Genomic DNA, 114847 nt, shown 5'->3' on the forward strand with positions numbered 1-114847 from the left:
ATGGTGCTCGACCTGCATTGTGATTTCGAAGCGGTCGCACACCTGTACACCACGCCGGAGGCTTGGCCACAGGTCGAGCCACTGGCCCGCTACATCGGTGCCGAGGCCAGCCTGTTGGCGACCGATTCCGGTGGCCAGTCATTTGACGAATGCTTCACCCTGCTCTGGTGGCAGTTGAAGGAACGCTTCGGCGAACACTTCGACATTCCGCCAGGCAGTTTTTCGGTGACCGTCGAATTGCGTGGCCAGGGCGACGTCAATCACCCGCTGGCGAGCCTCGACTGTCAGGCGTTGATCGACTATCTGATCCATTTCGGCGCGATCACCGGCGAGCCCGCGCCCCTGCCCGACCTGCCCTATCCGGCGACACCGCTGGCCGGTGTAGAGCCGGTGACCACACCGGTGGGCGGGCTGCTGGTGTTCACCGCATTGCCGGGGGAATACCTTGAGGCCGGGCAACTGATCGCCGAGATCATTGATCCAGTCAACGATCTGGTCACTCCCGTTCATTGCGCCACAGCCGGGTTGATGTACGCACGCTCGCTGCGCCGCATGGCCACTGCCGGCATGGTGATTGCCCACGTCGCAGGCACCGAAGCCTATCGCAGCGGCTATCTACTTTCGCCTTGAGGATGCACGCCCCATGTACAAATTGACCATCGAAGGCCTGCATAAAAGCTATGGCGATCATGAAGTCCTCAAAGGTGTTTCACTCAAGGCCAAAACCGGCGACGTCATCAGCCTGATCGGCGCCAGCGGCTCGGGCAAAAGCACCTTTCTGCGTTGCATCAACTTCCTGGAACAACCCAACGACGGCGCCATGAGCCTCGACGGGCAGAACATCCGCATGATCAAGGACCGTCACGGCATGCACGTGGCCGACGCCGATGAACTGCAGCGCATTCGCACCCGCCTGGCCATGGTGTTCCAGCACTTCAACCTGTGGAGCCACATGACGGTGCTGGAAAACATCACCATGGCCCCGCGCCGGGTGCTGGGGTGTGACCGGAAAGAAGCCGAGGACCGCGCCCGGCGCTACCTCGACAAGGTGGGGCTGGCCTCCCGCGTGGCGGACCAATACCCGGCCTTCCTGTCTGGCGGTCAGCAACAACGGGTAGCGATTGCCCGCGCACTGGCCATGGAGCCGGAAGTCATGCTGTTCGACGAACCGACCTCGGCGCTGGACCCGGAACTGGTGGGTGAAGTGCTGAAGGTGATCCAGGGTCTGGCCGAGGAAGGCCGGACCATGATCATGGTGACTCACGAAATGAGCTTCGCCCGCAAAGTGTCGAGCCAGGTGCTGTTTCTGCACCAGGGCCTGGTTGAGGAAGAGGGCGCGCCGAACGACGTGCTGGGCAATCCGAAAAGCGAGCGGTTGAAGCAGTTCCTCAGCGGCAACCTTAAGTAACGACTACAGCAAAACCTGTGGGAGCGAGCTTGCTCGCGAATGCGGTATGACATTCAACATTTGTGTTGTCTGACACACCGCATTCGCGAGCAGGCTCGCTCCCACATTGTTTTGATCTTCAGTAACTGGTAATCAGGCCACAGGCGCAGGCGGCGGCTCATCCGGCAGGGTCGGCTCGCCTGGCTCGTTAGGCTGTTCGTTCGGGGTATCGGGATCAGGCTGGCCGGGGATACCCCCTGTCATGCTGACGGGCGGATGTGCCAACAAGGACCAGGCCAGAATGCCAACCTGATTGGGTTCAAGCCTTGCCAGTTCGGCACTGATTCGCGGATCGATCTTCATTCGGCACTCCTGAGCGATGACCCGACCCGCCTTGCGCGGATCGGAACAGTACACCCCATAGAGTGTACGCCCGCTCAGGAATTCCCGGCATTTGTCGGACGGTTGACTCAGGTGCGAGGCAGGGTCACGCCACGCTGCCCCTGGTACTTGCCGCCACGGTCCTTGTAGGACACTTCACACTCCTCGTCAGATTCGAGGAACAGCATCTGCGCCACGCCTTCGTTCGCGTAGATTTTCGCCGGCAGATTGGTGGTGTTGGAGAACTCCAGGGTCACGTGACCTTCCCACTCAGGCTCGAGCGGCGTGACATTGACGATGATGCCGCAGCGCGCGTAGGTGCTTTTACCCAGGCAAATGGTCAAGACATTACGCGGAATGCGGAAATATTCGACGGTGCTGGCCAGGGCGAAGGAATTAGGCGGAATGATGCACACGTCGCTGTGGATGTCGACGAAGCTGCCGGCATCGAAGTTCTTCGGATCGACGATGGCCGAATTGATGTTGGTGAACACCTTGAAATGATTAGTGCAACGCACATCGTAGCCATAACTCGACACGCCGTAGGAGATCACACGGCTATCGTCGCTGCCGCGCATCTGGCGCTCGACGAAAGGCTCGATCATGCCGTGTTCCTGCGCCATGCGGCGAATCCACTTGTCCGATTTGATGCTCATGGCGGGTGTCCTGAATAGCGAGGTCGAAAAATTCTGTCCGGCATCTTACCGGGCGCGCCGCCGGGTTCAAAGTCCGCGGTGCAATTCTCGCCGAACAGGCAGGAATTACCTGCGCTGGCGACGAACCGTCGCACCGCCGATCCTTAAATCAGAGAAACCTTCGCAAGAAGCATTGGCACGTTCAGGAAAAAGGGTTAAGGTGGCGTCACTGTGCTGCTTGTGTCACTGAGAATCTCTACACGATATGTTGAATTTCGATCCAACCATCTACAAGAATTTTTCCTGCTCTTTGCACTCAGTCTCGGCCAGGGTTCTTCCTGTGTCGCAGTTATCTTTGTTCAAGGAGTTACACCATGTCTAATCGCCAAACCGGTACCGTTAAGTGGTTCAACGATGAAAAAGGCTTCGGCTTCATCACTCCACAATCCGGTGACGACCTGTTCGTTCACTTCAAAGCTATCCAATCCGACGGCTTCAAAAGCCTGAAAGAAGGCCAACAGGTTTCTTTCATCGCTACCCGCGGTCAGAAAGGCATGCAAGCTGAAGAAGTTCAAGTTATCTAACTTGTACTTGCTTTAGTAAAAAAGCCCCGCCCTCAACAGCGGGGCTTTTTTGTGCCTGTGTGCTTTTCACAGGTAAAAAAGATCGCAGCCTGCGGCAGCTCCTTGGGTGAACATAACTCCCCTGCAGGAGCTGCCGCAGGCTGCGATCTTTTAGCGTCTTACCAGGTCACGCCAAATCCTGCGGTGTAGCGCGTCTTGTCCAGATCCGCATCGTCGGTGCCACTGATGATGTCCCGCTCCGCCTTCAGGTTCAGCGAAGCCCAGTCAGTCACCTTGTAGCGCAACCCCATCTCGGCATCGAGTGCGTAGTCGGCCACACCCGACAGCGGCTTGCCGACCTCACCACTGGTGAAGAACTCGACACGCTTGCCGATCAGGTAGCGGTTGTAATCCCACGTCATGGCCAGGGCGTAGAAATTGTCCTTGCTGCCATCGGAAAATTCATAGTCCGTGCGGTTGACCAGCGAGCCCAGGGAGAACGCCCCGAGCTCGTTATCCCAGAACTGATAGCCGGGACCGGTACCGACGGTGCGCTGACGGGAAAGGTCTTCGACCTTGTCGCGCTTGTACTCCAGACGCCCCTGCCAGAACCATTGCTCGGTCAGGAATCGGTCGATGGAGTACTCGGCCCGCCAGTTATCCGTGGTCACCACGTCGTCCTGGAACTCGCGGTTGTATTCACCCTCGGCGGTATGCCGCCAACGACCGTGGCGCGCACTGGTCTTGAAATCGATGTCGTAGTCATCGGTGTCGTTTTCCGCCCGCTGATAATCCAGCGCGATATCGACGTTGCCTTTCCACACCAGATCCTCAACCACCGGTTTTGGCTTGAGAATCTGCTGAATGCTCGCCAGCTCGACCGTCCTCGGTGCTTCGCCGTTGGCCAGCGTGACCTTGCCGGCGTCCGCCGCTTTCAGCGACTTGGCTTTCTCGCCACTGTAGGCATCCTGCTTGACCAGCAACTCCTGATCGCTGTCCAGTGTCTTGACCTGCTTCCAGTCGATTGCCACCGCACCGGCGTACTCGGTCTGGATCAGCAGCTTGCCGCCATCGAACAGCGTGATCTTGCCGCTCAGCTTGTCACCGTTCTTCAACCACACGGTATCGGCTAACAAGGGAGTAGAAGCACTGAGGACAGCGAGACACAGCAGGGGTCTGGACAACATAAGCAAAATACAGGCTCGGGCTTGCGAGAAAGGTCGGCATTATCCGTAGGAATAATGTCCTGACAAGGACTGACCCGACTATTTCTGTTGAGTTCATTTCTCAACCGCCCGTACAGGATTTACTCTACAGATGGTAAAGCAGACTTCTTCAGGAATGACGGACGTGACCGATCCAACCGATGAACCCGAGAGTGTGGCGCAAATCCGACGCACGGCGCTGTATCTGACACTGGCGCAAGTTCCCGAGGGCAAAGTCGTCAGCTACGGTCAATTGGCCGAGCTTGCAGGACTGGGTCGCGCCGCCCGCTGGGTCGGCCGCACCCTCAGCCAATTGCCGAGCGACAGCAAATTACCCTGGCACCGCGTTCTGGGTGCAAACGGGCGTATCAGCCTGCCGGTCGGCAGCCCTTCGGGCGATGAGCAGCGCGCACGATTACGCATGGAGGGCATCAGTGTCCTGAATAATCGTGTTGATATTCAGCGCCATGGCTGGCGCCCGGTAGAGCACAGCGGTTAGAGTGCGCGCTTTGTTTCCGTATTTGTTGAGGCAGACTCCAGCCCATGCCCCGTAAAACCTGGCGCGCCGCGCTCGCCGCTTATGCCAGCCCTTCGACACTCGTGCTGTTGCTGCTTGGTTTCGCCGCCGGCCTGCCCTACATGCTGGTATTTTCGACGCTTTCAGTCTGGCTGCGTGAGGCTGGCGTAGCGCGTGAAACCATTGGCTATGCAAGCCTGATTGGCCTGGCGTATGCCTTCAAATGGGTCTGGTCGCCGTTGCTTGACCAGTGGCGACTGCCATTGCTTGGCAAACTCGGTCGACGACGATCCTGGCTCGTGCTGTCCCAGACACTGGTCATCCTTGGCCTGCTCGGGATGGGTTTCTGCGATCCGCAAAAGCATTTGTCCTGGCTGATCGCCATTGCCGTGGTCGTCGCCTTCGCATCAGCGACACAGGATATTGCGGTAGACGCCTATCGCCTGGAAATCGCCGAAGACAATCGTCAGGCTGCCCTGGCCGCCAGCTACATGTCCGGCTACCGGGTCGCTGCACTGCTGGCGACTGCAGGCGCGCTGTACTTCGCCGAAGGCTTTGGCTCCACCGGCTTCAACTACAAGCACTCGGCCTGGGCCGGCACTTACATTCTGTTCGGGGTGCTGATGGTCCCGGCACTGCTGACTTCCATATTCATGCGCGAACCTCCCGTGCCGTTACGCACGCAACTGCAGGCCGGGCGCTACAGCTTCGCGCATCAACTGGCCTCGGTGTTCGTGCTGATCATATTGCTGGTGTCCGTGCCGGCCATGTTCACCCAGCTCTACTACACCGACTTCGCCAGCGTACTGTTCGAAGGCGTGAGCGTGCTCGACCTGCTGCTCGAAGACCGTGCGTTCCTGCGGGCCATCCTCTATATCACGCTCACTGCCCTGTGCCTCTCGGCCATGGGCCGTCGCGGCCTGGCACCCGTGCTCACGCCGGTCAACGACTTCATCCTGCGATACCGCTGGCAAGCGCTGCTGCTACTCGGTTTGATCGCCACCTATCGGATGTCCGATACGGTCATGGGCGTGATGGCCAACGTGTTCTACATCGACCAGGGCTTCACCAAGGACCAGATCGCCAGCGTCAGCAAAATCTTCGGTCTGATCATGACCCTGGTAGGGGCCGGCATGGGCGGCTTGCTGATCGTGCGTTTCGGCATCCTGCCGATCCTGTTCATCGGCGGCGTCGCATCCGCGGCGACCAACATCCTGTTCCTGATGCTCGCCGACATGGGCCCCAACCTGAACATGCTGGTGCTGACCATCTCCCTGGACAACTTCAGTTCAGGCCTGGCGACTTCGGCGTTCGTCGCCTACCTGTCGAGCCTGACCAACCTCAAGTTCTCCGCCACCCAATATGCCCTGCTCAGCTCGATCATGCTGTTGCTGCCGCGTCTGATCGGAGGCTATTCCGGGGTCATGGTGGAAAAATTCGGTTACCACAACTTCTTCCTGATCACCGCCTTGCTGGGCGTCCCGACCCTGGTGTTGATCGCCTTGCACTGGTTCCAGGAGAACCGCCGCGCAGGTCCGACACCGACACCGGAACCGGTGCAGACCCCGGTCGCCGAAGAATCGTAGGATCTTTACGCAGGAACAATCGCGGAGGGCCGAGTGAATTGTGCCCTCCTGCCACACCACTGACCGTACGCCTGTACGCCAGCGGATCTCGCCCGTACAATGTTCCGTCATTTCTCGTCATCAGCAATCGATAACGGCCAACCATGCGCACCAGTCAATTTTTGCTCGCCACACAAAAAGAAACGCCTTCCGACGCGGTCGTGATCAGCCACCAGCTGATGCTGCGCGCCGGCATGATCCGCAAACTCGCCTCGGGCCTGTACACCTGGCTGCCGATGGGCTTGCGGGTAATGCGCAAGGTCGAAGCCGTCGTTCGCGAAGAAATGAACGCCGCCGGCTCTCTCGAAGTGTTGATGCCGAGCACGCAACCGGCTGAGCTGTGGCAGGAATCCGGGCGCTGGGAAGAGTACGGCCCTGAATTGCTGCGCTTCAAGGATCGCCACGGTCGCGACTTCTGCGCAGGCCCGACCCACGAAGAAGTCATCACCGATCTGATGCGTAACGAGTTGAGCAGCTACAAGCAGCTGCCAATCAACCTGTACCAGATCCAGACCAAATTCCGTGACGAAATCCGCCCACGCTTCGGCTTGATGCGCGGCCGCGAATTCATCATGAAGGACGCCTACTCGTTCCACGCCGACCAGCCTTCGCTGCAGGTCACCTACGACCGCATGCACCAGGCCTACTGCAACGTGTTCACCCGTCTGGGCCTGAGGTTCCGCCCTGTTGAAGCCGACAACGGCTCCATCGGCGGCGCCGGTTCCCACGAGTTCCACGTTCTGGCCGAATCGGGCGAAGACGACATCGTTTTCAGTAATGGTTCGGACTACGCGGCGAACATCGAGAAAGCCGAGGCTGTGCCACGGGAAACCTCGCGCGCCGCTCCGAGCGAAGAACTGCGCCTGGTCGACACGCCGAATGCCAAGACCATTGCGCAACTGGTCGAAGGCTTCAACCTGCCAATCGAAAAAACCATCAAGACCCTCGTGGTGCACGCTGAAGAGAAAGGCAAGCTGATTGCCCTGATCATCCGTGGCGACCATGAGCTGAACGAAATCAAGGCGGCCAACCAGCCAGGCGTTGCCAGCCCGCTGGTCATGGCCTCGGAAAGCGAACTGCGCGACGCCATTGGCGCCGGTGCCGGTTCCCTGGGTCCATTGAACCTGCCGCTGCCGATCATCATCGACCGTTCGGTCGAACTGATGAGCGACTTCGGCATCGGCGCCAACATCGACGACAAACACTACTTCGGCGTGAACTGGGAGCGCGACTTGCCTGTTCCGACCGTTGCCGACCTGCGCAACGTTGTGGCCGGCGACCCTAGCCCGGACGGCAAGGGCACCCTGGAAATCAAGCGCGGCATCGAAGTCGGGCACATCTTCCAGCTGGGCAACAAGTACAGCAAGGCGATGAAGTGCGAAGTGCTGGGTGAAAACGGCAAGCCGGTCACCCTGGAAATGGGCTGCTACGGCATCGGCGTGTCCCGCGTGGTCGCGGCTGCCATCGAGCAGAACAACGACGAAAACGGGATCATCTGGAGCGACACCCTCGCGCCTTTCCAGATCGCCCTGGTGCCGCTGCGCTACGAAACCGAACAGGTTCGTGAAGCCACCGACAAGCTGTACGCGCAACTCACCGCTGCCGGCTTCGAAGTGCTGCTCGACGACCGCGACAAGAAAACCAGCCCGGGCATCAAGTTCGCGGACATGGAACTGATCGGCATTCCACACCGGATCGTGGTCAGCGACCGCGGCCTGGCCGAAGGCAACCTGGAATACAAGAGCCGCACCGAGGCCGACGCGCAAGCGCTGCCGGTCGACGACGTACTGTCGTTCCTTCAGGCCCGCATCCGCCGCTGATACCAGACATAGAGGCGTCATGTTCAAGCGAAACACCTTAGGCCTCGGTGGTGCCGCCTTGTGCGGCACCCTGCTGGTCAGCGGCTGTGCCAACCACATGTCACAACGCAGCGAGCAAGAGGAACGTGTCGAGCGCAAACTGCTCGATCACAGCCTGCAGATCGATGTCGGTGAGCCCAAGGTGCTTGAGCTGCCGCAACGGCGGGTGAAAATTCACGAGCAGAAGACTTTCGAAGTCACCGAGTACGAAGTCACGCGTCACTACGACCGCTATACGCCGTACCAACCCTGGCGGGAGATTTACGAAATCCCGCTGGGCGCGGTGGCCGTGGTGGCGGGTGTCGGTGCCAATGTGGTCAATGTGTTCGCCCTCGGCAATCTGCCGGACAGCGTGACCAAGGATTGGCTGAGCTACGGTTTCGCCGGGCTCAACCCGTTCATGAACGTGCAGTCCCACGGTCGCGCGCAGCAGAACCTGGCCGGCATTGATGAAGTCCAGCGCGACAAGCGTACGGAATATTCAAGCCTGCCCTGGAGCGAGCGCCCGGTCGAGGTCAAGGCCGGCAAGGAAACCTTCGAGCTGACCACCGACAAAAACGGCGTGTTACGCCTGAATCTGTTGGACAACCCGTTCGCCGAACATGACATCAATCATCTGAGCCGCTTGCTGATTCGTGTTGAGGATGCACAGGGCAACGTGCACAACGATTCCACCCTGGTCATCAGCAGCAACTTGCGCAGCAAGCTCTATGAGGCCCACGGGTTGATTTATGACGACCTCGAAGGTGACGAAGTCAGCCAATGGGTCCACCGGGTCAAACGCCTGTCGGAGCTGGGTCTTGAAGAGGAAGCCAGTGAGCTGGAACAGAGCCTGATCGAACTGACGCGCAATGATCCTGAATTGCAGACCGAATTCCTCAAGTCACTGGCCCGCAACGGGGAGAGACTGGTGGCGAATCCGGGGCTGAACTAAAAAGCCAGAAGCATTCGCGAGCCGGCTCGCCCCCACATAGGATTTCAGGTGTTCACAAATCCAATGTGGGAGCGAGCCGGCTCCGGGCGGCGATCCGACGAAGGCGGCCTGACATTCACCACCAAACCTCCATCTTCCGCTATCGCTCAAACAACTCCATCTGCTCGAACCCGCCCCGCAAGTCCTCCAGCCGCACGCCGACGCCCAACAACCGCACGGGTTTACCGCCGCGATTGAAGGCTTGGGTCAACATCAACTGATAACTGCCCAGATCCCGCCCTGCCCCGGCCTGCTCCAATGTCGTCTGGGTGAAGTCGTGGAACTTCACTTTGACGAATGGCTTGCCCGGACGATAGCTGCTGTCAATTCGCGCCATGCGGCCAGCCAGGGCCTCCAACAGCTCGGGCAACTTGTCCAGGCAACTCTTCAGGTCCGGCAGATCAACGTCGTAGGTATTTTCAACACTGATCGACTGACGACGACTGTCGTTATGCACCACGCGGTCATCAATCCCACGGGCCAGGCTCCAGAGTCGCTCGCCAAAGCTGCCGAATTCACGCACCAGCGCCAACTTGTCCCATTCGCGCAATTGCAGGCAATCGGTGATCCCCAGCTTGCCGAGCTTGTCAGCGGTGACTTTGCCGACCCCGTGCAGCTTGCTCACCGGCAAGCCACTGACAAAATCCTCGACCTGGTCCGGCGTGATGACGAACAGGCCGTTGGGCTTTTTCCAGTCACTGGCGATCTTGGCCAGAAACTTGTTCGGCGCCACACCCGCCGACACGGTGATATGCAACTGATTGGAGACCCGGCGCCGGATGTCCTGGGCGATGCGCGTTGCGCTACCACCGAAATGCGCACTGTCCGACACATCGAGGTACGCCTCATCGAGCGAGAGCGGCTCGATGATCTCGGTGTAATCGCGAAAGATCGTGTGGATTTCCCTGGATGCTTCTCTATAGGCGTCCATGCGTGGCTTGACGATGGTCAGGTCCGGGCACAGCTTCAGGGCATGCCCGGAAGACATCGCCGAACGCACCCCGTACGCTCGCGCCTCATAATTGCAGGTGGCGATCACCCCGCGCCGGTCCGCCGCCCCACCTACCGCCAGTGGTTTACCGGCCAGGCGTGGGTCGTCACGCATCTCAATGGCGGCGTAGAAACAGTCACAATCGACGTGGATGATCTTTCGCTGAGTCATGGCAAAGCAGTGTTCATGGCAAGGAAAAGGCGTCTTGGTATGACGGATATGCAGTATCTCACCGACACCTGTATATAGCACCAGTAGTCTGAATGTTCTTTTCCAATCGTAGGAAGAGTCGATTGTGAATTTATTTTTTCAATCGAAAAATTACTTTCAATAGACGCGCAGGCCTTGTCCTGCCTGCCTCACAGACCGGCCGACCTCCCCTTTTGAACGCTAACCGATTGAACAGGAAGAGGTTTTATCGGAATTTGAGGTTGACACCCGAGCGCATCTCTATAGAATGAGCCACACAGACGCGGGATGGAGCAGTCTGGTAGCTCGTCGGGCTCATAACCCGAAGGTCGTCGGTTCAAATCCGGCTCCCGCAACCAAATATCAAAAAAGGCTACTCGAAAGAGTGGCCTTTTTTGTGTGCGCTTGTTTTGTAGCGCCGAGCACCAAAACCAGCTATCCCAACTGGATCAAGCAGAAACCGGAAATCTTTCTGATTCCGAAACTTAGGCCATCGCCGCGACCGTTTGCCGCGATTCAACGTTTATTTGACCTGATTCAGGATTAACGGTTGACACCCCGGCATTACTCTATAGAATGCCGCCACACAGACGCGGGATGGAGCAGTCTGGTAGCTCGTCGGGCTCATAACCCGAAGGTCGTCGGTTCAAATCCGGCTCCCGCAACCAAACATCAAAAAAGGCTACTCGAAAGAGTGGCCTTTTTTGTATCTGTTGAAAAAGTCCTTTCGCAACAATGACCTGTCACTGTGAAGCAAGCCGTTTGGGGGGCACCCATACGCCGGGTTCAGACTATGCTCTATCGCAGGCTGAAGCCTTCACGACTGATGACGCGCCGTCCCCGCTGCCCGGTGATAGGCGTTAATATTTGTGATTATTTTTTTCTGCAGGGATTGGTAACTTGGCTGGATACCCCCATCCTGTCGCGCACAATCCAAGAGGTGATTGATGCGCGCCAACTCGTCTGATTCACAAGACACTGTCACAGCGACACAACCGATCAAGGCTGAACGTCTGCGCCTGCTCGATCGTTTGAGCAAATACCGTCAACCCATTGGCCTGGCGGTCACCCTGCTGTTGTTCGCGATCGCGCTGATTGCCTGTCGCCACCTGTTGAGCGAACTCGATCTTTACGCGCTGCACGATTCGATCCTCGAAGTCCCCAAACCTGCCTTGATGGGCGCACTGGGCGCAACCGTGGTGGGCTTCATCATTCTGCTCGGCTACGAATGGTCGGCCAGCCGCTATGCCGGAGTGAGCCTGGCACCGCGCGAGTTGGCGCTGGGGGGGTTCACGGCCTTCGCCATTGGTAACGCCATCGGTCTTTCAATGTTGTCGGGCGGTTCGGTTCGCTATCGCCTCTATGCCCGTCATGGCCTGGGAGCGGCTGAAGTCGCCCGCATGACATTGTTCGCCAGCCTCTCGCTGGGTTGCGCCCTGCCGCCGCTGGCCGCCCTGGCGACGCTCAGTGACCTGCCGGCGGCGTCCACCGCCCTGGGTCTCTCCGAGACATTGCTGGGCGTAGTGGCGAGCGCCGTGCTCGTACTGTTTTCAGTGCTGGCCATTGGTATCTACCGTCGACGGCTGCCGGAACAGCCTTACCCGGACAACCTGCTGGTCAAGGTCGGCCGCCGCACCTTGCGCCTGCCTGGGCGCCGCCTGACGTTCCTGCAATTGATCATCACAGCCCTCGACGTAGCAGCCGCTGCGACCGTGCTCTATCTGCTGCTGCCGGAAACACCGCCCTTCGGTGCGTTCCTGCTGGTTTACCTGCTGGCGCTGGCCGCCGGCGTGCTCAGCCATGTGCCGGGTGGTGTCGGGGTGTTCGAGGCGATTTTGCTGGCGGCGTTTTCCGACACCCTCGGTGCTGCGCCACTGGCGGCCGCCCTGCTGCTCTATCGCTTGATCTACGTGGTCCTGCCCTTGCTGGTGGCCTGCCTGCTGTTGCTGATCAACGAAGGTCAGCGCCTGTTCCAGACACGCCAGACGTTGCGCGCGGCCTCAGGCCTGGCGGCTCCGATACTGGCGGTGCTGGTATTCCTGTCCGGTGTAGTCCTGTTGTTCTCCGGCGCCACCCCGGAAATCGACACCCGCCTGGAACACATCGGTTTTCTGATCCCCCATCGACTGGTCGATGCTTCGCACTTTGGTGCCAGCCTGGTCGGCGTTCTTTGCCTGTTGCTGGCCCAGGGGCTGCGTCGCCGGCTGTCGGCTGCGTGGATGCTGACCACCATTCTGTTGCTGGTCGGCGCCCTGCTCTCGCTGCTCAAAGGCTTCGACTGGGAGGAAGCCAGCCTGTTGGTGCTGACGGCGAGCCTGCTCGGGGTGTTCCGCCGCTCGTTCTATCGCCCCAGCCGCCTGACCGAAGTACCGTTCTCGCCGTTGTACCTGGTGGCCAGCCTGTGCGTGCTCGGTGCGTCGATCTGGTTGCTGTTGTTCGCCTATCAGGACGTTCCGTACAGCCACCAGCTCTGGTGGCAGTTCACTCTGGACGCCGACGCCCCTCGCGGCCTGCGTTCGCTGCTCGGGGCTGCCGTGCTGTTGGTGGTGGTGTCGCTGACCTGGCTGCTGCGTACCGCGCGTCCGGTGATCCACCTGCCGACGCCCGACGAACTGGAGCGCGCCAGCAAAGTCCTCATGGCTTCGGCCCAACCGGATGGCGGCCTGGCCCTGACCGGTGACAAGGCGCTGCTGTTTCACCCCAACGACGAAGCCTTCCTGATGTACGCCCGCCGTGGCCGCAGCCTGGTGGCGTTGTATGACCCGATCGGCCCCGGCCAGCAACGGGCGGAAATGATCTGGCAGTTCCGCGACCTGTGCGACATCCACCACGCCCGTCCCGTGTTCTATCAAGTGCGCGCAGAGAACCTGCCGTACTACATGGACATCGGCCTGACCGCGATCAAGCTCGGCGAAGAAGCCCGGGTCGACCTCAAGCGTTTTGATCTCGAAGCCAAGGGCAAAGAGATGAAGGACCTGCGCTACACCTGGAACCGAGGCACCCGCGATGGTCTGTCGCTGGAAATCTTCGAGCCAGGCCAGGCGCCGATGGATGAGCTCAAGGTGATTTCCGATGCCTGGCTGACCGGCAAGAACGTGCGCGAGAAAGGCTTCTCTCTCGGCCGCTTCAGCAATGACTACCTCAAGCATTTCCGCATCGCAGTGATTCGTTTCGAAGGACGCCCGGTAGCGTTCGCCAACCTGCTCGAGACCTACGGCCATGACCTGGCCAGCCTCGACCTGATGCGCGCGCACCCGGATGCCCCCAAGCTGACCATGGAATTCATGATGGTCGGCCTGATTCAACATTATAAAAACCATGGGTACGCGCGTTTCAGCCTGGGCATGGTGCCGTTGTCGGGGTTGCAACCCCGTCGCGGCGCGCCATTGACCCAGCGTCTGGGCTCGATGGTATTCCGCCGTGGTGAGCAGCTGTACAACTTCCAAGGCTTGCGCCGCTTCAAAGACAAGTTCCAGCCTGATTGGGAACCCCGTTATATGGCCGTGCCCGCCGGACTCGATCCGCTGGTTGCGCTGGCCGACACTGCCGCCCTGATCGCGGGCGGCTTGACCGGATTGGTGAAACGCTGATGATTCAACGCTCCTTGCGGTATGTATTGGGCACACTGGTGATAGTGGCTCTGGTTCTCGGTGGCGGTTACTGGTACCTGAAACGCCCGGCACCGGAACCGACCCTCCAATTGCTGACCCCGGCCGATGGTGCGGCGATGACCCGCGTCATCCCCGGCACCACGCCGCGCGCCCAGGTGCTGGTAGCGGTCAACGAAGACCAGAAACTCAGCGACAAGCAATTGATGACCCTGAGCCGCAGCGGCTCGGCGCAGATTGTCCAGGTGATCCTGCCCAAGGACTGCCTGCTGCAAAGCCGTGCCCTGCAATCGGGCCTGAGAGAGCTGAAAGGCCCGGCGACCCTGGTCAGCGGTATCGGCCCGGGTGCCGTGCTGGCCTGGCGCTGGTTGTCCGAGCAGAAGAACGACAAGGCTCAGGCCGTTTCGGTCGACCTGGCCCTGGAAAAGCCTGGCTGCACGCACCTGCTGCCGAAAAGCGCGGCCCACGGCCACTGGCTGGTGGCCTGGAACGACAACCCGGACGACACCAGCGCCGGCTTCGTGCGCGATCAACCGAACGCCGAAACCAGCATCAGCGACTACGACATCAACCTGCCACAAGTGCTGAACAACGAGCTGCGCAAGATCCTCGTCGGTGGTGACAAGGCCGCTGGTGGCCTGCAAATCCCGGTGGTCGAAGTGCCGGCAGGCCAGGCCAGGGACACCGTCACCCTGTTCCTGTCGGGTGATGGCGGCTGGCGCGACCTCGACCGCGACGTCGCGGGCGAGATGGCCAAGATCGGCTACCCGGTGGTCGGCATCGACACCCTGCGCTACTACTGGCAGCACAAGAGCCCGGAGCAAAGCGCACTGGACCTGGCGGAACTGATGCAACACTACCGACAGAAATGGGGCACCAAGCGCTTCATCCTGACCGGTTACTCGTTCGGCGCAGATGTTCTGCCAGCGATCTACAACCGTCTGGCCGAATCGGAGCAGCAACGCGTCGACGCGATCATCCTGCTGGCATTCGCCCGTACCGGCAGCTTCGAGATCGAAGTCGAAGGCTGGCTCGGCAACGCCGGCAAAGAAGCCGCCACCGGCCCGGAAATGGCCAAGCTGCCAGCCGCCAAAGTGGTGTGCATCTACGGTGAAGAAGAAACCGACGAAAGCGGCTGCACCGACAAGACAGCGGTGGGCGAAGCCATCAAGCTGCCTGGCGGCCACCACTTCGACGAGAACTACCCGGCGCTGGCACAGCGACTGGTGGATGTGATCGAGAAACGTCAGGCGAAGGAAGCAGCTGTTCAGGAATGATCCGGCCCCGCTGAACAAGAGCCCTCGCTACTTCACGGTAGCGGGGGCTTTTTACATTCGGCAAATCAACACAGCCCCCCCTGTGGGAGCGAGCTTGCTCGCGATGGCGGCGTCACATTCAACAGTGATGTTGCCTGATAGACCGCTATCGCGAGCAAGCTCGCTCCCACAAGGGCCATCACACCGTTAAGACTTTGCACTCTCCCATCAAAAAGCCCCCGCTGCCTTGCGGCAACGGGGGCTTTTTATGGGTCGCTTACATCTCCACCTGCGTCCCCAGCTCAATCACCCGGTTCAGCGGCAGATTGAAGAAACGCAAGTTGCCGTTGGCGTTCTGCAACATGAAGGCAAACAGCGCCTCACGCCAGCGCGACATGCCTTCGAGCTTGGAGGCAATGACCGTTTCGCGGCTCAGGAAGTAGGTGGTGCGCATCGGGCTGAAATCCAGTTCTTCGAGATGACACAGTTTCAACGCCTTCGGTACGTCCGGCTCGTCGGTAAAGCCGAAGTGCAGAATCACCCGGTAGAAACCTTCGCCGTAGGCATCGACCTCGAACCGTCGTGTTGACGGCACCCGCGGGATGTCTTCGTACACCACCGTCAGCAGCACCACTCGCTCGTGCAGCACCTGGTTGTGCAGCAGGTTGTGCAATAGCGCGTGGGGCACGGCATCCGGTCGTGCCGTCAGGAACACAGCAGTGCCCTGAACACGATGGGGTGGTTGTACGGCAATGCTGCTGATGAAGATCGGCAGTGGCAATCCACCTTCATCGATACGCTCGACCAGCAACTGCTTGCCGCGCTTCCAGGTGGTCATCAGCACAAACAGCGCGAAGCCGGCGATGACCGGGAATGCACCACCTTGAACGATTTTCGGCACGTTGGCGGCGAAGTACACACCGTCTACCAACAGGAAACCCAACAGGATCGGCACCACAAGGACCGGTGGCCACTTCCACAGCAACAGGATCACCGCGGACACCAGAATGCTGGTCATCAGCATGGTCCCGGTCACCGCCACACCGTAGGCCGAGGCCAGGGCACCGGAGGATTCGAAACCCAGCACCAACAGCACCACGCCGACCATCAGCGCCCAGTTCACCGCGCCGATGTAGATCTGGCCCTGTTCGGCACTGGAGGTGTGCTGGATGTGCATGCGCGGAATGTAACCGAGCTGGATCGCCTGACGAGTCAGGGAGAACGCACCGGAAATTACCGCTTGCGAGGCAATCACCGTGGCCAGTGTCGACAGCCCGACCAGCGGGAGCAATGCCCAACTCGGTGCCAGCAGGTAGAACGGGTTGCGGGCCGCCTCCGGGTCGCCTAGCAGCAAGGCACCCTGACCAAAATAGTTCAGCACCAACGCTGGCAGCACGAGGATGAACCAGGCACGAGCGATCGGCTTGCGGCCGAAGTGGCCCATGTCCGCGTACAGTGCTTCGGCACCGGTCAGTGCGAGCACCACAGCACCGAGAATCGACAGGCCCATGCCCGGATGGACCACGAAGAAACGTACGCCCCATACAGGGTTCATCGCATGCAGAACTTCCGGATGCTGGCTGATGCCATAGACGCCCAGTGCCCCCAGCACGAGGAACCAGGTGACCATGATCGGCCCGAACAGAATGCCGATGCGCGCCGTACCGTGACGCTGGATCAAAAACAGCGCGACCAGCACTACCAGCGACAGCGGCACCACCCAATGGTCGATGCCTTCGAAGGCCAGCCCCAGGCCTTCAATCGCCGACAGCACGGAGATCGCCGGGGTAATCATGCTGTCGCCATAAAACAACGCCGCGCCGATCAGCCCGCAAACCACCAGCAACATGCGCAATTTCGCGTGCCCCGCCGCCGCCCGCCGGGCCAGTGCGGTCAAGGCCATGATCCCGCCTTCGCCCTGGTTGTCGGCGCGCAGCACGAACATCATGTACTTGATCGACACGACCCAGATCAGCGACCAGAAAATGAGTGCCAGAATCCCCAGCACCCCGTCATGGTTGACCGGCACGCCATAGCCTCCGGAAAACACTTCCTTGAGGGTGTACAACGGACTGGTGCCGATATCGCCATAAACCACCCCGACTGCCGCGACCAGCATGCCGATCGGCTTCACCGCCGAATGTTCGGCACCTGCAGCCTGACTACTTGCCTGACCCATCCACCACTCCTACTTCTCAGACCCGGGCTTCTTTGAAAGAAGCACTATGCTTTGTCGTGCAGCATGCGCTGTTTTACTTCACGTTACAGACGTTTTGTTGACTATAAAAAATCAGTAAAGCGTAACGGCGCGAAGCATAGCGCAGCACTCGTCGTATTTCCCTGCATAAAGCTGGTCAAGTGAACGACTCATCGCTAGAATTGCGCACTTTTTGATCAGAGGCGCCGTTCAAGCGCCCGTCCGTCGGTTTTGCCCTGCCCGGCAAGCGGCGTCACAAAATACCGAGGTTAGACATGTCCACCACTCCTGCGCCGGCCAATCCAAAGGTTGGCTTCGTATCCCTGGGTTGCCCCAAAGCACTGGTCGACTCCGAGCGCATCCTTACCCAGCTGCGCATGGAAGGCTATGACGTCGTGTCCACCTATCAGGACGCCGATGTCGTGGTGGTCAATACCTGCGGCTTCATCGATTCGGCCAAGGCCGAGTCCCTGGAAGTGATCGGCGAAGCCATCAAGGAAAACGGCAAGGTCATCGTGACCGGCTGCATGGGCGTCGAAGAAGGCAACATCCGCAACGTACATCCGAGCGTGCTGGCCGTGACCGGTCCGCAGCAGTACGAGCAAGTGGTCAACGCCGTGCACGAAGTCGTGCCGCCGCGCCAGGACCACAACCCGCTGATCGACCTGGTGCCGCCGCAAGGCATCAAGCTGACCCCGCGCCACTACGCCTACCTGAAGATCTCCGAAGGCTGCAACCACAGCTGCAGCTTCTGCATCATCCCGTCCATGCGTGGCAAGCTAGTCAGCCGTCCCGTCGGTGACGTGCTCGACGAGGCCCAGCGCCTGGTCAAGTCCGGCGTCAAGGAACTGCTGGTGATCTCCCAGGACACCAGCGCCTATGGCGTCGACGTGAAATACCGCACCGGTTTCTGGAACGGCGCGCCGGTGAAAACCCGCATGACCGAACTCTGCGAAGCCCTCGGCACCCTCGGCGTCTGGGTGCGCCTGCACTACGTTTACCCGTACCCGCACGTTGACGAGCTGATCCCGCTGATGGCCGCCGGCAAGATCCTGCCGTACCTGGACATCCCGTTCCAGCACGCCAGCCCGAAAGTGCTCAAGTCGATGAAACGCCCGGCCTTCGAAGACAAGACCCTGGCACGGATCAAGAACTGGCGCGAAATCTGTCCGGACCTGATCATTCGTTCGACCTTCATCGTCGGCTTCCCGGGCGAAACCGAAGAAGACTTCCAGTACCTGCTGAACTGGCTGACCGAAGCCCAGCTCGACCGTGTCGGCTGCTTCCAGTACTCGCCGGTAGAAGGCGCACCGGCCAATGACCTGGACCTGGAAGTCGTCCCGGACGACGTCAAGCAGGACCGTTGGGAGCGCTTCATGGCGCACCAGCAGGCCATCAGCTCGGCACGCCTGCAAATGCGCATCGGCCGCGAGATCGAAGTGCTGGTCGATGAAGTCGACGAGCAAGGCGCGGTGGGCCGCTGCTTCTTCGACGCCCCGGAAATCGACGGCAACGTATTCATCGACAACGGCAGCAACCTCAAGCCGGGCGACAAGGTCTGGTGCAAAGTGACCGACGCCGATGAATACGATCTGTGGGCGGAACAGATCTAAACGCATAAAATACGCAGAGCCCCGCTCTCTTGACGAGATGCGGGGCTTTTTTACGGCTATCGTTTGAGATTGAACGGACTCACATCACTCACGCATAAGGGGCAGACGGGCATGCGTCAGCATTCGGTCATCCACACGCCGAAACTCGGCGACTACGAAGAACTGACCCGGGTCTGGGAGGCCTCGGTACGCGCTACCCACGACTTTCTGCCGGACAGCTACATCAAACTGCTGAAAAACCTGGTGCTGACCCGCTACCTCGACTCGGTGATGCTGATCTGCACCAAAGATTCGAACCAACGCATCACCGGGTTCGCCGGCGTCGCGGCCGGCAAGATCGAAATGCTCTTCATCGACCCCGACCATCGCGGCCAGGGCCTGGGCAAGAAATTGCTGCGCTATGCCCTGGAACACCTGAACGCCTACGAACTGGACGTCAACGAACAGAACCCTCAGGCACTGGGGTTTTACTTCAAGCAGGGCTTCGAAGTGATCGGTCGCTCGGAAGTCGATGGCATGGGCCAGCCGTATCCGTTGCTGCACATGCGTTTGCGTCAGCCGCAACAATTGACGCGCAATGGCTGACACCATACGAAACCAATGTAGGAGTGAGCCTGCTCGCGATAGCGGTAGAGAAGCTTAAAAATTCATTGCCTGACACTCCGCCATCGCGAGCAGGCTCACTCCTACAAAAAAAGCATTACCAAAATGGAACCGGGATTAACCGGCGCCAGGCAGGTACAATGCCCACCCCCTTTTTGTTACGGCCCTGACATGACTGACCCGATTCGTCTCTCCAAACGCCTCATCGAACTCGTCGGCTGTTCCCGTCGGGAGGCTGAGCTGTTCATCGAGGGCGGCTGGGTCACCGTCGACGGTGTGGTCATCGACGAGCCGCAATTCAAGGTCGACACCCAGAAAGTCGAGCTTGATCCAGAGGCCAAGGCCACCGCTCCGGAACCGGTGACCCTGCTGCTCAATGTGCCCGCCGGCATGGATGCAGACACCGCCATGGCCACCCTCGGCGCCGAGACCCTGAGCGAAGAACACCGCTACGGCAAGCGCCCGTTGCGCGGGCACTTCCTGCGCCTGACCGCCAGCACCGACCTGCAGGCCAACGCCAGCGGTCTGCTGGTGTTCACCCAGGACTGGAAAATCCTGCGCAAACTCACCGCCGACGCCAGCAAGATCGAGCAGGAGTATGTGGTCGAGGTTGAAGGCGAGATGGTGGCTCACGGCCTCAACCGTCTGAACCACGGCCTGACCTACAAGGGCAAGGAGCTGCCGGCGGTCAAGGCCAGCTGGCAGAACGAAAACCGCCTGCGCTTTGCCATGAAGAACCCGCAACCGGGCATCATCGCCCAGCTGTGCCAAGCCGTCGGCCTGAAGGTCATCGCCATCCGCCGCATCCGCATCGGTGGCGTGTCCATCGGCAAAGTGCCCGTGGGGCAATGGCGCTACCTGTCCGGCAAAGAGAAGTTCTAAGGCGCCCCGCGCCACCATACCTTTCGGCGCTGCTGTTTTCGGCGGCGCCCATAGCCGAATTATCAGGACTGCACACATGATTCATAACGACGTACTGCGCAGCGTGCGCTACATGCTCGACATCAGCGACAAGAAAGTCATCGAGATTATCAAGCTCGGCGGCCTGAACGTGCCCCTGGCAGACCTGGTGACGTATCTCGACAAGAAAGAGGAAGACGAGGAAGGTTTCGTACGCTGCCCGGACGAAGTCATGGCGCACTTCCTCGACGGTCTGGTGATCTTCAAGCGTGGCAAGGACGAAAGCCGTCCACCACAGCCGATCGAAGTGCCGGTGACCAACAACATCATCCTGAAAAAGCTGCGGGTGGCGTTCGAGCTGAAAGAAGACGACATGCACGCGATCCTCAAGGCCGCCGAGTTCCCGGTGTCCAAGCCCGAGCTGAGCGCACTGTTTCGCAAGTTCGGCCACACCAACTATCGCCCGTGCGGCGACCAGCTGCTGCGAAACTTCCTCAAGGGCCTGACCCTGCGCGTTCGCCCGCAATAAACCTCCAGACTGATTGCTACTGAACTGGCCTAATAATTCCGGACACCTCTTAAGGGCGATATGATTTCGCCAACTTGGAGGTTCCATGAACGAAAGACAGGTCTATACCCGCGAGTACCGCAGGGGGTCTACATGACAGGGAATATCATTCCCCTGGATGGCGGGTTCAGTCTTTAAAAGATCGCAGCCTGCGGCAGCTCCTACGCCGAACGAATTCCTCTGCAGGAGCTGCCGCAGGCTGCGATCTTTTGATCTTTGCGGCATCATGCCCTACCTGAATCCACCTCGACCCCAAACCATGACCTACAGCGTTTCCCCCATCGGCTTCGTGCGCTCCTGCTTCAAGGAGAAGTTCGCCATTCCGCGTCAGCCGCAACTGGCCCCGGCCGCCCGTGGCGTGCTGGAACTGGTGGCACCGTTCGATCAAGGGGACGCCGTACAGGGCCTGGAGCAGGTCAGCCATGTATGGCTGTTGTTCCTGTTCCACCAGGCCCTGGAAGAAAAGCCTCGCCTGAAGGTCCGCCCTCCTCGTCTGGGCGGCAACAAATCCATGGGCGTGTTCGCCACCCGCGCCACCCACCGCCCCAATGGCATCGGGCAGTCAGTGGTGAAACTGGACAAGGTCGAAGCCAACCGCTTGTGGATCTCGGGCATCGATCTGCTGGATGGCACGCCGATACTCGATATCAAACCCTACGTGCCCTACGCCGATATCATCGACACAGCCTCCAACAGCATCGCCAGCGCTGCGCCGCAGCTGATTCCCGTGCAGTGGACGGATGCAGCGCTGCAACAGGCTCACGGACACGCCCGGCGCCTTGCAGAGCCCTTGGTTGAGCTGATCGAGCAATGCCTGGCGCAGGATCCGCGCCCGGCCTATCAAACGCCTGCACCGGAGCGGGAATACGGCGCGCAGTTCTGGGATCTGGATGTGCGTTGGCATTACCCCACACCTGATCTGATCCGCGTCCTCGAAGTCATCCCGGCAAACATCTGAGCCCCACACACGACTGTGGGAGCGAGCTTGCTCGCGATGGCGGTGTATCAGTCAATGTTGAAGTTGACTGTCACACCGCCATCGCGAGCAAGCTCGCTCCCACAGGTAAAGCAGCAAGCAGTTACAGCTGCTTATTTCTCTACAAACGCACGCTCGATCAGGTAATCACCCGGCTCGCGCATCCGCGGCGAAACCTTCAGGCCGAAGCTGTTCAGCACTTCGCTGGTCTCGTCGAGCATGCTCGGGCTGCCGCACAGCATGGCGCGGTCGTCCTGCGGGTTGATCGGTGGCAGGCCGATATCGCTGAACAGCTTGCCGCTGCGCATCAGGTCGGTCAGGCGACCTTCGTTCTCGAACGGCTCGCGGGTCACGGTCGGGTAGTAGATCAACTTGTCACGCAATGCTTCGCCAAAGAATTCGTTCTGCGGCAGGTGCTCGGTGATGAACTCGCGGTAAGCGACTTCGTTGACGTAACGCACGCCGTGGCACAGGATCACTTTTTCGAAACGCTCGTAGGTTTCCGGGTCCTGGATGACGCTCATGAACGGCGCCAGACCGGTACCGGTGCTGAGCAGGTACAAATGTTTGCCAGGCTTCAAGTCATCCAGTACCAGCGTGCCGGTAGGCTTTTTGCTGATGATGATCTCGTCGCCTTCCTTCAGATGCTGCAACTGCGAAGTCAGCGGACCATCAGGCACCTTGATGCTGAAGAACTCGAGATGCTCTTCCCAGTTCGGGCTGGCAATCGAGTAAGCGCGCATAAGCGGGCGGCCGTTGGGCTGTTGCAGGCCGATCATCACGAACTGACCGTTCTCGAAGCGCAGGCCCGGATCACGGGTGCACTTGAAGCTGAACAGAGTGTCGTTCCAGTGGTGAACACTGAGGACACGCTCGTGGTTCATGTTGCTCATGTACGTGGGACTCCTGGAGATTTATCTGCGCGTGCTCGGTGTGCTCTGCAAAGAAAGCCAACTCTGCGCAATTGCATCGCATTCTAAAGGCAGAGACAATATCTGTTAAATGGATTATTAAGATAAGGGTTATCGGTTATATCGATATGCGATTTACTCTCCGTCAACTTCAAGTATTCGTCGCCGTCGCCCAGCAGGAAAGCGTATCCCGTGCTGCGGGTCTGCTCAACCTCTCACAATCGGCGGCGAGCACCTCGATCACCGAGCTGGAGCGCCAGTGCAGCTGCCAGTTGTTCGACCGCGCCGGCAAACGGTTGAGCCTCAACGCGCTCGGCAAACAGCTGCTGCCCCAGGCTGTGGCCTTACTGGACCAGGCCAAGGAAATCGAAGACCTGCTCAATGGCAAGTCCGGCTTCGGCTCACTGGCCGTGGGCGCGACCCTGACCATCGGCAATTACCTGGCCACCCTGCTGATCGGCAGCTTCATGCAACGCCATCCGGAAAGCCAGGTGAAGCTGCACGTGCAGAACACTGCCAATATCGTGCAACAAGTGGCCCACTATGAAATTGATCTGGGTCTAATCGAAGGCGACTGCAGTCACCCGGACATCGAAGTGCAAAGCTGGGTCGAGGACGAGTTGGTGGTGTTTTGCGCCCCTCAGCATCCGTTGGCCAAACGTGGCACGGCGACCATGGACGAGTTGAGTCACGAAGCCTGGATCTTGCGCGAACAAGGCTCAGGCACGCGGTTGACCTTCGATCAAGCCATGCGCCATCACCGCACTTCGTTAAACATTCGCCTGGAGCTCGAGCACACCGAAGCGATCAAGCGCGCGGTGGAGTCAGGTTTGGGGATTGGCTGCATTTCCAGGCTGGCTTTGCGCGACGCATTCCGCCGCGGCAGCCTGGTGCCTGTCGAGACGCCGGATCTGGATCTGGCGCGACAGTTTTATTTCATCTGGCATAAACAGAAATATCAGACCTCGGCGATGCGCGAGTTCCTCGAACTGTGCCGCGCTTTCACCGCAGGGGTCCAGCGCAGCGACGAGATCGTGCTGCCGACGATCGCTTAGAGCAGAATCACCGCCCACACCAGGGCAATCATGCTCAGCGCCACGAACTGGGCGGCACTGCCCATGTCCTTGGCATTCTTGGACAGCGGGTGCAGTTCAAGGGAAATGCGGTCGATGGCCGCTTCCACTGCCGAGTTGAGCAACTCGACGATCAACGCCAACAGGCATACCGCGATCAACAACGCCCGTTCGACCCGGCTGACATTCAGGAAGAACGAAAGGGGAATCAGGATGACGTTGAGCAATACCAATTGCCGAAAGGCGGCTTCACCGGTGAAGGCTGCGCGCAGGCCGTCCAGCGAATAACCGGAGGCATTGAGAATGCGTTTCAGGCCGGTCTGGCCTTTGAAAGGTGACATAGAGTAGGCAACTGACAAAAAAGAAGTGGGGAAGCTAGATCAACCAAAGTCAAAAAAGCGTGAAGTCGCCAGCCTTTAATGGCTGGAAATTGACTCAAGTTGTTGCAAGAGCAGCGCGGCCTGGGTCCGGGTCCGCACATTCAGTTTACGGAAAATCGCGGTCACGTGCGCCTTGATCGTCGCCTCGGAAACACTCAGCTCGTAGGCGATCTGCTTATTGAGCAAGCCTTCGCAGACCATGGTCAGCACCCGGAATTGCTGCGGCGTCAGGCTGGCAAGACCTTCGCTGGCCGCCTTGGCCTCTTGCGAGACGCTGACCGCTTCGAACGCCTGCGGCGGCCAGAACACATCGCCATCGAGGACCGCACGCACGGCTTTCTGGATCACACTCAAGTCGCTGGATTTGGGAATGAAGCCACTGGCGCCGAATTCACGAGACTTGACCATGATGGTCGGCTCTTCCTGGGCCGAAACCATGACCACCGGAATCTGCGGATACTGACCGCGCAGCAGGACCAGTCCGGAAAAACCGTAGGCTCCCGGCATGTTCAGGTCCAGTAGCACCAGATCCCAATCGGATTTTTCCGTCAGGCGCACTTCCAGTTCGGCGATGCTCGCCACTTCCACCAGACGGACATCCGGGCCAAGACCCAGGGTCAGCGCTTGGTGCAAGGCACTACGAAAAAGTGGGTGGTCATCGGCAATCAGGATTTCGTATGTGGCCATTTTTCAAATGATCCTGTTTTTTTTCATGGGACGCCCGATGCATTCGGACCTCGCCAAAGCACCTCAAGGCACAGCCACGGAGCCGCACCGACAAGGCACGTACAACGCAAAAAACGCGTTGCAAATTCAGGCCGCACCCTAATCGGCGCCAAGCATGCCCAGCGAAGCCGGGGTGGTCAAGCAGCATGGCCGGTACAGGTTATTGCAGTACGCGCAACAATCAGTCCATCAACGGAATGACCGGCTGGACATAGGGCATCAACTCGGCGTGCGCCGGGGTCGAAACGTTCATGTCCAACTGATGTTTGGCGTCGAGGTAATGCTGGCTGAACACATCGAAGTAGGCATCCAGCGCCGAGGCTGCGGTTACATCGCCTGCAAGGTCGAGGCACAGCGCCGCCACTTCCGCCGTGCACAGATGCTCGCTGCGAGTCGAGCGGCGCAACCGGTAGCGGGAGAGTTTCTCCGGCAGCAGGCTGAGGATCGGCAGTCGGTCGAAATAGGGGCTCTTGCGAAAGATCTTCCGTGCTTCGGTCCACGTCGCATCCAACAGAATGAACAGCGGGCGCTTCGTGCCATCGACGTCAACAGTGTTTGTCACGCGTTCAGGTTCGACGTACTCCCCCGGAAACACGAGGTAAGGCTGCCATTGCGGGTCGGACAACAGCGCCAGCAACTTCGGGTCGATCTCGGTACGGGACCAGATGAAGGCATGGTTGTCAGGTACCACGTCGGCGATCAGCCAACCGGTATTGCTCGGCTTGAACACTTCCTTGTTGGTCATGATCAGACACACGCCGGAGCGGGTAGCGACCTGCGGACGCCATGCGCACAAGCAGTGGCTCTCGATCACCCGACAGTCACGGCAACGCGGCGCACGCCAGCCTCGGGCCTGGATCGGCTTGATGCCCTCCTCCTCTCGCTGATCGCGCAAGCGGGCGACGGCATTCAAGGCAAATCGCGCGGGGGTATGGCTCATAGCGGGCAATGCCCATAGAGAAGGGAAATCGACACGAAAAACACTCGACAGGGTAAAAAGTGCCAGCAGTTTACCAGACCGCCTGGCGCAAGCCTGTACCGTCCAGCCCACCTCCCCTATAATTCGCCGCCACTGAACGCACAGTCACGTGACGGGTCCAAGCCCCATCACTGAACCAGGAGAGTTTCATGCTGCGCCTTATCGTTCCTACCGCGGCCATTTTGCTGGCGTCGTCCCTCAACGCTCAGGCTGCGTCCCTGAAAGACACGGAACTGAACAAAATGCTGCAAAACGTCGCCGCCCAGAGCAGCGTCGGCACTCCTCGAGCGATCAACGAAGACATACTCGATCAAGGCTACACCGTTGAAGGCAAACAGCTGATCAACCATCTGAGCGTGCAGAGCAGCCATGCCGACAAGATGCGTGCAGACCCGAAAGCGGTGTACTTCCAGTTGGGAGCTTCCGTCTGCAGAAACGAAGGGTTTCGCAAGCTGATGGCCAAGGGCGCGATCATGCGTTACGACTTCACCGAGGTGAAGACCAACCGTCCGGTCGGCTCCGCAAGTTTCCAGGAATCGGATTGCCTGCAATCGGCCAGGAAGAAAAAGTAATCACCGGGAATTGGCGCGCCGCTGTTCATCCTCGGCGCGCAGTTCTGCCAGCAGCGCCTGCAAGTAATGTGAACGGCGTTCGCCACCGCGCAAACGTCGGCAGCACTCCTCTTCGAGACTCAAATGATGGGTCTCGGCTGATGACTTCAGCAATCGATACAGCTGCGTATCGATCTCCAGAACGACTCTGGTCATGGTTACCGCCTCCCTGCACCTCACTCATGATTGAGCGACAAATCCTTAAACCGCTTGTACCGCGCGCCCTGCCGTTGACGCAAAGTTGTCGTGTGACGCTTGTAACTTAGTAAATCAGAGCGCAACACATGCGACGCACGTTCAGACGAGCGGTGAATACACCTTGCAAATCGTCAATAAGCGGTTGCCAGGAAAAACTTTGTGGCGCAATGATCAAGGCAGCGCAAATCACTGTGAAGGTCTAGATTTCAGGGTACCCACGTTTACTTTTTCAGGGCTCGAAAGGGGCTGGCCGTCGCTTGTCGTGTTGTGCGAACGTTTCTTTCATCCAAGGGAAAAACAGAACCTGTTTGGATGATCCGATGCTTTCGGATCAAGTAGATCGCCCAGGCATGGGCCAGGGCAGACAGCGACACATGGAGTGTCGTGGCACCGACGTACGTTCTCGGGCCGAGGGTTCTGTGCAGAAGGAGAAGTTGAATGCCTTACCAACCGAATGACCTCCTGAGCCGTCATTTTGAAGAAAGCGGCCACGACCTCATCAGCAAGGTCGAAGAACAACTCAAGCTGATTTCACCCAACAGTCCGAACGCCCCGATCTACCGCGACATGATCCTGACCGTGCTGCGCATGGCCCAGGAAGACCACAATCGCTGGAATGCCAAAATCACCCTGCAAGCCCTTCGCGAACTGGAACAGGCTTTCCGCGTGCTTGAACAGTTCAAGGGGCGACGCAAAGTCACCGTTTTCGGCTCGGCCCGAACCCCCATGGAACATCCGCTCTACAGCATGGCCCGGGAGCTCGGCGCTGCGCTGGCGCGCTCGGACATGATGGTCATTACCGGCGCTGGTGGCGGCATCATGGCCGCCGCCCATGATGGCGCCGGCCTGACACACAGTCTGGGGTTCAACATCACGCTGCCCTTCGAGCAACATGCCAACCCGACTGTCGACGGTACGACCAACCTGCTGCCCTTCCACTTCTTCTTCACTCGCAAGCTGTTCTTCGTCAAGGAAGCCGATGCCCTGGTGTTGTGCCCGGGCGGCTTCGGTACGCTGGACGAAGCGCTGGAAGTGCTGACGCTGATCCAGACCGGCAAGAGCCCATTGGTGCCAGTGGTGCTACTGGACACGCCGGGCGGCAAATTCTGGCAAGGCGCACTGGACTTCATTCATCAGCAACTGGAGGAAAACCACTACATCCTGTCCACTGACATGAAGCTGGTGAAACTGGTCTACAACGTCGAAGAAGCGGTAGAGCACATCAACCAGTTCTACAGCAACTTCCACTCCAGTCGCTGGCTCAAGCATCAGTTCCTGATTCGCATGAATCACGCACTCAGCGACCACGCACTCGAACACATACAGGAGGCTTTCGCCGACCTGTGCCTGAGCGATCATTTCCATCAGCAAACTTACAGCGGCGAAGTACACGATGAAGCCGAATTCAGCCATCTGGCGCGGCTGCTCTTCAACTTCAACGCCCGCAATCATGGCCGCCTGCGCGAGCTTGTGGACTACATCAACCTGCCGGAAAACTGGGCACAATCAAAACCCCAAGTGCAACAACGCACGCGGGAGCCCTCAAAGGTTACGTGAGGCATAAAAACGGCCCGCTATCGAAATAGCGGGCCGTTTCAGCTCAATCGTCCATCCCTCGACCGCTGAACAGGCGGTTGATCATTTCCATCGAGTATCCCCGATACGCCAGGAACCGGCCTTGTTTGGCTCGCTCCCGGGCGTCTGCCGGCAATTGCCCGGAGAACTTGCGCCGCCAGGTATCGGCCAGTTGCTCCTGCCAGTCGATACCGCTCTCACGCAGGGCGAGCTCAATATCGGTGCGCTGCAGGCCGCGCTGGCTCAACTCCTCACGGATGCGCAAAGGGCCATAACCGGAGCGGGCGCGGTAGGAAACGAAACTTTCGAGATAACGGGTTTCGGACAACAACCCCTCTTCCGTCAACCGGTCGAGTGCTGTTTCGATCATTTCAGGGAGGGCGCCGCGCTGACGCAGTTTACGCGTCAGCTCGACACGACCGTGCTCGCGTCGTGCGAGCAGGTCCATTGCGGTTCGTCGCACCGCGACGAGTGTATCGAGTACGGCGGTCATTGCTTCGATCAGATATCAGCGTCAGCCAGGTCGTCTTCGGTCTCTTTGACCGCAGAAGCTTTGGCGTCTGCTACCGACGAAGGGGACAGCAGCTTGTCACGCAGTTGCTTCTCCAGCTTTGCCGCGACTTCCGGGTTGTCTGCCAGGAACTTGGCCGAGTTGGCCTTGCCCTGACCGATCTTGGTGCCTTCATAGGCATACCAGGCGCCGGACTTCTCGACGAAACCGTGCAGAACACCCAGGTCGATCATCTCACCGTTGAGGTAGATGCCCTTGCCGTAAAGAATCTGGAACTCGGCCTGACGGAACGGCGAAGCCACCTTGTTCTTCACGACCTTGACGCGGGTTTCGCTACCGACGACCTCATCACCTTCTTTCACCGCGCCAGTACGACGGATGTCCAGACGAACCGATGCGTAGAACTTCAGTGCGTTACCACCGGTGGTGGTTTCCGGGCTACCGAACATCACGCCGATTTTCATACGGATCTGGTTGATGAAGATCACCAGGCAGTTGGCGTTCTTGATGTTGCCGGTGATTTTACGCAACGCCTGGGACATCAGACGGGCTTGCAGGCCCACGTGCATGTCACCCATTTCGCCTTCGATTTCAGCCTTTGGCACCAGGGCGGCCACGGAGTCGACGATGATCACGTCAACCGCGTTGGAACGCACCAGCATGTCGGTGATTTCCAGGGCCTGCTCGCCGGTGTCCGGCTGGGAAACCAGCAGGTCGTCGACGTTGACGCCCAGCTTGCCGGCGTACTCTGGGTCGAGGGCGTGTTCGGCGTCGACGAATGCGCAGGTCGCGCCGGCTTTTTGAGCCTGGGCGATCACGGACAAGGTCAGTGTGGTTTTACCGGAAGATTCAGGACCGTAGATTTCAACAATACGGCCTTTTGGCAGACCGCCGATGCCAAGAGCGATGTCCAGACCCAGAGAGCCGGTGGAGATGGCCGGGATCGCCTGACGGTCCTGATCGCCCATACGCATTACGGCACCCTTGCCGAATTGACGTTCGATCTGACCCAGGGCCGCAGCCAAGGCTTTCTTCTTGTTGTCGTCCATTAAAGTCCTCACGTAATCAATAAGGCCTGACGGCCAACACCTGTATAAGTAGCCAGTATTATTCCACAGCGATTCCGGATCGCCTACCCCTGATTTGAGATTTCTGCCGCGGCATACCGCAGCAGCCCCTCTAGCGCGGCCTTCACCGTTTGTCGGCGGACGTCGTCGCGATTACCCGGGAAGTGCTGCCGCTCGCAGAACACCTGGTCTCCGACACCCCAGGCCAGCCACACCGTGCCAACCGGCTTGCTCGCCGTTCCACCATCCGGCCCGGCGATGCCACTGACCGCCACGGAGAAATACGCGCTGTTTTTCTTCTGCGCCCCCCGGACCATGGCCTCGACCACCTCGCGACTGACCGCACCCACGGTGGTGAACAACTCAACCGGGACATCCAGTTGCAGGGTTTTCTGCCGGTTGGAGTAGGTGACATAACCGGCCTCGAACCAGGCCGAACTCCCGGGAATACGGGTGATTGCCTCGGCGATGCCTCCGCCGGTGCAGGACTCCGCCGTGGTGACGTGGGCATTGAGAACCTGCAGGCGTCTGCCGAGTTCGGCGGCGAGCTGGGTGATTTCGTTCACGGTCATCTCCTGATCGGGCGGGATGAGGTTAACCGTACACGAGCAGACCGCACTTGCAAGCGACAGGACCGATCAAAATGTGAGGAATCAGAGGCTCTGGAAAGGGACTGCCGGAGAATCAATCTTCCACGTCACCGGACGGAACATGGTCGACCCCCACGCGCTTGGCCGCCCAACGCTCATACAACCCTAAAACTACGTCTGTCCCGGCCATCGCCGCTAAACAACCACCCGCACAAGCTGCCCAAATGGAAACATTGCCGGCGTGCAGCAGCATGATGATCGAAGCGCCGCAGATCATGCTGGAGCCAGACCGCAGGCTCAGGCGCCGGACAAGGGGCCAGCCACGAACGCCGTCTTTATCGGCACGCCACATTTCACCGGTAACGCCACCGAGTATTGGCAGGCTGATGACCAACCAAAGAGGCATGTCCAGCAACGCATATTGCTCAGCGGTCATTTCGTGCCTCCTTGAGCGAACGGTCATTCCGTGTTCTTGATAGATAGGCGACAAGCCTATGCATTAATGCATGGACAGTCAATGCGTAAACGCATAAAAAGACCATCCGATGCCTTCAGCACACGAAAAAAACTCGCTCGGGAGGCGGGTTCTACCTGAACGCAGTGGGGGGGGGGTTAGCGGGCGTACATGCCCCACCAGAAGACATGGCCGAGGATAACAATCGGCTCCTCCTGGACGTCCTGAAAGGTGTAATCCTCGTCTGGATGCTCGTCTCGATTGAAGCTGCGCAAGCGAATCCCGGTCGGCAGCCGATACAACTGCTTCACCCGCAATTGACCGTTGTGATTGATGGCATAAAGGTCGCCGTCAACGATATCGCCAATGCCGCATTTGCCGGCATTGACCCCGACCGTGGCGCCGTCGCGCAGTACTGGCAACATGCTGTTGCCCCGCACAGTCACGCATTTGGCCTGGTCGAACTGCACACCGTTATGGCGCAGGCTTCGCTTGCCGAAGCGCAGGCTAGAGCGCTCGCTCTCCTCGATGACGAATCTTCCTGATCCTGCAGCCAATTCAACCTCGCGAAGAAAGGGGACCGACACCTCGTCATCATCGACGGGGGTATCGTCGTCCCACAGACTTATATCCTTGAGTTCCGAATGCACGGGAGCGCGCCTGGCATTAGCGGCAGACGAGACGTCCGCGCGGCCACGCAACTGATCGGTGCTCAAGGAGAAATACTCGGCGATCTTCGAAATATGTTTATCCGAGGGATCGACGATCTTCCCGCTGAGAATGCGCGAGAGCGTGGATTGAGGCACACCGGTTCGACGGTGAAGCTCCGTGGGGGAGATCCCGTGCTGATCGAGCAATGCTCTTAATACGGTCGATACGTTGCGTTTTTGCATAACACGCATAGTGCTTGCTCTTCTCGAAGAAGACAATGCCGATTTGCATAGTCGATGCATAACACGCTTTTTTTGCATCGTAAAAGGTGTCACCCGGCCGTGATGCCTGCGTCGGGTAGACCGCCCATGGTAACCTTGCGCCCATCGCGGAAAAGCCCGGCCGTTGCCCCGCTTTTGCCCCATCTCTTTGAACGAGCTTCCTGACAATCCGATGAATAAAGCCGTCTCCGACCTGTCCTCCCACACCCCGATGATGCAGCAGTACTGGCGCCTGAAAAACCAGCACCCGGACCAGCTGATGTTCTACCGCATGGGCGACTTCTACGAGATCTTCTATGAAGACGCGAAGAAGGCCGCCAAGTTGCTGGACATCACCCTGACGGCCCGTGGGCAGTCGGCCGGCCAGGCGATTCCGATGTGCGGGATTCCTTACCATGCCGCCGAGGGTTACCTGGCAAAACTGGTGAAGCTTGGCGAATCGGTGGTGATCTGCGAGCAGGTCGGCGACCCGGCCACCAGCAAAGGGCCCGTAGAGCGGCAGGTCGTGCGCATCATCACGCCGGGGACGGTGAGTGACGAAGCGCTGCTCGACGAGCGCCGCGACAACCTGATCGCCGCTGTTCTGGGTGATGAGCGCCTGTTCGGCCTGGCGGTGCTGGACATCACCAGTGGCAATTTCAGCGTGCTGGAAATCAAGGGTTGGGAAAATCTGCTGGCGGAGCTGGAGCGAGTCAACCCGGTAGAGCTGCTGATCCCGGATGACTGGCCCAAGGATTTGCCGGCGGAAAAACGTCGCGGTGTGCGTCGCCGTGCGCCGTGGGATTTCGAGCGCGATTCGGCGCTCAAAAGCCTGTGCCAGCAATTCTCGACCCAGGATCTCAAGGGCTTTGGCTGCGAAAACCTGACCCTGGCCATCGGCGCCGCCGGTTGCCTGCTGGCCTACGCCAAGGAAACCCAGCGTACCGCCCTGCCCCATTTGCGCAGCCTGCGGCACGAACGCCTGGACGATACCGTGGTGCTAGATGGCGCCAGCCGTCGTAACCTGGAGCTCGACACCAACCTGGCCGGGGGGCGCGACAACACCCTGCAATCGGTGGTGGATCGCTGCCAGACCGCCATGGGCAGCCGCCTGCTGACCCGCTGGCTGAATCGGCCGTTGCGCGATTTGACGGTGCTGCTGGCGCGTCAGACCTCGATCACTTGCCTGCTCGACGGTTACCGCTTCGAAAGACTGCAACCGCAGCTCAAGGAGATCGGCGACATCGAGCGGATTCTTGCGCGAATCGGTCTGCGCAATGCCCGCCCGCGCGACCTCGCCCGCTTGCGTGACGCCCTCGGCGCACTGCCCGAATTGCAAGTGGCGATGACGGAACTCGAAGCCCCGCATCTCCAGCAACTCGCCACCATCACCAGCACCTACCCGGAACTGGCGGCACTCCTGGAAAAAGCCATCATCGACAACCCGCCCGCGGTCATTCGTGACGGCGGCGTACTGAAAACCGGCTACGACAGCGAACTCGACGAACTGCAGTCGCTCAGCGAAAACGCCGGACAGTTCCTGATCGACCTCGAGGCGCGGGAAAAGGCTCGCACCGGCCTGTCGCACCTGAAGGTAGGTTACAACCGCATCCACGGCTACTTCATCGAACTGCCAAGCAAGCAGGCGGAATCGGCACCGGCCGACTACATTCGCCGCCAGACGCTCAAAGGTGCCGAGCGCTTCATTACACCGGAACTCAAAGCGTTCGAAGACAAGGCATTATCGGCCAAGAGCCGTGCCCTGGCCCGCGAGAAGATGCTTTACGAAGCGTTGCTCGAAGATCTGATCGCCCAGCTGCCACCCTTACAGGACACCGCCGGCGCCCTGGCCGAGCTGGACGTCTTGAGCAACCTGGCCGAGCGTGCGCTGAACCTCGACCTGAACTGCCCGCGCTTCGTCAGCGAACCGTGCATGCGCATCAGCCAGGGTCGTCACCCCGTGGTCGAACAAGTGCTGACCACGCCGTTCGTGGCCAACGACCTGAGCCTGGACGACAACACCCGCATGCTGGTGATCACCGGTCCGAACATGGGCGGTAAATCCACCTACATGCGTCAGACCGCATTGATTGTGCTGCTGGCGCACATCGGCAGCTTCGTGCCGGCGGCCAGTTGCGAATTGTCGCTGGTCGACCGCATCTTCACCCGGATCGGCTCCAGTGATGACCTGGCCGGCGGGCGTTCCACCTTTATGGTGGAAATGAGTGAAACCGCGAACATTCTGCACAACGCCACCGAGCGCAGCCTGGTGCTGATGGACGAAGTCGGACGCGGCACCAGCACGTTCGACGGTCTGTCCCTGGCATGGGCGGCGGCCGAGCGCCTGGCGCATCTGCGTGCCTACACGCTGTTCGCCACCCACTACTTTGAACTGACCGTCCTGCCGGAAGCCCAGCCGTTGGTGGCCAATGTGCACCTCAATGCCACCGAGCACAATGAACGCATCGTGTTCCTGCACCACGTGCTGCCTGGACCTGCCAGCCAGAGTTATGGCCTGGCCGTTGCGCAACTGGCGGGCGTACCGAGTGAAGTCATCACCCGTGCTCGTGAGCATTTGAGTCGACTGGAAGATACCGCCCTGCCCCATGAAACACCTGCACCGGCCAAAGGCAAACCGGCTGCGCCGCTGCAAAGCGATCTGTTTGCCAGCTTGCCGCACCCGGTACTGGATGATCTGGCCAAGCTGGATCTGGACGACATGACGCCACGTCGTGCTCTCGAAATGCTCTATACACTAAAGACACGGATCTAACACAGCGGCCTGCAAGCTGTTAGAATCTCGCGCGGTTTGGGATGCTGCTGGCTAATAGCCTGGCCAGCGGACTATCGCTCCCGAACCTGGCGACCCCTACGAAAAGGGGCGCAGCAAGCCGCGCCTGAGGAGAAAATTAGAAATGACCTTCGTCGTCACCGACAACTGCATCAAGTGCAAGTACACCGACTGCGTAGAAGTCTGTCCGGTGGACTGCTTTTACGAAGGCCCGAATTTCCTGGTGATCCACCCGGATGAGTGCATCGATTGCGCACTGTGCGAACCTGAATGCCCTGCCACGGCTATCTTCTCCGAAGATGAAGTTCCGGCCGGCATGGAGAATTTCATCGAGCTGAACGCTGAGCTTGCTGAAATCTGGCCGAACATCACCGAACGTAAAGATCCGCTGCCCGACGCTGAAGAGTGGGACGGCAAGCCAGGCAAGATCGCAGACCTCGAACGCTGATTACCCCCGCGTTCCTGTAAAAGGCCCCAAAAGGGCCTTTTTGCTTTTCTGCAGGCAAAAAAAGGGGCGGTTTGACCCGCCCACATTTTTTCCCTATTCCCTGTGTTCCTTTTCATCGTCCTGATGAATCGCGTCCTGCGATGTCCATTTCCCTCATCCATGAAGGACGTGTCTATCCGTCGACACAACTTGAATATTAGAGTTTCCCCCCCGGAGATCAACCGCCCCTTGGCGCGAATCCCAGCTGTCACACTTCATTAACAATAAAAAATAGCCATATAAATCATAAAGATAGATGACAATAAAGTTCAGTATGGACGATTGCCAGGGTGTAAAAATAACGAACACTTACGCAAGTGTAAGCCTGGACTTACAGCACGAAACCAAAATCCCGAGTGGACTCGATCTCCTGCCCAGGCAATAAAAAACCCCGAACCAGTCGGGGTTTTTTATGCCATCGCAGTGAGCGTCTTATTGGAACAGCGACTCGCTCGACAGACCATTTTTTTCCAGGATCTCGCGCAGCCGCTTCAAGCCTTCGACCTGAATCTGCCTGACCCGCTCACGGGTCAGGCCGATTTCCAGGCCTACGTCTTCAAGGGTGCTGCTTTCATGACCGCGCAGGCCGAAGCGGCGTACTACCACTTCGCGTTGCTTGTCGGTCAGCTCCGAGAGCCATTGATCGATGCTCTGGGACAGGTCGTCGTCCTGCAACAGTTCGCATGGATCGGTTGGACGGTCGTCAGTCAGGGTATCAAGCAGGGTTTTATCCGAGTCGGGACCCAGCGAGACGTCGACCGAGGAAACCCGTTCGTTCAGGCCGAGCATACGCTTGACCTCTCCCACCGGCTTTTCCAGCAGGTTGGCGATTTCTTCGGGTGAGGGTTCATGGTCGAGTTTTTGCGTCAGTTCCCGCGCGGCCCGCAGGTACACATTCAGTTCTTTGACCACATGGATCGGCAACCGGATGGTCCGGGTCTGATTCATGATTGCGCGTTCGATGGTTTGGCGAATCCACCAGGTCGCGTAGGTCGAGAAGCGGAAACCGCGTTCCGGATCGAACTTCTCCACCGCCCGGATCAAGCCGAGGTTGCCCTCTTCGATCAGGTCCAGCAGCGACAACCCACGATTGACGTAGCGTCGGGCGATTTTCACCACCAGCCGCAGGTTGCTTTCAATCATGCGTTTGCGCCCAGCCGGATCGCCACTTTGCGACAGGCGCGCAAAATGAACTTCTTCTTCGGGTGACAGCAGGGGAGAAAAACCAATTTCATTGAGATACAGCTGCGTGGCATCAAGTGCCCGCGTGTAGTCAATGTACTTGTGCTGTTTCAGCGATGCGGAGTGTTTGGATTTGGCACGAACGGAAGGTGGAGCCGCCCCTTCATCATTCGACATCGAATCCATATCGATGCTGCTCTCCATCAGGAGAACCTCATCGTCGATGTCAAACTCCGGCACTTCTTTACTGAGAGCCATTGTTATAGTCCTTTGGTGAGTTCGACCTCAAGCTCAAGCGGCGCCTTTATCCCTGGCAACGCTGGAGCCTGTCCCCTCTACGCGACGGAACAGGCTGGTAAGCGATCAACGACGCGGCAGGAATTGCAGCGGATCTACAGGTTTACCCTGGCGGCGAATCTCAAAATGCAGTTTCACCCGGTCTGTACCCGTTGACCCCATTTCGGCAATTGTCTGTCCGACCTTGACCTGCTGCCCCTCCCGAACCAACAGCCTGCGGTTATGTCCGTAGGCGCTTACGTAGGTTTCACTGTGTTTGATGATCACTAATTCGCCGTAGCCCCTTAAGCCACTCCCGGCATATACCACCGTCCCATCAGACGCAGCTAAAACAGGCTGTCCCAAATCTCCGGCGATATCAATTCCTTTATTCAAACTACCGTTTGAAGAGAATTTCCCGATAAGAATGCCATTAGATGGCCACCCCCAGCCGGTCGGGGCTGGCCCGGGAGGGGGCAATGGCGCGGGGGCAGGCTTGCTCGCGACGGACGGTACAACCGTCGTTGTGCTGGTGGTCGTACCGTTTGCCGAACGACGGATGACCGTGGTTTTACTCGACGACGAAGGTGTTGAACTGGACGAACTGACCACCGCCGTCGACGTTGAATCGGTACGACCATCAAAGCGAATCGTCTGACCCGGACGGATGGTGTAAGGCGCAGCAATGTTGTTGCGCGCCGCCAGGGCCTTGTAGTCCCAACCGTAACGGAAGGCAATGGAGAACAGGGTGTCCTTGGGCCGAACGACGTATTGTCCGGTGGTCACGACCGGGCGCTGAGGCGCGGCATTGTTGCGGTCCACGACACGAACATCGCTGGACTTGTTGCTGGAACAACCGACCAGCAAGGTGCTCAAGACAAGGCCAGTCACCAGGCGCTGAAAGCTCGTTTTACTCATTCGCTGCGCAATGACTGTGAGACTCACCCGCCGCTCCCTCTGTGGTGGCTGAAAATGTGAAATGCCGGAGTCCGGCAATGAACTGTCGCAAGTATAACGGGCCGTGCATGCTTTACCTTTAATGTGGCGAATCGTTGTCGCGCACACGTTTGCTGCCTGACGATGAATCCCGTTTAACCGCACGATGCCGCTGTAAGACAAAGGCAATCGCAGAGAATTCAGCGTGCCGAAACAAATGCTCAGGCCAGTGGCCCATTGAGCAATGGCACGAAGCGTACAGCCCCCAGAACATGCCTGGAAAAACCCTGCTCTTCGCGAATGATCAGCATCAATTGCTGGACTTCTCCGGACCCGACAGGGATCACCATGCGGCCTCCCGGTGCCAACTGGTCAAGCAATGCCTGGGGCACATCGGTCGCCACGGCGGTGACGATAATCCCGTTGTACGGCGCCAGTGCCGGCCAGCCCTCCCAGCCATCGCCCCAGCGGAACACCACGTTGCGCAGGTTCAGCTCAACCAGACGTTCTTTCGCACGATCCTGCAAAACCTTGATGCGCTCGACCGAGAACACACGCTCGACGAGTTGCGACAGCACCGCCGTCTGATACCCCGAGCCGGTGCCGATCTCCAGCACCTTGTCGAGGGGACCGGCCTCCAGCAGCAGCTCGCTCATGCGCGCCACCATATATGGCTGGGAGATAGTCTGGTTATTGCCGATCGGCAGCGCTGTGTCTTCATAGGCACGGTGCGCCAACGCTTCATCGACGAACAGGTGGCGCGGGGTCCGGCGAATGACCTCCAGCACCCTGGCGTTGCAGATACCTTCTTCGTACAGGCGCTGGATGAGCCGCTCCCGGGTTCGCTGGGAGGTCATGCCAATGCCGCGACGCAGCATATCGTCTTGTTCGCGACCCATCAGCGCAGCCCCTCCAGCCAGCCGTCCAGACTTCTGAAGGCATCATTGAAGGTGCGATCCAGTTGCAACGGCGTGATCGAAACATATCCCTGCATCACTGCATGGAAATCGGTACCCGGGCCACCGTCTTCGGCATCCCCGGCCGCCGCGATCCAGTAACCGGACTTGCCCCGCGGATCCACCACTTTCATCGGTGCCGCGGCACGGGCGCGATGACCCAGGCGGGTCAGCTGGATACCGCGGATATGGTCCAGCGGCAAATTGGGGATGTTCACGTTCAGTACCGTGCGCGGTGGCAGATCCAGGTCAGCATGGGCTTCGACCAGTTTGCGCGCGAAATAGGCAGCCGTGGGAAGGTTCTCTACCTGACGAGAGACAAGCGAAAAGGCAAACGAAGGGTGTTTCAGGAAACGTCCCTCAAGGGCCGCCGCCACCGTACCGGAATACAGGACATCGTCCCCCAGGTTCGCGCCCAGGTTGATACCGGAAACCACCATGTCAGCTTCGCGCTCCAGCAGGCCGTTGAGGCCCAGGTGCACACAGTCGGTGGGTGTGCCGTTGAGGCTGATAAAGCCGTTGGCCAGGGTTTGCGGGTGCAACGGACGGTCGAGCGTCAGCGAACTGCTGGCGCCGCTTTTGTCCTGGTCCGGGGCGATAACCACGCATTCGGTGTAATCCGCCAGCGCAGCATAAAGCGCGGCGAGACCGGGTGCGGTTACCCCATCGTCGTTAGAAATCAGAATACGCATGGGCTGTCCGTCTGCCCCACCGGCACCAGATCAACAAGCTCACGCACCAATACGGTGGCGAAGCATCCGGCCGGCAGGATGAATTCCAGTTGCAGAATGTCAGGCTCGGGATAATGCCACGTCAGCCCGCCAATGGGCAGCCGCAGGATGCGACGTTCGTGGCTCATACCGGCGTTGATCAACCAGTCACGCAAATCTGCTTCGCGTGCGGCGATGGCCTGCTCCAGTTCATGGACAACGCCCGTGGCCGGCGAGTCACCTTCGCCCCACTGCGGACCGGTCGGGTGCAGATCGAGAATCGCCAGGCGCGGGTCGCTGCACTCGGCTTCGCCTGCCGGGAAAAAGCTGCGACTGTCGGTGAACGCCAGCAGATCGCCCACCTGGGCACGCTGCCAGGTGCCATCGGCGACACGCGCGGCCAGCACCTGATTGAACAAAAAACTGCGCGCCGTGGAAAGCAGCCGTGAGCGTACATTGCGCTGCTCCGGCAAAGCCTTGCGCGCAGCCCAGGCGCGAGCATCGACGACGTTGCCGCCGTCATGGCCGAAACGCTGGGCGCCGAAATAATTGGGGATGCCTTGTTTGGCGATCAGTTGCAGACGCTCTTCAATCGCAGTCTTGTCACCGGCAAATTGCGTCAGGCGCAAGGTGAAGCCGTTGGCCGAGTGCGCACCGCGTTGCAGCTTGCGCTTGTGGCGGGCGGTCTTGAGGATCTTCAGCGTGTCGTTTTGCGCGGCCGACAGATCAGGGTCGGCCTTGCCCGGCAGTTGCACGCTGAACCACTGGCGAGTCAACGCCTGACGGTCCTTGAGCCCGGCATAGCTGACGGTGCGCAATGGCACACCTGCTGCCTTGGCAATCCGCCGTGCCGCTTCTTCTGTGTTCAGACCGCGCTTTTCCACCCAGATCCACAGGTGTTCGCCTTCGCCACTCAGGGGGATGTCGAGGACTTCGTCGACCTGGAAATCTTCCGCGATGGCTTTCAGTACCGCGGTGCCGAGGGGCTCACCATAGGCCCGCGGGCCGAGCAGTTGCGCCTCGTTCATGCGCGCAGCAACATGGCAACGGAGTGCACGGCAATGCCTTCTTCGCGACCGACAAAGCCGAGCTTTTCGGTGGTGGTAGCTTTCACGTTCACTTGATCCAACTCTACTTGAAGATCCGCGGCAATCAGCGCGCGCATCGATTCGATATGCGGGGCCATTTTCGGCGCTTGGGCGACAATGGTGTTATCGACGTTGCCGACTTTCCAGCCCTTGGCATGGACCAGCGCGACGACGTGACGCAACAGCGCACGGCTGTCGGCACCCTTGAATTGCGGGTCGGTATCCGGGAAATGCTTGCCGATGTCGCCCAGCGCCGCGGCGCCGAGCAAGGCATCGCTCAAGGCGTGCAAGAGGACGTCACCGTCAGAGTGAGCGAGCAGTCCGAAGCTGTGTGCAATACGCACGCCGCCCAGAGTGATGAAATCGCCTTCAGCGAAACGGTGCACATCGTAGCCGTGGCCAATACGCATAAAAAAACGCCCCGATTTTTGTCAGGGCGTGATTCTACCTGCATTAGACGCCTAGAGCGCGTCCGTGATGCTGCAAGTGGTCGTCGATAAAACTGGCGATGAAGAAATAGCTGTGGTCATAGCCCGGCTGCAGACGCAACGTCAGCGGATGACCGGCCAGTTTGGCCGCCTGTTGCAAGGCGTCCGGCTTGAGCTGGTTGGCGAGGAAATCGTCGCGATCGCCTTGGTCGACCAGCAGTGGCAGCTTTTCATCGGCCTCGGCAATCAACGCGCAGGCATCCCATTCGCGCCACTTCGAACGGTCCTCTCCCAGATAACGAGAGAAGGCTTTCTGCCCCCACGGGCAATCCATCGGATTGTTGATGGGCGAGAACGCCGACACCGACAGATAGCGCCCCGGATTGCGCAATGCGCAGACCAGCGCACCGTGGCCGCCCATGGAATGACCACTGATACCGCGTTTGTCCGACGCCGGGAAATGGGCTTCGACCAATGAGGGCAATTCCTGCACGACATAGTCATGCATCCGATAGTGGCGCGACCAGGGTTCTTGGGTGGCATTGAGATAAAATCCGGCGCCGAGGCCGAAGTCCCAGGCGCCGTCCGGATCGCCCGGCACATCAGGACCGCGAGGGCTGGTGTCCGGTGCGACGATGATCAGCCCCAACTCGGCGGCCATGCGCATGGCGCCGGCCTTTTGCATGAAGTTCTCGTCGGTGCAGGTCAGGCCGGACAACCAGTACAACACCGGCAACTTGCCGCCTTGCTCCGCCTGCGGTGGCAGGTAGACGGCGAACACCATGTCGCAGCCGAGCACTTCCGAGCGATGGCGATAACGCTTGTGCCAGCCGCCGAAGCTTTTCTGGCAGGAGATATTTTCCAGGCTCATGACAGACCTCAGAAATGGATGACGGAGCGAATGCTTTTTCCTTCATGCATCAGGTCAAACGCCTTGTTGATATCTTCCAGGCCCATGGTGTGGGTGATGAAGGTATCCAGCGGAATCTCACCGGACTCGGCCATTTCCACATAGCTTGGCAATTCGGTACGGCCGCGCACGCCGCCGAACGCCGAACCGCGCCAGACGCGGCCGGTGACCAGCTGGAACGGACGGGTCGAGATTTCCTGCCCGGCACCGGCAACGCCGATGATGACCGATTCGCCCCAGCCCTTGTGACAGCACTCCAGCGCCGCGCGCATCAGCTGCACATTGCCGATGCACTCGAAGGAAAAGTCGACGCCGCCATCGGTCATGTCGACGATGACTTCCTGGATCGGGCGATCGAAGTCTTTCGGGTTCACGCAGTCGGTTGCGCCGAGCTGTTTGGCGATTTCGAATTTCGCCGGGTTGATGTCGATGGCGATGATGCGGGCTGCCTTGGCTTTTACGGCGCCGATGACAGCCGACAGACCGATGCCGCCGAGGCCGAAAATGGCCACGGTATCACCCGGTTTCACCTTGGCAGTGTTGAGCACCGCGCCGATGCCGGTGGTGACGCCGCAGCCCAGCAGGCAGACTTTTTCCAGTGGTGCTTCTTTAGGAATCCTGGCGACGGATATTTCTGGCAGCACGGTGTACTCGGAAAAAGTCGAGGTGCCCATGTAATGGAAAATCGTTTCTCCCTTGTAGGAAAAACGCGAAGTGCCATCCGGCATCAGGCCTTTACCCTGGGTCGCACGAATCGCCTGGCAGAGGTTGGTTTTGCCCGACAGACAGAATTTGCACTTGCCGCATTCCGGGGTGTACAGCGGGATCACATGGTCGCCCACCGCAAGGGAAGTCACTCCCTCGCCAATCGCTTCCACGATCGCACCGCCTTCATGGCCGAGGATCGACGGGAAGATGCCTTCCGGATCAGCGCCAGACAGTGTGTAGGCATCGGTATGGCAAACACCGGAGGCCACCACGCGCAGCAATACTTCACCGGCCTTGGGCATGGCGACATCGACTTCAACGATTTCGAGGGGCTTCTTGGCCTCGAAGGCAACGGCGGCGCGCGACTTGATCATGGTGACTCTCCAGTGAAGAAAACGAGACAGGGAGTGTAATACAGCGCCTTACAGTGAATAATCCAGACAAAAGCAAAACATTATTGCTGCACAGGGATAATCATCCATGTCCGAAAACCGCTGGGAAGGGATTGACGAGTTTGTCGCCGTGGCCGAATGCAGCCAGTTCACCGCTGCTGCGCAACGCCTGGGGGTTTCTTCCTCCCATATCAGTCGACAAATCGTACGCCTCGAAGAGCGCCTGCAAACCCGCTTGCTCTATCGTAGTACGCGCCGGGTCACGCTGACTGAAGCCGGACAAACTTTCCTGCAGCATTGCCAACGCTTGCAGGATGGACGTGAAGAGGCGTTACGCGCGGTCGGCGACTTGACCAGCGAGCCCAAAGGCATGCTGCGCATGACCTGCGCCGTAGCCTACGGAGAACGCTTCATCGTGCCGCTGGTAACGCGTTTCATGGGGCTGTATCCGCAACTGCGCATCGACATCGAACTGACCAATCGCCAGCTTGAGCTGGTGCACGAAGGCCTCGACCTGGCGATCCGCCTCGGGCGCTTGCAGGATTCACGGCTGGTCGCCACCCGCCTCGCGCCGCGACGCATGTTTCTCTGCGCATCGCCCTCCTACCTAGAACGTTACGGTCGCCCGCATAGCCTGTCAGAGCTGAGCCGCCACAACTGCCTTATCGGCAGCTCGGACCTCTGGCAACTGGAACAGAACGGGCGGGAGTTTTCGCAAAGGGTGCAGGGAAACTGGCGCTGCAACAGTGGGCAAGCCGTACTGGATGCCGCGCTACAGGGCGTAGGACTGTGTCAGTTGCCGGACTATTACGTGCTGGAACATCTCAAAAGCGGCGCGTTGATTTCGTTGCTGGAAGCGCACCAACCACCGAACACGGCCGTTTGGGCGTTGTATCCGCAGCAGCGGCATCTGTCGCCGAAGGTGCGCAAGCTGGTGGATTTTTTGAAGGAGGGGTTGGCTGAAAGGCAGGAGTATCGAAACTAGTTGTTCGCCAGCGTGCCAGCAAGATATCGATTGCCTGGATTACCGCTATCGCGAGCAGGCTCACTCCTACAGTGGACGGGGGAAGAACACGAATCTTGTGTACACCAATGAACCTTGTAGGAGTGAGCCTGCTCGCGATTGGGGACAACACTGAACCCAAATCAATCAATGACGATTGGCCCAACGCTGCCTCAACCACTCAAGATCTTCAGGACGCGTGACCTTGAGGTTATCGGACCGCCCTTCGATCAGCCGCGGTGCCGAACCGGCCCACTCCATCGCCGAAGCTTCGTCAGTAATAACGGCATCGGCCACCAAACTGTCAGCCAGTGCGCGATGCAACGCCCCAAGGCGAAACATCTGCGGCGTGTAGGCCTGCCAGATCACGCTGCGATCCACGGTTTCAACCACACGACCGTGCTTGTCGACTCGCTTGAGCGTATCCCGCGCCGGAACCGCCAGCAGTCCGCCGACAGGATCGTCTGCCAGCTCAGCCAGCAGCTTGTCCAGATCGTCACGACTGAGGTTCGGCCGTGCGGCATCGTGAACCAGTACCCAATCCTCATCGTCGGCACCTTGCGCATGCAAGTGCAGCAACGCATTAAGCACCGACCCGGAACGTTCGGAGCCGCCTTCGACCCGGGCAATACGCGGATCACTGGCACACGCCAGGTTCGGCCAATAAGGATCGTCAACAGCAAGACTGACCACCAGACCTTTGAGGCCTGGATGACCAAGGAAACAGCCGAGGCTGTGTTCGAGAATAGTGCGCCCGCCCAGTTGCAAGTATTGCTTGGGACGGTCCGCGGCCATACGGGCTCCGACGCCCGCGGCAGGAATCACGGCCCAGAAGGCCGGTAAGGTCTGGTTCATTGCGCGAGCTGGTAAAGGGTTTCACCGTCCTTGACCATGCCCAACTCATGGCGAGCCCGTTCTTCAACGGTCTCCATGCCCTTTTTCAACTCGCTGACTTCAGCGTCCATCACCCGATTGCGTTCCAGCAATGTCTGGTTCTCAGCTTGCTGATCGGCAATCTGCTGAGTCAACTCGGCCACTTGCGCCAGGCTGCCATTACCCACCCACAAGCGGTACTGCAGGCCAGCCAGCAGCAGGAGCAAGACGAGGAACAACCAATTGGGACTGCGCATCGAATATCAGGTATCCAGTGAAAAAAGACAGCCATGCCAAACGTGAAGCTTCTGATAGCACGAAGCCTGGAAGAACCAGGCTTGTGCTTATAAGGCATCAGATTAGTGGCAAAAACGTCGCTGTAGCGATTTTTCCGACACAATCCGGTGTCTTTTTTACCATGTACTGCTTAGCCGCGGAATTCACTGCGACCGTTGTACTTGGCTTTGCCGTTCAACTGCTCTTCGATACGCAGCAGTTGGTTGTACTTGGAAACGCGATCGGAACGGCACAGGGAGCCGGTCTTGATCTGGCCAGCCGAGGTGCCCACGGCCAGGTCGGCAATGGTCGAATCTTCGGTTTCGCCGGAGCGGTGCGAGATCACGGCAGTGTAACCGGCAGCCTTGGCCATCTGGATGGCTTCCAGGGTTTCGGTCAGGGTGCCGATCTGGTTGAACTTGATCAGGATCGAGTTGGCGATCTTTTTGTCGATGCCTTCTTTCAGGATCTTGGTGTTGGTGACGAACAGGTCGTCGCCTACCAGTTGGGTCTTCTCGCCGATCTTGTCGGTGAGGATCTTCCAGCCAGCCCAGTCGGACTCGTCCAGGCCATCTTCGATGGAGATGATCGGGTAACGCTCGGTCAGGCCCTTGAGGTAGTCAGCGAAACCCTCAGCGGTGAACACCTGGCCTTCGCCGGACAGGTTGTACTTGCCGTCTTCGTAGAATTCGCTGGCCGCGCAGTCCAGGGCCAGGGTTACGTCGGTGCCCAGCTTGTAACCGGCGTTGGCCACGGCTTCGGAGATCACTTTCAGTGCATCTTCGTTGGAAGCCAGGTTCGGCGCGAAACCACCTTCGTCACCCACGGCAGTGCTCAGGCCACGGCCCTTCAGTACGGCTTTGAGGTGGTGGAAAATCTCGGTGCCCATGCGCAGACCTTCCGAGAAAGACTTGGCGCCAACCGGCTGAACCATGAATTCCTGGATGTCGACGTTGTTATCGGCGTGCTCGCCGCCGTTGATGATGTTCATCATCGGAACCGGCATCGAGTAGACACCCGGGGTGCCGTTCAGGTTGGCGATGTGAGCGTACAGCGGCAGGTCCTGGTCCTGTGCTGCTGCCTTGGCCGCGGCCAGGGAAACGGCGAGGATCGCGTTGGCGCCCAGGGAACCTTTGTTTTCAGTACCGTCGAGCTTGATCATTGCCAGATCGAGCGCTTTCTGGTCGCTTGGGTCCATGCTTTTCAACAGCTCGCGAATCGGGCCGTTGATGTTGGCTACGGCCTTCAGAACACCCTTGCCCAGGTAACGGCTCTTGTCGCCATCACGCAGCTCGAGCGCTTCACGCGAGCCAGTGGAAGCACCGGACGGCGCGCAGGCACTGCCGATGATGCCGTTATCGAGAAGCACGTCCGCTTCCACGGTGGGATTGCCACGGGAGTCGAGAACTTCACGACCTTTGATGTCGACGATTTTAGCCATTGTTGTAAACACTCCAAAGTTGACGAAAACGCTTGGTACCGCTCGAATTATAACTTGTGGGTCATATTGCTTTTTGTAGGAGCTGGCTTGCCAGCGAAGGCGGTCTTAAAATCTCGGCAAGACTTGAGGGCCTCTTCGCTGGCAAGCCAGCTCCTACATGGCCACTTCGCTGGCAAGCCAGCTCCTACATAGGAGAATTGAGGATTACGCGGTTTCTACCGTCGGAAAACTCTTCACCAGTTCGTCCAAAGCCTTGAGCTGGGCCAGGAATGGCTCCAGTTTGTCCAGGCGCAAGGCGCAAGGGCCATCGCACTTGGCGTTGTCCGGATCCGGGTGGGCTTCCAGGAACAAGCCGGCCAGGGACTGGCTCATGCCGGCTTTTGCCAGATCGAGGACCTGGGCGCGACGACCACCGGCGGAATCGGAACGACCGCCAGGCATTTGCAGCGCATGGGTCACGTCGAAGAACACCGGGTATTCAAACTGCTTCATGATGCCGAAGCCGAGCATGTCGACGACCAGGTTGTTGTAGCCGAAGCTCGAACCACGCTCGCAGAGGATCAACTGATCGTTACCGGCTTCTACGCATTTGTTCAGGATGTGTTTCATTTCCTGAGGCGCGAGGAACTGGGCTTTCTTGATGTTGATCACTGCACCGGTCTTGGCCATCGCGACCACGAGGTCGGTCTGGCGTGACAGGAAGGCTGGCAACTGGATGATGTCGCAGACTTCAGCGACGACCGCGGCCTGCTCAGGTTCGTGGACGTCGGTGATGATCGGCACGCCGAAGGCTTGCTTGATGTCCTGGAAGATGCGCATGCCCTCTTCCAGGCCAGGACCACGATAGGAGGTCACAGAAGACCGGTTGGCCTTATCGAAACTGGCCTTGAACACGTAAGGGATACCGAGCTTTTCGGTAACCTTCACATACTCTTCGCAAACCTGCATTGCCATGTCGCGGCTTTCCAGCACGTTCATGCCGCCGAACAGCACCATGGGTTTGTCGTTGGCAATCTCGATGTCGCCGACGCGGATGATCTTCTGTGCCATCGGGGTTACGCCTTCTTCTGGTGTTGAGTCAACGCTGCCTTGACGAAACCGCTGAACAGCGGGTGACCGTCGCGTGGCGTCGAGGTGAACTCTGGGTGGAACTGGCAAGCGACGAACCATGGGTGATCCGGCGCTTCAACCACTTCAACCAGTGCGCCATCCCCGGAGCGACCGGAGATTTTCAAACCAGCCTCCATGATTTGCGGCAGCAGGTTGTTGTTCACTTCGTAGCGATGACGATGACGCTCGACAATCACATCCTTGCCGTAGCAACCGTGGACCAGGGAGCCCGGCTCCAGCAGGCAATCCTGCGCACCCAGGCGCATGGTGCCGCCCAGATCGGAGGTTTCGGTACGGGTCTCGACAGCGCCGGTGGCATCTTCCCACTCGGTGATCAGGCCCACGACCGGGTGACCGCTGGCACGATCGAACTCGGTGGAGTTGGCGTCTTTCCAGCCCATCACGTTACGTGCGAACTCGATAACGGCCACTTGCATGCCCAGGCAGATGCCCAGGTACGGAACCTTGTTTTCGCGAGCGTATTGAACAGCAGTGATCTTGCCTTCAACGCCACGCAGACCGAAGCCGCCAGGTACCAGGATTGCGTCGACGCCTTCCAGCAACGCGGTGCCCTGGTTCTCGATGTCTTCGGAGTCGATGTAGCGCAGGTTGACCTTGGTACGGTTGCTGATGCCGGCGTGACTCATCGCTTCGATCAGCGACTTGTAGGCGTCCAGCAGTTCCATGTACTTGCCGACCATGGCGATGGTGACTTCGTGCTCAGGGTTGAGCTTGGCGTCGACCACGGCTTCCCACTCGGACAGATCGGCACCGCCGCATTGCAGGCCGAAACGCTCGACGACGAAATCGTCCAGGCCCTGGGAATGCAGGATGCCCGGGATCTTGTAGATGGTGTCGGCGTCTTCCAGGCCGATCACCGCACGCTCTTCAACGTTGGTGAACTGCGCGATCTTGCGACGCGAGGAAATATCGATCGGGTGATCGGAGCGGCAGACCAGCACGTCGGGTTGCAGGCCGATGGAACGCAGTTCCTTCACCGAGTGCTGGGTTGGCTTGGTCTTGGTTTCGCCGGCAGTGGCGATGTACGGCACCAGTGTCAGGTGCATCAGCATCGCGCGCTTGGCGCCGACTTCGAAACGCAGTTGGCGGATCGCCTCGAGGAACGGTTGCGACTCGATGTCACCCACGGTGCCGCCGATCTCGACCATAGCCACGTCAGCGTCGCCCGCACCCTTGATGATGCGGCGCTTGATTTCGTCGGTGATGTGCGGGATCACCTGGATGGTTGCACCCAGGTAGTCACCACGGCGCTCTTTGCGCAGGACGTGTTCGTAGACACGGCCGGTGGTGAAGTTGTTGTTCTGGGTCATGGTCGTGCGGATGAACCGCTCGTAGTGGCCCAGGTCCAGGTCGGTCTCGGCGCCGTCGTGAGTGACGAACACTTCACCGTGCTGGAACGGGCTCATGGTGCCCGGGTCGACGTTGATGTACGGGTCCAGCTTCAGCATGGTGACCTTAAGTCCCCGCGCCTCCAGGATGGCCGCCAATGATGCCGATGCAATGCCTTTCCCCAATGAAGAAACAACACCGCCCGTGACGAATATGTAGCGCGTCATGAAAAACCCTAGAAGTCTGCGTTAAAGCGGTCCGAGCCGCCGGGGAAAGCGAAGGAAGGCCGAAGCCCCCGATCACCTGCATTAATCACAGTGCACCTTTCAAAAAAACCGCCGCGTTGGGACAGACCGGAAAATGAAACACCGGTTCGTTGCTCGCTACACATTTTTTGGAATCGCCCAGCAAAGACTGCCTGGTAATCGGCAACTCCTGCAATTCAGGCGAATCCACAGAAGTTGTATCAAGAAGGGAGCGTAGTCTACCGGAAAGCCCCTTTCATCTCAAACCCAGATCCTCGCCTGGTGGCTGCCAATGTAAATTCCAGCCTCCGCTCACACTACCGTCGAGTCCTTTCAGGTTCGCCACTGCCAGCAATTGGTCGTCTTTGTAGAGCAGCGGCAATCTGCCGCGTACGAAGGACGGTACACCGTTTTCATTGAGCAAACGTTTCAGGTCCCGATGGCCGCGGCCAGGCAAAGCCATGACCTCTCCTCCTTCACGATAGCGGATCTGTAACGGGCCATCGGGTATTTGCCCGGTGAGCGAAAGCACGCCGTTGTCCGGGATAGCCAGCGGTGACGCCGGTTCCTGCCACGCTCCGGCGACGGGCAGTGGACGCAACCAGCAACCGGACAGCCACCAGATCCGCCCCCCCGCCCGATGCAATTCGCCATCGGCCAGTCGCCACACCGGGCAGGCATCGCCGTTGGCGTCGCGCAAATCCTCCCAACCCGACCAATGGTCGGTGTCCGGCAGACGGGTCAACGATTCGAGCCAATGACTCAAGGCATTGCGCTGCCGGGCAACAGACAATTGCGCAAGCGGCGCCAGTTCAAGGGATCGCAATCCCAGCCATTCGAACTCACTGGCAGCGCTGGCCTCACGCAAATCCATGTCGGCCAGCTCTTCGAGCAACCCCTGCGCTTCAGTCAAATGCGCCGCGCTGCGGGCCATGGTCGCCACCGCTTGCGGCCAGCGCTGGATCAGCACGGGGAAGACTTGATGCCTAAGGTAATTGCGCGAGTACTGCCGATCCTGGTTCGAGGGGTCTTCAATCCAGCTCAAGCCATGCGCCCTGGCATAAGCCTCCAGTTCAGCCCGCGTGACATCAAGCAATGGCCGCAGCAGATGCCCTCGACCCAACGGGCGTTGACGCGGCATACCGGACAATCCGCGCACGCCCGCTCCGCGCAACAGACGAAACAACAGGGTTTCCGCCTGATCGTCGCGGTGCTGGGCTGTCAGCAGCACTTCACCGGGCCGAGTCACTTCGACGAACGCGTGATACCGCGCATCCCGGGCTGCACGTTCAAGGCTGGCACCCGGTTGCACCTGCACGTGAACCACTTGCAGCGGCACACCCAGCGCAGCGCACACAGCACGACAATGCTCCGGCCACGCATCGGCCACGGATTGAAGGCCGTGATGGACATGGATGGCGCTCAGCGCCGGCAGGGATTCGGTTTTGGAGAGTGTTGCCAGAAGGTGCAGCAGGACAGTGGAGTCCAGGCCGCCGGAGAAGGCGATGCGCCAATGGGCTGCATCGCGCCACGAGGCAAGATTCAACAAGAGTCTGGTGGGCAGATCAATATTGGACCGACTCATATCCATCACCTTGCACAAATCAAATGTGGGAGCGAGCTTGCTCGCGATAGCGGCCTGACATTCAACAGATTCGTCGACTGTCATACCCTCATCGCGAGCAAGCTCGCTCCCACATGGGCACTGCGTGTTCGACTTAGAGACCGTAGCTCATCAGTCGATCATAACGGCGCTTCAACAGCGCGTCGTTATCGAACTTCTTCAGCATCTTCAGTTGCGAGCTCAGCTCGGCGCGGATCGATGCGGCAGCAGCGGCCGGGTCACGGTGCGCGCCACCCAATGGCTCGCCAATAACCTTGTCCACGATACCCAGGCCTTTGAGGCGTTCGGCGGTGATGCCCATCGCTTCTGCGGCATCCGGTGCTTTCTCGGCGGTTTTCCACAGAATCGAAGCGCAACCTTCCGGCGAGATCACCGCGTAGGTCGAATACTGCAGCATGTTCAACTGGTCGCAGACACCGATCGCCAGTGCACCACCGGAACCACCCTCACCGATCACGGTGGCGATGATTGGGGTTTTCAGACGAGCCATGACACGCAGGTTCCAGGCGATCGCTTCGCTCTGGTTACGCTCTTCGGCGTCGATGCCAGGGTAGGCGCCCGGGGTGTCGATGAAGGTCAGGATCGGCATTTTGAAACGCTCGGCCATTTCCATCAGGCGGCAAGCCTTGCGGTAGCCCTCCGGACGTGGCATGCCGAAGTTGCGGCGAACTTTCTCGCGCACTTCACGGCCCTTCTGGTGACCGATGATCATCACCGGCTGGTCGTCCAGACGGGCAATACCGCCAACGATGGCAGCGTCGTCGGAGAAGTGACGGTCACCGTGCAACTCATCGAACTCGGTGAAGATGTGTTCGATGTAGTCCAGGGTATACGGACGTTTCGGATGACGCGCCAGACGTGCGATCTGCCAGCTGGTCAGCTTGCCGAAAATGTCTTCGGTCAGCGTTTTGCTCTTGTCCTGCAGGCGGGAGATCTCATCGCCGATATTCAGCGAATTGTCATTACCGACCAAGCGCAACTCTTCGATCTTGGCTTGCAGGTCGGCGATCGGCTGTTCGAAATCTAGAAAATTCGGGTTCATAGGCGTCCGTCTTGGGTCGAGTCCCAAGGGATCTTGGGCCGGCCGGTTGTCTATTCGCGCCCTACCTTAAGGGAGAGGCGCGTTGAGGTCGAGATTAAAAATTCAGGTTGCGAGCAGGCGTTCTGACATCACCTGCCGGTCAACGGTATTGGAGGAAGACGTTGTCTCGCCCGAACTGGTCACGCAGGGCTTGAATCAACGCATCCGCCGGATCGATCCGCCAGCCTTCGCCGAACTGCAACAAGGCCTTCGCATCCGGGCTGGTGTAATCCATGGTGATCGGGCACGCACCGCGGTGACGCTTCAACAGTTCACCCAGCCAGCGTAGCTGATCGCCCTTGAGGTCCTTGGCATGCAACTTCAGGCGCAGGCTTTCGGCCAGGTTGGTGCGCGCATCTTCCATGCTCATCACCCGCTTGACCCGCAACTTCAGGCCACCGGAGAAGTCGTCATTGCTGACCTCGCCTTCGACCACCACCATCGCGTCGGTCTGCAACAGCGACTGCGCGGAGTGGAACGCCTCGGAAAACAGCGAGGCCTCGATCCGTCCTGAACGGTCGTCGAGGGTGATGAACCCCATCTTGTCGCCCTTTTTGTTCTTCATCACCCGCAAGGCGATGATCATTCCGGCGACCGTCTGGGTATCGCGCGCCGGTTTCAGGTCGATGATGCGCTGACGGGCAAAGCGACGGATTTCACCTTCGTACTCGTCGATCGGGTGACCGGTCAGGTACAGGCCGAGGGTATCTTTCTCCCCTTTCAGGCGCTCCTTGAGGGTCAGTTCCTTGGCCTTGCGGTGATTGGCGTAGACGTCGGCGTCTTCTTCGACAAACAGACCGCCGAACAGGTCGCAGTGACCGCTGTCCTGGGTGCGTGCAGTTTGTTCGGCCGCCTTGATCGCTTCTTCCATCGCCGTCAGCAGCACCGCGCGATTGCGGTCGATGTTGGCCTGGTAGGCTTTCTGCTCATCGTGGAAATACGGCCCGAGGCGATCCAGCGCGCCGCTGCGGATCAAGCCGTCGAGGGTGCGCTTGTTGATGCGCTTGAGGTCGACCCGGGCGCAGAAATCGAACAGATCCTTGAACGGACCGGCCAGACGCGCTTCGGTGATCGCCTCGACCGGGCCCTCACCCACGCCCTTGATGGCACCCAGACCGTAAATGATCCGGCCTTCGTCGTTCACCGTAAACTTGAATTCGGAGGTGTTCACGTCCGGTGCGTCGAGACGCAGTTTCATGGTCCGCACTTCTTCGATCAAGGTCACGACCTTGTCGGTGTTGTGCATATCCGCCGAAAGCACCGCCGCCATGAACGGCGCCGGGTAATGCGCTTTCAGCCATGCGGTCTGGTACGACACCAGGCCATAAGCAGCGGAGTGGGATTTGTTGAAGCCGTAACCGGCGAATTTTTCCACCAGGTCGAAAATGTTACCGGCGAGGTCCGCATCGATGTTGTTGGTGGCGCAACCTTCAATGAAGCCGCCGCGCTGCTTGGCCATTTCCTCGGGTTTTTTCTTACCCATGGCGCGACGCAGCATGTCCGCACCACCGAGGGTGTAGCCAGCCATGACCTGGGCAATCTGCATCACCTGTTCCTGGTACAGGATGATGCCGTAAGTCGGTGCCAGTACGGGCTTGAGGCCTTCGTACTGGTAGTCCGAGTGCGGGTACGCCAGCTCGGCGCGACCGTGCTTACGGTTGATGAAGTCGTCCACCATGCCCGATTGCAGCGGGCCCGGACGGAACAGCGCCACCAGTGCGATCAAGTCTTCCAGGCAGTCGGGCTTGAGCTTTTTGATCAGCTCTTTCATGCCCCGGGATTCAAGCTGGAACACGGCCGTGGTTTCGGCTTTTTGCAGCAGGGTGTAGGTCGGCTTGTCATCCAGCGGGATGAACGCGATATCCAGCGGCGGCTCGTTGACCTTGGCGCGGTCACGGTTGATGGTTTTCAGCGCCCAGTCGATGATCGTCAGGGTTCGCAGACCGAGGAAGTCGAACTTCACCAGGCCGGCAGCTTCAACGTCATCCTTGTCGAACTGTGTTACCAGGCCATCGCCCGCTTCATCACAGTAGATTGGCGAGAAGTCGGTCAGTTTGGTCGGTGCGATTACCACACCGCCGGCGTGCTTGCCGACGTTACGCACAACGCCTTCGAGCTTGCGGGCCATCTCCCAGATTTCCGCAGCCTCTTCATCGACCTTGATGAAGTCGCGCAGGATCTCTTCCTGCTCGTAGGCTTTTTCCAGGGTCATGCCGACTTCGAACGGAATCATCTTCGACAGACGATCCGCCAGGCCATAGGACTTACCCTGCACCCGCGCCACGTCGCGGACCACAGCCTTCGCCGCCATGGAACCGAAGGTGATGATCTGGCTTACCGCATTGCGGCCGTACTTCTCGGCCACGTAGTCGATCACCCGGTCACGACCGTCCATGCAGAAGTCGACGTCGAAGTCGGGCATCGATACCCGTTCCGGGTTGAGGAAACGTTCGAACAGCAGGTCGTATTCCAGCGGGTCGAGGTCGGTGATCTTCTGCACATAGGCGACCAGCGACCCGGCACCCGATCCACGGCCAGGACCTACCGGCACGCCGTTGTTCTTGGCCCACTGGATAAAGTCCATCACGATCAGGAAGTACCCGGGGAACCCCATCTGGATAATGATATCCAGCTCGAAATTCAGCCGGTCGACATAGACCTGACGCTTGGCTTCGTAGTCTTCGGTGGTGTCCTTGGGCAGCAGAACGCTAAGGCGCTCCTCCAGGCCGTCAAAGGACACCTTGCGGAAGTACTCGTCGATGGTCATGCCATCGGGGATCGGGAAGTTGGGCAGGAAGTGCGTACCCAGCTTCACTTCAATGTTGCAGCGCTTGGCGATCTCGACGGTGTTTTCCAGCGCCTCGGGAATGTCGCTGAACAGCTCGGCCATTTCCTCGGCGCTTTTGAGGTACTGCTGATCGCTGTAATTCTTCGAACGCCGAGGATCGTCAAGGGCGCGGCCTTCACCGATGCACACGCGGGTTTCGTGGGCGGCGAAGTCTTCCTGCTTGATGAAGCGCACGTCATTGGTCGCCACCAGCGGCGCACCGAGCTTCTCGGCCAGCGCCACGGCGCCGTGCAGCTGCTCTTCATCGTTAGGGCGGTTGGTGCGCTGGATTTCCAGGTAGAAACGATCCGGAAACACGTCCATCCATTCGCGGGCCAGGGTTTCAGCTTCCGCCGGGTTGCCACTGAGCATGGCCTGGCCGATCTCGCCTTCTTTGGCCGCCGACAGCATGATCAGGCCCGCATTGGCTTCAGCGACCCATTCACGCTCGATGATGATCGCGCCATTGCGCTGACCATCTATATAGCCACGGGAAATCAGTTCGGTGAGGTTGCGATAGCCTTCGGCGTTCATCACCAGCAGGCTGATCCGGCTCAGCGGGTTGTCCGGATCCTTGTTCGACAGCCAGAGGTCGGCACCGCAGATCGGCTTGATCCCGGCACCCATGGCGTTTTTATAGAATTTGACCAGGGAACACATGTTGTTCTGGTCAGTGACCGCTACGGCAGGCATGTTCATGCCGACCAGGGTCTTGACCAGCGGCTTGATCCGCACCAGACCGTCGACCAGGGAGTATTCAGTGTGCAGGCGTAGGTGAACGAATGAAGCCGGCATAGTGATCCTGTCTAGAAACATAAAAACAACAAGGCCCGGATTGTACCGGGCCTTGAGTAAAACATCAGCCTCGCGACTAACTCTCGATGAGACCTTCCCGCGCCTCATACGCCAGACGCACCGGGGCAAACGAACGCCGGTGAATCGGGGTCGGACCAAGACGGGCGAGCGCTTCCAGATGAACGGGGGTCGGGTAGCCCTTGTGGCCGCCAATACCGTAACCCGGGTAGATCAATTCGAACGCAGCCATTTCCCGGTCGCGACTGACCTTGGCCAGAATCGATGCGGCGGCGATAGCTGGAACCTTGCTATCGCCCTTGACCACGGCTTCGGAGCGCATCGGCAGTTTCGGGCAACGGTTGCCGTCGATCATCGCCAGCTTCGGCTGGATATGCAGCCCGGCGACCGCACGCTGCATGGCCAGCATGGTGGCGTGCAGGATATTGAGCTCGTCGATTTCTTCGACTTCGGCGCGAGCGATACACCAGCTCAGGGCTTTTTCGCAGATTTCGTCGTAGAGCTTTTCGCGGCGGGCTTCGGTGAGTTTCTTCGAGTCGTTCAGCCCGAGGATCGGGCGGTTCGGATCAAGGATCACCGCTGCTGTCACTACCGCACCACAGAGCGGGCCGCGACCGACTTCATCGACACCGGCAACCAACTCTTCGACTTGCGCGACCAAGGTGAAATCCAGCCCCATCTGCATGCTTGTTTTACTCATTTAACTTGGCCGATCAGGTTCAGAACTGCGTCCGCAGCCTGGTTGGAGGCATCCAGACGCAGGGTCCGGTGAATCTCATCAAAGCCACGGGTCTGCTCTTCACCGCCTTCGATCAGCGGTGACAAGGTCTGGGCCAGCGCTTCGACCGTGGCATCGTCCTGCAACAACTCGGGCACCAACAGACGCTGGGCCAACAAGTTCGGCAATGAAATGTAGGGGCTTTTCACCATGCGCTTGAGAATCCAGAACGTCAGCGGTGCCAGACGGTAGGCAACCACCATCGGCCGCTTGTACAGCAATGCTTCAAGCGTTGCGGTTCCGGAGGCAATCAGCACGGCGTCGCAGGCTGCCAGGGCCAGATGAGAGTTGCCATCGAGCAAGGTCAGCGGCAGATCACGACCGGCCAGCAACTCCTCCAACTGAGCCCGGCGCTGCGCACTGGCGCAAGGCATGACAAACCGCACGCCCGGGCGCAGCGTACGCAAGCGCTGGGCCGTATCGAGGAACAACGCGCCGAGTCGGCCAACTTCACCACCGCGACTGCCGGGCATCAACGCCACCAGCGGCCCGTCAGGCAAACCAAGTTCGGCCCGCGCTGCGCTGCGATCGGCTTCGAGTGGAATGGCGTCGGCCAGGGTATGACCGACGAACCGCACCGGTACGCCCTTCTCTTCGTAGAATCTGGCTTCGAACGGGAACAGCGTGAGCATCAGGTCGCAGCCTTCGCGAATCTTCAGCACCCGCTTCTGCCGCCAGGCCCAGACCGACGGGCTGACGTAGTGCACGGTCTTGATCCCGGCTTGACGCAGCTTGAGTTCGATATTGAGGTTGAAGTCTGGCGCGTCGATACCGATGAACACATCGGGTTTCGCGTCGATCAGGTCGGCGACCAGCTTCTTGCGCCGTGCCAGCAATTCGCGTAACCGACCCAGCACTTCCACCAGGCCCATGACGGACAGACGCTCCATCGGGAAATACGAGATCAGGCCTTCAGCCTGCATCAACGGACCACCGACACCGATGAACTCGATCGCAGGGTGACGAGCCTTGAGTGCACGCATGAGGCCTGCGCCCAGAATGTCGCCGGAAGCCTCGCCCGCTACCAGCGCAATACGCAGATTGGCCATGATTAGCGGGTGATGCCGCGGGTCGAAGACTGGATGGAGTCGCGGAACACCGCTACTTCCGGGAACTGCGCAGAAGGCTCGGCCAGTTCGACGAGCGCCTGCTCCACGGTCAGACCCTGGCGGTAAACCACCTTGTAGGCGCGACGCAGGGCGTGAATCGCATCTTCGCTGAAACCGCGACGGCGCATGCCCTCGAAGTTCATGCTGCGGGCTTCGGCAGGGTTACCGAACACCGTGACATACGCAGGAACATCCTTGCCGATCGCGGTACCCATGCCTGAAAAGCTGTGGGCGCCAATGTGGCAATACTGATGAACCAGGGTAAAACCGGAAAGAATCGCCCAGTCTTCCACATGCACATGGCCCGCCAGTGCGGTGTTGTTCACCAGGATGCAGTGGTTGCCGATAACGCTGTCGTGGCCGATGTGGGCATACGCCATGATCAGGTTGTGATCGCCCAGGGTCGTTTCCGAACGGTCCTGGATGGTGCCACGGTGAATCGTCACGCCTTCGCGGATGATGTTGTGATCACCAATCACCAGGCGGGTTTCCTCGCCTTTGTACTTCAGGTCAGGTGTGTCTTCGCCCACCGAGGAAAACTGGTAAATGCGATTGTGCTTACCGATTCGCGTCGGACCCTTGAGGATCACGTGCGGCCCGATGACTGTCCCCTCGCCGATTTCCACACCTGCGCCGACGATCGACCATGGGCCGACCTCGACGCCGTCAGCCAGAACGGCTGTCGGATCGATGATTGCACGAGGGTCAATCAAACTCATAGCTTGCGTTCCGCGCAGATGATTTCAGCGGAGCAGACAGGCTTGCCATCGACCGAAGCCTGGCATTCGAACTTCCAGATCTGACGCTTGCAGCTGATGAACTTGGCTTCAAGGATCAGCTGATCGCCAGGCAGCACCGGCTGGCGGAAGCGCAGCTTGTCGGAACCGACGAAGTAATAAAGAGTGCCGTCGGCCGGTTTCACGTCGAGCATTTTGAAACCAAGGATCCCGGCAGCCTGAGCCATTGCTTCGATGATCAATACACCAGGCATGATTGGATGCGCAGGGAAGTGACCATTGAAGAACGGTTCGTTGATGCTGACATTCTTGTAGGCACGAATGCGCTTGCCTTCAACATCCAGCTCCACTACCCGGTCCACCAGCAGGAACGGGTAACGGTGAGGCAGGTATTCGCGAATCTCGTTGATGTCCATCATTTCGGGGGGAAGCCTATGTAAAGATTGGGAGCGCGCGACTGACGCACGTTCCTCTAGCAAATCAAGGAGGCAGTCTAGCGGCTGTGCACACTTGATATGGAAATGGTATCAGCCATCTGATGAAGCATTACCGTCAGGGGTCACTTCCCCTACTTGCTTTTCCAGCTGACGCAGACGCCGCGCGATGTCATCGAGCTGACGAATGCGTGCCGCGCTTTTGCGCCACTCGGCTGCCGGCTGCATGGCCGTACCGGAAGAATAGGCACCCGGCTCGGTAATCGAGTGGGTCACCATGGTCATCCCGGTAATGAAAACGTTGTCACAAATATCGATGTGCCCCACCAGCCCTACGCCACCGGCGAGCATGCAGTGCTTGCCGATCCTGGTGCTGCCGGAGATCCCTACACACGCCGCCATGGCGGTGTGATCACCGACCTGAACGTTGTGGGCAATCTGAATCTGGTTGTCGAGCTTCACGCCGTTGCCGATGATGGTATCGGCCAGCGCACCGCGATCTATAGCTGTATTCACGCCGATTTCAACGTCATCGCCGATCAACACGCCACCGATCTGGGCAATTTTCTGCCAGATGCCCTTTTCATTGGCAAAACCAAAGCCTTCGCCTCCGAGCACCGCTCCGGACTGAATGACGACCCGTTTGCCGACGCGAACGTCGTGATACAGGGTCACACGCGGCGCGAGCCAGCCACCCTCACCCACCACGCTGCGAGCACCGATGAAGCAATGCGCGCCGACAGTCGTACCGGCTGCAACCTGCGCACCGCTTTCGATCACCACAAAAGCACCGATACTCGCCGCAGGATCGACTACCGCATCCGCAGCGATCACTGCCGTGGGATGTATGCCGGCAACGGCCTTGGGCTTTGGATCGAACAGGTGGGAAACACGTGCATAGGCTGCGTAAGGATCCGGCACCACCAGCACATCCCCGCAATGACCTTCGGCGTCAGCGGCTTTCAGCAACAAGGCTGCAGCCTGACTGCCTGCCAGGTACTTACGGTATTGGGGGTTTGCGAGAAAGCTCAACTGAGCTGGGCCAGCCTCCTGCAAGGTGGCTAGCCCAGTAATTGCTTTCTCGGGATCGCCACGTAGTGTGGCGCCGAGGAACTCGGCCAACTGGCCGAGCTTAATGGTCACGGTCATGGATTACTTCAGCTGATTCATGCGCTCGATAACCTGGCGAGTGATGTCGTACTGAGGCTTGACATCAATCACTGCGCCACGCTCGAAGACCAGGTCAAAAGCACCTTTCTTGATGACTTCTTCCACAGCGCTGTCCAGTTTCGGCTTGAGCTGCTTCAGCATTTCACGGTCGGCAACGGCCTTGGCTTCGTTCAGTTCCTTGGACTGGAACTGGAAGTCACGGGCCTTTTGCTTGAATTCAAGCTCCAGACGCTCGCGCTCGCCCTGCTGCATTTTGTCGCCACCGGACATCAGGCGGTCCTGAATGCCCTTGGCGCTGGTTTCCAGAGTCTTGAGCTTGGTCAGCTGAGGACCGAATTTTTTCTCGGCATCCACGGCGTATTTCTTCGCCGCGTCGGACTCCAGCAGAGCCATCTGATAGTTCAGAACAGCAATTTTCATGTCGGCAAATGCCGGACCAGCGACCAGTACGCTGGCCAGGAGAACCAATTGAGTCAACTTACGCACGATGCACTCCTACAAAATTCATTGTCGTTATCTTGGGTCAGACGCTTAGAACGTCTGGCCGAGGGAAAATTGGAACACTTGAGTCTCAGCGTTATCCGGTTTCTTGACTGGCATGGCCAATGCGAAACTCAGAGGACCCAGTGCGGTGACCCAGGTCACACCCACACCGACAGAACTGGCCATATCGCTCAAGCTGATGTCGTTGCACTGCGTGTTGGACTTCGACGCAGGGTTGGTATTGGTCGTCTGCTCGCACTTGGAGTCGAATACATTACCCACATCCCAGAATACCGAAGTACGCAGGGATCGCTGATCCTTGACGAAAGGCATAGGGAACAGTACTTCCACACCTCCCTGGATCAGGACGTTACCACCAAACGGCAGTGGATCATCGTCCGGATCAGCCGCCGTTCCGGCATTACCCGTTACACCTACGCCACGACTCGGCGTACTACGAGGACCCAGAGTGCTGTCCTTGAAGCCACGAACCGAATTGAAACCACCAGCATAGTAGTTTTCATAGAATGGCAAGCCATCGGTCGAGCCGTAACCGTCGCCATAACCCAATTCGGTGTGCAGGCGCATGGTGTAATTGTCGCTCAGTGGCTGGAACAACTGGCCACGGTAATCGAGTTTGAAGAACGACAGGTCGCTACCCGGTATGGTGGCTTCCGCCGTCAAGCTTTGAGAATGACCACGGGTCGCCAATACGCCCTTGTTCAGGGTGGATTCGGACCAGCCGGCCGAAGCCTTGAAGTTCAGGTACTGATCACCTTCACGGTTAACAAAGTCGAAAATCTCGTCGACGGTGAATTGACCGGTCTTGATCTTGTCCTGTTGCGCATTCAGGCCGAAGGTCAGACGCGAAGTCTCGCTGATTGGATAACCGACACTCACACCGGCACCCAGGCTGTCTACGGCGTAGCTGGCGACATCGGTATCGAGCTCATCGTAGTCGGTCGTGCGGTAGAACGCGTTGTAACCCAGGCTCACGCCGTCGGCGGTCCAGTAGGGGTCTACAAAGCCGAAGTTATAGCGGGTCTGGTATTGGCTTTTGGTCAAACCGATGCTGACCTTGTTACCGGTACCCAGGAAGTTGTTCTGGGTGATCGAGCCACCAAGGATCAGACCGGCACTCTGGGCGAAACCGACGCTGGCGGTAATCGAACCGGAAGCTTGCTCTTCAACGCTGTAGTTGACGTCCACCTGGTCATCGACACCCGGCACGGCCGGGGTCTCAACGTTGACTTCCTTGAAGAAGCCCAGACGCTCCAGACGGGTCTTGGACTGGTCGATCAGGTAGGTCGAAGCCCAGCCGCCTTCCATCTGGCGCATTTCACGACGCAGCACTTCGTCTTCGGACTTGGTGTTGCCACGGAAGTTGATGCGGTTCACGTAGGCTCGCTTGCCCGGATCGACCGCGAACAGGATGTCTACGGTGTGATCCTCATCGTGCGGTTGAGGCACGCCGTTGACGTTGGCGAAGGTATAACCCTCGTTACCCAGACGGCGGGTGATCAGTTCGGAGGTGGTGGTCATCAGCTTGCGCGAGAACACCTGGCCTTTTTGCACCAGCAGCAGGGACTTGACCTGGTCTTCAGGGACTTTCAGGTCGCCGCTGAGCTTGACGTCACGAACGGTGTATTTCTCGCCTTCGTTGACGTTGACGGTGATGTAGACGTGTTTCTTGTCCGGCGTAATGGAGACCTGGGTCGAAGCGATATCCATGTTGATATAGCCACGGTCCAGGTAGTAGGAACGCAGACGCTCCAGGTCACCGGACAGTTTTTCACGGGCGTACTTGTCGTCGTTCTTGAAGAACGACAACCAGTTGGTGGTCTTGAGTTCGAACAGGTCGATCAGGTCTTCATCGGGGAAAACCGTGTTGCCCACCACGTTGATGTGCTGGATAGCGGCAACCGTACCTTCGTTGATGTTGACCTTCAGGCCGACGCGGTTACGCGGTTGCGGCACTACTTCGGTGTCGACGGTGGCCGAGTAGCGACCCTGGGCGACGTACTGGCGCTGCAGTTCGTTACGAACACCTTCAAGGGTGGCACGCTGGAATATCTCACCTTCGGCCAGACCGGATTGCTTGAGGCCTTTCATCAGGTCTTCGGTAGAGATCGCCTTGTTACCTTCGATCTCGATACTGGCAACAGACGGGCGCTCGACTACCGTGATGACCAGGACGTTGCCATCGCGGCCCAGCTGGATATCTTGAAAGAAACCGGTTTTGAACAACGCACGAGTGGATTCCACCAGGCGACGATCATCCGCCTGTTCACCGACGTTCAACGGCAAAGCACCAAAGACGCTCCCCGCGGAGACCCGCTGGAGGCCATTGACGCGAATATCAGAGATAGTGAAGGACTCGGCGTGAACTTCGGCGATCATCAATACGGTGAGAACCGCAGTTAGCAGCAGACGTTTCATGAAGTCCTTTCTTATTCCAACTGGCAATAAACAAACTGCCGCAAAATGCGGCAGATTCGCAATTCAGCGAAGCGTTACAATCGACCCAGATCATTGACCAGAGCAAGCAACATCACCCCGATCACCAAACTGATACCGATCTGTACCCCCCAACCTTGCACCCGATCCGACAAGGGACGACCACGCGCCCACTCGATCAGATAAAACAACAAATGCCCCCCATCCAGTACCGGAATGGGCAACAAATTCAGAACACCCAGGCTAATACTCAGATAAGCAAGGAAATTCAGGAAATCAGCAACACCCGACTGGGCCGAAGCGCCCGCCACTTTAGCAATGGTTATCGGTCCACTCAAGTTTTTTACCGAGAGCTCGCCGAACAACATTTTCTTCAGTGAATCAAGGGTCAGCACGCTCATGGTCCAGGTGCGTCGAGCCCCCTCGCCAATCGCTGCCAATGGCCCGTAACTGACCTCGCGGATCATTTCCGGTGGCCAATCAACCGCTTTCACCCCAGCCCCCAGGTAACCGCTGGGTGACTTGCTCTCGCCGCGAGCGGCCAGCGTCACCGGGACGTCGATTTGAGCACCGTCGCGCTCAACCCGCAGCATGATTTTGGTATCAGGATGCATACGGACGGTATCGACGACCTGCTGCCAGTCACCCAGCGTACGACCATCAAGCTCCAGCAACCGGTCACCCGTCTTCAGGCCGGCAGCCTGAGCTGGCCCTTTTGGATCGAGTTCAGCCAGGACAGGCGGCAATGCCGGGCGCCACGGGCGAATCCCCAACGAGTGGATAGGGTCGGGTTCGTCAGCCCCTTTGAGCCACTTGTTCAGCGCAAGTTCACGAGGAGAATCAGCCGTGGAGCCCTGTTCGTGAACCATTATCTGCAACGAGCCGCTTTCACCCAGGCGACGAACCAATTGCAGATTCACCTCCGCCCAGCCGGAAGTCGCCTCACCATCAATGGCCACGATTTCCTGGCCGGGGCTCAAACCCGCCTTGGCCGCAATACTGCCGGACTCGACAGCCCCAATGACTGGACGCACCTGCTCGCTGCCGAGCATTGCCAAACCCCAGAAGAACACCAACGCCAGCAGGAAATTGGCTATCGGCCCTGCCGCTACGATGGCAATGCGCTGACGAACGGATTTGCGATTGAAGGTCTGGCCGAGCTGATCGAGGGGCACTTCACCCTCGCGCTCGTCGAGCATTTTGACGTAGCCGCCCAACGGGATCGCGGCGACGACGAATTCGGTGCCTTGCTTGTCGTGCCAGCGCAATAAAGGCATGCCGAAGCCTACGGAGAAGCGCAGCACTTTGACCCCACAACGACGCGCGACCCAAAAATGGCCGAACTCGTGGAAGGTAACCAGCACACCCAGAGCGACCAGGGTGCCGACAATCATATAGAGCGCGCTCATCTACTTTCTCCGCAATCCGATCCGCTGCTGCCTGGGTCAACTATCCGCAGCATTTACCGCCCGTGACGACTCAACCATTGTCCGGCCAGCAATCGCGCCTTCGCGTCTGCCGTGAACACCGCCTCGAGATCACCCACTGCCACTACGGGTTCCAGATTCAATACTTCTTCGATGATACTCGCGATTTCCGGGTAACGAACCCGTTCGTCGAGAAATGCCGCCACCGCCACTTCGTTCGCCGCATTGAGCATCGCCGGCGCGCTGTTACCCGCCTCGGCTGCCTGACGGGCCAGACGCAGGCAAGGGAAACGCTCTTCATCCGGTGCCTGGAAGTCCAGGCGCGCAATAGCAAACAGATCCAGCGGCGCCACACCCGAGTCAATCCGCTCCGGCCAGGCCAGGGCATTGGCGATGGGCGTGCGCATGTCCGGATTACCCAACTGCGCCAGAACGGAACCATCGACGTAGTCGACCAGCGAATGGATCACACTTTGCGGGTGAACCACCACCTCGACCTGGGATGGCCTGGCATCGAACAGCCAGCAGGCTTCGATCAACTCAAGCCCCTTGTTCATCATGCTGGCCGAGTCAACGGAGATTTTTCGTCCCATGGACCAGTTCGGGTGCGCACACGCCTGATCGGGAGAAACATGCGCCAGTTCGGCCATTGGCGTCTGCCGGAACGGACCACCGGAAGCTGTCAGCAGAATCCGACGTACACCGACCGCCTCAAGGCCACGGGCATAATCGAGCGGCATGCACTGAAAAATCGCGTTGTGCTCGCTATCGATCGGCAGCAACACCGAACCGCTCTTGCGCACCGCCTGCATAAACAGCGCGCCGGACATGACCAGTGCTTCTTTATTGGCCAGAAGTATCTTCTTGCCAGCCTCGACCGCCGCCAGTGTCGGGCGTAATCCCGCTGCACCGACGATGGCCGCCATGACCGTATCGACTTCCGGATCGGAAGCGACCTGACACAAACCTTCCTCGCCGACCACAACACGGGTCGAAAGACCTGCCGCGCGCAAATCATCCTGCAAGGTGCGGGCAGCAGCGACCTCGGGCACGACAGCAAATCGCGGCACATGGCGCACGCAGAGCGCCAGCAACTCACTCAAGCGGGTGAAGCCACTCAAGGCAAAAACCTGATAACGGTCAGGATGGCGAGCGATGACGTCGAGCGTACTCAGGCCAATCGAGCCGGTTGCGCCCAGAACGGTAATCTGTTGCGGGCAGCTCATGGGGCCGCCATCCACAGCAGCACGGCAAATACCGGAATCGCTGCCGTCAGGCTGTCGATGCGATCCAGCACGCCACCGTGCCCCGGAAGCAGATTGCTGCTGTCCTTTATCCCGGACTGGCGCTTGAACATGCTCTCAGTGAGGTCACCCACCACCGAAACGAATACGATCAGCGCGGCACCGATCAGCCCTTTGAGCAGCTCGGCCACCGTCCAGTCGCGCACCAGGGCAACCATTGCGGTAATCACCAGACTCAGCGCCAGACCACCGTACACACCTTCCCAGCTTTTGCCCGGACTGACCTGCGGTGCGAGCTTGCGCTTGCCGAAAGCACGACCAGAAAAGTAGGCGCCAACATCGGCCCCCCAGACCAACACCATCACCGCCATGATCAGCCAGTTACCCAGCGGGTATTGCTTGATCTGCACCAGACCTTGCCAGGCCGGCAGGAGAATCAACAGGCCGATCACCAACCTGGTCGCCGCATTGGACCAATGCTCGCTCGAATGCGGGTAGGTCAGCACCAGATACGTCGCCACCACCCACCACAACACCGAAGCACCCAATACCCAAGGCGCGAGGCCGGGCAGGATGTACATGAGAAACAGCATCAATGCGACCACAGCGGCATAGCCGACGCGGAACGCCTGAGCGGTGAAACCCGCCAGGCGCGCCCACTCCCAGGCACCCAGGGTTACGACCAGACCGATGAACAGTGCAAAACCGGAACCTTCAAGCAGGAAAAACCCGCACAGGGCAATCGGCAGCAGGATCAGCGCGGTGATGATTCGTTGTTTAAGCATTAAACCCGGGCTCCAGCCTCGACCTGCTCGCTCGTTTTACCGAAGCGGCGCTGGCGGGAAGCGAAATCGGCCAGCGCATTGCGCATGGCATCGTGTTTGAAGTCCGGCCAGAACAGGTCGGAAAAATACAACTCGGCATAGGCCAGTTGCCAGAGCAGGAAGTTGCTGATGCGATGCTCGCCACCGGTACGGATACACAGGTCCGGCAACGGCAGGTCGCCCGTGACCAGGCAGGTCTGCAGCAGATCAGGCGTGATGTCTTCCGGACGCAAGTGCCCGGCCTGAACTTCTCGCGCCAGTCGTTGCGCAGCTTGCGCGATATCCCACTGACCGCCGTAATTGGCGGCGATCTGCAGGATAAAACGATTGGCGCCAGCCGTCATGGCCTCGGCTTCGCGCATGGCTGCCTGCAGCTCCGGATGAAAACGCGAGCGATCACCAATGATGCGCAGGCTGATGTTGTTGTCGTTGAGGCGCTTGGCCTCACGACGCAGAGCCCTGAAGAACAGATCCATCAAGGCGCTGACCTCATCGGCCGGACGCTGCCAGTTCTCGCTGGAAAAGGCGAACAGGGTCAATACTTCGACCTTGGCCTCGGCACAAACCTCAATGACCGCACGTACCGCATCCACACCCGCTTTATGCCCGGCGACACCCGGCATAAAGCGCTTTTTCGCCCAGCGATTGTTACCATCCATGATAATCGCGACATGGCGCGGCACCGCGAACGGTGCAGTCTGCTTGGTCTTTTCCATGAAAACGCGACCCTTATACGGCCATCAGGTCTTTTTCTTTCTGCGCCAGGTCCGCGTCGATTTTAGCCACGAACTTCTTGGTCAGATCGTCGATCTCGCCAGTCGCACGACGCTCTTCGTCTTCGCTGATCTCTTTTTCCTTGACCAGATCCTTGAGCTGGCTGTTGGCATCGCGACGGATGTTGCGCACGGCAACACGGGCATCTTCAGCGACGTCACGAGCCTGCTTGGTGAAGCCCTTGCGGGTTTCTTCGGTCAGGGCAGGCATGGAGATCAACAGCAGCTCGCCGAGGTTGGTCGGGTTCAGGTTCAGACCCGCGCTACCGATCGCCTTGTCGACGGCACCCAGCATGTTGCGCTCGAAAGCAACGACTTGCAGGGTACGGGCGTCCTTGACGGTGATGTTGGCCACTTGCTTGATCGGAGTGTCGGAGCCGTAGTACGGCACCATCACGCCTTCCAGGATGCTCGGGTGCGCCTGGCCGGTACGAATGCGGCCGAAGTTGTGCGCCAGCGATTCCACGGACTTCTGCATGCGTTCTTGAGCGTCTTTCTTGATTTCGTTGATCATTGTGCGCCTTCCTCGATCAGGGTTCCTTCAGCGCCGCCATGCACGATGTTCAGCAGGGCGCCGGGCTTGTTCATGTTAAATACGCGTAGTGGCATCTTGTGGTCGCGGCACAGGCAAATGGCCGTCAGATCCATTACACCCAGCTTGCGATCCAGCACTTCATCGTAGGTCAGATGATCGAACTTCTCGGCATGCGGGTCTTTGAACGGGTCAGCGGTGTAGACGCCATCGACCTTGGTCGCCTTGAGCACGACATCGGCATCGATTTCGATTGCACGCAGGCAGGCAGCCGAATCCGTCGTAAAGAACGGGTTACCCGTACCGGCCGCGAAAATCACCACGTCCTTGGAGTTCAAGTGGCGCATGGCCTTGCGGCGATCGTAGTGATCGGTCACGCCTACCATGGAAATGGCCGACATCACGATGGCCGAGATATTGGCACGTTCCAGCGCGTCGCGCATTGCCAGGGCGTTCATCACAGTGGCCAGCATGCCCATGTGGTCGCCAGTAACCCGATCCATGCCCGCCGCACTGAGCGCCGCACCGCGGAACAGGTTGCCACCACCGATGACCAGACCGACCTGAACACCGATGCCGACCAGTTGGCCAACTTCCAATGCCATGCGATCCAGAACTTTCGGGTCGATCCCGAACTCTTCCGAGCCCATCAGGGCCTCGCCGCTAAGCTTGAGTAGAATGCGTTTATAGCGAGCCTGATAACCACTGCCCTGCTGAGCCATTGCGAATCTCTCCTGCGGCGTATTTTAAAAATTCTTTGCGAGCTGTTTACAGCTGGCGTTCAATCTAGCTTGGCGCTGCTTCAGCGCCATCGGAACATGGCTTTGTAAGCCAGTTCCAAAAGGAAACCAAATAAAAATTGGTGCCCCATCTGAAAAGAGGCTGCGCGCGTGAGCGGGCAGCCTCTTCTGGGCGACAGTTAAAAAACCGTCTTATTGCTTGGCGGCAGCCAGCTGGGCAGCAACTTCTTCTGCGAAGTTGTCCACTGGCTTCTCGATGCCTTCGCCTACTTTGAAGTAAGTGAAGGAAACGATTTCAGCGCCGGCTTTCTTGGCCAGTTCGCCGACCTTGATTTCAGGGTTCTTGACGAAAGCCTGCTCAACCAGGCTGGCTTCGGCCAGGAACTTGCTGATACGGCCTTTGACCATGTTTTCAACGATGTTTTCCGGCTTGCCGGCGATCTTGTCAGCGTTCAGCGTCAGGAACACGCCTTTCTCGCGCTCGATCGCTTCAGCGGAAACTTCCGATGGCAGCAGGAATTCAGGATTGGTAGCCGCTACGTGCATAGCGATGTCCTTGGCCAGCTCAACACTGCCGCCTTTCAGGACAACTGCAACACCGATCTTGTTGCCGTGCAGGTAGCCACCGACAACGTCACCTTCAACGCGTACCAGACGACGGATGTTGACGTTTTCGCCAACCTTGCCGACCAGTACCAGGCGAGCAGTTTCTTGAGCTTCGATCAGCGGAGCAACATCAGTCAACTTGTCGGCGAACGCTTTTTCAACGCTTGCTGCAACAAATTCCTTGAAGTCGTCCTGCAGGGCCAGGAAGTCGGTCTGCGAGTTCACTTCCAGCAGAACGGCGGATTTACCGTCTTCCTTCAGAGCGATAGCGCCTTCAGCGGCAACGTTGCCAGCTTTCTTGGCAGCCTTGATGGCGCCCGAAGCGCGCATGTCATCAATGGCTTTCTCGATGTCGCCGCCAGCCTTGGTCAAGGCCTTTTTGCAATCCATCATGCCTTCGCCGGTACGCTCGCGCAGTTCTTTGACCAACGCTGCAGTAATCTCTGCCATTTCAAAATCCTCTTGGATAGGTTTTCAACCATTCCACCCGATCGAACGGGCGATCAATTCTTCCCGAACCACCCTTGTTAGCTGCCGCACGTTACAGATAGAGCAGTGGGCGCCGACAAATGGTTTTCGAGGTGGCAAAAAGGGGGCCAAGCCCCCTTTTTGCTTACTGAGTCAACGCCAGGGCGTCAATTACTCAGCTGCAGCCTGAGTTTCTTCAGCTGCGAACTCAACGGTGCCGCCGGCAACATTGTTGCGACCGCGGATGACAGCGTCAGCCATCGAACCCATGTACAGCTGGATAGCGCGGATTGCGTCATCGTTGCCTGGGATGATGTAGTCAACGCCTTCCGGGCTGCTGTTGGTATCGACTACGCCGATAACCGGGATGCCCAGCTTGTTGGCTTCGGTGATCGCGATGCGCTCGTGATCAACGTCGATAACGAACAGAGCGTCTGGTAGACCGCCCATGTCCTTGATACCACCCAGGGAACGATCCAGCTTTTCCAGGTCACGAGTGCGCATCAGCGCTTCTTTCTTGGTCAGCTTGGCGAAAGTACCGTCTTCTGCCTGAACTTCAAGGTCACGCAGACGCTTGATGGAAGCACGAATGGTCTTGAAGTTGGTCAGCATGCCGCCCAACCAGCGGTGATCGACGTACGGCGAACCGCAACGTGCTGCTTCTTCAGCAACGATCTTGCCAGCGGAACGCTTGGTGCCGACGAACAGAATCTTGTTTTTGCCCTGGGCCAGACGCTCTACGAAAGTCAGAGCTTCGTTGAACATTGGCAGGGTTTTTTCAAGGTTGATGATGTGGATCTTGTTACGCGCGCCGAAAATGTACTTGCCCATTTTCGGGTTCCAGTAACGGGTCTGGTGACCGAAGTGCACACCGGCCTTCAGCATATCGCGCATGTTGACTTGGGACATGATAGTTCCTTAATAAGTCGGGTTTGGCCTCCACGTATCCCAATGACCAACCAGCAGCATCAGCTGAAGGCACCCAGGTCATCGTGTCGACACGTGTGTGGATTTAGGCTTTTCGGGACATCCCCGGAAAGCGGCGCATTTTATATCACAAGGCAGGGTAAAACGGAACCCGGATTCTGAAATCCTGGCGGGCGCTTTGTTCCATCCCTTGGAATCCGCCAAGAATGCACCATTCTATAGAGAGAAGCGATGCACACAGGCGCGGATTTGCGCTGATCGTCTGGTAGAATCGCATTTTCAGGGCTGCGAAGATCGATCGCGCAATGCCCTTTCCGTTTAGAAAGCGCCGCCTGGCGCAGAGAGAGCCTGTATGACCGTCACCCTCAAAACCCCCGAGGATATTGCCAAAATGCGTATCGCCGGCAAACTGGCCGCCGATGTGCTGGAAATGATTGCCGAATATGTCAAACCGGGCGTTACCACCGACCAACTGAACCAGATCTGCCACGACTACATCGTCAATGAGCAGAAGGCCATCCCTGCCCCGCTCAACTACAAGGGCTACCCGAAGTCGATCTGCACGTCGATCAACCACGTAGTCTGCCACGGCATCCCTAACGACAAGCCACTCAAAGATGGCGATACCCTGAACATCGACGTCACCGTCATCAAGGACGGTTACCACGGCGACACCAGCCGCATGTTCCACGTCGGCACCGTGCCGGTCTGGGCCGAGCGCCTGTCCCAGGTGACCCAGGAATGCATGTACAAGGCGATTGAAATCGTCAAACCTGGCTGCCGCCTGGGCGATATCGGCGAAATCATCCAGAAGCACGCTGAAAAGAACGGATTCTCGGTGGTTCGCGAGTTCTGCGGCCACGGTATCGGCAAGGTGTTCCACGAAGAGCCGCAGATTCTGCACTACGGCCGCGCTGGCACCGGCATGGAACTCAAGGCCGGCATGACCTTCACCATCGAACCGATGATCAACCAGGGCCGTGCCGACACCAAGGTACTGGGCGACGGCTGGACTGCGATCACCAAGGACCGCAAGCTCTCGGCACAGTGGGAGCACACCCTGCTGGTGACCGAAACCGGCTACGAGATCTTCACCCTGCGCAGCGATGACACCATCCCTCGCGTTTCGCCCTGATCCCGTTACCGTACATCGCCTATAGAAAGGAAAGCCAATCGATGCCGCAGGTGGATCCCGAACTCTTCGACCGTGGCCAGTTCCAGGCTGAACTGGCCCTGAAGGCAAGCCCGATCGCGGCCTTCAAGAAGGCGATCCGCCAGGCCCGCGAGGTGCTTGACGAGCGTTTTCGCAGCGGCCGCGACATTCGCCGGTTGATCGAGGATCGCGCATGGTTCGTCGACAACATCCTGCAAAAAGCCTGGGATCAGTTCAACTGGAGCGAGGACGCCGACATCGCACTGGTTGCGGTCGGCGGCTACGGCCGCGGTGAATTGCATCCTTACTCCGATATCGATTTGCTGATCCTGCTGGACAGCGCCGACCATGAAGTTTTCCGCGACTCCATCGAGCGTTTTCTGACGCTGCTGTGGGACATCGGCCTGGAGGTCGGCCAGAGTGTTCGCTCGGTCGACGAGTGCGCCGTCGAAGCCCGCGCCGACCTGACGGTCGTCACCAACCTGATGGAAAGCCGCACCATCGCCGGCCCCGAGCATTTGCGCCAGCGCATGCTGGACGCCACCAGCACCGCGCACATGTGGCCGAGCAAGGACTTCTTCCTGGCCAAGCGTGCCGAACAAAAGGCTCGCCACCACAAGTACAACGACACCGAATACAACCTGGAACCCAACGTCAAAGGCTCACCCGGCGGCCTGCGGGACATCCAGACGATCCTGTGGGTGGCCCGTCGCGAGTACGGCACCCTGAACCTGCGGGCACTGGCGGGCGAAGGATTCCTGGTCGAGAGTGAAAACGCCCTGCTCGCCTCTTCCCAGGAGTTCCTGTGGAAGGTTCGTTATGCCCTGCACATGCTCGCCGGTCGCTCCGAAGACCGCCTGCTGTTCGATCACCAGCGCACCATTGCCGGACTGCTCGGTTTCAAAGGCGACGACGCCAAGCAAGCCATCGAAAATTTCATGCAGCAGTATTACCGGGTGGTGATGAGCATCGCCCAGCTCAGCGACCTGATCATCCAGCACTTCGAGGAAGTCATCCTCGCACCGCAAGACCAGGCGCCGCCGCAGCCGATCAACTCGCGCTTCCAGCTGCATGACGGCTACATCGAAGCACGCAACGACAACGTCTTCCGCCGCACGCCGTTCGCCATGCTCGAAATCTTCGTGCTGATGGCCCAGCAGCCGGAAATCAAGGGCGTGCGCGCCGACACCATTCGTCTGCTGCGGGAGAACCGTCACCTGATCGACGACGACTTCCGCAACGATATTCGCAACACCAGCCTGTTTATCGAATTGTTCAAATGCAAGATCGGCATCCACCGCAACCTGCGGCGAATGAACCGTTACGGCATCCTGGGCCGCTATCTGCCCGAATTTGGTTTTATCGTCGGGCAGATGCAACACGACCTGTTCCACATCTATACGGTCGACGCGCACACCCTGAACCTGATCAAACACCTGCGTAAGCTGCAGTACACCCAGGTGTCGGAAAAATTCCCGCTGGCCAGCAAGCTCATGGGCAAGCTGCCCAAACCCGAGCTGATCTACATGGCCGGCCTGTACCACGACATCGGCAAAGGCCGGCATGGCGATCACTCGGACATCGGCGCCGTGGATGCCGAGGCCTTTTGCCAGCGCCACCATCTGCCAGTGTGGGACAGCCGACTGATCGTGTGGCTGGTGCAAAACCACCTGGTGATGTCGACCACCGCCCAGCGCAAGGACTTGTCCGACCCGCAGGTGATCCACGATTTCGCCCAGATCGTCGGCGACGAAACCCGCCTCAACTATCTGTATGTGCTGACCGTCGCCGACATCAACGCCACCAACCCGACCCTGTGGAACTCCTGGCGCGCCAGCCTGCTGCGCCAGCTCTATACCGAGACCAAGCGCGCCCTGCGTCGTGGCCTGGAGAACCCGGTGGACCGCGAAGAACAGATCCGCCAGACCCAGAGCGCCGCCCTGGATATCCTGGTGCGCGGCGGCACCGACCCGGACGATGTCGAGCAACTGTGGGCGCAGTTGGGTGATGACTATTTCCTGCGCCACACCGCCGGCGACGTGGCCTGGCACAGCGACGCGATCCTCCAGCAACCGGTCGACGGCGGGCCATTGGTACTGATCAAGGAAACCACCCAGCGCGAATTTGAAGGTGGTACGCAAATCTTCATCTACGCCCCCGACCAGCACGACTTCTTTGCCGTGACCGTGGCCGCGATGGACCAGCTCAACCTGAACATTCACGACGCCCGGGTCATCACCTCCACCAGCCAGTTCACCCTCGACACCTACATCGTGCTCGACACCGACGGCGACTCGATCGGCGATAACCCGGCGCGAATCAAGCAAATCCGTGACGGCCTGACCGAAGCCCTGCGCAATCCGGACGACTACCCGACCATCATCCAGCGCCGGGTTCCACGCCAGCTCAAGCATTTCGCCTTTGCGCCGCAGGTAACGATCCACAACGACGCCCAGCGCCAGGTGACGGTACTGGAACTCACAGCGCCCGACCGCCCGGGCCTGCTGGCGCGGATTGGCACGATTTTCCTGGAGTTCGATCTGTCATTGCAGAACGCCAAGATCGCCACCCTCGGCGAGCGCGTGGAGGACGTGTTCTTCATCACCGACGCCAACAACCAGCCGCTGTCCGACCCGCTGCTGTGCAGCCGCCTGCAGGATGCGATCGTCGAACAGCTGAGCGTCAACCAGGAACCCGATATCAAACTGACGCGCATCAGCATCTGACTTAACAACGCGAGCCTGCCCTTTGTAGGAGCTGGCTTGCCAGCGAAGGACTAAAGAGCGCCACGCTTACCCAGTAAGCACGCGTTATCGTTGACGACCATCGCTGGCAAGCCAGCCCCTACAGGAAACAGGGCTTGCCCGTTCCCACACCGAACGAGATACATTGATGAACAACGCTCTGTCCCAGCTCCAGCCCTACCCGTTCGAGAAACTCCGCGCCCTGCTCGGCAGCGTGACGCCCAACCCGGACAAGCGCCCGATCGCGCTGTCCATCGGCGAGCCGAAACATCGCTCGCCAAGCTTTGTCGCCGAGGCCCTGGCCAGCAATCTGGAAAAAATGGCCGTGTACCCGACCACCCTCGGTATCCCGGAGCTGCGCGAAGCCATCGCGGCATGGTGCGAACGTCGCTTCGATGTCCCCAAAGGCTGGATCGACCCGGCGCGCAACGTACTGCCGGTCAACGGCACCCGCGAAGCGCTGTTCGCTTTCACCCAGACCGTGGTCAACCGTGGCGATGACGCGCTGGTGGTCAGCCCGAACCCGTTCTATCAGATCTACGAAGGCGCGGCGTTCCTCGCCGGGGCCAAGCCGCATTACCTGCCGTGCCTGGACGAAAACGGCTTCAACCCGGATTTCGACGCCGTGTCGCCAGACATCTGGAAACGCTGCCAAATCCTGTTCCTGTGCTCGCCAGGCAACCCGACCGGCGCCTTGATTCCGGTGCAAACTCTGAAAAAACTGATCGCCCTGGCCGACGAATATGACTTCGTGATTGCCGCCGATGAGTGCTACAGCGAGCTGTATTTCGACGAACAAACCCCGCCGCCAGGCCTGCTCAGCGCTTGCGCAGAACTGGGTCGCAAGGACTTCAAGCGTTGCGTGGTGTTCCACAGCCTGTCCAAGCGTTCGAACCTGCCAGGGTTGCGCTCGGGCTTTGTCGCCGGTGACGCCGACATTCTCAAGGGCTTCCTGCTCTATCGCACCTACCACGGCTGCGCGATGTCGGTTCAAACACAACTGGCCAGTGTTGCCGCGTGGAATGACGAGGTACATGTGCGCGCCAACCGTGCGCTGTATCGCGAGAAGTTCGATGCGGTTCTGGAAATCCTCAGCCCGGTCATGGACGTACAGCGACCGGATGGCAGCTTCTACCTGTGGCCGAATGTAGCCGGTGACGATGCCGCCTTCTGCCGCGACCTGTTCGAGCAGGAACACGTGACCGTGGTGCCGGGTTCTTACCTGTCGCGAGATGTGGATGGCGTCAACCCGGGTGCCGGGCGTGTACGCATGGCTCTGGTTGCGCCGCTTGCCGAGTGTGTCGAAGCTGCCGAGCGGATTCGCGCGTTCATCCAGCGCCGCAAATAACCGCGCCGCCGCGAAACCGTTCGGCCATGGCATAATCCCAGACCATTTATTTCCAGCACCTGCAAAGGGGGCGATTCCTTGACCGTTTCAAGCAAAACGTTGCACCTTTTCGGCATCAAAGCCTGCGACACCATGAAAAAGGCGCGCACCTGGCTCGATGAACACGCTGTCAGTTATGACTTTCATGATTACAAAGCGGTCGGTATCGACCGTGAACACCTCACCCAATGGTGCAACGAGCACGGCTGGGAAGTGGTGTTGAACCGTGCAGGCACGACCTTTCGCAAGCTCGACGACGAACGCAAAGCCGATCTCGACCAGACGAAAGCCATCGAACTGATGCTCGCACAACCCTCCATGATCAAGCGCCCGGTGCTCGATCTCGGTGACCGAACCCTGATTGGCTTCAAGCCAGATATCTACGCGGCCGCGCTCAAGTAAGCAGCCCGTTCCATTTTGTTAGAGGTATCAACATGTCTACTACCCTGTTCAGCCTGGCCTTCGGCGTCGGCACTCAAAACCGTCAAGGCGCATGGCTGGAAGTGTTCTACGCCGCCCCGGCACTCAAGCCATCGGCTGAAGTCGTCGCCGCTATCGCACCGATCCTGGGCTACACAGAAGGCAATCAGGCCATCGCATTCAGCACCGCCCAGGCCTCGCAACTGGCCGAAGCCCTCAAAGGCGTCGACGCTGCCCAGGCTGCCCTGCTGACCCGTCTGGCCGAGAGCCACAAGCCGCTGGTCGCCACCCTGCTGGCTGAAGACACCCAGCTGTCGTCCACCCCGGAGGCCTACCTCAAGCTGCACCTGCTGAGCCATCGCCTGGTCAAGCCACACGGCCTGAACCTGGCCGGGATCTTCCCGCTGCTGCCGAACGTGGCCTGGACCAGCCAGGGCGCAGTCGATCTGAGCGAACTGGCCGAACTGCAACTCGAAGCCCGCCTGCGCGGCGAGCTGCTGGAAGTGTTCTCGGTGGACAAGTTCCCGAAAATGACCGACTACGTGGTTCCGGCCGGCGTGCGTATCGCTGACGCTGCGCGTCTGCGCCTGGGCGCTTACGTGGGCGAAGGCACCACCGTGATGCACGAAGGTTTCATCAACTTCAACGCCGGCACCGAAGGCCCGGGCATGATCGAAGGCCGCGTTTCCGCTGGCGTATTCGTCGGCAAGGGTTCGGACCTGGGCGGCGGCTGCTCGACCATGGGCACCCTGTCGGGCGGCGGCAACATCGTGATCAAGGTCGGCGAAGGCTGCCTGATCGGCGCCAACGCCGGTATCGGTATCCCGTTGGGCGACCGCAACACCGTCGAGTCGGGCCTGTACCTGACCGCCGGCACTAAAGTCGCGCTGCTGGACGAAAACAATCAGCTGGTCAAAGTCGTGAAGGCCCGTGATCTGGCCGGCCAGACCGACCTGCTGTTCCGTCGCAATTCGCAAACCGGTGCCGTGGAATGCAAAACCCACAAATCGGCCATCGAACTGAACGAAGCGCTGCACGCTCACAACTAAGCATCACACGAGTTCACCTGTAGGAGCGAGCCTGCTCGCGAAAAACGTAAGGTCAACGCGGTTATTCAGATAGTGCGCGTTTTCGTTCACGTCCATCGCGAGCAAGCTCGCTCCTACAGGGGTACGGCGTACCCTCACCAGGGCCCGATAGCATGATGATTCTCTCTCCCTGGCGCGCCGATTTTCCGGCCATCGCCGCCCTGCAACGGCAAGGCCAGACCTATCTGGACAACGCCGCGACCACACAAAAACCTCAAGCCCTGCTCGATGCCCTGGCGCATTATTACGCCAACGGCGCGGCCAACGTGCATCGGGCGCAGCATTTGCCTGGCGCCCACGCCACCCAGGCGTTCGAGGACAGCCGCCGCAAAGTCGCGCAATGGCTCAATACTGGCGATTGCGGTCAGATCATCTTTACCCACGGCGCGACGTCCGCGCTGAATCTCCTGGCCTATGGCCTGGAACATCTTTTCAATCCGGGCGATGAAATTGTCATCAGCGCCCTGGAGCATCACGCCAACCTGCTGCCCTGGCAGCAACTGGCGCACCGCCGCGACCTGAAACTGGTGATCCTGCCGCTGGATGCCGACGGCGTGATCGACCTCGAAGCCGCCACCGGCTTGATCGGTCCACGCACGCGTCTGTTGGCCGTCAGTCAACTGTCCAACGTGATTGGTGCGTGGCAACCGCTACCTCAATTGCTGGCACTGGCCAAGGCACACAACGCCCTGACCGTGATCGACGGCGCCCAGGGCGTGGTCCATGGCCGCCACGACGTGCAAGCGCTGGGCTGCGACTTCTATGTGTTTTCCAGTCACAAGCTCTACGGCCCCGATGGCCTGGGCGTGCTGTACGGGCGCAATACCGCGCTGCAACAGCTGCGTCCCTGGCAGTTCGGCGGCGAAATGGTGCTGGACGCCAATTATCACGACGCACGCTTTCGCCCGGCACCGCTGGGCTTCGAGGCCGGGACACCGCCGATTGCCAGTGTGATCGGCCTGGGCGCGACCCTGGATTACCTCGGCGGGCTCGATCAGGACGCCGTGTCCGCCCATGAAGCGGCGTTGCATGCCAGTCTGCTCAAGGGCCTGGAGGCGCGCAATGGCATTCGCCTGCTGGGCAAGCCGCAAGTGGCGCTGGCCAGTTTCACCGTCGAAGGTGTGCATAACTCCGATCTCGCGCATTTGCTGACCGAACAAGGGATCGCGGTGCGTGCCGGCCATCACTGCGCCATGCCGCTGCTCAAAAGCTTTGAACTGGCCGGGGCGATTCGGGTGTCGTTGGCGCTGTACAACGATTCCGAAGATCTGGAGCGGTTCTTTGAAGCCCTGGATCAGGCGCTGGAGCTATTGCGATGAACTTGCCCGCCGATGCCGTGACGGCACTCGAGAACTTTCAGAAAGCGGCCGGCTGGGAACAACGCGCACGCCTGTTGATGCAATGGGGCGAGCGTCTGCCGGCCTTGAGTGATGCGCAGATGTGCGATGCCAATCGGGTGCACGGCTGTGAAAGCCAGGTGTGGCTGGTGGGTGAATTGCGCGACGGCCATTGGCAGTTCAGCGCCAACAGCGATGCGCGGCTGATTCGCGGGTTGGTGGCGTTATTGCTGGCGCGGGTCAATGGGTTATCGACGGCCGAGTTGCAGCAGGTGAACTTGCCGGACTGGTTCAATCAGTTGGGGTTGGGGCGGCAGTTGTCCGAATCGCGCAGTAATGGCTTGAATGCGGTGCTTCAGCGAATGCGTGAAATGTCCTTGTAGGAGCTGGCTTGCCAGCGAACCAGGCGATGCGGTCTGTCTGAGACACCGCTTTCGCTGCGATGCGGCGACCCGACAAGCCAGCTCAGGGATGGTGTTTCAAGCCTCAGGCTTGATGCGATCCGCCGGCCGCCGCACACCCGCCACGATCTTGTCCACAGCCTTGGTCGCCGCGACCATGCCGAAGGTCGCCGTCACCATCATCACTGCGCCAAACCCGCCGGCGCAGTCGAGCTTCACGCCATCACCGACAAAGCTTTTCTGCAGGCAAATGCTGCCATCCGGTTTCGGGTAACGCAGTTGTTCGGTGGAAAACACGCACGGCACGCTGTAATGGCGGGTCACGGTGCGTGAGAAGCCGTAGTCGCGGCGCAGTGTCGAGCGCACTTTCGAGGCCAGCGGATCATTGAATGTGCGATTGAGGTCGCAGACCTGGATCAACGTCGGGTCAATCTGCCCACCCGCGCCGCCGGTGGTGATGATCTGGATCTTGCGGCGCTTGCACCAGGCGATCAGCGCGGCCTTGGCGTTGACGCTGTCGATGCAGTCGATCACACAGTCGATGTTCGGCGTGATGTACTCGGCCATGGTGTCGCGGGTAACGAAGTCAGGCACCGCGTGCACCGTGCAGTCCGGGTTGATCCCGCGCAGACGCTCGGCCATCACCTCGACCTTGGGCTTGCCCACCGTGCTGTCCAGCGCATGCAGCTGGCGGTTGGCATTGCTGACGCAGACGTCGTCGAGGTCGAACAGCGAAATCTCGCCGACACCACAACGGGCCATGGCTTCCGCCGCCCAGGAACCGACGCCACCGACACCGACGATCGCCACATGGGCCGCGCGCAGGCGCTCAAGGCCTTCGATGCCATACAAACGGGCGATGCCTGCAAACCGCGGATCTTCTGTACTCATGACCATTACCCCAAAAACCGGCGGGCATTATATGGTGAGTTGGAGACAAAATCAGTTATAGGAAAAAGCGAAAGAACTTTAGCGAAACCAGATTGCCCAATGTCCGGCAATTCCCTGTCCGCTGTACGACCAGAGAATGCCCGGTGTAGGATGCGCGCCCCTTGGCGACCGCCAACCGTTCCTTCGTTCCACAGTCTTTGGAACCCGAAATAACTATGTCATCGCGTAAATTTGGACTCAACCTGGTCGTGGTGCTCGCCATCGCTGCCTTGTTTACCGGCTTCTGGGCGCTGATCAACCGCCCGGTCACCGCCCCCAACTGGCCTGAACAGATCTCCGGCTTCTCGTACTCGCCTTTCCAGCAGGGCCAGTTCCCGCAGAAAGACCAGTACCCGACCGACGATCAAATGCGTCGCGACCTGGAGATCATGAGCAAGCTGACGGACAACATCCGCATCTACTCGGTCGATGGCACCCTGCAAAACATCCCGAAACTGGCGGAAGAGTTCGGCTTGCGGGTAACCCTGGGGATCTGGATCAGCCCGGACCAGGAGCGCAACGAACGGGAAATCACCCGTGCCATTGAAATCGCCAACGCCTCGCGCAGCGTGGTTCGTGTGGTGGTCGGCAACGAAGCGATTTTCCGCAAGGAAATCACTGCCCAGGAACTCAGCGTCATGCTCGATCGCGTGCGTGCCGCCGTGAAGGTGCCGGTAACCACGTCCGAGCAGTGGCACGTGTGGGAAGAACACCCGGAACTGGCCAAACACGTCGACCTGATTGCCGCGCACATCCTGCCTTACTGGGAATTCATCCCGATGGACAAGGCCGGGCAGTTCGTCCTCGACCGCGCCCGCGACCTGAAAAAGATGTTCCCGAAAAAGCCACTGCTGCTGTCCGAAGTGGGCTGGCCGAGCAACGGCCGCATGCGCGGTGGCGCCGATGCCTCCCCGGCGGACCAGGCAATCTACCTGCGAACCCTGGTCAACAAGCTCAACCGCCAGGGCTTCAACTACTTCGTGATCGAAGCGTTTGACCAGCCGTGGAAAGCCAGCGACGAAGGTTCCGTCGGCGCCTATTGGGGCGTGTTCAACGCGGCGCGCCAGCAGAAGTTCAACTTCGAAGGCCCGGTGGTGGCGATTCCGCAATGGCGCGTCCTGGCCATCGGTTCGGTGGTGCTGGCGCTGTTGTCGCTGACCCTGCTGATGATCGACGGCTCGGCCCTGCGTCAACGCGGCCGGACCTTCCTGACCTTCACCGCGTTCCTCGGTGGTTCGGCACTGGTGTGGATCGGTTACGACTACAGCCAGCAATACAGCACCTGGTTCAGCCTGACGGTGGGCTTCTTGCTCGCCCTCGGTGCGCTCGGGGTGTTTATCGTGTTGCTGACCGAAGCCCACGAACTGGCCGAGACCGTCTGGACCCACAAACGCCGGCGTGAATTCCTGCCCGTGGTAGGCGATTCGGACTACCGCCCGAAAGTCTCGATTCACGTGCCCTGCTACAACGAGCCGCCGGAGATGGTCAAACAGACCCTCAACGCCCTGGCCAACCTCGACTATCCGGACTTCGAAGTCCTGATCATCGACAACAACACCAAGGACCCGGCGGTCTGGGAACCGGTGCGCGATTACTGCGAAACCCTCGGCCCGCGCTTCAAGTTCTTCCACGTGGCACCGCTGGCCGGCTTCAAGGGCGGCGCGCTGAACTACCTGATCCCGCACACCGCCAAGGATGCCGAAGTCATTGCCGTGATCGACTCGGACTACTGCGTCGACCGCAACTGGCTCAAGCACATGGTGCCGCACTTCGCCGACCCGAAAATCGCCGTGGTGCAGTCGCCGCAGGATTACCGCGACCAGAACGAAAGTACCTTCAAGAAGCTCTGCTACGCGGAATACAAAGGCTTCTTCCACATCGGCATGGTCACCCGCAACGACCGTGACGCGATCATCCAGCACGGCACCATGACCATGACCCGTCGCTCGGTGCTCGAAGAGCTGGGCTGGGCCGACTGGTGCATCTGTGAAGACGCCGAGCTTGGTCTGCGGGTATTCGAGAAAGGCCTGTCGGCGGCGTATTACCACACCAGCTACGGCAAAGGCCTGATGCCTGATACCTTCATCGACTTCAAAAAGCAGCGTTTCCGCTGGGCCTACGGAGCGATCCAGATCATCAAGCGTCACACCGCCAGCCTGCTGCGCGGCAAAGACACCGAACTGACCCGCGGCCAGCGCTACCACTTCCTCGCGGGCTGGTTGCCGTGGGTGGCGGACGGCATGAACATCTTCTTCACCGTCGGTGCGCTGTTGTGGTCGGCGGCGATGATCATTGTGCCGCACCGGGTCGATCCGCCGCTGCTGATTTTCGCGATCCCGCCATTGGCGCTGTTCGTGTTCAAGGTCGCCAAGATCATCTTCCTCTACCGCCGAGCGGTCGGGGTCAACTTGAAGGATGCCTTCTGCGCGGCACTGGCCGGTCTGGCGTTGTCCCACACTATCGCCAAAGCGGTGCTGTACGGTTTCTTCACCAGCAGCATTCCGTTCTTCCGTACGCCGAAAAATGCCGACAACCACGGCTTCTGGGTGGCGATTTCGGAAGCCCGGGAAGAGATGTTCATCATGCTGCTGTTGTGGGCTGCGGCCTTGGGAATCTTCCTGGTGCAAGGCCTGCCGAGCAATGACATGCGCTTCTGGGTGACCATGCTGCTGGTGCAGTCGCTGCCGTACGTCGCGGCGCTGATCATGGCGTTCCTGTCGTCGCTGCCCAAACCGACCGCCGAGCCTGAAACGGCACCTGTCGTCTAAATCTCTGCGGATGCACTAAACGGCGGCCAATGGTCGCCGTTTTGCTTTAAGATAACCGCCATTTTGCGGGGCTTGGCGTGTCGCGGTTTACCGATCGAACCCAATTCCTGTGGGAGCGAGCTTGCTCGCGATTGCGGTGTAACAATCAAAGCTTATGTTGACTGACACAATGCCATCGCGAGCAAGCTCGCTCCCACAGTAGCTCGTGCCCAATTTCAAGCTTCCGGAGTTTTCCATGACGGCCCACGCCGACCTTTCGCCGACCCTCCAACTCGCCATCGACCTGATCCGCCGTCCATCCGTGACGCCGATCGACGCCGATTGCCAGAAGCAGATGATGCAGCGCCTGGGCGATGCCGGCTTCACCCTGGAACCGATGCGCATCGAAGATGTGGATAACTTCTGGGCCACCCACGGCCAGGACGACGGTCCGGTGCTGTGCTTTGCCGGCCACACCGACGTGGTCCCGACCGGCCCGGTGACGGCCTGGCAGATCGAGCCGTTCAACGCGCTGATCGACGAACACGGCATGCTCTGCGGCCGTGGCGCCGCCGACATGAAAGGCAGCCTCGCCGCCATGACCGTCGCGTCCGAGCGTTTTGTCGCCGACTACCCAAATCACAAGGGCAAAGTCGCGTTCCTGATCACCAGCGACGAAGAAGGCCCGGCGCACCACGGCACCAAGGCCGTGATCGAACGCCTGGCCGCGCGCAAGGAGCGTCTGGACTGGTGCATCGTCGGCGAACCGTCGAGCACCGCCCTGGTGGGTGACGTGGTCAAGAACGGTCGTCGCGGCTCCCTCGGCGCCAAGCTGACCGTGCGCGGAGTGCAGGGCCACGTGGCCTATCCGCACCTGGCGAAAAACCCGATCCACCTCGCCGCCCCGGCCTTGGCGGAACTTGCCGCCGAGCATTGGGACCACGGCAACGATTTCTTCCCGCCGACCAGTTTCCAGATCTCCAACGTCAACTCCGGCACCGGTGCGACCAACGTGATCCCGGGTGACCTGGTGGCGGTGTTCAACTTCCGCTTCTCCACCGAGTCCACCGTCGAAGGCCTGCAAAAACGCGTGGCCGACATCCTCGACAAGCATGGCCTGGACTGGCATGTCGATTGGGCCCTGTCCGGCCTGCCGTTCCTCACCGAGCCGGGCGCATTGCTGGACGCGGTGTCGTCGAGCATCAAGGACATCACCGGTCGCGAAACAAAAGCCTCCACCAGCGGTGGCACCTCAGACGGGCGCTTCATCGCAACCATGGGCACCCAAGTGGTTGAGCTGGGCCCGGTCAACGCGACCATCCACCAGGTCAACGAGCGTGTGCTGGCAGCGGATCTCGACGTGCTGACCGAAATCTACTACCAGACCCTGATCAAGTTGCTCGCCTGATGCTGGCGTGCCCGATCTGCAGTGAACCGCTGAACGCGGTGGACAACGGCGTGGCCTGCCCCGCCGGGCATCGTTTCGACCGCGCTCGCCAGGGTTATTTGAACCTGTTGCCGGTGCAGCACAAGAACAGCCGCGACCCCGGGGATAACCAGGCGATGGTCGAAGCCCGCCGCGACTTCCTGAATGCCGGGCACTACGCCCCGGTGGCCAAGCGTCTGGCGCAGCTGGCGGCCGGTTACGCGCCGGCCCGCTGGGTCGATATCGGTTGCGGCGAGGGTTACTACACCGCGCAGATCGCCGAGGCCTTGCCGGACGCTGATGGCTACGCGCTGGACATCTCCCGCGAAGCCGTCAAACGCGCCTGCAAACGCAACCCCAGGCTCACCTGGTTGATCGCCAGCATGGCGCGGGTGCCGTTGGCTTCCGGCAGTTGCCAGTTCCTGGCGAGCGTCTTCAGCCCGCTGGATTGGGAGGAAGCCAAACGCCTGCTCAGCGTCGGCGGCGGTCTGATGAAAGTCGGGCCGACCAGCGGCCACCTGATGGAACTGCGTGAACGGCTGTACGACGAAGTCCGTGAATACATTGACGACAAACACCTGGACCTGGTGCCGGAAGGCATGGCGCTGGCGCACAGCGAGACGCTGACGTTCAAGCTGACGCTGGACAAGCCGCAGGACCGCGCCAACCTGCTGGCCATGACCCCCCACGGTTGGCGCGCCAGTGCCGAGCGCCGGGCAGCGGTCATCGAACAGGCGGAACCGTTCGAGGTCACCGTATCGATGCGCTACGATTATTTCGTACTTCAATAACTTCAAACATTTTTGGTCTTGAGCAACGGCTCGAGACCGGCTAAATCCGCGAATGGATTTTTCAGACCCGCAGTGAGGACATCCATGCGCCAACCCGATATCGAGATTTACCTGAAAGACGCCGACGTCGACCACAAGGCCATTTCCGCCTGGCTCGGCGCGGCATTGGGCCCGTGCACGGATTGGGTCCAGAAGGGCCAGACCTACAAGTGCAAGGCCGGCAACGTGCCAGTGACCTGGTTGCCAAAAGCCGTCGGCAAATGGAACAGCCTGTACCTGGAAAGCGACCAGACCCCATGGGACGACGACATCGCCTGCGCCCGCGCCGCGTTTGCCGCGCTGAACGTGGAAGTGCGTTGCGCACCGGGCACCTGGGTCGAGGAAGAAGGCGAAGAAACAGCGGATCGCTGGATTCGCATCAGCGCCGATGGTGAAGAAGAGATCACCTGGAAAACCGCGTAAAAGCCTGCACACCAAACCTGTGGGAGCGAGCTTGCTCGCGATAGCGGACTTACATTCAACATCTACGTTGGCTGAAAGGTCCTCATCGCGAGCAAGCTCGCTCCCACAGTGTTTTGGGGTGTTCTGAAGATTTTGGTTACAGACCCACCACATCCTCAGCCTGCAACCCCTTCTGCCCTTCCACCACTGCGTATTCAACCTGCTGGCCTTCGGTCAGCGAGCGGTGGCCTTCGCCACGTATCGCACGGTAGTGCACGAACACGTCCACCCCGTCCTCGCGCTGAATGAAGCCGTAGCCCTTGGCGTCGTTGAACCACTTCACGTTGCCGGTTTCGCGTGTTGCCATTTGTTCATACTCCCTTTTTATTATTGATCGGGCTTTTCGCAGGAAAGCCTCGGGAACGTCAGCCTGCGCATACCGGTCCCATGAGGGCGACGGCGACAGAGCGCCGAGTATATGACAGACGTTAAAACTCTCAACAAGAGTTTACTTTCGCGCTTTTTTGCCGATTTTCAGCGAATCCGGCACACTATCGGCCGCCCAAGCAATTGCTTGGTTTTATTCACTCACGCAGAAGCCGTATGACCCGCTCCCCGTTCCGCCGTCTTGTGTTTGGCACCCTGCGCCGCCTGTTGTACCTCTGGGTTCGCTCGGAGACGATCAACCAGTCGTCGTTCACCCTCAACCTCGACCGCAGTCGTCCGGTGTTCTACGTCCTGCAAAACCCTTCGCTGACCGACCTCGCCGTGGTCGACACCGAGTGCAGCAAGGCCGGCCTGCCACGCCCGGTGTTGCCGGTATCGGTGGGCAACCTGCTGGAGCCTGCCGCGTTCTTCTACCTGACCCCGGACCCGGACTGGCTCGGCCGCCAGGACAAGCGTGGAGCCCCGCCGACACTGACCCGCCTGGTCAGCGCCCTGAGCCAGAACGCCGCCGAAGATGCGCAGATCATCCCGGTCAGCGTGTTCTGGGGCCAGTCGCCGGACAGCGAAAACAGCCCATGGAAACTCCTGTTCGCCGACAGCTGGGCCGTTACCGGGCGCCTGCGTCGCTTGCTGAGCATCATCGTGCTGGGACGCAAGACCCGCGTGCAGTTCTCCGCGCCGATCCACCTGCGCGAACTGATCGAGCACGACAAGGGCCACGAGCGCACCGTGCGCATGGCCCAGCGCATCCTGCGGGTGCACTTCCGCAACCTGAAGGCGGCGGTGATCGGCCCGGACATTTCCCACCGCCGTAATCTGGTCAAAGGCCTGCTCAACCAGCCACAGGTCAAACAAGCGATCCTCGACGAAGCCGAACGCGAGAGCATTTCACCGGAGAAAGCCAAAGCTCAAGCGCTACGCTACGGCAACGAAATCGCCTCGGACTACACCTACACTGCGATCCGTTTCATGGAAGTGGTGCTGAGCTGGTTCTGGAACAAGATCTACGACGGCATCAGGGTCAACCACATCGAAGGCGTGCAGAAGGTCGCCCAGGGTCACGAAGTGATCTACGTGCCGTGCCACCGCAGTCACATCGACTACCTGCTGCTCTCCTATCTGCTGTTCCGCAACGGCCTGACCCCGCCGCACATCGCCGCCGGCATCAACCTGAACATGCCCGTGATCGGCGGCCTGCTGCGTCGCGGCGGTGCCTTTTTCATGCGCCGCACGTTCAAGGGCAATCCGCTGTACACCTCGGTGTTCAACGAATACCTGCACACCCTGTTCACCAAGGGCTTCCCGGTGGAGTACTTCGTCGAGGGCGGCCGTTCGCGCACCGGGCGCATGCTGCAACCGAAGACAGGGATGTTGGCGATCACCCTGCGCAGTTTCCTGCGTTCGTCGCGCATGCCCATCGTCTTCGTGCCGGTATACATCGGCTACGAGCGCGTGCTGGAAGGCCGGACCTACCTCGGCGAGTTGCGCGGTGCGGCCAAGAAAAAAGAATCGATCTTCGATATTTTCAAAGTCATCGGCGCACTCAAGCAGCGCTTCGGCCAAGTGGCGGTGAACTTCGGCGAGCCGATCAAGCTGGCGGAGTTCCTCGACGGCGAACAGCCGGACTGGCGCCAACAGGAACTCGGCCCGCAGTTCAGACCCGCCTGGCTCAACGAAACCACCAACCGCCTCGGCGAGAAAGTCGCTCGGCACTTGAACGAAGCGGCGGCGATCAACCCGGTCAACCTCGTTGCACTGGCGTTGCTGTCCACCAGCCGCCTGGCCCTGGACGACCGCGCCATGGCACGGGTGCTCGACCTGTATCTGGCACTGTTGCGCAAGGTCCCGTACTCGCCACACACCACCCTGCCAGACGGCGATGGTCGCGCCCTGATCGAGCACGTGAAGGACATGGACCTGCTGTCCGAGCAGAGCGATGCCCTGGGCAAGATTCTCTATCTGGACGAGCAGAACGCCGTCCTGATGACCTACTACCGCAACAACGTGCTGCACATCTTCGCCTTGCCGGCGCTGCTGGCGAGCTTCTTCCAGAGCGCCTCGCGCATGAGCCGCGAACAGATCCTGCGCTACACCCGCGCGTTGTATCCCTACCTGCAAGCGGAGCTGTTCATTCGCTGGTCGCTGGACGAACTGGACGGGGTGATCGATCAATGGCTGCAAGCCTTCGTCGAACAAGGCCTGCTGCGCTTCGAGAACGATGTGTACCTGCGCCCGGCGCCAAGCTCACGGCACTTCGTGCTGTTGACGCTACTGTCGAAAAGCATTGCCCAGACCCTGCAGCGCTTCTACATGACCGTGTCCCTGCTGCTCAACAGCGGCCAGAACAGCATCAGCGCCGAAGAACTGGAAGACCTGTGCACGGTCATGGCCCAGCGTCTGTCGATCCTGCATGGCCTGAACGCCCCCGAATTCTTCGACAAGAGCCTGTTCCGCCATTTCATCCAGACCCTGATCGACCTCGACGTGCTCAAGCGCGATGAAGCGGGCAAGTTGAGCTATCACGAACTGCTCGGCGAACTGGCCGAAGGCGCGGCCAAACGGGTGTTGCCGGCGGAGATTCGCTTGTCGATTCGGCAGGTGGCGTTGCATCGAAGTGAAGATGCGGCGGAGCTGGTAACACCGCTCTGATTTCATCGGATCACAGCACGCAGGTTTATGGCTGAAGCAAAGACGCTTCTGACTCATGCCCCTCTCTCTTCGCCCCTGCTTGCAGGAATTCCCCTACATAGAAATCGCTGCCTAGACCCTATGCTGGGCGCTCGTCAATACCGACGATCAATCGATAAGGAAATCAATATGAGCAACGAAGCCGTAAAGACCATTGGTGGCAAAGTGCATTATCTGGAAAGGGTTGGGCTGTCGCCTGACTCGACTCTTCATGTCCGCTTGCTGGATGTCAGCCTGCAAGATGTCGTCGCGAAGGAACTGGCCGTACAGATCACTCCCAATGCAGAAAAAGTCGGGCTGAACTTCAACCTGACGTACAAGCTTGCCGATGTCCTGCCCGGCCATACCTATGCAATCAACGCGAGCATCACCCACGAAGACCGTCTGATCTTCACCACCACTCAACAACACCGGGTGGAATTGGGTGTCGATTATGTAAAGGGGCAGGAAGTGCTGGTCAGCCGCGTCTGAGAACGCCCCGAAGCAAGTTGGGCGATATCCCTGGCACCACATTGCAACATGTTACCGGGGCTAGCGCCGGCAAAATCCGCTAAATTGTCGTTGGCACCGGTTTTCTTCAGGTGCCAACGACAAGGATCCGCTTCATGAAAAAACTCTCTCTCCTCGGGCTTACGGTTTTGCTCGGCGCCTGCCAATCCATGCAATTTGCCCCAAAAACCAGTCTCGAAGGCGAAGTCTTTTACCTGCAACGCAGCGCCCTACCGCCCACCGCCACCCTGAGCGTGAGCTTGCAGGACGTGTCCCTGGCCGACGCACCGGCCATTGTCCTCGACGAACAGAAACGTCAAGTCAAAGGCCAGGTGCCGCTGCCGTTTCATCTGAGTTACGATCCAGCGCAGGTCAAACCAGGCCATCGCTACTCGGTCAGCGCGCGCATCGAAGTCGACGGCAAGCTGATGTTCATCACCACCGAAAACCATGCCGTGCAGCTTGATGGCAAAGACCCGCAACCGCTGAAAATCCGCGTCGACGCCATTCGCTAATTCTCTTTTTTTGAACAAGGAAGCTGCCATGCTCCGCCCTACCCTCCGTTTTGCCGGCCTGTGCGCAGGTTTGATGTTCTGCGCCAGCGCGATGGCGCTGTCGCTCAGCGATCTGTCGCAAAAAGACGCCACGGGTGGTCTGAAGGACGCTCTGACCCAAGGTGCGCAACTGGCCGTGAAACAGCTCGGCACTCCGGGGGGCTTCAGCAACAACCCCGAAGTAAAAATCGAACTGCCGGGCAAACTGGGCAAAGTCGCCAGCAAGATGAAACAGTTCGGCATGGGCGATCAGGTCGATGAACTGGAAGCCAGCATGAACAAGGCGGCGGAAAGCGCCGTGACCCAGGCCCAGCCAATCCTTGTCGATGCCGTGAAGAAAATGACCGTTGAAGACGCCAAGGGCATCCTCAGCGGCGGCAACGACTCGGCCACCCAATACCTGAACAAGACCAGCCGCGAACAGATCCGCGCCAAGTTCCTGCCCATCGTCAAACAAGCCACCGACAAGGTTGGCCTGGCCCAACAGTACAACTCGTTCGCCGGGCAAGCGGCGACCATGGGCGTAGTGGATGCGAAGAATGCCAACGTCGAAAACTACGTCACCGAGCAGGCCTTGAATGGCTTGTTCGAGATGATCGGCAAACAGGAAGAGACCATCCGCCAGAACCCGGCGGCTGCGGCGACCAGTTTGGCGAAGAAGGTGTTTGGTACGCTCTGAGCCTGGTGCAGCCATTGTAGGAGCGAGCCTGCTCGCGATTGCGGTGTGTCAGCCAACGTTGATGTCGACTGACATGGCCTCATCGCGAGCAGGCTCGCTCCCACAAGGGGTCAGTTTGTTAATACGGGCCTTAGAAAGAACACCCACTCGCGCCCCATCTTGCGTTTCTCGAACAACTTCAACGCGACCAGCCCATTTAGCGTGGCTGACGCTGTGTTGTAAGAACAGCCCAGATTCTCCTTCACATTGACCGCCGTGAACTCCTTGGCCATTCCGCTCCTGGCCACGTGAAACAACGCCCGCTGTTTCTCGGTGAGCTGGTCGAGAAAACCACTTTCACGCAACAAGCAATCAAATTGCTGCGCATCGTCCAGACTTTTCCGATACGCCTCGGTAAAACTGCCCACAGCCCGCAATACCACCGAACACTGGAAATCGATGAAGTACGTCAGATCCAGGTCATCCGCCTCGGTATTCAGATACGACCGCCCGTACTTCAACGGCGCATTGCGCAACAAAACACTGATGGCGATGTAGCGAAACGCCGAGTAATCATTTTTGAACATGAACCAGTAAAACAACGCGCGCGCTACCCGACCGTTGCCGTCGCGAAAAGGATGCTCGTAACCCAAGACAAAATGCAGCGCGATGGCTTTGATCAATGGATGAAGGTCGTCCGCTTGATGAGGGCTGTTGTGGGGTTGGTTGATCCACTTGGCCAGCACCTGCAAACGTGACACGAGCCCTGTTGCAGGCGGTGGCGAATGTACGGTATTGCCCTCGCCATCCTGGACTACCACGTCATCGTTGGTCCTGAATGCGCCAGGCGAGTACCGCGAATCGTCGATCCCCTCGACACCAACCCGATGCACGGCTGCAATCAGCTCAACGCTCAGTGGCTCGTAACGCTGCTCCTAGGCGAAGTTCATCATCTTGAAGTTACCGATGACCATTCGCTCATCCGGCGTGCGCGGCGAACGATGGCGCTTAAGCATGTCCTTGGCCACCCGCGTCGTAGTGGCCGCACCTTCAAGTTGGCTGCTGCTGATGGCCTCGTCTTCGATCAGATCATTGAGCAAATAGCTGAAATCAGCGCGCTCGCCAATCTGGCCGGTCATGTATTCCAGCACTGCGGTTGTCGCCTGACGATCCACTACGGAAATGGCTTTTTGCGCCTGCGGCGTCAGCATGAATTTCAGCCAGTACGCCGGTTCACCCAATGGCAAAAGGCTCGAATACTGTGCGGTCCGCGCTTTCTTGACCAAGGCCCAGCACAGGTTCGAATCCAGCCCAGGCGCCCAGCGGTAGCGCAATGAATCGAATGGCAGGTAACGCCCCTGATCGTCCAGGGGCTTGAGCAAAGCGAGGTATTGCGAAAGGCGTTCCTTGTGGGGCGATCGCAACAGCCGATCGAACACCGGATCGGACCGGCCCCTCAAGGTGGGTGGGTTTTTCATGGCACTGTCTCAAACATGCGTGAAACCGGACGCTGAGTACAACACCTGAGCTTTTTAGCCTCAATATCAGACGGGTCTGAGATAGATGTAGGAACAATGAATGCCCGCTGGCCGGTACAGGTTCAGCGGGCTTTTTCCTTTTGCTATTGCTGCGGATCCAGCTGGTCGAGGACGCGATTCACTGAGAGCTGCGCCAGGACAATCATCTGCTGAATGCCGAGTGCCAGATTGCAGGTTGGGCCGGTCAGGATGGACGACAATTCGGTTGCCATCACATTCGCTGAGGCAAGGGTTTCGTAGGCATGGACAAGGAGGGTTTCGGAATTGACGCCTGGGCGGATGGTGAAAATTGGGCAGGGGCGGTATGAAGTTCTCGTCTGTTTATCGGATTCGGAGGCAGAGTAATCAGGACTGTCTTTGATCATTGCGAAGCTCCCAAAGTAGGCGCCTAACGACTATTCGCGGGCTTGCAGTCCCGGTCGCTGAATTGGCAGCGACCGTCAAAGGCTAGAGATCGTGCTTCCGACGGGCAAGCTGAAAGTCTTGTGGGAATGGTCTGAATTGTTGGCTTGGGCGATAAACAGTGTTGACTGTAAGTCCGTCATCGCGAGCAGGCTCGCTCCCACAATTGGATCGGGTACATCTGTGAGGGATCGGTTGGCTGGCGGGCCGCCATCGCTGGCCAGCTCCTACAGGGATTGGGGGCATCTGCAAAAACCGGGTCGGCTGGCAGGTCGCCTTCGCTGGCAAGCCAGCTCCTACAGAAAAGCAAAGGCAGATCGGCGTACACCCGCCGCTTTTCACCACTCAACAGGCCGAGCGTTAGCTCGCCTGCAGCTCTTGATCTTGATCCACCCGCCCCCTCGGAAGGCTGAGTGGAGGTGTTCATCCGGGGACTGGCGCGCAGCGCCGTTCGACGCAGTCGAACTCATTGCATGTAGGTCGAAGCGAAGCCGACCGGAGGGCAATGCCCCCGGATGAATACCGCAGCGAAGGAACCCCGAGCCTTAGCGAGGGGCCGTACGTAAGGGGCGAGACCTTTTGGTTCCTTTTGGGGCGTTTGCCAAAAGGGACTCGCCGTAAGGGCGAAACCGTCAGCCGCCATTACCGCAGCAACGGATATGTACCCAGTCAAACAGCCTCCTTCCTGACCCGAAACCAAGCCGCATACAACGCAGGCAAAAACAAAAGCGTCAACGCCGTAGCCACAATCAACCCCCCCATGATCGCCACCGCCATCGGCCCGAAAAACACACTGCGCGACAACGGAATCATGGCAAGCACCGCCGCCAGCGCCGTCAACACAATCGGCCGGAACCGCCGAACCGTCGCCTCGATGATCGCCTGCCAAGGCTTCAACCCCGCCGCAATATCCTGCTCGATCTGATCCACCAGAATCACCGAATTACGCATGATCATCCCGGACAACGCGATAGTCCCCAGCATGGCCACGAAACCGAACGGCTGGCGGAAAACCAACAGAAACAGCGTCACTCCGATCAACCCCAGCGGCGCCGTCAGAAACACCATCGCCGTGCGCGAGAAACTGCGCAGTTGCAGCATCAGCAAGGTCAACACCACCACGATGAACAACGGCACACCGGCCTTCACCGAGTTCTGGCCACGCGCGGAGTCCTCCACCGTACCGCCGACATCCAGCAAGTACCCATCGGGCAATTCAGCGCGGATCGGATCGAGGGTCGGCATGATTTGCTGCACCAGCGTCGCCGGTTGCTGCCTGTCATAGATGTCGGCGCGAACCGTCACATTGGGCAGGCGATTGCGGTGCCAGATGACGCCCTCTTCGAAGCCGTACTCCAGGGTCGCGATCTGCGACAGCGAGACGCTGCGACCGTTATCGGTCGGTACCGCCAGGCTCGGCAGCAACGACAGTTCGGTGCGCTCACGCAAGGTGCCGCGCAGCAGGATCTCGATCAACTCGTTGTCTTCGCGGTACTGGCTGACGCTGGAACCGGTCAGGGAGCTTTGCAGGAACCCGGACAGGTTCGCCGTGCTCACGCCCAGCGCCCGCGCGCGGTCCTGATCGATGTTCAGGTACACCACCTTGCTCGGTTCTTCCCAGTCCAGGTGGACGTTGACCACATGGGGGTTCTCGCGAACCTTGGCCGCGACTTTGCGCGCCAGCGCCCGCACCTCCTCGATGTGCTCCCCGGTCACACGGAACTGTACCGGGTAACCAACCGGCGGACCGTTTTCCAGGCGCGTAACCCGTGAGCGCAGGGCCGGGAACTGCTCATTGAGGGTGGAGATCAACCAGGTGCGCAGGGTTTCTCGTTCCTCGATGGTTTTCGCCAGGACGACAAACTGGGCGAAGCTCGCCGCCGGCAGTTGTTGATCCAGCGGCAGGTAGAAGCGCGGCGAACCAGTGCCGACGTAGGCCACGTAATTGTCGATCCCCGCCTTGTCCTTGAGCAGTACTTCGAGGCGTTTGACCTCGTCGGCGGTGTTGCTCAGCGAAGCGCCTTCGGCCAGTTTCAGGTCGACCATCAACTCCAGACGACCCGATGCCGGGAAGAACTGCTGCGGCACAAACTTGAACAGCACGATGGAGGCGATGAACAACACCACGGTCGCCGCGATCACGGTTTTGCGCCAGCGCACGCACCATTCCACCAGACGCCGGACGCGCTGGTAAAACGGCGTGGCATACGGATCCGGCTGGCCGGCACCGTGCTTGGCGGCGTGAATCTTCGCCAGGTCTGGCAGGAGTTTTTCCCCCAGATACGGCACGAAGACCACCGCAGCCACCCACGACGCCAACAGAGCGATGGTGACCACCTCGAAGATCGAACGGGTGTATTCGCCCGTGCCCGATTGCGCCGTGGCGATCGGCAGGAAGCCGGCCGCGGTGATCAGCGTACCGGTGAGCATCGGGAACGCGGTGCTGGTCCAGGCATAACTCGCCGCTTTGACCCGGTCGAAGCCCTGCTCCATTTTGATCGCCATCATTTCCACGGCGATGATCGCGTCGTCCACCAGCAAACCCAAGGCCAGTACCAGCGCGCCGAGGGAAATCTTGTGCAGGCCGATGCCCAGGTAATACATGCACGCGAACGTCATCGCCAGCACCAGCGGAATCGCCAGGGCCACCACCATGCCGGTGCGCACACCCAGGGAGAAGAAGCTCACCAGCAACACAATGGCCAGCGCCTCGACCAGTACTTGCACGAACTCGCCGACACCGGTTTTCACCGCGGCCGGTTGGTCGGAGACTTTGCGCAGCTCCATACCGGCCGGGAGGTTGTTCTGGATGCGGGCGAACTCGACTTCCAGCGCCTTGCCCAGCACCAGAATGTCACCACCGTCCTTCATCGCCACCGCCAGGCCGATGGCGTCTTGTGCCATGAAGCGCATGCGCGGTGCCGGTGGATCATTGAAACCACGCCGCACATTGGCCACATCGGAGATGTGGAAGGTGCGATCACCGACGCGGATCGGGAAGTTCTTGATCTCGTCGACCGTCTGAAAATTCCCCGTTACCCGTAGTTGCAATCGCTCGCTGCTGGTCTCGAAGAAACCTGCCGTGGACACCGCGTTCTGTTCTTCAAGGGCTTGCTGGACCGCTGCCAGCGGCAAGCCGAGGGTGGCGAGCTTGACGTTGGAGAGTTCGATCCAGATTTTCTCGTCCTGCAAGCCCAGCAGTTCGACCTTGCCCACATCCTTGACCCGTTGCAGCTGGATCTGGATGCGGTCGGCGTAATCCTTGAGCACGGCGTAGTCGAAGCCCTCGCCGGTCAGGGCGTAGATATTGCCGAACGTGGTGCCGAATTCATCGTTGAAAAATGGCCCCTGAATCCCCGGCGGCAGGGTATGGCGGATGTCGCTGATCTTCTTGCGCACCTGATACCAGAGCGCCGGGATCTCCACCGAGTGCATGGAGTCGCGAGCGATGAAGGTGACCTGGGATTCGCCCGGACGGGAGAACGACACAATGCGCTCGTACTCGCCGGTTTCCATCAGCTTCTTTTCGATGCGCTCGGTGACCTGGCGCGAGACTTCCTCGGCGGTCGCTCCCGGCCAGTTGGTGCGAATCACCATGGCCTTGAAGGTGAACGGCGGGTCTTCACTCTGGCCGAGCTTGGTGTAGGACAGTGCGCCGACGATGGCCAGCAACAGCATCAGGAACAGGACGATCTGGCGATTTCGCAGCGCCCATTCGGAAACGTTGAAGCGCATCGGGGCTTACTCCTTGTCCGCCAGATTGACCACACGATTGGAGCGATCCACCGGGCGTACCTGCTGCCCTTCGAGAAGCACATGAACACCGGCGGCCACGACCCAGTCGCTGGCGTTGAGTCCCTCAAGCACCGGTACGGTTTTTTCGCCGAAGGCACCGACCCGCACCGGGGCTTTTTTCAAGGTGTTGTTGGCGCTGACGACCCAGACATAGGTCACGCCGTTTTCCGCCGTCAGCGCAGACAGCGGAACGGACAGTGGAACGACGTCGGCGGCCTGCACAAACACCCGGGCGCTCTGGCCCAGTTCGACAGGAACCTTGCCGGAACTGAAGGCAATGCGGGCCGCGAAGGTGCGCGATTTTGGATCAGCCGACGGCGACAGTTCACGGATACGCCCTTCGAATCGCTGATCGGGCTGGGTCCAGAGTTCCACCGACACCGGCTCACCGACCTTGAAGCGACCGAAGTTCTGCTCCGGCAGGCTGATCAAGACTTCACGCTCGCCGTCGGTGGCCAGGGTGAACACCGTTTGCCCGGCGGCCACGACTTGCCCGACTTCCACCAGACGCTTGGCCACGACACCGTCCTGCGGCGCACGCAACACGGCATAGCTGGCCTGGTTATTGGAGACGTTGAATTCGGCTTTGATTTGCTTGAAGCGCGCTTCGCCGGAACGGTAAAGGTTTTCGGCGTTGTCGTACTGCGAGCGACTGACCAGTTGGCGCTCCATCAGGGTCTTGTAGCGATCACGCTCGGAACGCACCAGGTTCAGGTTGGCCTCGGCGGCGGCGACCTGGGCCCGGGTCGCCTCCAGTTGCAGGCGCACGTCTTGAGGGTCGAGCTCCGCCAATGGCTGATCGGCCTTGACCCGCTGCCCCTCTTCAACCAGTCGTCGGCTGACTTTACCGCCAATACGGAACGCCAGGTCCGGCTCATAACGCGCGCGAACTTCACCGGGGTAGCTTTCCATGGACTGCGCCGAAGGCTCTGGCTGGACCACCATGGCCGGGCGCACGCTGACTGTCGGTGCCTCTTCGTGACCACACGCAGACAATAAAAAAGCCAGGGTGACTGGCAACGCGAGGGGCAAGGCATAGCGGAACATGGTGAAGGACCTTTCGCTAATGGTGCTTTGAGTATTTATACTGAGCAGTATGTTATTAATAGCAAACTCACGAGTCCAGTAATAAAAACGAATATGCCAAACAATCTTTCAGCACCCAATGGCCCAGGCAGACCCAAGGACATGGTCAAGCGCCAGGCGATTCTCGATGCGGCCAAAGCGCTGTTTCTGAGTAAGGGTTATGCCAATACCAGCATGGATGCCGTCGCAGCCGAGGCCGGTGTGTCGAAGCTGACGGTCTATAGCCACTTCAACGACAAGGAGACGCTGTTCTCCTCTGCGGTGATGGCCAAGTGTGCGGAGCAGTTGCCGCCACTGTTCTTCGAGTTGCCGGAAGGCGTGGCAGTGGAGACCGTGCTGCTGAACATCGCGCGCGGTTTTCATCAACTGATCAACAGTGATGAATCAGTGAACCTGCACCGTTTGATGATGACCCTGGGCAGCCAGGACCCAAAGCTGTCGCAGATATTCTTCGAAGCCGGGCCGCAGCGCATGTTGCATGGCATGGAATGCCTGCTGAGCAAGATCGATGAATGCGGTGTGCTGCGCATCGACAAGCCGCACAACGCCGCCGAGCACTTCTTCTGCCTGCTCAAGGGCGCCGGGAATTTCCGCTTGTTGTATGGCTGCGGCGAGCCGCCGGTTGGCGAAGAGGCGGAGAGCCATGTGCGGGAAGTGGTGGGGTTGTTTATGCGGGCTTATCGGCCTGAGTAGGCCTGATGGATTTGCAGTGTCCGGGCTAAAGCTATCGCGAGCAGGCTCGCTCCTACACTGGCTCTATGCAACACCATAGATCTCTGTAGGAGCGAGCCTGCTCGCGATGGGAGCAACTCGGTCTCAGGGTTTGAGCGCCTTCTTCGGATAAATGTCATACCGACTGGACTTGCCATCCAGCGCATGGCTCGGCTTCGGCCCGTCGATGCACGGCGCCTTGCGCGGGCGCTTGACCACCACCCGGTGGCTGGCCAGGGCCAAGGCGGCTTCGAGCAATGCCGGCGCATCCGGGTCATCGCCCACCAGCGGCCGGAACAGGCGCATTTCCTTCTTCACCAGCGCAGTTTTCTCACGATGCGGGAACATCGGGTCGAGATAGATCACCTGCGGCGGCTCGCCTTCCCAGTTGCGCATCACCTCGATCGAGTTACCCTTGAGCAAGCGCATGCGCGCCACGATCGGCGCCACATCGAAATCTTCCGCGCCACGGGCCAGGCCGTCTTCCAGCAAGGCACCGATCAGCGGCTGACGCTCGATCAGACTCATCTCACAACCGAGACTGGCCAGCACGAACGCGTCCTTGCCCAGCCCCGCCGTGGCATCCAGCACCCGCGGACGCACACCCTGGGCGACGCCAACAGCCTTGGCGATCATCTGCCCGCTGCCGCCGCCGTACAACCGGCGATGGGCCGCACCGCCCTCGACGAAGTCCACCCGCACCGGCCCCGGTGCATCCGGCCCCAGCTGTTGCAACTGCAAACCCTGGTCGCCCACCTGCAAGGCAAACTCGCCATCAGCCACTTGCATCGGCAAGCCCAGGCGCTCAGCCCATTGCTCGGCTTGTGGCTCGAAAGCCGCGTCCAGGGCCTGGACATGGATGCGGCAGGCCGCAGGTTGATCAATCATCGGAAAACACGCTCAAAAAATTAATGATCGGCAAAAACGGCCGATAACAAAACTATCGAGCATTTTGCCAGAGCTGAGCGTCGACCGAGAGAAATGTCAGACATTCAACCCACAATCACAGGTTTTATCTCGCCCTACGGCGACTACAACCTGCGAAATACCCAGGCACTGAGCGGCGTCAGCCACATCTGGCAGGATTTCTTTGCCCGAGCGCTGGCTGAACAGTCGGGTGCAGTGCTGCCGCAATCGCTGAACTTTCCACCGGTCGATCTCCAAAGCCCTGTCGAGCCGACCGTCGGCAGCGAGCTGCTGGCGCACATCGTGGCCCAGCGCGAATGCGAGGTGAATGACAACGTAATCCGCCCGCCCGAGCCACTGTTCCTGCCAATCGCCGAATTCGAAATGGACCTGGCCGACAAACCACGCCCACCGTTCCCGGCGGGTGAAATCGTCGCCCAGCAAAAACAGCAGGACTTCGAAAGCGGCTGGGTGCGTCCGATCGTGCTCAAAGCCGGGCAGCCGATATACGAAGCAGGCCCTGCCCCACAACCGCGTCCGCTGCACTTGCCTATTGCCGAATTCGAACTCGACCTTCTCGACAAGCCGTTCCCGCCGTTCTCACCGCAAGAACGGGTGGAGCAGCAGAAACAACTTGATTTCGACAATGGCTGGGCGCGCCCGATCATCTTGCAGAACCTGCGTATCGCCGCCTGAACTTCAGTTGCGCCCTCTTCTCTCAGCCTTTAAAGAACTGATTGGCCTTCTGGTACGGCATCGATCGGGAGGTGAAACCGAACGTGCCTGACGTCTGGATCTCTTCGGCGGCGCGAAAGAATTCGCCATAGGCCGCCAATGCCAGCGCCGAACCGACGCTGATGCGTTTGACGCCCATCTCACCCAACTGCGCGACCGTCAGCTTCAAGCCCCCCGACATCAACACATTCACAGGTTTCGGCGCCACGGCGCGCACCACCGCCAACACCTCCTCGGCGCTGCGCAGACCCGGCGCGTAGAGCACATCGGCACCGGCCTCGGCGAATGCCTGCAAGCGGTGGATGGTGTCGGCCAGATCGGGATTGCCGTGCAGGAAGTTTTCCGCCCGGGCAGTCAACGTAAAGTGGAACGGCAGACGGCGAGCGGCCGCGACAGCGGCCTCTATGCGCGCCACGGCATGTTCGAAACAGTAGATCGGGCCTTCTTCGCGGCCGGTGGCATCTTCAATCGAACCACCGACGGCGCCGGCCTCTGCCGCGCGCAAGATGCTTTTCGCGCAGTCGGCCGGGTTGTCGGCAAAGCCGTTTTCCAGGTCCACGGCAACCGGCAGGTCGGTGGCGGCGACAATCGCCTGAACGTTCAGCAGGGTATCGTCGAGGGTCAATCCGCCGTCGGCACGGCCCTGGGAAAAGGCATAACCGGCACTGGTGGTCGCCAGCGCCTCGAAGCCGATGCTGGCAAGCATCTTCGCCGAGCCGGCATCCCACGGATTGGGAATCACAAAAGCCCCGGGGCGTTCATGAAGGGCTTTGAACGCTTGGGCTCGAAGGGTTTGCGCGTCCATTGGTCAGGCTCCTGAAGGGGGAAAGAATCCGCCTCAGAGCAGGCCAAGTTGCTCGATGGCGGGTTCTCTGTATAGCTCAGGCAGCGCCGGCAAGCCAGGCAAACGCAGCATCAGCCTGGCGTGAAAGCGCTGCGCCAGTTTTGCGGCCAGTACGTTGTCGGCGGTGTGCAGGAAGATGTACGGCGTGCGACCTTCTTCGATCCACACCGCGATCTTTTCGACCCACGGTTCCAGGAACGTATCGTTGGCCTCAAGCGTCGGATGGCCGATAAAACGCACCTGCGGGCATTGGGTGAATGCCGCCGGACGCGGCGGCACACGGGGTTTCTTCGATTGTGCGTGGAGCACCGAAGGTTCGGTCGAGGTGCAACTGAACAGCGCACGGGGATCGAGACAGATGCGTTCGACGCCACGATCCAGCAGCAGACGATTGAGCATTCGCTCGCTGTCACCCTTGGCGAAAAACTCGTCATGCCGCACTTCCACGGCCAGTGGCCGCTGCAGGGCATCGATGAATCCGGCCAGTTCGGGCAATCGTTGGGGCGTGAAGCTTTTCGACAGCTGCAACCACAGTGGCGAAACCCGCTCACCGAGAGGGCTGAGCAATTGCACGAAGGTTTCGGCATCGGTCAGTTGCTCGCGCAGGTCTCCACCGTGGCTGATCTGGCCGGGAAACTTGGCGGTGAAACGAAAGTGCTCGGGCATGGTGTCGGCCCAACGTTGCACGGTACTGGCAGCCGGGCTCGCGTAGAAGGTCGTGTTGCCTTCCACGGCATTGAATACCTGGGAATAGAGTTCAAGAAAACTGGCGGGTTTCGCGTCCGGCGGATACAGGTAATCGCGCCAGGCGTTCTCGCTCCAGGACGGACAACCAAGGTAATACGGCAGCAACATCAGATGTACAGGTCGAGACCCAGCACATCCGCTTCCCAATCGACGAAACCGGCGGTGCTCAGGTAGCTGGCCAGGGCCATCGCCACGCTTTTGCTCATGGCACGGTGGTAAATCAGGTCTTGCTGACGGGCGGGGAGATTGCTCAGTTTTTGCGCAGAGGCTTTGGCAGCGCGAGCAGCCAGTTGTTCTTCGGTCGGGAGTTCCAGCTCGCCGTCGATATCAATGGCGTCGTCTTCCAGCACGCGGCCTTGGCGAGGTTTGCGCTTGATGGGGTAGGACTGAGAGGAGGCGCCGTCTATACGCATGCGTGCATACTCGGAATCTGTGATGGCAGTTTAGTGGCGCATTTCCCACATCGCAAACCGCCGAGTGATAACTAGAACACATAAAAGGCAAAAGGTTTAAAAGCCGGGGTTAGAAAATCACGATTGGTGAAAACCGGTAGATCGCATCGCGAGCAAGCTCGCTCCCACAGGGGTTTGCGCAGAACCTGTGGGAGCGAGCTTGCTCGCGATTGGACCAGCCCGGTCCAGCAAATTATCGAGCTTTAGGCGTCGCCACCTTGTCACGCAGATAAACCGGCTGCGCCTCATCAGCCACGATTGCCTCGCCACGCTCCCAGGCAAATCGCGCCAGGGTCAGCAGATCCTCAGCATGGGGCAACATGCCCGCGTCCTGCCCGCTCAGGCTGACGGCGATACGCTCGGCATATCCCCAACCGGTGCCTGCGCCGAACCATTCGCCGCTGGCATCGGCCGGCAATGCAGCGGACTCCGGCGGCAATACCGCTTCCTTACCCACCAGGCGCATCTCCCCGGCCGTTTCACGGTAGCAGCCCCAATACACTTCATCCATGCGCGCATCGATGGCGGCGGCGACCTGAGTGGCGCCGTGTTCGCGCAGCGCACGTTGCGCCAGCACGGCCAGGTTCGACACCGGCAACACTGGGCGATCCAGGGCAAACGCCAGGCCTTGCACCACGCCGATGGCAATGCGTACGCCCGTAAAGGCGCCTGGGCCACGGCCAAATGCGATGGCATCGACCGCTTGCAGCGTGGTGCCCGCGTCGGCCAGCAATTGCTTGATCATCGGCAACAGCTTCTGCGCGTGCAGGCGCGGGATCACCTCGTAATGGCTCGTGACCTTGCCGTCATGCAGCAAGGCAACGGAGCAAGCTTCAGTCGCGGTGTCCAGGGCCAGCAAGGTGCTCATCGATGTATCCACAAGAAAGATCAGAAAAAAGTGCGTCAGTATAAACAACTACGGCCCGCAAGCGGGCCGTGGATGATGCAGCGGATCAGGTTTTTCAGCTCAGGGCTGCAAGCACCTTGGCGGTGATCGCTTCAACCGAACCGACGCCTTCGATGTGGCTGTACTTAGGCTTGCCATTGGCAGCGGACAGCGTCTGGTAGAACTCCACCAGCGGCTTGGTCTGGGAGTGGTAGACCGACAGGCGATGACGCACGGTTTCTTCGGTGTCGTCCTTGCGCTGTACCAGCTCTTCACCGGTGACGTCGTCCTTGCCAGCTACTTTCGGCGGGTTGTAGACGATGTGGTACACGCGGCCGCTGGCCTCGTGAACACGGCGACCGGCGATACGCTGGACGATTTCTTCGTCTTCGACGGCGATTTCAACCACGGCATCCAGCTCGACGCCGGCCGTCACCAGGGCTTCAGCCTGGGGAATGGTGCGCGGGAAGCCGTCGAACAGGAAACCGTTGGCGCAGTCGGACTGGGCGATGCGGTCCTTGACCAGTGCGATGATCAGGTCATCGGACACCAGGCCACCGGCATCCATGATGCTCTTGGCTTTGATGCCCAACTCGGTACCGGCCTTGACCGCTGCACGCAGCATGTCGCCGGTGGAGATTTGCGGAATGCCGAATTTTTCGGTGATGAACTTAGCCTGAGTACCTTTACCGGCCCCGGGAGCTCCCAGCAGAATGACGCGCATCGATGTGCTCCTCAATTTTTTATATGGATAACGTCAGATTCGCCTCGTGGGGCCAATCTCAAAAATAGGGTCGTGACCGCCCAAACGGCCAAAGGCTGCTCAAGATACACAGCAGGGTGCGCCCACACAAGACGCCAAAAGTCGGAGAAACCGCTCCCTCTTGCGACCATTGCGCGCGGTTTGCCAAGTCGCAACCCCATCAATAACTGTCGCCTGACAGCACTTTTCAACCCGTCATACGGCGGCATCCGACTCACCTGCCGGATGCCTGACCCCACGGCAAAAACCTTAGCCGGTGTTACGCAAACCGGCGGCAATCCCCGCCACAGACACCAGCAACGCCTGTTCTACCGGGCTGCCCTGCGCCACGTCCTGCACTCTTGAACGGGCCAGCAACTCGGCCTGCAATAGATGAAGCGGGTCGAGGTAAGTGTTGCGCAAGCGGATGAACTCAAGGGTCGCCGGGCTATGTGCCAGCAGCTGCGACTGCCCGGTCAGGCCGAGAACGATGGTGCATGCCTGCGACAATAGGTCGCGTAAATGCGCACCCAATGGCAACAGATTCGGCTCCACCAGACGCTCATCGTAAGACTGCGCAATGTCGGCATCGGCCTTGGCCAGGACCATTTCCAGCATGTCGATGCGGGTGCGGAAGAACGGCCACTGCTCACGCATCTGCCCCAGCAGTTCGCCTTCGCCGCGCTCCAGGGCCTTGCTCAGGGCCGCTTCCCAACCCAGCCAGGCCGGCAGCATCAGGCGCGTCTGGGTCCAGCCGAAAATCCACGGAATCGCCCGCAGGCTTTCGATCCCCCCGGCCCGGCGCTTGGCCGGACGACTGCCCAGCGGCAAACGACCGAGCTCCTGTTCCGGCGTGGACTGGCGGAAATACTCCACGAACTGCGGATTTTCCCGCACCACGGCGCGGTAAGCGCTGACACCGTCTGCGGCCAGTTCGTCCATCAGATGGCGCCACTCGGGCGTAGGTGGCGGCGGAGGCAGCAAGGTCGCCTCGAGCACGGCGGCCAGGTACAGGTTGAGGTTCTGTTCGGCGATGTCCGGCAGGCCGAATTTGAATCGAATCATTTCGCCCTGTTCAGTGGTGCGGAAACGACCCGCCACCGAACCCGGTGGCTGCGACAGGATCGCCGCGTGGGCCGGGCCGCCGCCTCGCCCCACGGTGCCGCCGCGACCGTGGAACAACAGCAGTTCCACTTGCTGCGCACGACAGATGTCCACCAAACGCTCCTGTGCCCGGTACTGCGCCCAGGCCGCCGCCGTGGTGCCGGCGTCCTTGGCCGAGTCGGAGTAGCCGATCATCACTTCCTGCGGCCCTTGCAGGCGCGCGCGATAGCCCGGCAACAGCAGCAGCTTTTCGATCACCGGGCCGGCATTGTCGAGGTCGGCGAGGGTTTCGAACAGCGGCACCACGCGCATCGGCCGCAACACGCCGGACTCTTTGAGCAGCAATTGCACGGCGAGTACATCGGAAGCCGCACCGGCCATGGAAATCACATAGGAACCGAGGGATGCCTCAGGCGCAGCAGCGATTTCCCGGCAGGTCGCCAGCACTTCGGCGGTGTCTGCCGAAGGCTTGAAGTACGCCGGCAACAAGGGACGACGATTGCTCAATTCGCGCATCAGAAAGGCGATGCGCTCTTCCTCGCTCCAGTCCTCGTAGCTTCCCAGGCCAAGGTAGTCGGTGATTTCGGTCATTGCCGCGGTGTGCCGCGACGAGTCCTGGCGCACATCCAGACGAACAAGGAACAGACCGAACGTCACTGCCCGACGCAGGCAATCGAGCAACGGCCCGTCGGCGATCACGCCCATGCCGCACTCGTGCAAAGAGTGGTAGCAAAGTTCCAGCGGATCGAGCAGTTCGCGGTTGTGTTGCAGCACATCGGCCGGTGCCGGCGTTGGCGTCGACAAGGCGGCGTGTGCCCAGTTGCGCGTCGCCCGCAGGCGTTCGCGTAGCTGTTTGAGCACGGCCCGGTAAGGTTCGGCGCTGTCACCGGCCTTGGCCCTCAATTCATCGTTGGCCTGCTGCATCGACAGTTCAGCGGCGAGGCGATCGACATCCCGAAGGTACAAATCGGCCGCCATCCAGCGCGCCAAAAGTAAAACTTCACGGGTGACCGCAGCGGTCACGTTGGGGTTGCCGTCGCGGTCGCCGCCCATCCACGAGGCGAAACGAATCGGTGCCGCCTCCAGTGGCAAGCGCAGGCCGGTGGCGGTGTGCAGGGCCTGATCGGCCTTGCGCAGATAATTGGGAATGGCCTGCCACAGCGAATGCTCGATCACCGCGAAACCCCACTTGGCTTCGTCCACCGGCGTCGGACGCGTGCGGCGGATTTCCTCGGTGTGCCAGGCTTCGGCGATCAGACGCTGCAAGGTGGTCTTGATCTGCTCGCGCTCGGCACTGGTCAGGTCGCGGTGATCCTGCGCCGCCAGTTGCGCGGCGATGGCGTCGTACTTCTGGATCAGCGTGCGGCGTGCTACTTCGGTGGGATGCGCCGTGAGTACCAGCTCGATCTCCAGCCGGCCCAGCTGCCGGGCCAGCGCGTCGGCGCCATGCCCCTCGGCGCGCAGGCGCGCAAGCAACTCCGGCAGCACCCGGGCTTCGAACGGCGCCTCTTGGGATTCCTCGCGGCGGTGAATCAACTGATATTGCTCGGCGATATTGGCCAGGTTGAGAAACTGGTTGAACGCCCGCGCCACCGGCAGCAATTCGTCTTCAGTGAGCTGATTGAGGCTGGCACTGAGTTCGGCGTCCATGGAGCCGCGCCGGTCAGCCTTGGCGCCCTTGCGGATCTGCTCGATCTTGTCGAGAAAACCATCGCCATATTGCTCACGAATGGTGTTGCCCAATAGCTCACCCAGCAGGTGAACGTCCTCGCGCAAGCGTGCATCAATATCGGTCATCAGCAGGTCTCCAGCAAAAATCCGGGCGGCTAGGAACCTAAAGAGTGCCGCCCCAGACGGGTTCTTACAAGCAAGACGACGAAGTGCCTTTAAACCTTGCCTGTTGAAGCTAGTCTGAAGATAAGCCGCACAATGGCTATCGCCGGCCAATGCCGGACACTCACCCTGCCTGCCACGAGCGGGAGCGCAATGAGGTCAATATGAAAATCCGCGAGCTTGCCCACCACTGGGAAGAAAACGCCAAGGGTCGCCTGACCGACACCGGCTACTCGATTCATCTGGACGTGGAGTCTGCCGCACGCCTGGCCGCGCTCGTCGAGATGTACCCCAAGCGGCATCCCGAAGAACTGCTCGGCGACCTGATCGGTGCCGCGCTGGAAGAGCTGGAAAGGAGCTTCCCGTACGTCAAAGGCTCGACCGTGGTCGCCACCGATGAAGAAGGCGATCCACTGTACGAAGACATTGGACCGACCCCGCGCTTTCTGGCGCTGTCACGTCGGCATTTGCACGATTTGTCGGTGCCTGACGACAAACAGAAGCACTGATTTTCCACGAAACCTGTGGGAGCGAGCTTGCTCGCGATGGCGGAGTGTCAGGCAACACATGTGTTGAATCTCAGGCCGTCATCGCGAGCAAGCTCGCTCCCACATTGGCCTGTATTTCACTTCGAAAATTGCGCTTCCGCGGACCTGTAAAAGGCCCGGCATAGCGCTTCGCACCCTGTAAATCCCCGTCTTAGAGCCCTGTCCATTCGATCACGGCTTTTTCAATAGCCGGCTAAATTCTCTGAACTTTCAAAAAAAGCCTCGGGTCAACCCAAGTAACCACGCCTGGGACGAGCGTTTCAAAACACCCCGCAATTGATGGTTTCAGCGCCTTGCCCAGGGTGGACTTCGACGTTTTTCAGGAATTGGCCCAATGGAGTTGAAGACCATGAAAACCCGAACCGGAACCCCCTCATTTACCTGTTCGCAAAGCCTGAAACTGGCGGCGTTGGCCCTGGGCAGTTGCCTGGTCCTGGCCGGCTGCGCCGGTAACCCGCCGACCGAGCAGTACGCAGTCACCCAATCGGCCGTCAACGACGCCGTGAGCGCCGGCGGTACCGAGTTCGCCGCCGTGGAAATGAAGTCGGCCCAGGACAAGCTCAAGCAAGCCGAAATCGCCATGCACGACAAGAAATACGACCAGGCCCGGATGCTCGCTGAACAGGCCGAGTGGGACGCTCGCGTGGCCGAGCGCAAGGCCCAGGCGATGAAGGCCGAACAATCAGTGAAGGACGCTCAGAAAGGCGTCCAGGAATTGCGTCAGGAAAGCCAGCGCGCCGTTCAGTAAGCGGCGCGGCGCCCCCGCATTCCCACTTGACGAAAAGGACGAAATCATGAAACGCAAACAAGTGATGATCCCTGCCCTGCTGGCTGTCACCGTAGCCCTGACAGCCTGCTCCACACCACCGAACGCCAACCTCGAACAGGCCCGCAGCAACTACACCGGCCTGCAAACTGATCCGCAAGCGGCCAAGGTTGCGGCCTTGGAAACCAAGGAGGCCAGTGATTACCTGGACAAGGCCGATAAGGCCTACAGGGACAAGGAGAACGTGGCCACGGTTGACCAGCTTGCCTATTTGACCAACCAGCGCGTCGAAGTGGCCAAGCAGACCATCGCCCTGCGCACCGCCGAGGCCAGTCTGAAAGATGCCTCGGCGCAACGGGCTCAGGCCCGCCTCGACGCCCGTGATCAGCAGATCAAACAGTTGAAGGACAGCCTCAACGCCAGGCAGACCGATCGCGGGACGCTGGTGACCTTCGGGGATGTGCTGTTCGCCACCGACAAGGCCGAACTGAAAGCCAACGGCTTGGCGAACATCAATAAACTGGCGCAGTACCTCCAGGAAAACCCCGAGCGCAAAGTGATTGTCGAGGGCTATACCGACAGCACCGGTACGGCGTCGCACAATCAGTCGCTGTCGGAGCGTCGCGCGGGTTCCGTGCGTGCTGCGCTGGTGAAGATGGGCGTTGATCCGGCGCGTATCGTCGCCCAGGGTTACGGCAAGGAGTACCCCGTGGCAGATAACAGCAGCACCTCGGGCCGGGCGATGAACCGTCGGGTGGAGGTGACCATTTCCAATGACAGTCAGCCGGTGATGCCGCGTTCGGCGGTGAGTTCATACACCCAATAATCAGCCACAACACAAAAACCTGTGGGAGCGAGCTTGCTCGCGATGAGGCCATAACATTCAACATCTATGTTGACTGTTACACCGCCATCGCGAGCAGGCTCGCTCCCACATTGGTTCTGTGTTGCCTGCGAAAATTGAGTTACGGCTCCAGCTTCTGCGGCGTCTCCTGCCCCATGCAGCGCACGGCTTTTTTCTTGCTGTCGACCAGCACGCCGGTCAGGCCTTTCTGTTCCATGTCGAACAGCACCAGCACGCCATCGATGCACTGTGCGACTTGGGCGGCCGGTTCCAGGGAGACTTTGTAGTCTTCGCCCGGCACGGTCTTGAGCATGGTGAATTCGTTGAGCAGCAACGCATCCTCGGGCTTGGCGAAGTGCAGGTAGCCGTACCACCACAGGGCACCGACGGTGCCGAGGATGCTGCAGATACCGGTGATGATCAGCGGGATGGCGTTACGTTCTTCACTCATTGCGGACTCTCTGGTGGTTCATCTTCAGAATTCGGGGGTGCCGGGTAATTGGGGGTTTCACCCAGACGGCGCAGACCGTTGAAATGCTGCGGGTCATCAAGAAAACGCAGCATGACCTTGCGCCAGACCGGATTGGCAAACGTCTGCACATGACCACCTCGGGTCAACTGCAGCACTCGCGGCGGCGGCGCAGCTTGATACAACCGGATGCCGTTGGAAAGAGGCACGATCGGATCGTCGATGCTGTGGTAGAGCAGTTTCGGCACATCCTTGAGTTGCGCCATGGAGTTGATCGCGCTGTCACCATCCGGCACCAGCCAGGACAACGGCACCTGCAAAGGCCAGGTCAACCATGAAGTACTCAAGGCAAACTGACCGATGCTTCGGTAACTGGCGGGCACACCGTCGAGGACAATAGCCTTCAGTTGTTTCTGGCGTTCCGGGTGCTGAACCAGGTAATGCACGGCCATCGAGCCACCAAGGCTCTGGCCGAGCAGGATCAGCGGCTTGCCCTTGACCTGCGGCGCATTGTCCAGCCAGGTGAATGCGGCGTCGATGTCCTGATAGATTGCCGGCAGGCTGGGTTCGCCTTCGGACAAGCCGTAACCGCGATAGTCCACAAGCAACACCTGGTAACCATTTTCCGGCAACCAAAAGCTCCCGCCGAGGTGCATGGGCAGGTTTCCGCCATTGCCGTGCAGGTGCAGCACCGTGCCTTTGACCTCGACACCCTTCTTCGCCGGCAGCCACCAGGCGTTCAGCTTGAGGCCATCGGCGGTGTTCAAGGTGACGGTGCGGTACTCGAGCCCGGCCTTTTCCGGAGTGAACAACTGGCCGGGTTCGGGGTAGAACAGCAGCGAGCTGCAACCGTTCAAGACCAGGAGCAGGCAGAGGATGCCGAGGGTTCTCATCCGTTGAAACCTCGCAAAAAAATGGATTGGAACACAATCCCCTGTAGGAGCGAGCCTGCTCGCGATGGCGGCGTATCAGACAACATAATTGTTGAATGTTAGTTCGCTATCGCGAGCAGGCTCGCTCCTACAATGGTCCGCGTCACCGTTAGAGGATGTTGGAGTAATCCGCCTCGATCCGGTCCAGGCTCAGGTGGTTGAGGAAGTTGGAGAAGCACATCCACGCCGACAGCGCGTTCATGTCGCGGAACTGTTCCGGCAGGTACTTGGGCGGCACTACCAGGCCTTCGTCCACCAACTGGCGCAAAGTGCGCATGTCTTCCAGCGTGGTCTTGCCGCAGAACAACAGCGGTATCTGCTCCAGCTTGCCTTTGCGCACGGCCAGTTGAATGTAGTTGTAAATCATGATGAAGCCCTTGAGGTAGGACAAGTCTTTGGTAAATGGCAGACCTGTCGGCACCGAGCCACGGAACACGCGACTGGCGTTGCTATAGCTCTCGGGCATCTCGAAACCTTGCTCGCGGAAGAACTCGAACACCTGCAGGAAGTCGGCGCCCTCCTCCACCATGTGAATGGCACGGGTGCGGTTGGTCAGTTTGCGCAGGCGGCTCGGGTACGAAGCGAAGGTGATGATTTCCATCAGGATCGCCAGGCCTTCCTGGGTCACCGTCGACGAGGGCGGGCCTTTGGCGAGGAAGGTGCAGATCGGCTGGTTCAGGCCGTTGAGGGTGGTGCCGACGTGCACCAGCCCTTCGTGGACTTCCAGTGCACGCACATCGCGGTCGTTGAACATCGCGTCGGCGCGGATCTTGATGTAGTCGGCGCCCGCCGCCGCATCGGCGACGATGCCGTCGGACTCGAATACCCGGATGGTTTCCTCGGCCTCGCCGAACACTTTGTTCAAGCGGTGTTGCAGCAGGCTGACGGCCTCCTTGGCGGTCAATGTCTTCGGTTCATCCTTGAGGTCGCCACGACCGTCGATGTTGTTCAGGTATTCGGACAACATCATGCCCAGGTCGGACAGCGTCGGGTCGCCGGCGTGGAACGCGTCGGACGCGGCGCCGTACAACTCCTGGGAAATCAGGCCGAAATCCTCGGTGCCGCGCGCTTCGAGCATTCGCACCACCATGCGGTATTCCTTGCACATGCGCCGCATGATCTGGCCGACCGGGTTGAACTGGCCGAGCTGGCGGGTGATGTCGCGCTCGATGTTCTGGAACTCCAGCTTCACTTTGCTGGAGTCGAACGCCAGCGGCCGGTTGAGGTAGTAGTCGCGGTCCACCGCCGGCATTTCCTTGCCTTTGGCCTTGAGGAAGCCCTTACGAATGTTGTCATCCCACTTGACCGCATCGAGGACGCGGATCGGCGTCTGCGCCACCACAATGCGATCGGACAAAATGCGTATCGACTGTTGGTAATCGTCCACGCGAAACTCCTGTAGAAACCTGTTGGTGCCGGTTATTTGGCTTTGGCCTGACGCTGGTAGCGCACCGCTTCGACGAACACATCGGTATTGGCCGGATCGTCGAGGTAGGCGGCGACTTGATCCATGTTGCTGTCGATCAATACGCCATCGCCGTCGTTGGTCTGCAAGCGTTCACCGTTCAGGGCTTTTTGCTTCATGGCCTGGTTGATCTGGTCGAGGTCGAGGTTATAGACCACCAGCTCATGCTTGTCGGTCAGTTCAAACCCGCCAATGGTGAAATGCCCGCCGAATTGCGCCGGCACCTTCGCCGACAGATACCAGCGGTTGCCATGGCGCGACAGGGTGAACGGGTAGGCTTCACGTTCCCTGGGCCTGGCCCGGTAGTAGCTGACGGCCTGATAACGGTTGTCGCCGATGCGGGTCAGTTCGAGGTTGAGCGGCTCGCCCCAGGCATTGGTGCTGGTCCATTTGCCAAGTAATCCTTTGGGCGCGGGTTCGCTTGTGGGCAGCGGTTCCTTGAAGGTCACCAGACAGCCACCGAGCAGCAGGAACGACAAGGCGATCACAACGACACGCCAGGCTTTCATTCAATACTCCCTATGAACATACGTCGCCCTGAAGTGGACACCTTCCCCTGTGGGAGCGAGCTTGCTCGCGATGGCGGCGTGTCTGGCAACACAGATGTTGAATGTCAGACCGCTATCGCGAGCAAGCTCGCTCCCACAGGGTGAAGCACCAGCTGGCGCTACACCGACGCCAGCACCAGGTGCATGTAGCGCGTCAGGATGCCGAGCATTTCCTCTTCGGCGGCAGGCTCGTCTACATTGAGCAGTCCTTGATACTCCATCCGGCCGATAATCGCCGTCAACACCTTGGCATCCTGATGCGGTTCGCGCGAGCCCAGCACCTGGAACAGCTGGCAAGAGCCCTGCAACAGGATTTGCTGGTGCGAGCGCACCAGTTCGGCCAGGCGTGGGTTGAGCAATGCTTCCTGGCGAAACGCCTGCTCGGCCATCAAATGTTCACGGCGATTGACCAGTTGCCGGTGAACGTAATCGGTCATCAGCCGCGCAATGTCGTCCGCCAGCTTCGAGCGCGCCTGCGGGCTGCCATCGCCACTGTCGATCATTTCACGCAACAGACCTTCGTTGTTCACCCACAGCTTGCCCATGTACGCCGCACTGCGTTCCACGTATTGGGCGAAGGTATCGGTGAGCAAGTCATCGATATCCTTGAAATAGTAAGTGGTCGCCGACAACGGCACTTGCGCCTCGGCAGCCACCGCACGGTGTCGTACGGCGCGTACGCCATCGCGCACGACAATGCGCATGGCAGCATCCAGGATTTCCTGTCGTCGCTGCTCGCTGCCCTGTCGGCTGGCCTTGCGGCCCTGGTACTGAACACTTTCAGCGACCGCAGTGGCGACACCCGCTGCACCTTCTTGAGCTATTGCACGAATCACGACAGGTATTTCCTCTCAGATGAAAGTAACAAGTTGATACGTTTGTACCAGACAGGCAATAAAAAACCGCCTGAAAAGGCGGCTTTTTAATTGAAACACTTACGCTTGCGGCCGCATGTGCGGGAACAGGATCACGTCGCGGATCGATGGGGAGTTGGTCAGCAGCATCACCAGACGGTCGATACCGATGCCTTCACCGGCCGTTGGCGGCATGCCGTACTCCAGCGCACGAACGAAGTCGGCGTCGTAGTGCATGGCTTCGTCGTCGCCGGCGTCCTTGTCGGCCACCTGTGCCATGAAGCGCTCGGCCTGGTCTTCCGCGTCGTTCAACTCGGAGTAGGCGTTGGCGATTTCACGGCCACCGATGAACAGCTCGAAACGGTCGGTGACGTTCGGGTTCTCGTCGTTACGACGGGCCAGCGGCGACACTTCGAACGGGTACTGGGTGATGAAGTGCGGCTGTTCCAGCTTGTGCTCGACCAGCTCTTCGAAAATCATCACCTGCAGCTTGCCCAGGCCTTCGAAGCCCAGCACCTTGGCGCCGGCTTTCTTGGCGATGGCGCGAGCCTTGTCGAGGTCGTTCAGATCATCGGCGGTCAGCTCAGGGTTGTACTTGAGGATCGAGTCGAACACCGACAGACGCACGAACGGCTCGCCGAAATGGAACACCTTGTCGCCGTACGGCACGTCGGTGCTGCCCAGAACCAGCTGAGCCAGTTCGCGGAACAGCTCTTCGGTCAGGTCCATGTTGTCTTCGTAGTCGGCGTAGGCCTGGTAGAACTCCAACATGGTGAATTCAGGGTTGTGACGAGTCGAAACGCCTTCGTTACGGAAGTTGCGGTTGATCTCGAACACTTTCTCGAACCCGCCAACAACAAGGCGCTTGAGATACAGCTCCGGCGCGATACGCAGGAACATGCCCATGTCCAGCGCGTTGTGGTGGGTTTCGAACGGCTTGGCTGCCGCGCCGCCCGGAATGGTCTGCAGCATCGGCGTTTCCACTTCCAGGAAGTCACGCTTCATCAGGAAGCTGCGGATGTGGGCGATGACTTGCGAACGCACGCGGAACGTCTGGCGCACGTCTTCGTTGACGATCAGGTCAACGTAGCGCTGGCGGTAACGCTGTTCGGTGTCGGTCAGGCCGTGGTGCTTGTCCGGCAGCGGACGCAGGGATTTGGTCAGCAGGCGCACGCTGGTCATTTCAACGTACAGGTCGCCCTTGCCGGAACGGGCCAGGGTGCCTTCGGCTGCAATGATGTCGCCCATGTCCCAGGTTTTCACCGCGGCCAGGGTTTCTTCGGACAGGGTCTTGCGGTTGACGTAGACCTGGATTCGCCCGGTCATGTCCTGGATCACCATGAACGAGCCACGGTTGAGCATGATACGACCGGCAACCTTGACCGGGATCGCCGCCTCTGCCAGCTCTTCCTTGGTCTTGTCCGCGTACTGTTTCTGCAGTTGCTCGCAGTAGTTTTCGCGGCGGAAGTCGTTGGGGAAGGCATTGCCCTTGGCGCGCTCGGCAGCAAGCTTTTCCTTGCGCAGGGCGATCAGGGAGTTTTCTTCCTGTTGCAGGGCTTGCGGGTCGAGTTCTAGGTCGCTCATGTCTTTAGATATTCCATCTGGTTCGTTGCCCCCGGCCTGCGGCCGGGGATCGCCAGCAAGCTGGCTCCTACAGGGGTTCGGGGGGTGTCAGCCGATCCCGTATTGCATTGCTTACAGCCCGGACTTCAGGCTGGCTTCCAGGTATTCGTCGATGTCGCCATCGAGCACCTTGTCACAGTCGCTGCGTTCGATGTTGGTACGCAGATCCTTGATCCGCGAGGCATCGAGCACGTACGAACGGATCTGGTGACCCCAGCCGATATCGGACTTGGTGTCTTCCAGCGCCTGGGACGCCGCGTTGCGTTTCTGTATTTCCTGCTCGTACAAGCGCGCCCGCAACATTTTCATCGCGGTGTCTTTGTTGGCGTGCTGGGAACGTTCGTTCTGGCAGCTGACCACGGTATTGGTCGGTACGTGGGTGATACGTACGGCCGAGTCGGTGGTGTTTACGTGCTGACCACCGGCACCGGAGGAACGATAGGTGTCGATCCGCAGGTCTGCCGGGTTGATTTCGATTTCCACCTTGTCATCGATCTCTGGGGAGACGAACACTGCGGAGAACGAGGTGTGGCGACGGTTGCCGGAGTCGAACGGGCTCTTGCGCACCAGACGGTGCACGCCGATCTCGGTCCGCAACCAGCCAAACGCGTATTCGCCCTTGATGTGCAAGGTCGCGCCTTTGATGCCAGCGACTTCACCGGCCGACAGCTCCATGATGGTCGCGTCGAACCCGCGTTTGTCAGCCCAGCGCAAGTACATGCGCAGCAGGATGTTGGCCCAGTCCTGGGCTTCGGTGCCGCCGGAACCGGCCTGGATGTCCAGGTAGGCGTTGTTCGGGTCCATTTCATGGCTGAACATGCGGCGGAATTCAAGCTTGGCGAGGTTTTCCTCGAGACGGGCCAGCTCGGCGACGACATCGCCCACTGCGCCTTCGTCGTTCTCTTCAACGGCCATGTCCAGCAGGTCACGGCAATCGGCCAGACCGGTGTTCAATTCGTCCAGGGTATCGACGATCTGCGCCAGCGCAGCGCGCTCGCGGCCCAGTTCCTGGGCGTATTCAGGTTTGTTCCAGACACTCGGATCTTCAAGCTCGCGATTGACCTCGGT

At 59.6% G+C, this 114847-nt stretch carries 105 protein-coding genes, 2 tRNA genes and 1 pseudogene (2 of these 108 running past the window's edge); 42 read left to right on the forward strand and 66 right to left on the reverse strand.

Features of this window, described 5'->3' with window-relative positions; all coding sequences use genetic code 11:
* Window positions 1–630, forward strand: the 3' portion of a protein-coding gene (locus ACM6IK_RS08340; protein WP_414873928.1) for a succinylglutamate desuccinylase/aspartoacylase family protein. 489 nt of this gene lie to the left of the window's left edge; only the last 630 of its 1119 coding nucleotides appear in the window; the start codon falls outside the window, past its left edge; the stop codon is at window positions 628–630.
* Window positions 631–643: 13 nt separating this feature from the next.
* On the forward strand, window positions 644–1408 hold the full coding sequence (locus ACM6IK_RS08345; RefSeq protein WP_414873929.1) for an ABC transporter ATP-binding protein: 765 nt from the start codon (window positions 644–646) through the stop codon (window positions 1406–1408).
* Window positions 1409–1540: 132 nt separating this feature from the next.
* Here ACM6IK_RS08345 and ACM6IK_RS08350 read toward each other — a convergent pair whose 3' ends face one another.
* Both ACM6IK_RS08350 and dcd read right to left on the reverse strand, forming a co-directional pair.
* The gene (locus ACM6IK_RS08350; protein WP_414873930.1) at window positions 1541–1750 is read right to left on the reverse strand and encodes a hypothetical protein; all 210 of its coding nucleotides are present in this window, start codon (window positions 1748–1750) and stop codon (window positions 1541–1543) included.
* A gap of 107 nt (window positions 1751–1857) precedes the next feature.
* Window positions 1858–2424 carry a dCTP deaminase gene (gene dcd, locus ACM6IK_RS08355; RefSeq protein WP_007940589.1) on the reverse strand — a complete coding sequence of 189 codons (567 nt, stop codon included), beginning with the start codon at window positions 2422–2424 and terminating at the stop codon, window positions 1858–1860.
* A 353-nt stretch (window positions 2425–2777) separates the two neighbouring features.
* On the opposite strand from dcd, the gene ACM6IK_RS08360 reads away from it, so the two are divergent.
* Window positions 2778–2987: a cold-shock protein gene (locus ACM6IK_RS08360; RefSeq protein ID WP_002554837.1), complete on the forward strand. Its 210-nt coding sequence runs from the start codon at window positions 2778–2780 to the stop codon at window positions 2985–2987.
* 158 nt (window positions 2988–3145) lie between these two features.
* Here the strand turns inward: ACM6IK_RS08360 and ACM6IK_RS08365 are convergent, their stop codons facing one another.
* Entirely contained in the window at window positions 3146–4153 is a 1008-nt protein-coding gene (locus ACM6IK_RS08365) for a DUF481 domain-containing protein (RefSeq protein ID WP_414873931.1), read from the reverse strand.
* 154 nt (window positions 4154–4307) lie between these two features.
* Here ACM6IK_RS08365 and ACM6IK_RS08370 point away from each other — a divergent pair, with 154 nt between their 5' ends.
* From ACM6IK_RS08370 to ACM6IK_RS08385, 4 genes are all read left to right on the forward strand, one after another.
* Window positions 4308–4670 carry an MGMT family protein gene (locus ACM6IK_RS08370; protein ID WP_414874307.1) on the forward strand — a complete coding sequence of 121 codons (363 nt, stop codon included), beginning with the start codon at window positions 4308–4310 and terminating at the stop codon, window positions 4668–4670.
* A gap of 44 nt (window positions 4671–4714) precedes the next feature.
* Entirely contained in the window at window positions 4715–6274 is a 1560-nt protein-coding gene (locus ACM6IK_RS08375; RefSeq protein WP_414873932.1) for an AmpG family muropeptide MFS transporter, read from the forward strand.
* A gap of 143 nt (window positions 6275–6417) precedes the next feature.
* Entirely contained in the window at window positions 6418–8133 is a 1716-nt protein-coding gene (locus tag ACM6IK_RS08380; RefSeq protein WP_414873933.1) for a proline--tRNA ligase, read from the forward strand.
* Between the two features lie 19 nt (window positions 8134–8152).
* Window positions 8153–9106 (forward strand): hypothetical protein, encoded by a 954-nt coding sequence (locus tag ACM6IK_RS08385; protein WP_218430260.1) that lies wholly within the window; start codon window positions 8153–8155, stop codon window positions 9104–9106.
* A 139-nt stretch (window positions 9107–9245) separates the two neighbouring features.
* Here ACM6IK_RS08385 and dinB read toward each other — a convergent pair whose 3' ends face one another.
* Complete coding sequence (gene dinB / locus ACM6IK_RS08390) at window positions 9246–10307, reverse strand: DNA polymerase IV (RefSeq protein ID WP_414873934.1); 1062 nt, start codon at window positions 10305–10307, stop codon at window positions 9246–9248.
* 300 nt (window positions 10308–10607) lie between these two features.
* On the opposite strand from dinB, the gene ACM6IK_RS08395 reads away from it, so the two are divergent.
* The 4 genes from ACM6IK_RS08395 to ACM6IK_RS08410 all read left to right on the forward strand — a co-directional run bounded on the left by ACM6IK_RS08395 (window position 10608) and on the right by ACM6IK_RS08410 (window position 15210).
* A tRNA-Met gene (locus tag ACM6IK_RS08395) sits at window positions 10608–10684 on the forward strand.
* A gap of 232 nt (window positions 10685–10916) precedes the next feature.
* A tRNA-Met gene (locus tag ACM6IK_RS08400) sits at window positions 10917–10993 on the forward strand.
* A 279-nt stretch (window positions 10994–11272) separates the two neighbouring features.
* Complete coding sequence (gene mprF / locus ACM6IK_RS08405; protein ID WP_414873935.1) at window positions 11273–13915, forward strand: bifunctional lysylphosphatidylglycerol flippase/synthetase MprF; 2643 nt, start codon at window positions 11273–11275, stop codon at window positions 13913–13915.
* Window positions 13915–15210: an AcvB/VirJ family lysyl-phosphatidylglycerol hydrolase gene (locus tag ACM6IK_RS08410; RefSeq protein ID WP_414873936.1), complete on the forward strand. Its 1296-nt coding sequence runs from the start codon at window positions 13915–13917 to the stop codon at window positions 15208–15210. The genes mprF and ACM6IK_RS08410 overlap by 1 nt, the downstream gene beginning before the upstream one ends.
* A gap of 256 nt (window positions 15211–15466) precedes the next feature.
* Here ACM6IK_RS08410 and ACM6IK_RS08415 read toward each other — a convergent pair whose 3' ends face one another.
* The gene (locus ACM6IK_RS08415; RefSeq protein WP_414873937.1) at window positions 15467–17368 is read right to left on the reverse strand and encodes a potassium transporter Kup; all 1902 of its coding nucleotides are present in this window, start codon (window positions 17366–17368) and stop codon (window positions 15467–15469) included.
* Between the two features lie 293 nt (window positions 17369–17661).
* Between ACM6IK_RS08415 and rimO the strand changes: the two genes are divergently transcribed.
* From rimO to tsaA, 5 genes are all read left to right on the forward strand, one after another.
* On the forward strand, window positions 17662–18999 hold the full coding sequence (rimO, locus tag ACM6IK_RS08420) for a 30S ribosomal protein S12 methylthiotransferase RimO (RefSeq protein ID WP_414873938.1): 1338 nt from the start codon (window positions 17662–17664) through the stop codon (window positions 18997–18999).
* Between the two features lie 111 nt (window positions 19000–19110).
* Window positions 19111–19584: an acetyltransferase gene (locus ACM6IK_RS08425; RefSeq protein ID WP_414873939.1), complete on the forward strand. Its 474-nt coding sequence runs from the start codon at window positions 19111–19113 to the stop codon at window positions 19582–19584.
* A gap of 189 nt (window positions 19585–19773) precedes the next feature.
* Entirely contained in the window at window positions 19774–20484 is a 711-nt protein-coding gene (locus ACM6IK_RS08430; protein WP_414873940.1) for an rRNA pseudouridine synthase, read from the forward strand.
* 76 nt (window positions 20485–20560) lie between these two features.
* Window positions 20561–21031, forward strand: coding sequence for a DUF1456 family protein (locus ACM6IK_RS08435; protein WP_414873941.1), 471 nt, complete (start codon window positions 20561–20563; stop codon window positions 21029–21031).
* Window positions 21032–21329: 298 nt separating this feature from the next.
* Window positions 21330–22028, forward strand: a complete 699-nt coding sequence (tsaA, locus tag ACM6IK_RS08440) for a tRNA (N6-threonylcarbamoyladenosine(37)-N6)-methyltransferase TrmO (RefSeq protein ID WP_414873942.1) — start codon at window positions 21330–21332, stop codon at window positions 22026–22028.
* Between the two features lie 131 nt (window positions 22029–22159).
* Here the strand turns inward: tsaA and fpr are convergent, their stop codons facing one another.
* Window positions 22160–22939: a ferredoxin-NADP reductase gene (gene fpr, locus ACM6IK_RS08445; protein WP_003443014.1), complete on the reverse strand. Its 780-nt coding sequence runs from the start codon at window positions 22937–22939 to the stop codon at window positions 22160–22162.
* 146 nt (window positions 22940–23085) lie between these two features.
* Between fpr and ACM6IK_RS08450 the strand changes: the two genes are divergently transcribed.
* Window positions 23086–24012, forward strand: coding sequence for a LysR family transcriptional regulator (locus ACM6IK_RS08450; protein WP_056720912.1), 927 nt, complete (start codon window positions 23086–23088; stop codon window positions 24010–24012).
* Here ACM6IK_RS08450 and ACM6IK_RS08455 read toward each other — a convergent pair.
* The 3 genes from ACM6IK_RS08455 to ACM6IK_RS08465 form a co-directional block, all read right to left on the reverse strand.
* Window positions 24009–24371 carry a diacylglycerol kinase gene (locus ACM6IK_RS08455; protein ID WP_414873943.1) on the reverse strand — a complete coding sequence of 121 codons (363 nt, stop codon included), beginning with the start codon at window positions 24369–24371 and terminating at the stop codon, window positions 24009–24011. The genes ACM6IK_RS08450 and ACM6IK_RS08455 overlap by 4 nt on opposite strands.
* 75 nt (window positions 24372–24446) lie before the next feature.
* Window positions 24447–25097, reverse strand: a complete 651-nt coding sequence (gene erdR, locus ACM6IK_RS08460) for a response regulator transcription factor ErdR (RefSeq protein ID WP_414873944.1) — start codon at window positions 25095–25097, stop codon at window positions 24447–24449.
* 220 nt (window positions 25098–25317) lie between these two features.
* Window positions 25318–26076, reverse strand: a complete 759-nt coding sequence (locus ACM6IK_RS08465) for a tRNA-uridine aminocarboxypropyltransferase (protein ID WP_414873945.1) — start codon at window positions 26074–26076, stop codon at window positions 25318–25320.
* A 188-nt stretch (window positions 26077–26264) separates the two neighbouring features.
* On the opposite strand from ACM6IK_RS08465, the gene ACM6IK_RS08470 reads away from it, so the two are divergent.
* Complete coding sequence (locus tag ACM6IK_RS08470; protein WP_414873946.1) at window positions 26265–26687, forward strand: PA3611 family quorum-sensing-regulated virulence factor; 423 nt, start codon at window positions 26265–26267, stop codon at window positions 26685–26687.
* Here ACM6IK_RS08470 and ACM6IK_RS08475 read toward each other — a convergent pair whose 3' ends face one another.
* Window positions 26688–26882, reverse strand: a complete 195-nt coding sequence (locus tag ACM6IK_RS08475; protein ID WP_218430242.1) for a hypothetical protein — start codon at window positions 26880–26882, stop codon at window positions 26688–26690.
* A 480-nt stretch (window positions 26883–27362) separates the two neighbouring features.
* Here ACM6IK_RS08475 and ACM6IK_RS08480 point away from each other — a divergent pair, with 480 nt between their 5' ends.
* A complete protein-coding gene (locus ACM6IK_RS08480; protein WP_414873947.1) occupies window positions 27363–28481 on the forward strand; it encodes a TIGR00730 family Rossman fold protein in 1119 nt (372 codons plus the stop codon).
* Window positions 28482–28524: 43 nt separating this feature from the next.
* On the opposite strand, the gene recX is transcribed toward ACM6IK_RS08480, so the two are convergent.
* From recX to ACM6IK_RS08505, 5 genes are all read right to left on the reverse strand, one after another.
* Complete coding sequence (gene recX, locus ACM6IK_RS08485) at window positions 28525–28992, reverse strand: recombination regulator RecX (protein ID WP_008054083.1); 468 nt, start codon at window positions 28990–28992, stop codon at window positions 28525–28527.
* An 8-nt stretch (window positions 28993–29000) separates the two neighbouring features.
* Window positions 29001–30059 carry a recombinase RecA gene (recA, locus tag ACM6IK_RS08490; RefSeq protein WP_046041172.1) on the reverse strand — a complete coding sequence of 353 codons (1059 nt, stop codon included), beginning with the start codon at window positions 30057–30059 and terminating at the stop codon, window positions 29001–29003.
* Between the two features lie 83 nt (window positions 30060–30142).
* Entirely contained in the window at window positions 30143–30643 is a 501-nt protein-coding gene (locus ACM6IK_RS08495) for a CinA family protein (RefSeq protein WP_057400907.1), read from the reverse strand.
* Window positions 30644–30761: 118 nt separating this feature from the next.
* Window positions 30762–31103 carry a phage holin family protein gene (locus ACM6IK_RS08500; RefSeq protein ID WP_414873948.1) on the reverse strand — a complete coding sequence of 114 codons (342 nt, stop codon included), beginning with the start codon at window positions 31101–31103 and terminating at the stop codon, window positions 30762–30764.
* Between the two features lie 176 nt (window positions 31104–31279).
* Window positions 31280–32014, reverse strand: a complete 735-nt coding sequence (locus tag ACM6IK_RS08505) for an XRE family transcriptional regulator (protein WP_414874308.1) — start codon at window positions 32012–32014, stop codon at window positions 31280–31282.
* A gap of 211 nt (window positions 32015–32225) precedes the next feature.
* Here ACM6IK_RS08505 and mutS point away from each other — a divergent pair, with 211 nt between their 5' ends.
* Both mutS and fdxA read left to right on the forward strand, forming a co-directional pair.
* Window positions 32226–34805, forward strand: coding sequence for a DNA mismatch repair protein MutS (mutS, locus tag ACM6IK_RS08510; protein ID WP_414873949.1), 2580 nt, complete (start codon window positions 32226–32228; stop codon window positions 34803–34805).
* A 142-nt stretch (window positions 34806–34947) separates the two neighbouring features.
* On the forward strand, window positions 34948–35271 hold the full coding sequence (fdxA, locus tag ACM6IK_RS08515; RefSeq protein WP_414873950.1) for a ferredoxin FdxA: 324 nt from the start codon (window positions 34948–34950) through the stop codon (window positions 35269–35271).
* A 471-nt stretch (window positions 35272–35742) separates the two neighbouring features.
* Here the strand turns inward: fdxA and rpoS are convergent, their stop codons facing one another.
* From rpoS to ACM6IK_RS08555, 8 genes are all read right to left on the reverse strand, one after another.
* Entirely contained in the window at window positions 35743–36750 is a 1008-nt protein-coding gene (gene rpoS, locus ACM6IK_RS08520) for an RNA polymerase sigma factor RpoS (RefSeq protein WP_108216679.1), read from the reverse strand.
* Window positions 36751–36855: 105 nt separating this feature from the next.
* Window positions 36856–37713 carry a peptidoglycan DD-metalloendopeptidase family protein gene (locus ACM6IK_RS08525; protein WP_414873951.1) on the reverse strand — a complete coding sequence of 286 codons (858 nt, stop codon included), beginning with the start codon at window positions 37711–37713 and terminating at the stop codon, window positions 36856–36858.
* Between the two features lie 212 nt (window positions 37714–37925).
* Window positions 37926–38561, reverse strand: coding sequence for a protein-L-isoaspartate(D-aspartate) O-methyltransferase (locus ACM6IK_RS08530; RefSeq protein WP_223546805.1), 636 nt, complete (start codon window positions 38559–38561; stop codon window positions 37926–37928).
* Window positions 38562–38602: 41 nt separating this feature from the next.
* Entirely contained in the window at window positions 38603–39352 is a 750-nt protein-coding gene (gene surE / locus ACM6IK_RS08535) for a 5'/3'-nucleotidase SurE (RefSeq protein WP_108216677.1), read from the reverse strand.
* Complete coding sequence (gene truD, locus ACM6IK_RS08540; RefSeq protein WP_414873952.1) at window positions 39340–40398, reverse strand: tRNA pseudouridine(13) synthase TruD; 1059 nt, start codon at window positions 40396–40398, stop codon at window positions 39340–39342. Before truD ends, surE begins: the two co-directional genes overlap by 13 nt.
* On the reverse strand, window positions 40395–40868 hold the full coding sequence (ispF, locus tag ACM6IK_RS08545) for a 2-C-methyl-D-erythritol 2,4-cyclodiphosphate synthase (RefSeq protein WP_414873953.1): 474 nt from the start codon (window positions 40866–40868) through the stop codon (window positions 40395–40397). The genes truD and ispF overlap by 4 nt, the downstream gene beginning before the upstream one ends.
* A 43-nt stretch (window positions 40869–40911) precedes the next feature.
* Window positions 40912–41757, reverse strand: coding sequence for an S-formylglutathione hydrolase (fghA, locus tag ACM6IK_RS08550; protein WP_414873954.1), 846 nt, complete (start codon window positions 41755–41757; stop codon window positions 40912–40914).
* Between the two features lie 8 nt (window positions 41758–41765).
* Window positions 41766–42878, reverse strand: coding sequence for an S-(hydroxymethyl)glutathione dehydrogenase/class III alcohol dehydrogenase (locus ACM6IK_RS08555; protein WP_414873955.1), 1113 nt, complete (start codon window positions 42876–42878; stop codon window positions 41766–41768).
* Window positions 42879–42984: 106 nt separating this feature from the next.
* Here ACM6IK_RS08555 and ACM6IK_RS08560 point away from each other — a divergent pair, with 106 nt between their 5' ends.
* Window positions 42985–43881, forward strand: coding sequence for a LysR substrate-binding domain-containing protein (locus tag ACM6IK_RS08560; protein WP_414873956.1), 897 nt, complete (start codon window positions 42985–42987; stop codon window positions 43879–43881).
* A 165-nt stretch (window positions 43882–44046) separates the two neighbouring features.
* Here ACM6IK_RS08560 and ispD read toward each other — a convergent pair whose 3' ends face one another.
* The 23 genes from ispD to rpsB all read right to left on the reverse strand — a co-directional run bounded on the left by ispD (window position 44047) and on the right by rpsB (window position 70230).
* Window positions 44047–44754, reverse strand: coding sequence for a 2-C-methyl-D-erythritol 4-phosphate cytidylyltransferase (gene ispD, locus ACM6IK_RS08565; protein ID WP_223546705.1), 708 nt, complete (start codon window positions 44752–44754; stop codon window positions 44047–44049).
* Complete coding sequence (gene ftsB / locus ACM6IK_RS08570) at window positions 44751–45029, reverse strand: cell division protein FtsB (protein ID WP_008057335.1); 279 nt, start codon at window positions 45027–45029, stop codon at window positions 44751–44753. The genes ispD and ftsB overlap by 4 nt, the downstream gene beginning before the upstream one ends.
* Before the next feature lie 170 nt (window positions 45030–45199).
* Window positions 45200–46489, reverse strand: coding sequence for a phosphopyruvate hydratase (gene eno / locus ACM6IK_RS08575; protein ID WP_414873957.1), 1290 nt, complete (start codon window positions 46487–46489; stop codon window positions 45200–45202).
* Between the two features lie 204 nt (window positions 46490–46693).
* Window positions 46694–47539, reverse strand: a complete 846-nt coding sequence (kdsA, locus tag ACM6IK_RS08580; protein ID WP_084322286.1) for a 3-deoxy-8-phosphooctulonate synthase — start codon at window positions 47537–47539, stop codon at window positions 46694–46696.
* A gap of 5 nt (window positions 47540–47544) precedes the next feature.
* The gene (locus ACM6IK_RS08585; RefSeq protein WP_095943886.1) at window positions 47545–49176 is read right to left on the reverse strand and encodes a CTP synthase; all 1632 of its coding nucleotides are present in this window, start codon (window positions 49174–49176) and stop codon (window positions 47545–47547) included.
* 274 nt (window positions 49177–49450) lie between these two features.
* Complete coding sequence (tilS, locus tag ACM6IK_RS08590) at window positions 49451–50779, reverse strand: tRNA lysidine(34) synthetase TilS (RefSeq protein ID WP_414873958.1); 1329 nt, start codon at window positions 50777–50779, stop codon at window positions 49451–49453.
* 133 nt (window positions 50780–50912) lie between these two features.
* Window positions 50913–51860, reverse strand: a complete 948-nt coding sequence (locus tag ACM6IK_RS08595; protein ID WP_218430220.1) for an acetyl-CoA carboxylase carboxyltransferase subunit alpha — start codon at window positions 51858–51860, stop codon at window positions 50913–50915.
* Between the two features lie 139 nt (window positions 51861–51999).
* Window positions 52000–55521 (reverse strand): DNA polymerase III subunit alpha, encoded by a 3522-nt coding sequence (dnaE, locus tag ACM6IK_RS08600; RefSeq protein ID WP_414873959.1) that lies wholly within the window; start codon window positions 55519–55521, stop codon window positions 52000–52002.
* Window positions 55522–55597: 76 nt separating this feature from the next.
* Window positions 55598–56224 (reverse strand): ribonuclease HII, encoded by a 627-nt coding sequence (gene rnhB / locus ACM6IK_RS08605; protein ID WP_108216667.1) that lies wholly within the window; start codon window positions 56222–56224, stop codon window positions 55598–55600.
* 11 nt (window positions 56225–56235) lie between these two features.
* Entirely contained in the window at window positions 56236–57366 is a 1131-nt protein-coding gene (gene lpxB, locus ACM6IK_RS08610; protein WP_414873960.1) for a lipid-A-disaccharide synthase, read from the reverse strand.
* A gap of 2 nt (window positions 57367–57368) precedes the next feature.
* The gene (gene lpxA / locus ACM6IK_RS08615) at window positions 57369–58145 is read right to left on the reverse strand and encodes an acyl-ACP--UDP-N-acetylglucosamine O-acyltransferase (protein WP_150727680.1); all 777 of its coding nucleotides are present in this window, start codon (window positions 58143–58145) and stop codon (window positions 57369–57371) included.
* The gene (fabZ, locus tag ACM6IK_RS08620; protein WP_007978374.1) at window positions 58142–58582 is read right to left on the reverse strand and encodes a 3-hydroxyacyl-ACP dehydratase FabZ; all 441 of its coding nucleotides are present in this window, start codon (window positions 58580–58582) and stop codon (window positions 58142–58144) included. Before fabZ ends, lpxA begins: the two co-directional genes overlap by 4 nt.
* Window positions 58583–58690: 108 nt before the next feature.
* The gene (lpxD, locus tag ACM6IK_RS08625) at window positions 58691–59746 is read right to left on the reverse strand and encodes a UDP-3-O-(3-hydroxymyristoyl)glucosamine N-acyltransferase (RefSeq protein WP_414873961.1); all 1056 of its coding nucleotides are present in this window, start codon (window positions 59744–59746) and stop codon (window positions 58691–58693) included.
* A 3-nt stretch (window positions 59747–59749) separates the two neighbouring features.
* The gene (locus ACM6IK_RS08630) at window positions 59750–60253 is read right to left on the reverse strand and encodes an OmpH family outer membrane protein (protein ID WP_108216663.1); all 504 of its coding nucleotides are present in this window, start codon (window positions 60251–60253) and stop codon (window positions 59750–59752) included.
* A gap of 45 nt (window positions 60254–60298) precedes the next feature.
* Window positions 60299–62689, reverse strand: coding sequence for an outer membrane protein assembly factor BamA (bamA, locus tag ACM6IK_RS08635; RefSeq protein ID WP_108216662.1), 2391 nt, complete (start codon window positions 62687–62689; stop codon window positions 60299–60301).
* A gap of 74 nt (window positions 62690–62763) precedes the next feature.
* Window positions 62764–64116, reverse strand: coding sequence for a sigma E protease regulator RseP (gene rseP / locus ACM6IK_RS08640; RefSeq protein WP_414873962.1), 1353 nt, complete (start codon window positions 64114–64116; stop codon window positions 62764–62766).
* Between the two features lie 53 nt (window positions 64117–64169).
* Window positions 64170–65360, reverse strand: a complete 1191-nt coding sequence (gene ispC, locus ACM6IK_RS08645) for a 1-deoxy-D-xylulose-5-phosphate reductoisomerase (RefSeq protein WP_414873963.1) — start codon at window positions 65358–65360, stop codon at window positions 64170–64172.
* A complete protein-coding gene (locus ACM6IK_RS08650; protein WP_414873964.1) occupies window positions 65357–66163 on the reverse strand; it encodes a phosphatidate cytidylyltransferase in 807 nt (268 codons plus the stop codon). Before ACM6IK_RS08650 ends, ispC begins: the two co-directional genes overlap by 4 nt.
* A complete protein-coding gene (gene uppS / locus ACM6IK_RS08655) occupies window positions 66163–66918 on the reverse strand; it encodes a polyprenyl diphosphate synthase (protein ID WP_223546681.1) in 756 nt (251 codons plus the stop codon). Before uppS ends, ACM6IK_RS08650 begins: the two co-directional genes overlap by 1 nt.
* Window positions 66919–66931: 13 nt before the next feature.
* Complete coding sequence (frr, locus tag ACM6IK_RS08660; RefSeq protein ID WP_008000041.1) at window positions 66932–67489, reverse strand: ribosome recycling factor; 558 nt, start codon at window positions 67487–67489, stop codon at window positions 66932–66934.
* Complete coding sequence (gene pyrH, locus ACM6IK_RS08665; protein WP_414873965.1) at window positions 67486–68229, reverse strand: UMP kinase; 744 nt, start codon at window positions 68227–68229, stop codon at window positions 67486–67488. The genes frr and pyrH overlap by 4 nt, the downstream gene beginning before the upstream one ends.
* 210 nt (window positions 68230–68439) lie before the next feature.
* Complete coding sequence (tsf, locus tag ACM6IK_RS08670) at window positions 68440–69303, reverse strand: translation elongation factor Ts (protein WP_218430204.1); 864 nt, start codon at window positions 69301–69303, stop codon at window positions 68440–68442.
* A gap of 189 nt (window positions 69304–69492) precedes the next feature.
* Window positions 69493–70230 (reverse strand): 30S ribosomal protein S2, encoded by a 738-nt coding sequence (rpsB, locus tag ACM6IK_RS08675; protein ID WP_008052780.1) that lies wholly within the window; start codon window positions 70228–70230, stop codon window positions 69493–69495.
* A gap of 370 nt (window positions 70231–70600) precedes the next feature.
* On the opposite strand from rpsB, the gene map reads away from it, so the two are divergent.
* From map to ACM6IK_RS08710, 7 genes are all read left to right on the forward strand, one after another.
* On the forward strand, window positions 70601–71383 hold the full coding sequence (gene map / locus ACM6IK_RS08680; RefSeq protein ID WP_223458376.1) for a type I methionyl aminopeptidase: 783 nt from the start codon (window positions 70601–70603) through the stop codon (window positions 71381–71383).
* 41 nt (window positions 71384–71424) lie between these two features.
* A complete protein-coding gene (locus ACM6IK_RS08685; RefSeq protein WP_414873966.1) occupies window positions 71425–74127 on the forward strand; it encodes a [protein-PII] uridylyltransferase in 2703 nt (900 codons plus the stop codon).
* Between the two features lie 166 nt (window positions 74128–74293).
* Complete coding sequence (dapC, locus tag ACM6IK_RS08690; protein WP_414873967.1) at window positions 74294–75493, forward strand: succinyldiaminopimelate transaminase; 1200 nt, start codon at window positions 74294–74296, stop codon at window positions 75491–75493.
* Between the two features lie 78 nt (window positions 75494–75571).
* Window positions 75572–75934, forward strand: a complete 363-nt coding sequence (locus tag ACM6IK_RS08695; protein ID WP_008052792.1) for an ArsC family reductase — start codon at window positions 75572–75574, stop codon at window positions 75932–75934.
* 32 nt (window positions 75935–75966) lie between these two features.
* Complete coding sequence (dapD, locus tag ACM6IK_RS08700; protein WP_414873968.1) at window positions 75967–77001, forward strand: 2,3,4,5-tetrahydropyridine-2,6-dicarboxylate N-succinyltransferase; 1035 nt, start codon at window positions 75967–75969, stop codon at window positions 76999–77001.
* Window positions 77002–77153: 152 nt separating this feature from the next.
* A complete protein-coding gene (locus ACM6IK_RS08705; protein ID WP_414873969.1) occupies window positions 77154–78359 on the forward strand; it encodes an aminotransferase class V-fold PLP-dependent enzyme in 1206 nt (401 codons plus the stop codon).
* Window positions 78356–78760, forward strand: coding sequence for a SufE family protein (locus ACM6IK_RS08710; RefSeq protein ID WP_414873970.1), 405 nt, complete (start codon window positions 78356–78358; stop codon window positions 78758–78760). The genes ACM6IK_RS08705 and ACM6IK_RS08710 overlap by 4 nt, the downstream gene beginning before the upstream one ends.
* Window positions 78761–78856: 96 nt before the next feature.
* Here the strand turns inward: ACM6IK_RS08710 and tcdA are convergent, their stop codons facing one another.
* Window positions 78857–79675 carry a tRNA cyclic N6-threonylcarbamoyladenosine(37) synthase TcdA gene (tcdA, locus tag ACM6IK_RS08715; RefSeq protein ID WP_414873971.1) on the reverse strand — a complete coding sequence of 273 codons (819 nt, stop codon included), beginning with the start codon at window positions 79673–79675 and terminating at the stop codon, window positions 78857–78859.
* A 209-nt stretch (window positions 79676–79884) separates the two neighbouring features.
* On the opposite strand from tcdA, the gene ACM6IK_RS08720 reads away from it, so the two are divergent.
* From ACM6IK_RS08720 to ACM6IK_RS08735, 4 genes are all read left to right on the forward strand, one after another.
* Window positions 79885–82476, forward strand: a complete 2592-nt coding sequence (locus tag ACM6IK_RS08720) for a glycosyltransferase (RefSeq protein ID WP_414873972.1) — start codon at window positions 79885–79887, stop codon at window positions 82474–82476.
* Window positions 82477–82711: 235 nt separating this feature from the next.
* A complete protein-coding gene (gene dapE / locus ACM6IK_RS08725) occupies window positions 82712–83863 on the forward strand; it encodes a succinyl-diaminopimelate desuccinylase (RefSeq protein ID WP_414873973.1) in 1152 nt (383 codons plus the stop codon).
* On the forward strand, window positions 83863–84672 hold the full coding sequence (locus ACM6IK_RS08730) for a putative RNA methyltransferase (RefSeq protein WP_414873974.1): 810 nt from the start codon (window positions 83863–83865) through the stop codon (window positions 84670–84672). The genes dapE and ACM6IK_RS08730 overlap by 1 nt, the downstream gene beginning before the upstream one ends.
* An 84-nt stretch (window positions 84673–84756) precedes the next feature.
* A complete protein-coding gene (locus ACM6IK_RS08735) occupies window positions 84757–85134 on the forward strand; it encodes a hypothetical protein (RefSeq protein WP_046041100.1) in 378 nt (125 codons plus the stop codon).
* 136 nt (window positions 85135–85270) lie between these two features.
* On the opposite strand, the gene ACM6IK_RS08740 is transcribed toward ACM6IK_RS08735, so the two are convergent.
* Window positions 85271–85480 carry a cold shock domain-containing protein gene (locus ACM6IK_RS08740; RefSeq protein WP_007954750.1) on the reverse strand — a complete coding sequence of 70 codons (210 nt, stop codon included), beginning with the start codon at window positions 85478–85480 and terminating at the stop codon, window positions 85271–85273.
* Window positions 85481–85716: 236 nt separating this feature from the next.
* On the opposite strand from ACM6IK_RS08740, the gene plsB reads away from it, so the two are divergent.
* The 4 genes from plsB to ACM6IK_RS08760 all read left to right on the forward strand — a co-directional run bounded on the left by plsB (window position 85717) and on the right by ACM6IK_RS08760 (window position 89970).
* Complete coding sequence (gene plsB / locus ACM6IK_RS08745) at window positions 85717–88209, forward strand: glycerol-3-phosphate 1-O-acyltransferase PlsB (RefSeq protein ID WP_414873975.1); 2493 nt, start codon at window positions 85717–85719, stop codon at window positions 88207–88209.
* Between the two features lie 168 nt (window positions 88210–88377).
* Window positions 88378–88719 (forward strand): YbaY family lipoprotein, encoded by a 342-nt coding sequence (locus ACM6IK_RS08750; RefSeq protein WP_414873976.1) that lies wholly within the window; start codon window positions 88378–88380, stop codon window positions 88717–88719.
* Window positions 88720–88853: 134 nt separating this feature from the next.
* A complete protein-coding gene (locus tag ACM6IK_RS08755) occupies window positions 88854–89252 on the forward strand; it encodes a YbaY family lipoprotein (RefSeq protein ID WP_414873977.1) in 399 nt (132 codons plus the stop codon).
* A gap of 28 nt (window positions 89253–89280) precedes the next feature.
* Window positions 89281–89970: a DUF4197 domain-containing protein gene (locus ACM6IK_RS08760; protein WP_414873978.1), complete on the forward strand. Its 690-nt coding sequence runs from the start codon at window positions 89281–89283 to the stop codon at window positions 89968–89970.
* Between the two features lie 110 nt (window positions 89971–90080).
* On the opposite strand, the pseudogene ACM6IK_RS08765 reads toward ACM6IK_RS08760, so the two are convergent.
* The 4 genes and pseudogenes from ACM6IK_RS08765 to ACM6IK_RS08780 all read right to left on the reverse strand — a co-directional run bounded on the left by ACM6IK_RS08765 (window position 90081) and on the right by ACM6IK_RS08780 (window position 96731).
* Window positions 90081–91427: pseudogene (locus ACM6IK_RS08765) on the reverse strand (Fic family protein).
* Between the two features lie 143 nt (window positions 91428–91570).
* Complete coding sequence (locus ACM6IK_RS08770; protein ID WP_414873979.1) at window positions 91571–91852, reverse strand: DUF6124 family protein; 282 nt, start codon at window positions 91850–91852, stop codon at window positions 91571–91573.
* Between the two features lie 706 nt (window positions 91853–92558).
* Complete coding sequence (locus ACM6IK_RS08775) at window positions 92559–95624, reverse strand: efflux RND transporter permease subunit (RefSeq protein ID WP_414873980.1); 3066 nt, start codon at window positions 95622–95624, stop codon at window positions 92559–92561.
* Window positions 95625–95630: 6 nt separating this feature from the next.
* The gene (locus tag ACM6IK_RS08780) at window positions 95631–96731 is read right to left on the reverse strand and encodes an efflux RND transporter periplasmic adaptor subunit (protein ID WP_414873981.1); all 1101 of its coding nucleotides are present in this window, start codon (window positions 96729–96731) and stop codon (window positions 95631–95633) included.
* Between the two features lie 93 nt (window positions 96732–96824).
* On the opposite strand from ACM6IK_RS08780, the gene ACM6IK_RS08785 reads away from it, so the two are divergent.
* Window positions 96825–97463, forward strand: a complete 639-nt coding sequence (locus ACM6IK_RS08785; RefSeq protein ID WP_414873982.1) for a TetR/AcrR family transcriptional regulator — start codon at window positions 96825–96827, stop codon at window positions 97461–97463.
* Between the two features lie 123 nt (window positions 97464–97586).
* On the opposite strand, the gene ACM6IK_RS08790 is transcribed toward ACM6IK_RS08785, so the two are convergent.
* Window positions 97587–98369, reverse strand: coding sequence for a class I SAM-dependent methyltransferase (locus tag ACM6IK_RS08790; RefSeq protein WP_007995774.1), 783 nt, complete (start codon window positions 98367–98369; stop codon window positions 97587–97589).
* A gap of 93 nt (window positions 98370–98462) precedes the next feature.
* Here ACM6IK_RS08790 and ACM6IK_RS08795 point away from each other — a divergent pair, with 93 nt between their 5' ends.
* Window positions 98463–99083, forward strand: coding sequence for an energy transducer TonB (locus ACM6IK_RS08795; RefSeq protein ID WP_414873983.1), 621 nt, complete (start codon window positions 98463–98465; stop codon window positions 99081–99083).
* 22 nt (window positions 99084–99105) lie between these two features.
* On the opposite strand, the gene ACM6IK_RS08800 is transcribed toward ACM6IK_RS08795, so the two are convergent.
* The 6 genes from ACM6IK_RS08800 to ppc all read right to left on the reverse strand — a co-directional run bounded on the left by ACM6IK_RS08800 (window position 99106) and on the right by ppc (window position 105694).
* Window positions 99106–99927, reverse strand: coding sequence for an isocitrate lyase/PEP mutase family protein (locus ACM6IK_RS08800; RefSeq protein WP_414873984.1), 822 nt, complete (start codon window positions 99925–99927; stop codon window positions 99106–99108).
* A 33-nt stretch (window positions 99928–99960) separates the two neighbouring features.
* Entirely contained in the window at window positions 99961–100821 is an 861-nt protein-coding gene (locus ACM6IK_RS08805; protein WP_414873985.1) for a DUF72 domain-containing protein, read from the reverse strand.
* Complete coding sequence (locus ACM6IK_RS08810; RefSeq protein WP_414873986.1) at window positions 100821–101126, reverse strand: hypothetical protein; 306 nt, start codon at window positions 101124–101126, stop codon at window positions 100821–100823. The genes ACM6IK_RS08805 and ACM6IK_RS08810 overlap by 1 nt, the downstream gene beginning before the upstream one ends.
* Before the next feature lie 232 nt (window positions 101127–101358).
* The gene (gene tsaB / locus ACM6IK_RS08815) at window positions 101359–102033 is read right to left on the reverse strand and encodes a tRNA (adenosine(37)-N6)-threonylcarbamoyltransferase complex dimerization subunit type 1 TsaB (protein WP_414873987.1); all 675 of its coding nucleotides are present in this window, start codon (window positions 102031–102033) and stop codon (window positions 101359–101361) included.
* 94 nt (window positions 102034–102127) lie between these two features.
* A complete protein-coding gene (gene adk, locus ACM6IK_RS08820) occupies window positions 102128–102775 on the reverse strand; it encodes an adenylate kinase (protein WP_414873988.1) in 648 nt (215 codons plus the stop codon).
* Window positions 102776–103063: 288 nt separating this feature from the next.
* On the reverse strand, window positions 103064–105694 hold the full coding sequence (gene ppc, locus ACM6IK_RS08825) for a phosphoenolpyruvate carboxylase (RefSeq protein ID WP_414873989.1): 2631 nt from the start codon (window positions 105692–105694) through the stop codon (window positions 103064–103066).
* Between the two features lie 200 nt (window positions 105695–105894).
* Between ppc and ACM6IK_RS08830 the strand changes: the two genes are divergently transcribed.
* The 3 genes from ACM6IK_RS08830 to ACM6IK_RS08840 all read left to right on the forward strand — a co-directional run bounded on the left by ACM6IK_RS08830 (window position 105895) and on the right by ACM6IK_RS08840 (window position 107870).
* The gene (locus ACM6IK_RS08830) at window positions 105895–106239 is read left to right on the forward strand and encodes a pilin assembly protein (RefSeq protein WP_414873990.1); all 345 of its coding nucleotides are present in this window, start codon (window positions 105895–105897) and stop codon (window positions 106237–106239) included.
* Window positions 106240–106612: 373 nt separating this feature from the next.
* A complete protein-coding gene (locus ACM6IK_RS08835; RefSeq protein ID WP_414873991.1) occupies window positions 106613–107026 on the forward strand; it encodes a DUF4398 domain-containing protein in 414 nt (137 codons plus the stop codon).
* Window positions 107027–107072: 46 nt separating this feature from the next.
* A complete protein-coding gene (locus tag ACM6IK_RS08840; RefSeq protein ID WP_414873992.1) occupies window positions 107073–107870 on the forward strand; it encodes an OmpA family protein in 798 nt (265 codons plus the stop codon).
* 139 nt (window positions 107871–108009) lie between these two features.
* Here ACM6IK_RS08840 and ACM6IK_RS08845 read toward each other — a convergent pair whose 3' ends face one another.
* The 7 genes from ACM6IK_RS08845 to prfB form a co-directional block, all read right to left on the reverse strand.
* A complete protein-coding gene (locus tag ACM6IK_RS08845) occupies window positions 108010–108339 on the reverse strand; it encodes a hypothetical protein (RefSeq protein ID WP_223546606.1) in 330 nt (109 codons plus the stop codon).
* Window positions 108336–109250 (reverse strand): alpha/beta hydrolase, encoded by a 915-nt coding sequence (locus ACM6IK_RS08850; RefSeq protein WP_414873993.1) that lies wholly within the window; start codon window positions 109248–109250, stop codon window positions 108336–108338. The genes ACM6IK_RS08845 and ACM6IK_RS08850 overlap by 4 nt, the downstream gene beginning before the upstream one ends.
* A gap of 148 nt (window positions 109251–109398) precedes the next feature.
* Window positions 109399–110676 carry a flavohemoglobin expression-modulating QEGLA motif protein gene (locus ACM6IK_RS08855; RefSeq protein ID WP_414873994.1) on the reverse strand — a complete coding sequence of 426 codons (1278 nt, stop codon included), beginning with the start codon at window positions 110674–110676 and terminating at the stop codon, window positions 109399–109401.
* Between the two features lie 32 nt (window positions 110677–110708).
* Window positions 110709–111263 (reverse strand): hypothetical protein, encoded by a 555-nt coding sequence (locus tag ACM6IK_RS08860; protein ID WP_414873995.1) that lies wholly within the window; start codon window positions 111261–111263, stop codon window positions 110709–110711.
* Between the two features lie 158 nt (window positions 111264–111421).
* A complete protein-coding gene (locus ACM6IK_RS08865; protein ID WP_056721047.1) occupies window positions 111422–112138 on the reverse strand; it encodes a TetR/AcrR family transcriptional regulator in 717 nt (238 codons plus the stop codon).
* Between the two features lie 99 nt (window positions 112139–112237).
* Entirely contained in the window at window positions 112238–113740 is a 1503-nt protein-coding gene (gene lysS / locus ACM6IK_RS08870; RefSeq protein ID WP_414873996.1) for a lysine--tRNA ligase, read from the reverse strand.
* Window positions 113741–113851: 111 nt separating this feature from the next.
* Window positions 113852–114847, reverse strand: a protein-coding gene (gene prfB, locus ACM6IK_RS08875) for a peptide chain release factor 2 (RefSeq protein WP_414873997.1) (it continues 100 nt past the right edge of the window). Within the gene, window positions 113852–114847 belong to an annotated coding region that runs on past the window's edge; the region does not span the whole gene.

It is taken from the genome of Pseudomonas sp. IT-196MI5, from assembly GCF_949767415.1.
Taxonomy (GTDB): domain Bacteria; phylum Pseudomonadota; class Gammaproteobacteria; order Pseudomonadales; family Pseudomonadaceae; genus Aquipseudomonas.

Bases quoted from the DNA above. Each gene is read 5' to 3' on its own strand.
- ACM6IK_RS08345 (WP_414873929.1), top strand. From the start codon at position 644: ATGTACAAATTGACCATCGAAGGCCTGCATAAAAGCTATGGCGATCAT.
- ACM6IK_RS08350 (WP_414873930.1), bottom strand. From the start codon at position 1,750: ATGAAGATCGATCCGCGAATCAGTGCCGAACTGGCAAGGCTTGAACCC.
- dcd (WP_007940589.1), bottom strand. From the start codon at position 2,424: ATGAGCATCAAATCGGACAAGTGGATTCGCCGCATGGCGCAGGAACAC.
- ACM6IK_RS08360 (WP_002554837.1), top strand. From the start codon at position 2,778: ATGTCTAATCGCCAAACCGGTACCGTTAAGTGGTTCAACGATGAAAAA.
- ACM6IK_RS08365 (WP_414873931.1), bottom strand. From the start codon at position 4,153: ATGTTGTCCAGACCCCTGCTGTGTCTCGCTGTCCTCAGTGCTTCTACT.
- ACM6IK_RS08370 (WP_414874307.1), top strand. From the start codon at position 4,308: ATGACGGACGTGACCGATCCAACCGATGAACCCGAGAGTGTGGCGCAA.
- ACM6IK_RS08375 (WP_414873932.1), top strand. From the start codon at position 4,715: ATGCCCCGTAAAACCTGGCGCGCCGCGCTCGCCGCTTATGCCAGCCCT.
- ACM6IK_RS08380 (WP_414873933.1), top strand. From the start codon at position 6,418: ATGCGCACCAGTCAATTTTTGCTCGCCACACAAAAAGAAACGCCTTCC.
- ACM6IK_RS08385 (WP_218430260.1), top strand. From the start codon at position 8,153: ATGTTCAAGCGAAACACCTTAGGCCTCGGTGGTGCCGCCTTGTGCGGC.
- dinB (WP_414873934.1), bottom strand. From the start codon at position 10,307: ATGACTCAGCGAAAGATCATCCACGTCGATTGTGACTGTTTCTACGCC.
- mprF (WP_414873935.1), top strand. From the start codon at position 11,273: ATGCGCGCCAACTCGTCTGATTCACAAGACACTGTCACAGCGACACAA.
- ACM6IK_RS08410 (WP_414873936.1), top strand. From the start codon at position 13,915: ATGATTCAACGCTCCTTGCGGTATGTATTGGGCACACTGGTGATAGTG.
- ACM6IK_RS08415 (WP_414873937.1), bottom strand. From the start codon at position 17,368: ATGGGTCAGGCAAGTAGTCAGGCTGCAGGTGCCGAACATTCGGCGGTG.
- rimO (WP_414873938.1), top strand. From the start codon at position 17,662: ATGTCCACCACTCCTGCGCCGGCCAATCCAAAGGTTGGCTTCGTATCC.
- ACM6IK_RS08425 (WP_414873939.1), top strand. From the start codon at position 19,111: ATGCGTCAGCATTCGGTCATCCACACGCCGAAACTCGGCGACTACGAA.
- ACM6IK_RS08430 (WP_414873940.1), top strand. From the start codon at position 19,774: ATGACTGACCCGATTCGTCTCTCCAAACGCCTCATCGAACTCGTCGGC.
- ACM6IK_RS08435 (WP_414873941.1), top strand. From the start codon at position 20,561: ATGATTCATAACGACGTACTGCGCAGCGTGCGCTACATGCTCGACATC.
- tsaA (WP_414873942.1), top strand. From the start codon at position 21,330: ATGACCTACAGCGTTTCCCCCATCGGCTTCGTGCGCTCCTGCTTCAAG.
- fpr (WP_003443014.1), bottom strand. From the start codon at position 22,939: ATGAGCAACATGAACCACGAGCGTGTCCTCAGTGTTCACCACTGGAAC.
- ACM6IK_RS08450 (WP_056720912.1), top strand. From the start codon at position 23,086: ATGCGATTTACTCTCCGTCAACTTCAAGTATTCGTCGCCGTCGCCCAG.
- ACM6IK_RS08455 (WP_414873943.1), bottom strand. From the start codon at position 24,371: ATGTCACCTTTCAAAGGCCAGACCGGCCTGAAACGCATTCTCAATGCC.
- erdR (WP_414873944.1), bottom strand. From the start codon at position 25,097: ATGGCCACATACGAAATCCTGATTGCCGATGACCACCCACTTTTTCGT.
- ACM6IK_RS08465 (WP_414873945.1), bottom strand. From the start codon at position 26,076: ATGAGCCATACCCCCGCGCGATTTGCCTTGAATGCCGTCGCCCGCTTG.
- ACM6IK_RS08470 (WP_414873946.1), top strand. From the start codon at position 26,265: ATGCTGCGCCTTATCGTTCCTACCGCGGCCATTTTGCTGGCGTCGTCC.
- ACM6IK_RS08475 (WP_218430242.1), bottom strand. From the start codon at position 26,882: ATGACCAGAGTCGTTCTGGAGATCGATACGCAGCTGTATCGATTGCTG.
- ACM6IK_RS08480 (WP_414873947.1), top strand. From the start codon at position 27,363: ATGCCTTACCAACCGAATGACCTCCTGAGCCGTCATTTTGAAGAAAGC.
- recX (WP_008054083.1), bottom strand. From the start codon at position 28,992: ATGACCGCCGTACTCGATACACTCGTCGCGGTGCGACGAACCGCAATG.
- recA (WP_046041172.1), bottom strand. From the start codon at position 30,059: ATGGACGACAACAAGAAGAAAGCCTTGGCTGCGGCCCTGGGTCAGATC.
- ACM6IK_RS08500 (WP_414873948.1), bottom strand. From the start codon at position 31,103: ATGACCGCTGAGCAATATGCGTTGCTGGACATGCCTCTTTGGTTGGTC.
- ACM6IK_RS08505 (WP_414874308.1), bottom strand. From the start codon at position 32,014: ATGCAAAAACGCAACGTATCGACCGTATTAAGAGCATTGCTCGATCAG.
- mutS (WP_414873949.1), top strand. From the start codon at position 32,226: ATGAATAAAGCCGTCTCCGACCTGTCCTCCCACACCCCGATGATGCAG.
- fdxA (WP_414873950.1), top strand. From the start codon at position 34,948: ATGACCTTCGTCGTCACCGACAACTGCATCAAGTGCAAGTACACCGAC.
- rpoS (WP_108216679.1), bottom strand. From the start codon at position 36,750: ATGGCTCTCAGTAAAGAAGTGCCGGAGTTTGACATCGACGATGAGGTT.
- ACM6IK_RS08530 (WP_223546805.1), bottom strand. From the start codon at position 38,561: ATGACCTCCCAGCGAACCCGGGAGCGGCTCATCCAGCGCCTGTACGAA.
- surE (WP_108216677.1), bottom strand. From the start codon at position 39,352: ATGCGTATTCTGATTTCTAACGACGATGGGGTAACCGCACCCGGTCTC.
- truD (WP_414873952.1), bottom strand. From the start codon at position 40,398: ATGAACGAGGCGCAACTGCTCGGCCCGCGGGCCTATGGTGAGCCCCTC.
- ispF (WP_414873953.1), bottom strand. From the start codon at position 40,868: ATGCGTATTGGCCACGGCTACGATGTGCACCGTTTCGCTGAAGGCGAT.
- fghA (WP_414873954.1), bottom strand. From the start codon at position 41,757: ATGAGCCTGGAAAATATCTCCTGCCAGAAAAGCTTCGGCGGCTGGCAC.
- ACM6IK_RS08555 (WP_414873955.1), bottom strand. From the start codon at position 42,878: ATGATCAAGTCGCGCGCCGCCGTTGCCTTCGAGGCCAAGAAGCCCCTC.
- ACM6IK_RS08560 (WP_414873956.1), top strand. From the start codon at position 42,985: ATGTCCGAAAACCGCTGGGAAGGGATTGACGAGTTTGTCGCCGTGGCC.
- ispD (WP_223546705.1), bottom strand. From the start codon at position 44,754: ATGAACCAGACCTTACCGGCCTTCTGGGCCGTGATTCCTGCCGCGGGC.
- ftsB (WP_008057335.1), bottom strand. From the start codon at position 45,029: ATGCGCAGTCCCAATTGGTTGTTCCTCGTCTTGCTCCTGCTGCTGGCT.
- eno (WP_414873957.1), bottom strand. From the start codon at position 46,489: ATGGCTAAAATCGTCGACATCAAAGGTCGTGAAGTTCTCGACTCCCGT.
- kdsA (WP_084322286.1), bottom strand. From the start codon at position 47,539: ATGGCACAGAAGATCATCCGCGTCGGCGACATCGAGATTGCCAACGAC.
- ACM6IK_RS08585 (WP_095943886.1), bottom strand. From the start codon at position 49,176: ATGACGCGCTACATATTCGTCACGGGCGGTGTTGTTTCTTCATTGGGG.
- tilS (WP_414873958.1), bottom strand. From the start codon at position 50,779: ATGAGTCGGTCCAATATTGATCTGCCCACCAGACTCTTGTTGAATCTT.
- ACM6IK_RS08595 (WP_218430220.1), bottom strand. From the start codon at position 51,860: ATGAACCCGAATTTTCTAGATTTCGAACAGCCGATCGCCGACCTGCAA.
- dnaE (WP_414873959.1), bottom strand. From the start codon at position 55,521: ATGCCGGCTTCATTCGTTCACCTACGCCTGCACACTGAATACTCCCTG.
- rnhB (WP_108216667.1), bottom strand. From the start codon at position 56,224: ATGCAGATGGGGCTGGATTTCACCTTGGTCGCGCAAGTCGAAGAGTTG.
- lpxB (WP_414873960.1), bottom strand. From the start codon at position 57,366: ATGGCCAATCTGCGTATTGCGCTGGTAGCGGGCGAGGCTTCCGGCGAC.
- lpxA (WP_150727680.1), bottom strand. From the start codon at position 58,145: ATGAGTTTGATTGACCCTCGTGCAATCATCGATCCGACAGCCGTTCTG.
- fabZ (WP_007978374.1), bottom strand. From the start codon at position 58,582: ATGATGGACATCAACGAGATTCGCGAATACCTGCCTCACCGTTACCCG.
- lpxD (WP_414873961.1), bottom strand. From the start codon at position 59,746: ATGACCGTGACCATTAAGCTCGGCCAGTTGGCCGAGTTCCTCGGCGCC.
- bamA (WP_108216662.1), bottom strand. From the start codon at position 62,689: ATGAAACGTCTGCTGCTAACTGCGGTTCTCACCGTATTGATGATCGCC.
- rseP (WP_414873962.1), bottom strand. From the start codon at position 64,116: ATGAGCGCGCTCTATATGATTGTCGGCACCCTGGTCGCTCTGGGTGTG.
- ispC (WP_414873963.1), bottom strand. From the start codon at position 65,360: ATGAGCTGCCCGCAACAGATTACCGTTCTGGGCGCAACCGGCTCGATT.
- ACM6IK_RS08650 (WP_414873964.1), bottom strand. From the start codon at position 66,163: ATGCTTAAACAACGAATCATCACCGCGCTGATCCTGCTGCCGATTGCC.
- uppS (WP_223546681.1), bottom strand. From the start codon at position 66,918: ATGGAAAAGACCAAGCAGACTGCACCGTTCGCGGTGCCGCGCCATGTC.
- frr (WP_008000041.1), bottom strand. From the start codon at position 67,489: ATGATCAACGAAATCAAGAAAGACGCTCAAGAACGCATGCAGAAGTCC.
- pyrH (WP_414873965.1), bottom strand. From the start codon at position 68,229: ATGGCTCAGCAGGGCAGTGGTTATCAGGCTCGCTATAAACGCATTCTA.
- tsf (WP_218430204.1), bottom strand. From the start codon at position 69,303: ATGGCAGAGATTACTGCAGCGTTGGTCAAAGAACTGCGCGAGCGTACC.
- rpsB (WP_008052780.1), bottom strand. From the start codon at position 70,230: ATGTCCCAAGTCAACATGCGCGATATGCTGAAGGCCGGTGTGCACTTC.
- map (WP_223458376.1), top strand. From the start codon at position 70,601: ATGACCGTCACCCTCAAAACCCCCGAGGATATTGCCAAAATGCGTATC.
- ACM6IK_RS08685 (WP_414873966.1), top strand. From the start codon at position 71,425: ATGCCGCAGGTGGATCCCGAACTCTTCGACCGTGGCCAGTTCCAGGCT.
- dapC (WP_414873967.1), top strand. From the start codon at position 74,294: ATGAACAACGCTCTGTCCCAGCTCCAGCCCTACCCGTTCGAGAAACTC.
- dapD (WP_414873968.1), top strand. From the start codon at position 75,967: ATGTCTACTACCCTGTTCAGCCTGGCCTTCGGCGTCGGCACTCAAAAC.
- ACM6IK_RS08705 (WP_414873969.1), top strand. From the start codon at position 77,154: ATGATGATTCTCTCTCCCTGGCGCGCCGATTTTCCGGCCATCGCCGCC.
- ACM6IK_RS08710 (WP_414873970.1), top strand. From the start codon at position 78,356: ATGAACTTGCCCGCCGATGCCGTGACGGCACTCGAGAACTTTCAGAAA.
- tcdA (WP_414873971.1), bottom strand. From the start codon at position 79,675: ATGGTCATGAGTACAGAAGATCCGCGGTTTGCAGGCATCGCCCGTTTG.
- ACM6IK_RS08720 (WP_414873972.1), top strand. From the start codon at position 79,885: ATGTCATCGCGTAAATTTGGACTCAACCTGGTCGTGGTGCTCGCCATC.
- dapE (WP_414873973.1), top strand. From the start codon at position 82,712: ATGACGGCCCACGCCGACCTTTCGCCGACCCTCCAACTCGCCATCGAC.
- ACM6IK_RS08730 (WP_414873974.1), top strand. From the start codon at position 83,863: ATGCTGGCGTGCCCGATCTGCAGTGAACCGCTGAACGCGGTGGACAAC.
- ACM6IK_RS08735 (WP_046041100.1), top strand. From the start codon at position 84,757: ATGCGCCAACCCGATATCGAGATTTACCTGAAAGACGCCGACGTCGAC.
- ACM6IK_RS08740 (WP_007954750.1), bottom strand. From the start codon at position 85,480: ATGGCAACACGCGAAACCGGCAACGTGAAGTGGTTCAACGACGCCAAG.
- plsB (WP_414873975.1), top strand. From the start codon at position 85,717: ATGACCCGCTCCCCGTTCCGCCGTCTTGTGTTTGGCACCCTGCGCCGC.
- ACM6IK_RS08750 (WP_414873976.1), top strand. From the start codon at position 88,378: ATGAGCAACGAAGCCGTAAAGACCATTGGTGGCAAAGTGCATTATCTG.
- ACM6IK_RS08755 (WP_414873977.1), top strand. From the start codon at position 88,854: ATGAAAAAACTCTCTCTCCTCGGGCTTACGGTTTTGCTCGGCGCCTGC.
- ACM6IK_RS08760 (WP_414873978.1), top strand. From the start codon at position 89,281: ATGCTCCGCCCTACCCTCCGTTTTGCCGGCCTGTGCGCAGGTTTGATG.
- ACM6IK_RS08770 (WP_414873979.1), bottom strand. From the start codon at position 91,852: ATGATCAAAGACAGTCCTGATTACTCTGCCTCCGAATCCGATAAACAG.
- ACM6IK_RS08775 (WP_414873980.1), bottom strand. From the start codon at position 95,624: ATGCGCTTCAACGTTTCCGAATGGGCGCTGCGAAATCGCCAGATCGTC.
- ACM6IK_RS08780 (WP_414873981.1), bottom strand. From the start codon at position 96,731: ATGTTCCGCTATGCCTTGCCCCTCGCGTTGCCAGTCACCCTGGCTTTT.
- ACM6IK_RS08785 (WP_414873982.1), top strand. From the start codon at position 96,825: ATGCCAAACAATCTTTCAGCACCCAATGGCCCAGGCAGACCCAAGGAC.
- ACM6IK_RS08790 (WP_007995774.1), bottom strand. From the start codon at position 98,369: ATGATTGATCAACCTGCGGCCTGCCGCATCCATGTCCAGGCCCTGGAC.
- ACM6IK_RS08795 (WP_414873983.1), top strand. From the start codon at position 98,463: ATGTCAGACATTCAACCCACAATCACAGGTTTTATCTCGCCCTACGGC.
- ACM6IK_RS08800 (WP_414873984.1), bottom strand. From the start codon at position 99,927: ATGGACGCGCAAACCCTTCGAGCCCAAGCGTTCAAAGCCCTTCATGAA.
- ACM6IK_RS08805 (WP_414873985.1), bottom strand. From the start codon at position 100,821: ATGTTGCTGCCGTATTACCTTGGTTGTCCGTCCTGGAGCGAGAACGCC.
- ACM6IK_RS08810 (WP_414873986.1), bottom strand. From the start codon at position 101,126: ATGCGTATAGACGGCGCCTCCTCTCAGTCCTACCCCATCAAGCGCAAA.
- tsaB (WP_414873987.1), bottom strand. From the start codon at position 102,033: ATGAGCACCTTGCTGGCCCTGGACACCGCGACTGAAGCTTGCTCCGTT.
- adk (WP_414873988.1), bottom strand. From the start codon at position 102,775: ATGCGCGTCATTCTGCTGGGAGCTCCCGGGGCCGGTAAAGGTACTCAG.
- ppc (WP_414873989.1), bottom strand. From the start codon at position 105,694: ATGACCGATATTGATGCACGCTTGCGCGAGGACGTTCACCTGCTGGGT.
- ACM6IK_RS08830 (WP_414873990.1), top strand. From the start codon at position 105,895: ATGAAAATCCGCGAGCTTGCCCACCACTGGGAAGAAAACGCCAAGGGT.
- ACM6IK_RS08835 (WP_414873991.1), top strand. From the start codon at position 106,613: ATGGAGTTGAAGACCATGAAAACCCGAACCGGAACCCCCTCATTTACC.
- ACM6IK_RS08840 (WP_414873992.1), top strand. From the start codon at position 107,073: ATGAAACGCAAACAAGTGATGATCCCTGCCCTGCTGGCTGTCACCGTA.
- ACM6IK_RS08845 (WP_223546606.1), bottom strand. From the start codon at position 108,339: ATGAGTGAAGAACGTAACGCCATCCCGCTGATCATCACCGGTATCTGC.
- ACM6IK_RS08850 (WP_414873993.1), bottom strand. From the start codon at position 109,250: ATGAGAACCCTCGGCATCCTCTGCCTGCTCCTGGTCTTGAACGGTTGC.
- ACM6IK_RS08860 (WP_414873995.1), bottom strand. From the start codon at position 111,263: ATGAAAGCCTGGCGTGTCGTTGTGATCGCCTTGTCGTTCCTGCTGCTC.
- lysS (WP_414873996.1), bottom strand. From the start codon at position 113,740: ATGAGCGACCTAGAACTCGACCCGCAAGCCCTGCAACAGGAAGAAAAC.